Source organism: Rathayibacter sp. VKM Ac-2928, from assembly GCF_022815545.1.
Classification (GTDB): Bacteria; Actinomycetota; Actinomycetes; order Actinomycetales; family Microbacteriaceae; genus Rathayibacter; species Rathayibacter festucae.
Genome location: NZ_JALGRU010000001.1, coordinates 237,393 through 349,177 on the forward strand (window position 1 = coordinate 237,393; position 111,785 = coordinate 349,177).

The following is a 111,785-nucleotide window of genomic DNA, read 5'->3' on the forward strand; positions in this document are numbered from 1 at the left end:
AGGCGAAGACCTGGCTCATCTGCTCGGGCCCCCGGCCTCCCGTGACACGGCGGAGGTAGCGGGCGAGCAGCCAGGAGCCGATGCCGCCGAGCGCCACCGCGCCGAGGACGCCGCCGGCGACGACCTGCAGGCGGGGGAGGAAAGAGGCGTCGACGCGGCTGAGGGTCACGCCGGCCGAGACCAGCGCGACGACGGTGCCGTCGGCGCTCTCGATCGGCGCGACGGCGCGCACCGAGGGGCCGAGGGTGCCGGTGTAGGTCTCGGTGAAGGTGCGGCCCTCGAGTGCCGGGGCGATGGTGCCGATGAACGGCAGGCCGATCTGCGCGCGGTCGCGGTGGGTGTAGCGGGTGCGGTCGGGGTTCATGATCGTGAGGAAGTCGACGCCGGTGTCGGCCATGATCTCCTCCGCGTAGGGCTGGAGCGAGGCGGACGGGTCCGCGCCCTGCGCCGCGTCGAGGACGAACGGGTTGTCGGCGACCGTGCGCGCGACCACGAGGCTCCGCTGGGCCGCGTCGTCGCCGGCGCGCCCGCGGGCGTCGAACGCGAGGACCAGCACCGCGATCGCGCCGATCACGAGGATGCAGATCAGCTGCACGGCGAACAGCCGCGCGGCGATGCTGCCGCGGGGGCTCGTTCCGGGCATCCGACCTCCTCGTCCGCGACCTGGACCTCGACGTCCGTGAACAGCTCGATGTCCGTGAACAGTATGAACGCAACACCGGCCGGGCGACCCGCGGGGGCGAGCATCGTCTCACCCCCTCCCAGCTCGACGAAGAGACAGGACACGCGCATGGCGAAGACGCCCGGCGGCCCCGACCGGCTCAGCCCCTCCCTCACCCCCGTGAAGACCCGCCGGCGGATCGACCGCAACCACTGGCTCTACATCGCCGTGATCATCGCGGTCGTCGCCGGCGTGATCGTCGGCCTCGTCGCCCCCGCGTTCGCCGCGACGCTCGAGCCCGTCGGCAAGGCGTTCGTGGGCCTCATCAAGATGATGATCGCGCCGATCATCTTCTGCACCATCGTGATCGGCATCGGCTCGATCGCCAAGGCCGCGACGGTCGGCAAGGTCGGCGGCCTCGCGCTCGGCTACTTCATCGTGATGTCGACCTTCGCACTGGCCATCGGCCTCGTCGTCGGCAACATCCTGCACCCGGGTGAGGGCCTCGACATCTCGAGCGCCACCTACGACACCAGCGACCTCAAGGCCGAGTCGACCAGCGACTTCATCCTCGGGATCATCCCGGTCTCGCTGTTCTCCTCGCTCGTGGACGGCAGCATCCTGCAGACGCTCTTCGTCGCCCTCCTGGTCGGCTTCGCGCTGCAGAAGATGGGCGCCAAGGGCCAGCCGATCCTCGGCGCGATCAAGCAGCTCCAGGTCCTCGTCTTCCGCATCCTCTCGATGGTGCTCTGGGTCGCCCCGATCGGCGCGTTCGGCGCGATCGCCGCGGTGGTCGGCAAGACCGGCTGGGGCGCGGTCGTCGCCCTCGCCACCCTGATGATCGGCTTCTACCTCACCTGCGCGATCTTCGTGGTCGTCATCCTCGGATTGCTGCTGCGCCTGGTCACCGGCGTCAGCATCTTCTCGCTGATGAAGTACCTGGCCCGCGAATACCTGCTCATCGTCGGAACCTCCTCCTCCGAGGCCGCTCTGCCCCGCCTGATCGCCAAGATGGAGCACCTGGGCGTCTCCAAGCCCGTCGTCGGCATCACCGTCCCGACCGGCTACTCCTTCAACCTCGACGGCACTGCGATCTACCTCACGATGGCCTCGCTCTTCATCGCCTCGGCGACCGGCGCTCCGATGTCGATCCCGGAGCAGATCGGGCTCCTGCTCTTCATGATGGTCGCCTCCAAGGGCGCCGCGGGCGTCACCGGCGCCGGCCTCGCCACGCTGGCCGGCGGTCTGCAGTCCTTCCGCCCCGACCTGGTCAACGGCGTCGGCGTCATCGTCGGCATCGACCGCTTCATGTCGGAGGCCCGCGCAGTCACCAACTTCACCGGCAACGCGGTCGCCACCCTCCTCGTCGGCACCTGGACCAAGCAGATCGACATGGTGCAGGTCCGCGAGGTGCTCGGCGGCCGCGCCCCCTTCGACGAGGCCACCCTCGGCGCGGACGAGCACGAGGCCCCCGCCTCGGGCACCTCGATCACCGAGGGCATCGCCTCCATCCAGGACTCGGACGAGGCCGAGCGCACCCGCGCGGAGCTGAGCGCGAAGCGCTAGCCGGCGCAGCCACATGCTGGTCGAGCAGCCGCGGAGCGGCCCCCTCATGCTGGTCGAGTAGCCCCGCAGGGGCGTATCGAGACCCACCGTCTGCACCACGGTGGATCTCGATACGCCCGCTTCGCGGGCTACTCGATCAGCATGAAGGGAGCCCGCTGTGCGGGCTCCTCGATCAGCATGAAGGCGCAGGCCGCGCGATCAGGAAGCGCCGTCAGCTGCGGCGGACGCCCAGCAACGGCAGCGTCACCGCGCAGAGGGGGCCGATCAGCAGGGCGAAGGCGAGGGTGCCGAGGCCGACGTCGCCGCCGAGGGCCCAGCCGATCAGGAGCACGGTGAGCTCGACGCCGCCGCGGGCCGCCCAGATCGGCAGCCCGAGGCGGTTGTGCAGGCCGGTCATCAGGCCGTCGCGCGGGCCGGCGCCGAGGCGGGCGCCGATGTAGATCCCGCTCGCGACGGCCAGCAGCACCAGCCCGCCGGCGAACAGCAGCGCCTTCCCCCACCATTCGGCGGGGACGGCGAGCAGCTCGATCCCGACGCCGATCGTGGTGCCGACCACCAGCACGTTCAGCACCGTGCCGAGACCCGGCCGCTGCCGCAGCGGGATCCAGAGCAGCAGGACGAGCAGTCCGATCATGTTGGTGAGCAGTCCGATCCCCAGTCCGGTCTGGCGCGCGACGCCGAGGGCGAAGACGGTCCACGGGTCCACGCCGATCGAGGCGCGGATCATCATCGCGTCGGCGAAGCCGTAGAGCACGAGCCCGACCAGTAGCCGCGGCACGGGTCGCAGCCGCCACTGGCTCACCGGGGGAGCGGGGACGGCGAGGGGCGCGGTGATCGTCATGCCGAGAATCCCATCGCAGGAGTGGCCTTCTTCGCGCGGTCCAATCCGGCTATCTTGGACGCATGGCTGATGTCCACTTCGGCGTACGCGCCCTGCAGACCCTCCTCGGCGACTGGCGCGAGCAGCGCGGCACCCGGCCCGCGTACCTCGCCCTCGCCGACCGCATCCGCCTGCTCAGCATCGACGGCCGCATCCCGACGGACAGCCGGCTCCCCGCCGAGCGCGAGCTGTCGGCGCGGCTCGGCGTGAGCCGCACCACCGTGGCCGCCGCCTACCGCGAGCTGCGCGACAGCGGCTACCTCGTCAGCGTCCGCGGCTCCGGCAGCGCGACCCGCCTCCCCGGCGCCGCGGTGCACGCCGTGCCGACCCTCGCGCCCGACTTCGTCGACTTCACCAAGGCGGCGCTGCCCGCGGTGCCCGAGCTCGCCGAGGCCTACGCCCGTGCCGCGCGCCTCGCGCCGGAGTACTTCGAGGACGGCTCCTACGACACCGTCGGCCTGCCGCTGCTGCGCCGCGCGATCGCCGAGCGCTACACCCGCCGCGGGCTGCGCACCGAGCCCGGCCAGATCATGGTGACCATCGGCGCGCAGCACGCGATCGCGCTCGTCGCCCGCACCCTGCTCGCCCGCGGCGACCGCGCCCTGATCGAGGCGCCGACCTACCCGCACGCCTACGAGGCGCTCCGGCTCGCCGGCGCCCGCCTGGTGCCGGTCAACGTGGACGGCGCCGACGGCTGGGACGGCGAGGGCCTGATCGCGGCGATCCGCGGCACCAGCCCGACGCTCGCCTACCTGATGCCCGACTTCCACAACCCGACCGGCCGCTCGATGGCCGTGGATCTGCGCGAGCGCGCGATCGCGGCCGCCGCGCGCCAGGGCACGCTGATCATCGCCGACGAGACCACCGCCGAGCTCGACATCGACCGGCGGATGTCGCCGCTGCCGTTCGCCTCCTACGGTCCCGAGGGCACGGTGATCTCGATCGGCTCGGTCGGCAAGACGCTCTGGGGCGGCATCCGGATCGGCTGGATCCGCGCCGAGCGGAGCGTCATCCGGAAGCTCGTCGCCGCGCGATCGGCGGGCGACCTCGGCAGTCCGATCGTCGAGCAGCTTCTGGTCGCCGACATGCTCGGCCGGATGGACGGCGTGCTGGAGCTGCGCCGCGAGCAGCTGCGGGCCGGCCGCGACCACCTCGAGGCGGCGCTCGCCCGCGCGATCCCGGAGTGGAGCGTGCCGCGGGTCTCCGGCGGCCTCTCCACCTGGGTCGGCCTCGGCCGCCCGGCCAGCTCGCAGCTCGCTCTCGCCGCCCGCACCTCGGGACTGCTGATCACCGCCGGCCCGCGCTTCGGGATCGACGGCGCCTTCGAGCGCTTCCTGCGCATCCCGATCGGCTACTCGCCGGAGATCACCGACCGGGCCGTGGACGCGCTCGCCGTCGCGTGGAGCCAGGTCGCGCGCCACCCGGCGGCCGACACCGGCTACCTCGCCGACGTCGTCTGATCCTCCAGGTCCTCCCGGAGGGGGACGAATACTCAGCCAGCTGATGGAAGACTCACGGCGTGCATCTCCTCGCGGTCCTCAGCATGAAGAACCGGGCGCTGATCGCGCTCGTCACGGTCGTCATCGCCGTCTTCGGCGGCGTCGCCCTCACCGGGCTGAAGCAGGAGCTCGCGCCGTCGATCTCCTTCCCGCAGCTGGCGGTGATCTCGAGCTACCCGGGTGCCGCTCCGGAGGTGGTCAACGACGACGTCTCGACGCCGATCGAGACCGCCATCCAGGGCGTTCCCGGGCTCGAGACGACCAGCGCGACCTCGTCCACGAACTCGTCGCTGATCTCCGCCTCCTTCGCCTACGGCACCGATCTGGCGACCGCCGAGCAGAAGATCCTGCAGGCGATCAACCGGATCAAGAGCACGCTCCCGGACGGCGTCGACCCGCAGGTGGTGACCGGCTCGTTCGACGACCTGCCGGTGCTGCAGCTCGCCGTCTCCAGCGACGGCGACGCGAAGGCGCTCGCCGACCGGCTGCGCACGAGCGTCATCCCGGACCTGGAGAAGGTGGACGGCGTCCGCGAGGTCGCGCTGGTCGGCGAGAGCGCCCAGCGCGTCACGATCACCCCGGACGACACGGCGCTCGCCGCGGCGGGTCTCTCGACCGCCGACATCCGCACCGCGCTGCAGCAGAACGGCGTGCTGGTCGCCGGCGGCGAGATCACCCAGGACGGCAGCACCTTCTCGGTGCAGTCCGGCGTCAAGCTCGACTCGACCGACGCGATCGCGGCGCTGCCGCTGATCCCGTCCGCGAGCGCCGCGGCCCTCGCTCCCACGGCGCCCGCCACCGCCCCCACCCTCGGCTCCGTCGCCGCCGTCGCCGTCACCGACGCCCCGATCACCTCGATCTCGCGGGTCAACGGCCAGCCGGCGCTGACCCTCTCGATCACCAAGCTCCCCGCGGCGAACACGGTCGAGGTCTCCACCGGCGTCACGGCGCTGCTGCCGGATCTCGAGGCGTCGCTCGGCGAGAACGCGACCTTCACCTCGGTCTTCGACCAGGCCCCCTACATCCAGGACTCGATCGAGTCGCTCGCGCAGGAGGGGGCGCTCGGCCTCGTCTTCGCGGTGCTCGTGATCCTGCTGTTCCTGCTCTCGGTGCGCTCGACGCTGGTCACGGCGATCTCGATCCCGACCTCGGTCCTGATCACCTTCATCGGCCTGCAGACCGCGGGCTACACGCTGAACATCCTCACCCTGGGCGCGCTGACGATCGCGATCGGCCGCGTGGTCGACGACTCCATCGTCGTGATCGAGAACATCAAGCGGCACCTCGACGCGGGGGAGGAGCGCGCGGCGACCATCGCGGTCGCGGTGCGCGAGGTCGCGGGCGCGATCACCGCCTCGACGATCACCACGGTCGCGGTGTTCCTGCCGATCTCGTTCGTCGGCGGCACGACCGGCGAGCTGTTCCGGCCGTTCGCGCTGACGGTGTCGATCGCGCTGCTGGCCTCGCTGCTCGTCGCGCTGACGATCGTGCCGGTGCTGGCCTACTGGTTCCTCCGGCCCTCGAAGCGCCCCGGCGTCCGCGAGGCGGCGCAGGCGGCGCTCGCCGAGGAGCGCGGCGCAGCGGGCGAGATCGTCGCGCCGGCTCCCGAGCCCGAGCCCGAGCACGCCCGCCACAGCGCCCGCGCGATTCCCCGCCGCGCGGCGGGCCTGCAGCGGGTCTACGGCCCCGTGATCGCCTGGACCCTCCAGCACTCGGTCGCGACCGTCCTGCTCGCGCTGCTGGTGCTCGTGGGCACCGGCGCGCTCTACCCGCTGATGAAGACGAACTTCCTCGGGGCGAGCGGTCAGAACACCTTCACCGTCACCCAGACCGTGCCCGACGGCCAGAGCCTGGACGCGCAGGACGCGACCGCGCAGCAGGCCAGCGCGGCGATCCTCGAGGTCGGCGGCGTGCAGACCGTGCAGCTCTCGATCGGCTCGGCGGGCGGCGGGCTGCAGAGCGCGTTCGGCGGCGGGGGCGGCGGCACCTCGATCCGCTACTCCGTCACCACCGACGAGTCGGCCGACCAGGAGACCGTGCAGGCCGACGTCCGCACGGCGCTCGGCTCGGTCGCCTCGGCCGACGACATCAGCGTCGCCGCGTCCTCCGGCTTCGGCGCCTCCTCGAACATCGAGGTCGACCTCTCCACCGCCTCGCAGAGCGACCTGCAGAGCGCGAACGACGCGCTGCTCACGGCGCTGCGCGGCACCGACGGCATCAGCCAGGCCGAGAGCAACCTCTCCTCCTCGCTGCCCTACATCGCGGTGCGGGTCGACCGCGCCGCCGCCGCCGACGCCGGGCTCACCGAGGTCGCCGTCGGCACGCTGGTCAGCCAGGCGCTGCAGCCGACGCAGACGGGCAGTGTCGTGATCGACGACCGCACCCTCTCCGTCTACCTCGCCGACGCGCAGCCGCCGGCCACCCTCGACGAGCTGTCGGCCCTGGAGATCCCGACGCGCACCGGCACGGTGCCGCTCTCCTCGCTCGCCGTCGTCGAGCGGACCGACGGGCCCGCGAGCATCACCACCGAGCGCGGACAGCGCACCGCCACCATCACGGTGACGCCGGAGGGCGACGATCTCGCCTCGGCGAACGTCGCGGTGCAGAGCGCGATCGACGACACGGAGCTGCCGGCCGGCGTCTCCGCCTCGCTCGGCGGCGTCACGGCCGACCAGAGCGACGCGTTCTCGCAGCTCGGGATCGCGCTGCTGGTGGCGATCCTGATCGTTTACGTCGTGATGGTCGCCACGTTCCGCTCGCTCCTGCAGCCGCTGCTGCTGCTGGTGTCGGTGCCGTTCGCGGCGACCGGCGCGATCCTGCTGCAGGTGCTCACCGGCGTGCCGCTCGGCGTGCCCTCGCTGATCGGCGTGCTGATGCTGATCGGCATCGTGGTCACCAACGCGATCGTGCTGATCGACCTGGTGAACCAGTACCGCGAGCGGGGGATGCCCGTGCGCGAGGCGCTGCTGCACGGCACCGAGCGGCGGCTCCGGCCGATCCTGATGACGGCGCTCGCGACGATCTTCGCGCTGCTGCCGATGGCGCTCGGCATCACAGGCCACGGCGGCTTCATCTCGCAGCCGCTCGCGATCGTCGTGATCGGCGGCCTGGTGTCCTCGACGGTGCTCACCCTGGTCGTGCTGCCGGTCGTCTACAACCTGGTCGAGGGGTATCGTGAGCGGCGGCGTGCCGCCCGCGCCGGAGAGGCGTCGGCATGAGCGACACAGGATTCAGCACCCCGGCAGTGAAGACCACGGCAGCGGAGGTCGTCGCGGCGGCCCCCGAGACGATCGGCTCCCGCTGGACGAGCGGCCCGGACCGCGCCGCTCGCGCGATCGCCGAGATCGGCCCCGAGCGCTTCGTCGCCGCGGACCACCGGCCCGGCACCATCCGGCACATCGTGCTGTTCCGCTTCCGGCCGACGGCGCTCGTCGCGGAGGTGGACGGCGTGATCGCAGCGTTCCTCGCCCTCGGCGAGGAGTGCCTGCGCGACGGCCGCCCGTACATCGTCTCGATCGAGAACGGCCCGCAGCTCAGCACCGAGGGCGCGGGCGAGGGCTTCGACCGCGCGTTCCTGCTGACGTTCGCGTCCGAGGGCGACCTCAACTACTACATCGGCCGCCCGGCGGTCGACGGGCCCGGCCTGTTCGATCCCGCGCACGACGCCTTCAAGGGCCTCGTCGGCCCACTGCTCGACACGGCCGGGGTGGTCGCCTTCGATTTCCGTCCCGAGCCGTTCGACGCCGGCGCGCTCGCGAGCTAGGCGCGGGAGCGCGCGCGATGGCGACCCCCGACTTCGTCCTCCGGCTCCGCGAGCAGGTGGGCACCGAGCTGCTCTGGCTGACCGGCGTCACCGCGGTGATCGTCCGCGAGGAGCCGGTCCGCCAGGTCCTCCTGGTCCGGCGCGCGGACACCGGCGCCTGGACCGCGGTCACCGGCATCATCGACCCCGGAGAGACGGTCGCCGGCACCGCGCGGCGCGAGGCGCTGGAGGAGGCGGGCGTCGAGATCGAGGTCGAGCGCGTCGTCTGGCTGCACACGCTGCCGCCGATGGAGTACTCCAACGGCGACCGCGCGCAGTACCTCGACCACGTGCTGCGCGCCCGCTACCTCTCGGGCGAGGCGCACGTCGCCGACGACGAGTCGACCGAGGTCGGCTGGTTCGCCCCCGACGCGCTGCCGCCGATGAGCGCGGAGCACCGCGAGCGGATCAGCCGCGCGCTGTCCGACGAGACGGCCTGCGCCTTCGACTGAGCGCGAGCGCCTTCTCAGACCTGCTCCGAGACGAGCACGGCGCTCGTCCCGGGCTCGAGGGCGTCGAAGACGTGCGGCTCGTCGCCCGGGTAGGACAGGCAGTCGCCGGGCGCGAGCTCGACCGGGGCGTCGGCCGGACCGACCAGGGCGCGTCCGGTGGCGAGGATCAGGTGCTCGACGGTGCCGCGGGCGTGCGGCTCCGAGTTCCGCGCGGCTCCGGGCTCGGCGGTGAGGCGGTACACGTCGCGGCGGGCTCCCGGCGGGCAGGCGCTGAGCAGGGTGGCGGCGTAATCGGAGGCCGCCGAGGCGATGCGCGGCCCGTCCCCGGCGCGGATCAGCTGCACGGAGCGGCGCGGCGGCTCGACCAGGTGCGAGAACGGCACCCCGAGTGCGCCGCCGAGTGCCCAGAGCGTCTCGAGGCTCGGGTTGCCCTCGCCGGCCTCGAGCTGCGAGAGCGTCGACTTCGCGATCCCGGCGCGGCGGGCGATCTCGGAGATGCTCAGGCCGAGGCGCCCGCGCTCGCGGCGGAGCGCGGAGGCGACCAGGTCGCGGGGTGAGACGGCGTCGGTCATCGCACCGAGCGCGCGAAGCAGACGCCCGAGTCGTCGCCCACGTGCGCGCCGAAGCCGTCGATCTCGGTGAAGCCGAGCGCGCGGGCGGCGGCGAGGGCCGCCTCCGCCTCGACCGGCACGCGGAAGCGGAGCGTGCGGATGCGCTGCACGCTCGCGTAGGAGAGCGCGGCGGCGACGAGCCGGCGGGCGACTCCGCTCCGCCGCGACTCCGGGGCCACCTCGAGGGCGAGCAGCTCGGCGAAGTCGTCGGGACCGGGCGTCAGCGCCAGCACGCCGATCGGCTGCTGCGCGTCGCGGTCGCGGGCGACGAGGAGCCGGGCGTGCGGTGGAAGGTCGGCGGTGAGCAGCGAGGCGAGCGCCTCCGTCCCCGGCCGCTCCAGCCGGACGACGACCGCGGCGGTCATGACGACGGCGCCGCGGCCGGCTCGGTCTGCGCGGCGGGCTCGAGCGAGAGCGTCTGCTCGCCCGGCGCGTCGAGCTGCTCGTGCAGGAAGTCGACGACGGTGCGGCGGAGCGAGTCGTCGAGCATCGCGATCGAGTGCCGGGTGCCGGGCACGAGGACGAAGTCGACGCTCGCCCCGGCCGCGTCCAGCGCCTCGGCGAAGTCCTGCGACTGGCTGAGCGCCACGCGCTCGCCGGCCGAGTGGGCGATGAGGAAGGGCGGCTCGGAGCCGTCGACGTGCGTGATCGGCGAGGCCTCCTCGGCGACGGCGCAACCGTCGAGGTCGGCGCAGTCGAGGTAGCCGCGGACCGCCGCGCCGACCCCGACGATGGGGTCGTCGTCCGCCAGACCCGCCGCGGTGAGATCCGCGGGGCCGCTGAGGTCGACGACCGCGGCGAGGCGCGAGGTGCCGGCGTCGTCGGCCGTCAGTGCGTCGTCGGTGCCGAGCAGGGAGACGAGGTTGCCGCCGGCCGAGCCGCCGAACGCGGCGACCCTCGACGTATCGATCCCGAAGCGCTCGGTCTGCGCCGGCTCGAGGATCCAGTCGAGGGCGGCCGAGACGTCCTCGATCTGCGCGGGGAAGACGTCGGCCGGGGCGAGGCGGTAGTTCACCGAGACGGCGACGAAGCCCTCGGACGCGAGCCACTGGCAGAGCGGGCGCCAGTTCGGGTCGGCTTTGTCGCCGCGGGTCCAGCTGCCGCCGTGCACGACGAGCACCGCAGGGAGGGCGGCTCCGGCCGCCGCGTCGACGGGCGAGCAGACGTCGAGCGCCTGGCCGGTCGCCTCGTCGTAGACGAGGTCAGCAGTGACGGGGACGTCGTCGTAGGCGGTGACCGCGGCGGCTCCGGCCGCCTGCGCGATCGGCTGCGAGACGGGGGCGCTCGAGCAGCCGGCGAGGCCGACCGCGAGCAGCGTCAGGATCGCCGACGAGAGGGCGATCGGTCGCGTGGGTCGGCTGGGCTCGCGCATGGGTGAGGCGAGCATAAGGGAGAAGGCGGCGCCCGCCTAGAGCGGCCCCGCGATCAGGGGGTGGACAGCGGTACCGGAGGCCGGTCGTCGCTCTCCTGCCGCTCCTCGGCCACCGGGCCGGGCGCCTCCGCCTGCAGCCGGACGAGCACCACGCCGACCAGGATCAGCGCCCCACCGCCGAACTGGATCGGCGCCGGCAGCTCGCCGAGCAGGGCCCAGGCGGCGACGATCGAGAACAGCACCTCGGTCAGCCCGACGAAGGAGGCGATCCGGGTGCCGAGCCGCGAGCCGCCCTCGATCCCGAGCAGGTAGGCGAGCACCGTCGACATGCCGAGGATGACCGCCGCGGGCAGGAACCAGGGCACGTCGTTCCCGACGAAGACGACGTCGCCGAAGGTCGCCCGCAGCGGCACGAGCCCGGTGACGCCGAGGATCAGCAGGAGCCCCGCGCCGACCGTCATCGCGCCCGCGGTGAGCGCGATCGGCGGCAGCTCCGGGTCGATCCGGCCGGCGATCACGTAGTAGACGCAGAGGCCGAGCGACGCGGTCAGCGCCCAGGCGACGCCGACCAGCTCCGGCGTGGACTCGCCCGAGAGGTCCAGCACCAGCACCAGGCCCGCCAGTGCCAGCGCCGAGCCGGCGAGGGTGAAGCGCCCGGGGTGGCGGCGGGTGCGCGCCCAGGCGAAGAGGACGAGGAACACCGGAGCGAGGTACTCGATCAGGAGCGCGACGCCGACCGACATGTGCTCGATCGCACTGTAGAAGCAGAGCTGCGCGGCGATCACGGCGAAGACGCCGTAGAGGCCGACCGTGCCGAGGTTGCGGCGCAGTACGTGCCAGCGACCGCGGAGCGACAGCGCGGCCGGGATCGCGAGGATCAGCGCCGCACCGCCGGCCCGCCAGAGCACGGCGGCGGAGGGACTCCAGCCCGCCTCGAGCAGCGGCTTCACGAAGGGCCCGCCCAGGCCGAACGCGGCGGCGGCGGCGAGGGCCAGGAGCAGGCCGGAGCCGAGCTGCCGCGGTGGCGCAGTGGGAGTCACGTCAGCCTCTTTCAGGAGTCAAAGTCGTTATGCTCGTGACAGTACTGAGCGAACGTGTCAGGAGTCAACATGGTCTTCGCCTATGACGTGGAAGCGGCCCTCACCTCGACGGCCGTCCTGGTCAACACCCTCCCCGAGCTGTCGCAGTCCGGCGAGGACGAGATGGCGTCGATCGAGCAGCTCGACGAGTTCCTGCTGGAGAACCGCTACACCGGCAGCCGCGACGGCTCGACCGCCGAGCTGGAGGCGGTGCGCTCGGTGCGCGCGCCGCTCCGCTCGCTCTGGCGCAGCCGCGCCGAGGAGGACCTGGTCGCCGTCGTCAACGGGATGCTCGAGGACGGCCGCGCGCTGCCGCAGCTGGTGCGGCACGGCATCTTCGGCTGGCACCTGCACGCGACCCGCGACGAGAGCCCGCTGGCCACCCGCATCGTGGTGGAGGCGGCGATGGGCTTCGTCGACGTGATCCGCGGCGACGAGCGCGACCGGATCCGCATCTGCGCGGCGGACGACTGCGAGGCCGTGCTCGTCGACTTCTCCCGCAACCGCTCGAAGCGCTACTGCGACACCGGCAACTGCGGCAACCGCGCGAACGTCGCGGCGTACCGGGCGCGGCGGGCGTCGAGCTGAGCGGGCGGGCTGCCGGTGCCCTAGCCAGCGCCCGGGGTCGCGTGTAAACTCCCTGGGTCGGCTCTTGACTCCGTGCGTCGCCGCGCGGATGGGTTTGTCAGTCAAGCGGGCCGGATCTCCGACAGTCGTCGCGAGATGAATCACATGTGTGAATCGGCCCCGGTCAGCGTCTCAGAGCAGCGACTCACCCGGGTTCCCGCAGCGCCCTGTCCGTTCGCACCCCACGAGGGTGATCGATCGGCGTGTGCCTGCTCGCGCAAGACCTGAACCCAGGAAGCAGCCATGCCCAAGAACAAGAAGCCCGCCGGCGGACGCCCCGCCAAGAACTTCGAGCCCAACCGCTTCGGCGCCTCGAGCGGCAAGTCGCAGCTCGGCGGTCGCCCGCGCTTCGCGGCGCCGAAGACCGGCTCGCGCAGCGAGGGCCACCGCGGCTACCGCCCCGTCGACGAGAACGCGCCCAAGAAGGCGCGCTGGAACGCCGAGGAGCGCGCCGCCAAGCTGACGGAGCGCGGCGAGACCCGCGGCGAGTCCCGCGGCAACGACCGCGGCGAGTCCCGCCCGGCCCGCAGCTACGACCGCGACGACCGTCCGGCTCGCTCGTACGACCGGACGGACCGTCCCGTGCGCTCGAACGACCGCGACGACCGTCCGGCGCGTTCTTACGACCGGAGCGACCGTCCCGCGCGCAGCTTCGACCGCGACGCGCGTCCGGCCCGCTCCTACGACCGGACCGACCGTCCGGCCCGCTCGAACGACCGCGACGACCGTCCGGCGCGTTCCTTCGACCGGAGCGACCGCCCCGCGCGCAGCTTCGACCGCACGGACCGCCCGGCGCGCTCGTTCGATCGCGATGCGCGTCCGGCCCGCTCGAACGACCGCGACGACCGTCCGGCCCGTTCCTACGACCGCTCCGACCGCCCCGCGCGCAGCTTTGACCGCACGGACCGCCCCGCGCGCTCCTTCGACCGCGACGCCCGCCCGGCCCGCTCGTTCGACCGCACCGAGCGCCCGGCGCGCGGCTTCGACCGCGGCACCGAGCGCCCCGCCCGCGGCGGCTACGACCGGAACGACCGCGGCCCGCGCCGCGACTCCGGCTCGGACTTCTACCCCAAGCGCGACGGCCGCGCCTCGCACCAGGCCGACGACGTCGTGCTCGAGCGCCTCGAGGCGACCGCCACGCTCGCCGTCGACGTCGAGGGCGTCAGCTTCGGCGACCTCGGTCTCGGCGCGAACATCGTCCGCCAGCTGACCCAGATGGGTGCGGCCTCGCCGTTCCCGATCCAGGCCGCGACGATCCCCGAGGTCCTCGCCGGCAAGGACGTCCTCGGCCGCGGCAAGACGGGCTCGGGCAAGACGATCGCGTTCGGCGCCCCCGTCGTCGAGCGCCTGATGGAGAACGACGGAGCCAAGGGCCGCAAGCCCGGCCGCGCCCCGCGCGCCCTCATCCTCGCGCCGACCCGCGAGCTGGCGATGCAGATCGACCGCACCATCCAGCCGATCGCCCGCTCCGTGGGCCTCTTCACCGCGACGATCTTCGGCGGCGTGCCGCAGTACAAGCAGGTCGGCGCCCTCCAGCGCGGCGTGGACATCATCATCGCCACGCCGGGCCGCCTCGAGGACCTGATCGAGCAGGGTCGCCTCGACCTCTCGACCATCACCGTGACCGTCCTCGACGAGGCCGACCACATGTGCGACCTCGGCTTCCTCGAGCCGGTGCAGCGCATCCTCCGCCAGACCAAGCGCGGCGGCCAGCGCCTGCTCTTCTCGGCCACCCTGGACAAGGGCGTCGCGACGCTCGTCGACGAGTTCCTCGTCGAGCCGAGCGTGCACGAGGTCGCGGGCGAGGACCAGGCGTCCTCGAGCATCGACCACCGCGTCCTGCTGATCGAGCACCGCGACAAGGGCGCGATCATCGAGGAGCTCGCGGCGCGCGCCGGCAAGACGCTGATCTTCGCCCGCACCCGCGCGTTCGCGGAGCAGCTCGCCGAGCAGCTCGAGCACGCCGACATCCCGGCGACCAGCCTGCACGGCGACCTCAACCAGTCCCGCCGCACGCGCAACCTCGCGTTGCTGACCAGCGGCCGGGTCGACGTCCTCGTCGCGACCGACGTCGCCGCGCGCGGCATCCACGTCGACGACATCGACCTGGTGATCCAGGCCGACGCCCCCGACGAGTACAAGACCTACCTGCACCGCTCCGGCCGCACCGGCCGCGCGGGCAAGAAGGGGACGGTCGTCACGCTGATCACGCGCAACCGCCGTCACCGCATGGAGGAGCTGCTCGAGCGCGCCGAGATCCGCGCCGACATGATCCAGGCGTACCCGGGCGACCGGGTGCTGGCGGAGATCAGCGCCGGCGAGTAGAGCTCTCGCGCGAGAGCCCTGAAACGCCGAAGGGCGGACACCCGGTAGGTGCCCGCCCTTCGGCGTTTCTTAGTGCGTGCGGTCTGACGACCGCGTCCGGCTTAGGAGGCCGGGGGGGTCAGAACGGTGTCGATGAGGTACACGGTCGCGTTGGCGGTCTGGACGCCGCCGCAGATGACCTTGGAGTCGTTGACCATGATGTCGTCGCCGGAACCGGTGACGGTGACGTCGCCGCCCTGGACGGTGGCGTGCGTGCCGTCGATGTCGTCAGGGGCGATCTGGCCGGGGACGACGTGGTAGGTCAGGATCGAGGAGAGCGTGGCCGCTCCCTCGGGGGTCTTCAGCGTCTCGAGCGTCGCGGCGTCGAGCTTGGCGAACGCGTCGTCGACGGGGGCGAAGACGGTGAACTCGGCGCTGTTCAGCGTGTCGACGAGGTTGACGTCGGGGTTGAGCTGACCCGAGACCGCAGCGGTTAGGGTGGTGAGCAGCGGGTTGTTCGACGCGGCGGTGGCCACCGGGTCGAGGGCCATTCCGCCGACCGAGCCGGCGCCGTCCGGGACCTGCTCGGCGTACGCGGCGCAGCCGGAGCCGACGAGGTTGGCGGCCGGGTCCATGGTCGCCATGGGGGTGGCGGACTCGGTCATCATCGGGGTCGACATCTCGGAAGCGGTGTCGCTGGCGGCGTCGGTGGTGCCGGCGCCGGACGAGCAGGCGGTGAGGCCGAGGGCGGCGGTGCCGAGCAGGGCGAACGCGGCGAGGGTGGTGCGCTTGGTGGATCGCATGGAGATGCTCCTTCGTGATACGGCCCCCACGGGATGCGGAGGACCTGGCTGTGTGTGGACCGTTTCGCGGCCGTTGAACAGTCTTCGGAGCCCTCCCCGAGGGGGTTTGGAATCGATCGGAGCAATCGGGTCACGGGTTCATAACGGCGGAGGCAGGGCGATTACCCTGGATGTCGGTCCGCGCACGCGGTGCGTCACGAGAGACCAGCGACACGAGAGACCAGGAGTCGAGCAGGTGCAGACGCGCAGGGCACGGACGGCACGCGGAGTCGTCGCCGCCGTCGCCGCGACCGCGACCGCCGCCGCCTCGCACACCCTCGCCGGCGCCGAGGCCCCCGCTCCGGCGATCCTCGCGCTCGCCACCGCCTTCGCGGCCGTCGTCTGCGTCCTGCTCGCCGGTCGCACGCTCTCGCTCGCGCGCCTAGCGGTGGCGGTGCTGCTCAGCCAGCTGGCCTACCACTCCCTCTTCCTGGTGACCGGCGGTGGCGGTGACGTCAGCGTCGTGGGCGCCACCGCCGGCGGCCACTTCCACGGCGGCGGAACGGTCGAGCTGATCGCGGGGGCGTCGGGTCACGCCGCGCACACCCCGCTGATGCTCCTCTCGCACCTGGTGGCCGCCGTCGTCACCGTCGCGGCGCTCCGCCACGGCGAGCGCGTCTTCTGGACCCTCGGCACCGCCGTGCTGCGCGTCGTCGTGCGCCTGGTCGCGCGAGCGTCCGCCCTGCTGGCACCGCTCGGCGCCTCGGTGGCCGTCCTCGGCGCCGTCGAGCCGAGCGCGCCCCGCGCCCTCGACGCGGTCCTGCGGGTCCTGCGGCACCGCGGCCCGCCCGCGCGCGCCCTGCTCGCCGTCTGACGTCCCGCCCGCTCGAGTGGGCCATGTCCGCCGGTGAGCCCGCGCGCACCGCGATCCCGCGCTGCGCCCTCACCCTTCTCGGTGCCGCCCTCTCGCGGCTGCGCCGACTCCCGCTAGGACTCCTCACGATCATGACCACCACCCGCACCTCCTCCTCTGCCTCCGCCTTCTCCTCCCGCGTCCGCCTCGTCGGCGGCGGTGCGCTCGTCGCCGCGGGCTCCGTCGCCCTCGCGCTGGCCGCTCCGACGGCCGCGAGCGCGCACGTCACCGCCGCGGCCTCGAGCACGGCCGCCGGCTCGTACACGGTCGTCACCTTCTCGCTCGCCCACGGCTGCGAGGGCTCGCCGACGACCGGCCTCAGCATCACCATCCCCGAGGGGATCAACTCGGTCAGCCCGACCGTGAACCCCAACTGGGACGTCGTGAAGAACGAGGTCGAGATCGCCGACCCGGTGACCGACTCGCACGGGAACACCGCGACCCAGCGCGTCTCCAACGTCGTCTACACCGCGAAGACCGCGCTCGCGGACGGCTACCGCGACACCGTCTCGCTGCAGCTGCAGCTGCCGGAGGACGCGGCCGGCTCGACCCTCGAGTTCCCGGTGCTGCAGACCTGCGAGACCGGCTCGACCGCCTGGGACCAGCCCACCGTCGAGGGCGAGGACGAGCCGGAGCTGCCCGCGCCGACCGTCGCCGTGACCGCGGCGATGGAGGGCTCCGGCCACCACGACGACGACGGCGACGGTGACGACGCGGTCGCGACCACCGCCTCCGCCACCACCGCGGCCGGCCAGAGCGACGACGTGCTCGCGCGCGTCCTCGGCGTCGGCGGACTCGTCCTGGGTGCCGTCGGCGTCGCCTTCGGTCTCGCCTCGCGTCGCCGCAGCCCGAAGGCGTCCGCGTGACGGTCGCCCACCGGAAGGGCGGACGCCTCGTCCTCGCCGCCGCCGCGATCGGGCTGATCGGCTCGGTCGCGGTGGCGGCGCCCGCCAGCGCCCACAACTACCTCGTCTCGACGACGCCCGCCGTCGACTCGACGGTGACCGAGCAGCCCGGCACGCTCGCTCTGACGACCAATGACGACCTGCTGGTCCTCGGCAACGACGGCGCCGCGGCGGCCCTGCGCGTCGTCGGGCCGGACGGGCTCTACTACGGCGACGGCTGCGTCAGCGTCGTCGGACCGGAGGCGTCGATGCCGCTCGAGCTGGGCGCGGCCGGTGCCTACGAGGTGACCTGGCAGGTCGTCTCGACCGACGGGCACCCCGTCTCCGGGCAGTACGGCTTCGACTGGCAGCCGGGAGCGGACGTCGCCCTCGCCGAGGGATCGGAGTCGGTCCCCGACTGCAACGGCACCGTCGCGGTATCCGACGCCTCGGCGCCGTCCGCTGACGAGGCCGAGGCGGCGACCGGGTCCGACCCGGCGCTGCTCGGCGACGTGCTCTGGATCGGCGGCGCGCTCGTCGCCGTCGTCGCGGCGATCGGCATCACGCTGCTCGTGCTGCGGAGGCGTCCGAAGAGCTGACCACGGGGCGGGCCTCCCTGCTCTCCTCCCGGGGTCAGCGCAGGAGGCTCGCCAGCGGTCCGCCCTCGAGGTCCGCGAGGATCGCCGCGGCGTCCTCGTAGACCGCGACGGCCCCGGCCTCGCGCAGCTCGTGCTCGCCGGTGCCGCCCGACTGCACCGCGACCGTCGCGAGGCCGGCCCGCTCGGCGGCGAGGATGTCCCAGGTCGCGTCGCCGATCATGATCGCGCGATCGATCGAGACGCCGGCGCGCTCGAGCGCGATGCTGATCACATCGGGCGACGGCTTCGCGGTCTCGACGTCCTCGCCGCTCGTCACCGCGTGCACCGCGTCGCCGAGGTCGAGGACGTCGAGCAGGATCTCCAGCTCGTTCTGCGGCGCGGAGGTCGCCAGCACGATGCGGACGCCCTGTCCGGCGAGCGCCCGGATCAGCTCGCGCGCTCCGGGCAGGAGCGCGATCCGGGCGGACGCCTCGGCGTAGTTCTTCGCGTGCAGGCCCTTCACCAGGGTGCGCGCGTCGTCGTCGACGTCGTCCTCGAGGAGCAGGTCGAGCAGCTCCGACGAGTCGGCGCCGATCGCCCGCTGGATCCGCCAGGTCGCGACGTCGAGGTCCGCCTGCCAAAAGGCGCGCGACCACGCCTCCACGTGCAGGAAGTTGGTGTCGGCGAGCGTGCCGTCGATGTCGAAGAGCACGGCGGTCGGTGTCGTGGGCATGTGGTTCGTCCTCTGCTGGTCGTGGAAGCCGAGTGCGGGAGCCGAGTGTCTCACCAGGCCGAAGTGGGAACCCTACGCCTGCGCGCGGGCATCAGCAGGACCCCTTGACTCGTGATCGGCGGGTCCTGACGGGCGACACCGCGGGCGACCTCGTCGGCGAGGACCTCGAGCCGGGCGACGCCCTCGAGATCGCCGGACAGGATCACGCGGTCGTCGCCGAGGTTCACGACGAGGTGCTCGGGCCCGAGTGCCCAGTGCAGTTCGCCGGCGCCCGCGGTGTGCGGGACGATGCTCGCCTTCCTGCCGCGGTCGGCGGACCGGATGCCGATCCGGCCGCGCCACGCGTCGTGGAGGCGGACGAGCAGCGCGTGCAGAGCGGCGACGACCTCCGGGTCCGGCGTCCGAGTGTCGGGGGTGGACTCCGGCGGCTCGCACGGCGGCGGGAGCTCGGCGTCCGCGTCGATCTCGAGGGCGACGCGGAGGGTCGCGCCGCCGGTGGAGCGGTCCCAGGACGCGAGTCGCCGCAGCCTCCGCTGGGAGGGGTCGGGGACGAGGACGCCGCCCTCGCCGATCGCCGGGATCGCGCCGAGCACGGTCTCGTCGACGATCCCGCGCACGACCCCGGTCACCGTGAGTGCGTTGGGCAGAGCCTGGTGGTGCTCCTCCGCGTAGCGAGCCGGACCCGTCGGTCGGGCCGGGTAGCTCAGAAGCGACCACGTGGCACGGTCACCTACCGCGAACGGCGCGCCGCAGCAGTCCATCTCCCAGCCCTCGCGGACGACCTCGATCAGGCGCGTCGAACAAGCGATCACCGATGACCCCCGATTCCGTTCTCTCGCTGAAGACGTCCCCCTTCCGATCCTCGCATCGACACCCTCCCGACCTCAGAACGGCGGTGACTCGTTCTTCACGGCGTCCGGTTCTCTGTCCGGTGCCGCGCGGCCTCTCGGCGGCCCGGTGCGCGCGGGGTGGGTGACGTGCCGCCTGCCGGTCGGGCTCGTCCAGTGCAGGACTCCGGCGGGCCGGTGCTCGACCTGCCAGGTGCTGGTGTGCCGGAGCCTGTGGTGGTGGCGGCAGAGGTGGGCGAGGTTGTCGGCGTCGGTGCGGCCGCCGTGCTGCCACTCGACGCCGTGGTCGACGTCACCCGCGGAGGCCGCGCGCGTGCAGCCGGGGAAGCGGCAGGTCTCGTCGCGGTGCAGCAGGTGGCGCCGCAGATCGGCGGGCACCCGGTACGAGGTGCGTCCCACGGAGAGCACAGCGCCGCTCTCCGGATGGGTGAGGATCCGCGTGAAGGAGGGCGCATCGGCCGCGAGCCGGCGCGCGGTCTCGGGGTCGATCGGCCCGTAGCCCTCGAGGGTGCCGGGCTCGTCGGAGCGGCCGAGGAGCGTGAGGACGGGGACGGTGACGGCGACCCGCGGCCGGATCCCGACGGGGACGGCGGTGCCGGTCGAGCGCCGCTCGGCGCCGTCGGTCTCGCCGTCGATGAGGAGCGCTGCTCCGACGTCCGCCCGCAGCTGCCCGATCGTCCGCTTCTCGCCGGGCAGCTCGCGCAGGGAGCGCGCCGCGCGGTCGATGCGGTCGAAGGCGCCGTGCGCCTCGGGGGCGGGGAGGTGCAGGAGCAGGGTGGCCATGCCGTCGCTCCCGTCGTCGAGCCAGACGTCTCGCCGCGCGGCGCAGCGGCGGTGGCGCTCGGTCGTCGACTCGGGATGCAGTCGCTCCCGCAGAGTCCGGAGGCGACGCTGCAGCTGCGGGGGAGTGCGGTCGGCCGCGACCACGGCGGCCTCCTCGTCGAGGCGCCCGCGCACCTCGGGCGGCAGCTCGGCGGCGGCGCGGAGGATCACCCGCGCGTGCTCGGGCGAGATCAGACCCTCGCGGAGCGCGGCGAGGGTGAGCGGGAGCTCGTTGACGAGCAGCCGGCTCTCCTCGATCAGCCCGGAGACGTGCGCTTCCGACATCCGCAGCGCGGTGGCGAGCTCGGCGACGAGCGCCCGCTGCGCCGCCTCCCGCCGCTCCGCGCGGCTGCGCACCAGCGGATCGACGAGCACCTCGTACGAGGCCGCCGCCGCGAGCCGGGCGCGCTCGACCAGCTCGGCACGCTGCGCCTCCGCTCGCGCCCGGAGCGGATCGGCCGCGCACACCGCATCGACCGCGGAGGCGAGCGCAGCATCCGCGCCCGCGCGCCCTTCGTGGGGTCGCTCCCCGTCCTCGTTCTGAACCATACGAGAATGGTTCCAGAGACCACCGACGCGCGGTCGCCTCCTCCGACGGATCGTCAGAGAACTCGCCGAAGTCGTCCCTGTGGAGGAGTGCCGCGCCACTCCGGAGCCGTCGTCACCCGCCGATCGCGACCCGGAAGCCCCCGGTCGGGCTCGCGCAGCTCGCGCCGTCGGAGCACGCCGAGAAGTCCCACGCGTCGATACCTGCGAAGGCCTCGCCGACGGGGAAGTCCTCCGGAATCCGCACCTCGGCCGAGAACCCCTCCGAGAGCCGACCGTCGACGCCCACCCGGACCCGGTCCTCCTCACCCGGCCCCACCGGCGCCGCGACCACGACCCAGCCGCCGTCCGGAGCGTCCCGATCGCAATCGTCGTTCACCACCACCGTCACCGTCCCGCCCGGAGCGACGACCGCCGGCTCGACCCGCACGAGCGGCACGCAGGCCGCGGTCCCGACAGGGCCGGCGACCCACCGGTCGTGCAGCCGCCCAGCGTCAGCAGCGCAGCGAGCGCGCCGATCAGGCGGAGCGGAACGGTCGCGGACGGACGCATGCCGTCAGGGTACGGGCGCCCGCATCACACCCGCCGCGGCACCGTGAACACCGTCTCCACGCCCGGGGAGTACAGCACCGAGTCCGGTGTCCGCGTCGCCAGCCCCGGGAAGCCCGCGACCTCGAGCAGCCCGTCGTCGAGCGCGAGCAGCTCCGCCCGCTGCAGCGGCCACGGCCGATGCCGGTTGCGGCCGTACCAGGTCGAGCCGAGGTGTCGCTCGTGATAGGCCCAGCGCGAGGTCAGGAAGCCGCCGATCGGGTCCTCGGAGGCGTCGGTGCCGGGGGTCGGCCGCACCACGATCCGCGAGCGCGCGGCGGGATCGCCGATCCGCTCGGTCGTGTAGATGACCGCTCCGTGGCGGTGCTCGATCCCCATCCGCGCCCAGCGGTACGGCAGGCCGAAGACGGCCTGCGCGGTCAGCACCGGGAGCAGGTGCGAGGCCTCGAGCGAGACGAAGACGACCCCGCGTCCCCCGTGCCGGTCGATCGAGTAGAGCCGCACGTTCACCTCGGGGAAGGTCCCCAGCCACGGCACGCGCGGCCCGCCGAGGAACGCCGTCCGCGACAGCCGGAACGGGATGAGGCCCACCCAGGAGGCGCCGTCGTGCTCGTCCGGGCGCACTCCGGGCGGCAGGTGCGGCGCGACCAGCGCCGGGTCGACTCGCCAGTGCAGGAAGGCGGCCTCGGTCCAGCGCTGGCGGAGGATGCGCGGCCCGCCGAGCGCGGGCGCGGAGCGGGTCACGGATTCGACGGAGGTCACGCGGCCATCGTGCTCCCCGCTGCTGCGAACCGGCCTGTGCAGCGCAGTATCGGCGCGCCCCGCGGCATCCGCGGCGCGATTCACCGCCCGGAGCCGGCTCCCGCGAGCTCCACCAGCGCCGCGACCGCGACGCGCACCGGCGCGGACGACGCCACCGACCCGCGCACCACCGCGTGGATCGACCGCAGCGGGCGCGGCCGCACCAGCGGCACCGCCACGAGCCCGGCCGGCAGGGGCTGGGCGGCCAGCGCCGGCAGCACCGTGAGCCCCATCCCCGCCGCCACGAAGGCGACCGCCGTCACGTGATCGTTCGCCTGCACGTGGAAGCGCGGCGTGAACCCCGCCGCCGCGCAGGCGTCGACGAGGGTCCGGCGGCACCAGCCGGTCGGCAGGTCGTTGTCGATCCAGCGGTCGCCTGCGATCTCGGCCAGCTCGATCTCGGCGCGCCCGGCGAGCGGATGCGACCGGTCCAGCACGGCGAGGTACGGGTCGTCGATCAGATGGTGCGCCGTGAACCCGGGGGAGTCCGCCGACCCGCCCGGCTCGGCGACCAGCAGCTGCACGTCCGGCCGCTCCGCCGGGTCCTCCGCCACCTCCTCGCCCAGGCGCAGATCGAGTGCCAGCTGCGGGAAGCCGGCGATCAGCCGCCGCGCGACCTCGGGCATCCATGCGCTGCCGACGGAGGCGAAGTAGGTCATGGAGAGTCGCCCGGCCCGGCCCGCGCGCAGGTCGGCGACGACCGCCTCCGCCTCGCCGAGCCGCTCCAGCACCCGGTCGGCCTGCTCGGCGAGGGTGCGGCCCGCGGCGGTCGGCCGGACCCCGCGACCGACCCGCTCGAGCAGGGTCAGCCCGGTCTCGCGCTGCAGCGCGGCGAGGTGCTGACTGATCGCCGAGGGCGTGTAGCCGAGCGACGACGCGGCGCCGACGATCGAACCGGCCGCGACGACGGCGCGGAGGACGCGGAGGCGCTGGACGTCGAGCATGCGCCGACCCTAGCGATCATGAAGCCGCACTGCACGATCCGGTAGAACCGTGGACTGGTGCTGACGCCCGCCGTCCCGCCACGATGAGTCCATGACCAGCACCGCGCCCTCCCGCACCACCGCCGCCCCGAGCCGCCGCGACGCGGTCCTGCTCTGGTCGGCGATCGCGGTGACGGTGCTGCTCTGGGCCTCGGCCTTCGTCGGGATCCGCTTCGCCGCGGACGACTTCGGCCCCGGCGCCCTCACCCTCGGCCGGATCGTCGTCGGCTCGATCGCCCTGACGGTGGTGCGCCTGGTGATCACGGCACGCCGCCACGGCGACCGGCCGGAGCGCAGCCGGGTGCCGCGCGGCCGGATCCTCCTGCTCGTGCTCGTCTGCGGCGTCGCCTGGTTCGGCGTCTACAACCTCGCGCTCAACGCGGCCGAGCGGCATGTCGACGCCGGCACCGCGGCGCTCCTGGTCAACATCGCGCCGATGATCACTGCGGTCCTCGCGGGCCTCCTCCTCGGCGAGGGCTTCCCGCGGCGGCTGCTCGGCGGCATGGCGGTGGCGCTCGCCGGAGTCGCGGTGATCGCGTTCTCGACCTCCTCCGGGCAGTTCGACGTGATCGGCGTCGTCCTCGGCCTCGCCGCAGCGGTCCTCTACGGCAGCGCCGCGACGCTGCAGAAGCGCCTGCTCGGGCACGTCGACGCGATGACGATGACCTGGATCGGCTGCCTGGCCGCGACCGTCGCCTGCCTGCCGTTCGCCCCGGAGCTGCTCGCCTCCCTCCAGGCCGCGCCCGCCTCCTCGATCGCCGCCGTCGTCTACCTCGGCGTGTTCCCGACGGCCGTCGCCTTCACCACCTGGGGCTACGTGCTCTCCCGCTCCAGTGCCGGCCGCACGGCCGCCACCACCTACGCGGTCCCGGCCGTCGTGGTGCTGCTGTCCTGGCTCCTGCTCGCCGAGACCCCGCCGACCGCCGCGCTGATCGGCGGCGCGATCGCGCTGGCCGGAGTCGCGGTCGCCACGCTCCGGCGGCGGCCCGCGGGAGTCTGAGGGAGCGCTCACTCCCCGGCGATATGCTGGGGCCACGTTCGTCCAGTCGGCGCCGAGCGCCGGTCACGGTGCGCGCCCGTTACGGTGAGGATCCCCCGATGACCGAGGCCCTGCAGCCGCCCCAGAACGCCCTCTCGCTCACGCCGCCCGAGCCCGTCGCCGCCGTCGCGACGACCTCGGCGCCGTCGATCGCGCCGAAGGTCCCCGAGCAGGCGCTGCCCGGCCTCGAGGCGAAGGTCGACGGCTATCTCGCGTCGCTGATGTCGGCCGAGGCCCGCAGCCCCGAGTTCGCGGCGAAGGCCAACGACATCCGCACGATGGGCGACGCCGACATCCGCTCGGCCGCCGACTCCTCGAACCGACTGCTGAAGACGCCCGTGCGGGCGCTGCAGGAGGGCGGGCTCTCCGAGGGCTCGACCATCGGCAAGACGCTGCTGGAGCTGCGCCGCACGGTCGAGGACCTCGACCCCTCCGAGGACAACATCCAGAAGAAGATCCTCGGCTTCATCCCCTTCGGCAACAAGATCACCGACTACTTCCGCCGCTACGAGAGCGCGCAGTCGCACCTCAACGCGATCATCCAGGCGCTCTACGACGGCCAGGACGAGCTGCGGAAGGACAACGCGGCGCTCAACCTGGAGAAGCAGAACCTCTGGGACACGATGACGCGCCTCAACGAGTACATCTACGTCGCGGAGCGCCTCGACGTGAAGCTGTCGGCGAAGATCGCCGAGCTCGACGCGACCGACCCGGACCGCGCCCGGGCGCTGCGCGAGGACGTCCTCTTCTACGCGCGGCAGAAGCACCAGGACCTGCTGACCCAGCTGGCCGTCTCGATCCAGGGCTACCTGGCGATCGACGTCGTGATCAAGAACAACGTCGAGCTGATCAAGGGCGTCGACCGCGCGACCACGACGACCGTGTCGGCGCTGCGCACGGCGGTCATCGTCGCGCAGGCGCTCGCCAACCAGCGGCTCGTGCTCGACCAGATCACGGCGCTGAACACGACGACCTCGAACATGATCGAGGCCACCTCGCGGATGCTCGCCGAGCAGTCCGCGAGCATCCAGTCGCAGGCGGCGTCGGCGACGGTCGGGCTCCCGCAGCTGCAGGCCGCGTTCGCGAACATCTACCAGACCATGGACTCGATCTCGGACTTCAAGATCAAGGCGCTCGACAGCATGGCGCAGACCGTCGGCGTGCTCCAGGTCGAGACCGCGAAGGCCGGCGAGTACGTCGAGCGGGCCCGGCGCAGCAACTCCGACATCGACGCGGCCTCCTCGCTCGATCTCGGCCGCTAGCCGATGGGCTGGCTCTCCCGCCTGTTCGGCGGCACCGAACCGGTGCCGGAGGAGACCGCGCCCGCACTCCCGCGCGTGCCGTCCAGCGACGACATCCTCGCCGCGCTCGACCGGGTCGCCGCGGAGACCGCGGGCAAGGTCCCGGCGATCGTCGCGGCCCGCATCCGCCGGGTCGACGAGACGGTGCGCGAGATGGTGCCGCGCCTGGACCGCCTCGGCGGGATGAGCCGGCAGGGCCACACCGTCGTCGCGACCGCCACCAGCTACCTGCCCGAGGCGGTCGAGGGCTATCTGCGCCTGCCGCGCGACTTCGCCGACCGCCGCGCTGTCTACAAGGGGAAGACCTCGCTGATGATCCTCTGCGACCAACTCGACCTGCTCGGGGGCACCCTCGACCGGATCTCCGACGCCGTCTCGCGGCAGGACGCCTCGGCGCTGATCGCGCACGGGCAGTTCCTCGCCGAGAAGTTCACGGAGTCGTCGCTGTCGAGCGGGCTCGACGCGCCGGCCGCTCCGACGACGCCCACCGCCCCCGGCTCGCTGACCCCGCCGAGCGCCTCGTGAGCACGCTGCCGGCGTCGCTCGACGCGCTCGTCCTGGTCGGATCCGCGGCCGGGCTCGACGGCGCCGCCGTGCGCGCCGAGGGCGCCCGGCTCGCGGCGGCGGTCGCGGAGTCGATCACCGGGGCGGGGCAGCACTGGCTCGCCGAGACCGGGACGACCGGCGGCCTCGAGGCGTTCTTCACCGCGGCGTCGAGCGCCCGGCGCTGGCGCAGCTCGCCGACCGATCTGCTCGCCGGGCTGGTCGCGGCGCGGTCGGAGCAGGCCGGGGCGTACGCGCGGGCGCTGACCGAGGTCGTGTCCGCGGCGAGCGCGCTGGGGGAGCCGGGCATCGGCGGGATCGCGGCGGCGTCGGCGACGGCGGCGGCGCAGCTGGGCGCGGTGCAGGGAGCGGCGGCTTCGCCGGCCGGCTCCTCCGCGCCCGAACTCCCGCGCGACCTTCCCGCCGGAGTCCCCGGCGTCGACGAGATCCTCGCGCGGCTGCGGCGGACCGAGCACGACGGGCCGCAGGACGAGCCGGGGCCGGTCGCCGCCGCGCCGCCCGCCTCTCCCGCGCCGGAAGCCGAGCCCGAGCCGGTCGAGCCGCCCGAGGCGATCGAGGACCTGCTCGCCGAGCTCGACGCGCTGATCGGCCTCGACCGGGTGAAGAGCGAGATCAAGCGGCAGACCCAGCTGCTCCGGATCGACACCCTGCGCCAGGCCGCGGGGCTGACCACGCCGACGCTCACCCGGCACCTCGTCTTCACCGGCAACCCCGGCACCGGCAAGACCACCGTCGCGCGGCTCGTCTCGCGCATCTACCGCTCGCTCGGCATCCTCTCGAAGGGCGTACTCGTCGAGGTCGACCGCTCGGAGCTGGTGGCCGGCTACCTCGGCCAGACCTCGATGAAGACCGCCGAGGTGATCGCCTCGGCCCGCGGCGGCGTGCTCTTCATCGACGAGGCCTACGCGCTCGCGCTCGACCAGTACGGCGCGGAGGCGGTGACCACCCTGGTCAAGGACATGGAGGACCACCGCGGCGACCTGGTCGTCATCGTCGCGGGCTACTCCGGGCCGATGCAGGGCTTCCTCGACACCAACCCCGGGCTCGCGAGCCGCTTCTCCACCACCATCGACTTCGCGGACTACAGCGACGAGGAGCTCTCCGCGATCTTCGCGCGCCTCGCCGCCGCCGCCGATTTCACCCCGACGGAGGAGGCGGTCGCCGCCTTCGCCGACGTCGCCGCGGCGCAGGAGCGCACCGAGGCGTTCGGCAACGGGCGCTGGGTGCGCAACGTGCTCGACGCGGCCATCGCGCGTCACGCCTGGCGCCTGCGCGACACCGAGGAGCCGACGCTCGACGAGCTGCGGACCCTGGAGGCGGAGGACGTCGTGGAGGCGGAGCTGCCGGACGCGGAGTCCCCGGCAGCGGAGTCCGAGACCGACGCATCGACCGAGGAGATCGCATGAGCATCGCCACTGCCGCGCCGCCGGCTCCGCCCGCACCCGCGCAGACCGCGCCGGCCGCTCGGCGGCCGAACCTCCTCGCCCGCGCGACCTCGACCACTCCGCGCACCCTCCGCCTGCTGCTGGTGCTCACGGCGCTCGCCGCCGTGCTGTTCGGTGTCTTCGCCCAGCAGGCCGCGTCGCTGCAGGCGCGCGCCGCGCAGGAGGCCCGCGAGCAGGCCGCCCAGCTGATCGGCGTGCAGGACGTGCGGAATCTGCTCGTCGACGCCAACGCGATCGCGGCGAACACCTTCCTGGTCGGCGGACTCGAGCCCGCGGAGCAGCGGCAGACCTACGTGGACAACCTCGCCGGCGCGTCCTCGCGGATCGCCCAGCTCGCCGCGACGCAGCCCGACGACGCCGAGACCCTCGCCAAGGTCGCCACCAAGCTGACCACCTACAGCGGGCTGATCGAGCAGGCCCGCGCCAACAACCGGCAGGGCTTCCCGGTCGGCTCCGCGTACCTCGACCAGGCCTCGGCGCAGCTGACCGATTCCGAGAAGGGGATCCTCACGGATCTCAACGGGCTGGTCACCCGCGGGGCGGACCGCGTCGCCGCCGCCTACGACACCGTGCGCTTCAGCGTGCTGCTGCTGATCGGCTCGCTCGCGATGCTGCTCCTGCTGATCGCGGCGCAGGTCTGGCTGGCGCGGCGGACGCACCGCTACCTCAACCGCCCGCTCGCCACCGCGACCGGGCTGCTGCTGCTGGTCGGGATCGGCGGCGCGCTCCTGCTCGGCTCGATCGCGGGGCGTGCGGCGGCGGTGCGCGCCGAGCCGTACCAGGCGACGCTCGTCGTCTCGCAAGCGCTCACCGCGGCGAGCGACGCGAAGTCGCTGGAGAGCTTCACGCTGATCAAGCGCGGCTCGGGAGCGGCCCTCGAGGCGGAGTTCCAGGCGGCGGCGAAGGACGCGGGGGACCGTCTGCAGGCCGGGGTCGACGACGGCATCGTCGACGGGGCGCTGCTGACGGAGCTGAACGCGTGGCTGGACCTGCACGCGGCGATCCGCGATCAGGACGACGGCGGGAACTGGGACGACGCGGTGGACCTCGCCACCGCCACCGGGGACGGCACCGCCAACGGCGCGTTCACCGCTTTCGCGAACGACGCGCGCACGGCGATCGTCGACGACACGACCACGACCCGCACCGAGCTCGACGACGGGAGCGCGACCGCCTCGATCGCCTCCTGGATCCTGCTCGCCGCCGGACTGGTGGGCGCCCTGCTCGCCTGGCGCGGCGTCGCGCAGCGACTGGAGGAGTACCGATGACCCGCCTCAGCACCCTGCGCACGGGCGCCGTCGCGCTTCTGCTCGGCACCGTGCTCGCCGTCTCCGGCTGCACCAGCGGCGCGAGCGACCTCGGCAGCATCACCGAGGCGACCACGCCGACCCCCACGGCGTCCGCGCCGTCGACCGCCGCTCCGGCCACGGCGGAGTGCTCGCCCTCGGCGGTCACCTCCTACGCGCCGACCGGCGTCACCGACAGCACCCGGCTCGCCCAGATCCGGGACCACGGGAAGCTCCGCGTCGGCGTCTCCGCCGACACTTTGCTGATGTCCTCCCGCAACCCGCTGACCGGCGAGATCGAGGGCTTCGACATCGACATCGCCCGCGAGATCGCCGGCGCGATCTTCGGCGACCCGACCGCGATCGAGTTCGTCGTGATCACCTCGGCGCAGCGCCTGCCCGCTCTCAGCGGCGACGCCGCGACCCCGCAGGTCGACCTGGTCGCCCGGACGCTGACGATGACCTGCGATCGCTGGGACAGCATCGCGTTCTCCTCCGAGTACTACGCCGCGGGGCTGAAGGTGCTCGTCTCGGAGAAGAACAAGGCCAAGAGCATCGACGAGCTGGCCGGCGCGAGGGTCTGCGCGCCGCGGAGCACCACCACTCTCAGCCGGCTCGAGAGCGACTACCCCGACGTGGAGGCGGTCGCCGCCGACACGCACACCCAGTGCCTCGCGCAGTTCCAGGAGGGCTCCGTCGACGCCATCGCCGGCGACGACACCATCCTCGCCGGCTTCGTCGCGCAGGACCCGTACGCCAAGGTCATCGGCGACCAGCTGAGCTCCGAGCCCTACGGCCTCGGGATGCCGGCCGGCGACACCGACTACGTGCGCTTCGTCAACGCGGCGCTCGAGAGCATCCGCGCGGACGGCCGCTGGCAGAGCATCTACCAGCGCTGGCTCGGCGATCTCGGCACGGCGACGCCGCCCGCCGCCGTGTACGGGCGCTGATGGCGGCCGGGACGAGCGCGCAGGGGGTCTCGGGGGCGGGCGTCTCGGAGGGGACGCCCGTCGCTCCGGGGCGCCTGGGCGAGGCGATCCCGCAGCGTGCGCTCTTCGACTACCTCGCTCAGCTCGGCCGCTGGCTGGAGCGGACGACCCGCGAGCTCTCGCGGCTCGACGCCGCCGCGCTCGCCTCGCCGCAGGCCGACAGCTACACCGCCGACGTCGTCCTCGCGCAGTCGCTGCGCGAGTCGGTCACCCGGCGGCTGGCCGAGCTCGAGGTCGTCTGGGACTCCGGCCGCGTCGACACCGTCGCGCGCGAGCGGATGTCGCAGCTGATCTGGGGACGGCTGGACTCCTCCGGCTCGGGCGGGAGTGCCGCCGTCTCGCTGGTCGAGGCCGTCCGGCTCTGCGACGCCGTCATCGGCCAGCTGAAGTCGCGCCTCGAGCTCGACCCGAGCGGCACCGACGTCGCCGGCCGGATCGTCGGGGTGCGCGCCGAGATCGAGCGCTGCCGCGACCTCACCCGCGACGCGCGCGGCACCGTCGACCAGGCCGCCGCCCAGCGCGTCGCGGTGCTCCGCTCGCGGCTGGACGCCCTCGCCGAGAAGGCCGGCCGCGGCGCCGACGTCTCCGGCCCGCTCGGCCAGCTGGAGAGCGACTCCGCCCGGCTGGAGCGCGACCTGATCATCGCCGCCTCCGAGCGCCGCGGACTCGAGCACGACCGGGTCCGCGCCCGCGAGCTGGCCGCCGCCGCGGAGCTGCGCGAGGCACCGCTGCGCGAGCTCGTCGCCCGCTGCCGCCGCGAGATCGCGGATCCGCCCCGCCTCGCGGTGCCCGACGTCTCGCGCCTCGGCGAGCCGCCGACCGGCCGGGAGGCGCTCGACGCGCACCTCGCCCGCCTCACCGCCGTCGGCCGGGCGTTCGACGCCGTCGAGGCCGCCTACACCTCGCCGCTACGCGAGCGGGCCGCCCTCGGCTTCCGGCTGCGGGCCCTGCGCGAGCGCGCCGCCGCCAACGGCCGGGCCGCGTCGCCCGTCGGAGTCGCGGCCGACGCCGAGGTCCGCGCCGCGCTCGACGCGGTGCCCTGCTCGGTGCCGCTCGCCCGCCACCTGGTGGAGCAGTACGACGTGGTCACCCGCGACCTGCCCACCGCCCCGTCTCCCTCGCACCACCGGAAGGCCAGCTCATGAACGGCGACCCCTGCACCTCGACCCCGGGCTGCACCGGCGTCATCGAGGACGGCTACTGCAACGTCTGCGGGCTGCCGGCGGAGGCGCCGGCCGTCGCGGTGTCCGCTCCCACCGCGCGCCGCCCCGCTCCCGCGGCCGGCCCCGCGCCGGCCACCGCCTCCGCCGCCTTCGGCACCGGCTTCGCCGAGGGCGCGCCGAACGCGCAGGCCCCCGTCGGATCGAGCACCGAGGAGGCGGCCACCGCCCGCAGCGGCCGCACCTCCTCCGCCCGCCTCGCGACCGCCGCGCTCGGCTCGGCCCGCACGGCGCAGACCGGCTCGAAGACCACCCGCCGCGTCGGCACCACCTCCACCCGCCTGCGCGGGCCGCGGCTCGGCGCCGGGCTGACGACCGTCCCCTCGCGCCCCGCCGCCGATCCGATGGCCGCGCTGATGAAGGAGGCGGTGCTCCCCGAGCGCAAGCGCTTCTGCTCCAACTGCGGCACCGCGGTCGGCCGCGGCCGCGACGGCAAGCCCGGCCGCACCGAGGGCTTCTGCCCGAACTGCCGCACCCCGTTCAGCTTCACGCCGCAGCTCGCGAAGGGCGACGTCGTCGGCGGCCAGTACGAGGTCGTCGGCTGCCTCGCCTACGGCGGTCTCGGCTGGATCTACCTCGCCCGCGACCGCAACGTCTCCGGCCGCTGGGTCGTGCTCAAGGGCCTGCTGAACTCCGGCGACCCGGACGCGTACGCCGCGGCGGTGACGGAGCGGCAGTACCTCGCCGAGGTCGAGCACCCGCTGATCGTCGAGATCTACAACTTCGTCCTGCACGAGGGCGCCGGCTACATCGTGATGGAGTACGTCGGCGGGCCGAGCCTCAAGCAGATCCTGCAGGAGCGCCGCGACGCGAACGGCGGCTCCGCGGATCCGCTGCCCGTCGACCAGGCGCTCGCCTTCGTCCTCGAGGTGATGCCCGCCTTCGCCTATCTGCACGACCACGGGCTGCTCTACTGCGACTTCAAGCCGGACAACATGATCCAGGTCGGCGACCAGGTGAAGCTGATCGACCTGGGCGGCGTGCGCCGCGCCGACGACGAGGAGTCGGCGATCTACGGCACCGTCGGCTACCAGGCGCCCGAGGTGCCCGAGCTCGGGCCGTCGATCGCCTCCGACGTCTACACGATCGGGCGGACGATCGCCTCGCTCGTCCTCGACTTCCGCGGCAACCAGACCACCTACGTCGCGTCGCTGCCGCCGGTGTCCGAGACGCCGCTGTTCCAGAAGTACGACTCGTTCTACCGGCTGGTCGCGAAGGCCTGCGCGCCCGACCCTCAGGACCGGTTCGCCACCGTCGACGAGATGCGCGGGCAGCTGCTCGGCGTGCTGCGCGAGGTCGTCGCGACCGACCGCGGGCCGGGGCACCCCGCGCTGCACTCGACCGAGTCGGCGCTCTTCGAGGCGCCCGTCGCCGACGTGGTCGACCGCCCGCTGCCCTGGGACGCCCTGCCGGGGCTCAAGACCGACGAGTCCGACCCGGCCCGCGCCTGGCTCGCGGGCGTCAACGTCGCCGACCCGATCGTCCGGCTGCGCGCGCTCGCGCTCGCGCCGACCGTGACCGTCGAGGTGCGGCTCGCTCGGGCCCGCGCAGCGATCGAGGCCGAGCGCTGGGAGGACGTCGCCCGCGCGACCGGCGAGATCCTCACCGAGGACCCGTGGGAGTGGCGCGCGGTCTGGATGAGCGGGCTGGCCCAGCTCGCCCGCCATGACGACATCGGCGCCCGCGCCTCGTTCAACACCGTCTACGGTCAGGTGCCGGGCGAGCTCGCCCCCAAGCTCGCGCTCGCCGCGGCCTGCGAGTCGAGCGGCGAGCCCGAGGTGGCGGAGTCGCTCTACGTGATCTGCGCCCGCGCCGACGCCAACTACACCGCGCCCGCCGCCTTCGGCCTCGCCCGGGTCCGGCAGCACCGGGCCGACCTCGACGGCGCGCTCGACGCGCTCGACATCGTCACACCGACCCGCTCCTCCTACGTCGACGCCCGCCGCCGCCGCGCCGAGCTGCTGGCCGGCTCCGGCCGCGGACTGCCGGCACTCTCCGCCGCGCTCGCCAGTGTCGACACGGTGGCGATCGACTCGCGCACCCGGCTCGAGCTGACGACGGGGGTGCTGGAGTCGGCGCTCGAGCTGGTCCGCCGCGACGGGCCCGCCGAGGGCGCGACGATCGGCGGGATCGACGCCACCGAGCCCGCCCTCCGGGACGGCCTCGAGACGTCGTACCGTTCGCTCGCGGCCGCCACCCGCGAGAAGGAGGAGCGCCTGCGCCTCGTCGACCGGGCGAACGCCGTGCGCCGCTGGACGCTGACGTGAGCGGGGAGAGCGACGTGAGCGGGGAGAGTTCCGTGAGCGCCGAGCTGTCGACACCCTGCCCGAACTGCGGCGAGCCGGTCTCCACCGGGGACGCCTTCTGCGAGGCCTGCGGGACGACGCTGATCGTCCCGGCCGCCGCGGCCGCACCGCCCGCCGCCGGGTCGGAGGAGCCGACCGCCTGCCTGCACTGCGGGGGAGCGATCGCCGACGACGGCTACTGCGAGCAGTGCGGTCAGCGCGCGCCGACCGAGCGCGAGCACTGGGCGGAGGCGCCGCACCCGCTGGTCGGCGGGGTCTGCGACCGCGGTATCCGGCACGCGGCCAACGAGGACGCGATGGCGCTCGGCGCGACGGCCGGCGAGGACGGCGGCCTGCGGACCGCGCTGCTGGTGGTCTGCGACGGCGTCTCCTCGACCCCCGACTCCGACACCGCCTCCCTCGCCGCGGCCCGCGCCGCGCTGAGCGCGCTGCGCAGCGAGGTCGGTGGCGAGGTGCACGGCGCCGAGCGCTGGGGCGCGCTGCTGCAGATGGCGGTCGCGCGCGCCTCCGGAGCGATCGACGCCGCGGTGCCCGAGAAGCGCGACAACCCGCCCTCCTGCACCTTCACCGCCGCGATCCTCGACGGCGCGCTGCTGGTCACCGGCAACGTCGGCGACAGCCGCAGCTACTGGATCCCCGACGCGGGCCCCGCCCGGCAGCTGACCGTCGACGACTCCTGGGCGCAGGAGCAGATCGCCTCGGGCGTGCCCCGCACCGAGGCCGAGTCCGCGCCCGACGCGCACGCGATCACCAAGTGGCTGGGTGCTGACGCCCACGACGAGTCGCCGACCCTCGCCTCCACCGTGCTCGACGAGCCCGGCTGGGTGCTCGTCTGCTCCGACGGCCTCTGGAACTACGCCTCGCCCGCCGACGATCTCGCGACCGTGCTGCACGACGCCGTCGCCCGCGTCGGCGACGACCCCGTCGCGCTGGCGGAGGCGCTCGTCGCCTGGGCCAACGAGCGCGGCGGCCAGGACAACATCACCGCTGCCTTGGCGCGCTTCGCCCCTGCGGCGGAGGCTGCGCCGCCCCCTTTCATGCTGATCGAGTAGGCCGCGGAGCGGCCGTATCGAGATCCCCCCGCCGTGCCGCTCCGTCCATCCGAGGTGCCGGTGCCTGGACACATCCGCTCCCCGCGTCCGCGCCGTCCCCGCCTACCCTCGACCCCATGAGCATCGCCGAGTCGCCCGCCACCTCGCTGTCCACCGTCGGCCACTGGATCGACGGCGCAGCCTCACCCTCGTCGTCCGGCCGCACCGCGCCGGTCTACGACCCCGCGCTCGGTGTCGCGACCAAGGAGGTCGCGCTGGCCGACGCCGCCGAGATCGATGCGGCCGTCGCCTCCGCCAAGGCCGCGTTCCCCGCCTGGCGCGACACCTCGCTCGCCAAGCGCCAGCAGATCGTCTTCAGGTTCCGCGAGCTGCTCGAGGCCAAGAAGGGCGAGCTCGCCGAGATCATCACCTCCGAGCACGGCAAGGTCCTCTCCGACGCGATGGGCGAGATCACCCGCGGTCAGGAGGTCGTCGAGTTCGCGACCGGCCTCGCGCACCACCTCAAGGGCGAGTACTCCGAGCAGGTCTCGACCGGCGTCGACGTCTACTCCGTGAAGCAGCCGCTCGGCGTCGTCGGCATCATCAGCCCCTTCAACTTCCCCGCGATGGTGCCGATGTGGTTCTTCCCCATCGCGATCGCCGCCGGCAACACGGTGGTCGTGAAGCCGTCCGAGAAGGACCCGTCGTCGGCGATCTGGCTCGGCGCCCTCTGGAAGGAGGCCGGTCTCCCCGACGGCGTCTTCACCGTCCTGAACGGGGACAAGGTCGCGGTCGACGGCCTCCTCGAGCACCCGGACGTGAAGTCGATCTCCTTCGTCGGCTCCACGCCGATCGCCCAGTACGTCTACGAGACCGGCACCCGCAACGGCAAGCGCGTCCAGGCGCTCGGCGGGGCGAAGAACCACATGCTTGTGCTGCCCGACGCGGACCTCGACCTCGTCGCGGACTCCGCCATCAACGCGGGCTTCGGCTCGGCGGGGGAGCGCTGCATGGCGATCTCGGTCGTCGTCGCCGTCGAGCCGGTCGCGGACGAGCTGATCGCGAAGATCCAGGAGCGCGCCGCGACCCTGCGCATCGGCGACGGGCGTCGCGGCTGCGACATGGGACCCCTGGTCACCGAGGCGCACCGCGACAAGGTCGCCTCCTACATCGCGATCGCGGAGGAGGACGGCGCGAAGGTGGTCGTCGACGGCCGCGGCGTCGAGGTCGACGGTGACGAGAACGGCTTCTGGCTCGGCCCGACCCTGCTCGACGACGTCCCGATCACCTCGAAGGCCTACACCGAGGAGATCTTCGGACCGGTCCTCTCCATCGTCCGGGTGCAGTCCTACGAGGAGGGCGTCGCGCTCATCAACAACGGCGCCTTCGGCAACGGGACCGCGATCTTCACCAACGACGGCGGGGCGGCCCGCCGCTTCCAGAACGAGGTCGAGGTCGGGATGATCGGCATCAACGTGCCGATCCCCGTGCCCGTGGCGACGTTCTCGTTCGGCGGCTGGAAGTCGTCCCTGTTCGGCGACACGAAGGCCCACGGCGCGGAGGGTGTGCGGTTCTTCACGCAGCAGAAGGCCATCACCTCGCGCTGGCTCGACCCGTCGCACGGCGGCATCAACCTCGGCTTCCCGCAGAACTGAGCCGGGCCGCGAGATGCCACTTATGAGCGACTTCTACGGCGTGTCCTGCTCATAAGTGGCATCTCGCGGGGCCACCGCACACCGACCATCGCAAGGTCGAGCGCAACCGGCGAATCGCGTGTCAGCGATTCGTCGTGGGCGGACGTGCGTCTCTCTGCGGGGCGTCCCCCTCTCGCTCGGCCGACCGCGGCCGATCGACGACGGAGGAGGAGACCGGCGCCGAGAAGCACAGCGCCAGCCAGAGCTCCGTCCGAGCATCGACGTCATCCAGGTCGACACCCAGCGCCCGCTCGACAGCCGCGACGCGGTTCCGCAGCGTGTGCCGGTGCACGCCGAGCTCGCGGGCGGCCGGCTCCCAGGCGCCGTTGCAGCGGAGCCAGACGCGGGCGCTCTCGAGCAGCACGCCGCCCTCGGGGCTGAGCAGCGGCGCGAGCAGCCGCCGCGCGAGCGGCTCGGCACCCGCCGCCGTGAGCAGGCCGCGCATCCCCTGCGCCGACACGTCCTCGAAGCGGAGCAGCGGATGCTCCGCCGTCGCCCGGTCGGCCGCGCGCCGCGCCTCCACCAGCCCCCGCTCCAGCTCCGACCAGGCGATCGGCGCCGAGGACCCCGCCTGTGCAGTGTGCCGCTCCAGCACCCCCGCGATCAGTGCCAGATCCTCCGCACCCGTGATCACCACGAGGGCTCCGTCGCGCTCGGCGAAGAACAGCCGCGCCCCGTTCTCCTCCGCGAACACCTCCAGCTCGTCGAGCAGCGAGTCGCCGCGCACCGGCTCGCTCAGCACGCTCACGCGGACCGGCTCGGCGGGCAGCGTGCCCCAGAGCTGCCGCGCTGTGCGGGCCGCGACGTCGAAGGCCCCGGCGCCGAGCAGCTCGAGCAGACCCGAGCGCAGCTGCCGCCGCGAGGTGTCGAGGGCGCGCCGCTGCTCGAGGGCGATGCTCGCGAGCCCGATGACGCTCGCCACCAGGTCGTTGCCGGCCGGATCCAGGGGAGTGCCGGTGCCGACCGCGAGCACCCCGCGCAGGTGGTCGCGCTGCCCGAGAGTCTGCAGGGTGACGCCGCCGCCGTCGTCGAGGCGGAGCCCCGCGCGGCTGCCCCGCGCGAGCGCCTGGCGCACGGCCGCGGCGACCGAGCGCTCCGCCGCCTCCGGCACGTCGAGCCGGGTCGGCAGGTGCACCCGCTGGCCGACCGCGTCGTAGAGCGCGACCCAGCAGTCCAGCTGGCGCTCCAGCTCCGAGAGGATCGCCGCGAGGCCGTCCGGGCGCAGCGCCGCCCGCGCGACCCGGCGCTGCGCCTCCAGCGACCACTCCAGTCGCTCGCGCTGCTCGCGCGAGATGACGTCCGCGACGAAGCGGATGATCCCCATGAACGGCGTCAGATCGGCGACCTCGAGCAGCGGCAGCCCCTGCCGCGCGCAGGCCGCGACGAGGGGAGCGGGCACCTCGTCGTGCACGATGCCGGTCGCGAAGCCGAGGGCGCGGATGCCCCGGCCGCGCAGGCGCGCGACGTACGCCTCCGAGAAGTCGGCGCCCTGCGTCCCGGGAGCCTGCTCGAAGTGCACCCCGTCGGTGAGCAGCAGCTGCCCCGACTCGAGCCACGGCGTCGGATCGACGAGGTCGGAGGAGTGCGCCCAGACCAGTGGAGCGTCGAGGGCCGCCTCGTCGTGCACGCCCGCGAGGACGTGGAGGCGGAAGGCCGGCTCGGCGAGCAGATCGCGGACGGTCGCGGGCACGGGCGGCTCCCTCGGGATTCGACGTTCTGTCCATCGTAGGGCGGTGGCTTCGACAAAGCGGGCCGCCCGCGACGGGCCCCCGCGCGGCACGATGGAGGCATGACGCTCTCGGACACGACCTCCTCGGACACGACTCCCACCGGCAGCACCAACGCCTCCGTCACCGCCGCCGACCGCTCACGGGTCTTCCACTCCTGGTCCGCGCAGGGCGCGCTCAACCCGCTGCCGATCGCCGGCGGCCTCGGCGCCGAGGTCTGGGACGTCGACGGCACCCGCTACCTCGACTTCTCCAGCCAGCTCGTGAACGTCAACATCGGCTACCAGCACCCCAAGGTCGTCGCCGCGATCCAGGCGCAGGCCGCCGTGCTCACCACCGTCGGCCCGGCCTTCGCGAACGAGACCCGGGCGGAGGCGGCGCGTCTGATCACCGAGCGCGCGCCCGAGGGCTTCGAGAAGGTCTTCTTCACCAACGGCGGCGCGGACGCCAACGAGAACGCGATCCGGATGGCGCGCCTCTACACGGGCCGCGACAAGATCGTCTCCTTCTACCGCTCGTACCACGGCAACACCGGGGCCGCGATCGTCTCCACCGGAGACTGGCGCCGCATCCCCAACGAGTACGCCCGCGGGCACGTGCACGCCTTCGGTCCCTACCTCTACCGCTCCGAGTTCTGGGCCGAGACGCCCGAGCAGGAGTGCGAGCGCGCGCTGCACCACCTCGAGCGCGTCGTGCAGGCCGAGGGCCCGGAGTCGATCGCGGCGCTGCTGCTGGAGACCATCCCCGGCACGGCAGGCATCCTGACGCCGCCGCCCGGCTACCTCGCCGGCGTGCGGGCGCTCGCCGACCGCTACGGCATCCTGCTGATCCTCGACGAGGTGATGGCCGGCTTCGGCCGCACCGGTGAGTGGTTCGCGTTCGACGCCTTCGACGTCCGGCCCGACCTGATCACCTTCGCCAAGGGCGTCAACTCCGGCTACGTGCCGATCGGCGGCGTCCTCATCGACGACCCGATCGCGCACCACTTCGACGAGCGCGTCTTCCCCGGCGGGCTCACCTACTCCGGCCACCCGCTCGCCGCGGCCAGCGTCGTCGCGACCCTCGGGGCCATGGCGGAGGAGGGCATCGTCGACAACGCGAAGACCATCGGCTCCGAGCACCTCGCCCCCGGCCTGGCCGCCCTCGAGGCGAAGCACGATCTGATCGGCGAGTTCCGCGGCTCCGGCGTCTTCTGGGCGCTCGAGCTCGTCACCGACCGCGCCACCCGCGAGCCGCTGCCCGCCGCCGCCGTCGGCCGCCTGAAGGCCGACCTGCTCTCCCGCGGCCTCCTGCCCTTCACCGCCGACAACCGCATCCACGTCGTCCCGCCCGCCGTGGTCACCCCCGCCGAGGTCGCCCGCGGCCTCGCGATCCTCGACGACGCCCTGACCGCCTTCAGCGGCTGACCGGCTCCCCCTGCTGATCGAGCAGCCCGCGCAGCGGGCCTTCCAGCTGATCGAGCAACCCGAGCAACGGGCGCTTCTCATGCTGATCGAGTAGCCCGCGGAGCGGGCGTATCGAGATCCACCGTCCTGCAGAGGCCGGGTCTCGATACGCCCCTCCGGGGCTGCTCGACCACCATGCATCTCTCCCCGACCATCGGCCGGCGGTCCTCCGAGCCACCCGGCCACGCACGAGCCGTATCCGGGAATCCGCGTGCCAGCGGATTCCCGTCGGCGAACGCGAGACGCTCCATGGAACGCGCGCGGCACTCCGCCGACCGCGAGACGCCGCTCTGCGGCGTCTCAGGAAATGGAATGCAGCGCGAACGCCGTGATGAATCCGAGGACGGCGTACAGCCCGGTCAGCACATCGTCCCGGTCGAACGCCTCCGGGATCATCGTGTTCGAGATCATCGCGAGGATCGCGCCCGCCGCGACCGTGGTGACGAACGCCACGACCGCTCCGGGCGCGCTCGCGAACACGAGGAAGCCGACGAGCGCGGCGATCGCGGACAGTGCGGCGATGCCGCCCCAGACGGTGAAGACGTAGCGGGCGGAGCGCCCGTCGGTCTTCATCCCGACGGTGGAGGAGAGCCCCTCGGGCAGGTTCGAGATCGCCACGGCGGCCACGATCGGCACGCTGATCGCCGCTCCCGCACCGCCCTGCGCCACGGAGAGGCCGAGCACGATCGACTCGGGGATCCCGTCGATCAGCGCGCCCGCGGCGATGGCGGTGCCGCCGCCCGCGGAGCCGGAGCCCTTCGCGCTCTTGCGATTCCCGGCGCCGGCGCGGGTGAGCAGCGCGTCCGCCCCGACGAAGACCACGGCACCGGCGAGCGTGCCGAGGATCGTCGGCAGCAGTCCGCCGTCGTCGGCCGCCTCCTGCACCAGCTCGTAGGCGAGCGCCGAGATGAGCACGCCCGCGCCGAACGCCGAGATCGCGGCGGTCAGCTTGGGTGGGACGCGGACGAACCAGGCGAGCGCCGCTCCGACGAGGAGGGTCGCTCCGCCGATGGCGCCGCTGAGCAGCGCGAGGGACCAGGGAGGCACGGCGCCCAGCCTGCCAGGCGGAGGCGGGCCGCGGACCGGGGTTGACGGAGCTCGGGCACGCGCGGCTGAGCGCGCTCATGCTGGTCGAGTAGCCCCGGAGGGGCGTATCGAGACCCACCGTCGCCAGCACGGTGGGTCCAGGGGCTCGTCCTCCGACATGGCCTTCTCAGCACCGCTCCGAGACGTACCCCTCGTCGCCGGGCGTCAGCAGGTCGCGGTCGCGCAGCAGCACGCCGATGCCGTCGCCGCGTGCGCACGCCCGCGCGAACACCGCGTCCGCATCGTCGACGTCCGTGTACTCCACCTCGTAGACCCGCTCGCCGTAGACGTCGGTGTAGGCGTCGCACTCCGTGAACACCTCGCACTCCTCCGTGATCGCGAAGTCGAAGCCGAGCGCGCGCATCTCCTCCGCCCGCTCGGCCGCGTTCTTCTGGCCGATCGCGAGCCCGGCCCGGTGTGCGGCGTCGACGAGGTCACGCGCGAACGCCGCCGTGTCGTCGTCGGTCAGCAGCCCCTCAGAGCGGGTGGCGGAGTCGAGGTTGTCGGCCTCGACGGCGTCGAAGCCGCTCTCGGCGCAGCCCTCGAGCCACGGCCCGACCGCCTCGAGCAGCGCCTCCCGCTTCGCCGCCGTCGACACGTCGAGGAGCGTCTCGTCCGGCCAGTCCGGATCGGTGATCGGCTCCCCGTCCGCGTCCCGCAGCAGCAGCTCGGGCCGCGACTCCCACTCCTCCTCCTCGCCGGGCTGCGTCTGGAAGGCGTTGACGTAGCAGACCGAGTACACGCCGGGCGCGGGCTCGGCCTCGCGGTCGCGGACGACGAGCTCGACGCCGTCGGCCGGCGGGTAGCTGCCGCCGAGCTGGTAGTCGAAGCCCGCGCCCGCCGGGGGAGGGGCCGACTGCCCGACGGTTGCTGCGCATCCGGCGAGGAGAAGGGCGGTCGCGGCCAGGCAGCACAATAAACTGGCCGAATGGCGGAGTTCAGCGCGAGTGTCTTTCAGAACGAGTTCCTCTCGGACGGCGCGACGGATGTGCACGCGATCGTGACGGTGACCGCCTCCGGCACCGGCGCGGCCGGCAGCGACGGAGCGGCCGCCGAGATCATCATCGTCGACTGCTCGGGGTCGATGACCGGCGAGAACATGACCGCGGCCAAGCGCGCCGCCGCCGTGGCGGTCGACCAGATCCTCGACGGCACCTTCTTCGCCGTCGTCGCCGGCTCCGAGCGCGCCGACCGCGCCTTCCCGTACCCGAACGCCTCCGTCTCGATGGTGCGGATGGAGCCGGGCGCCCGGGCTGCCGCGAAGGAGGCCATCGGCTTCCTCCAGGCCGACGGCGGCACCGCGATGGGCACCTGGCTGACCCTCGCCCGCCAGCTCTTCTCCAGCGTCCCCGAGGCGAAGCAGCGGCACGCCATCCTGCTCACCGACGGCAAGAACGAGCACGAGTCGCGGATGCAGCTCGACGCGGCGATCCGCGCGGCCGGCGGCGTCTTCCAGTGCGACGTCCGCGGCGTCGGCTCCCGCTGGGTCGTCGAGGAGGCGCGCACCATCGCCAGCGCGCTGCTGGGCACCGTGGGCCTGATCGCGAACCCGGCCGACATGGCCGCCGACTTCGAGCAGCTGATCCAGGCGTCGATGGGCCGCGGTGTCGCCGACGGCGAGCTGCGCGTCTGGACCCCGCAGGGCTCGCAGCTGCTCTTCGTCCGCCAGGTCGCGCCGAACCTCGAGGACCTCAGCTCCCGCCGCACCTCGGTCAACCCGCTGACCGGCTCCTACCCGACCGGCGCCTGGGGCGACGAGTCGCGGGAGTACCACGTGGCCGTCCGCGTCGCCTCGAAGCCGGTCGGCGCCGAGCAGCTGGCCGCCCGCGTGCAGCTCAGTGTGCGCGACGAGGTCGTCGCCTCCGCGCTGGTGAAGGCCCGCTGGACGGACGACTCCGCACTCACCGCCCGGATCGACCCGGCGGTCGCGCACTACACCGGCCAGACCGAGCTCGCCTCGGCGATCCAGGACGGCCTCGCCGCGAAGGCCGTCGGCGACGACGCCACCGCGACCGTGAAGCTCGGCCGTGCCGTGCAGCTCGCCGCCGCGACCGGCAACGACGAGGCGACCGCGAAGCTGCGCAAGGTCGTCGAGATCGACGACCCGAACGAGGGGACGGTGCGGCTGAAGCGCGGCGTCGCGCGCCTGGACGAGATGGCGCTCGACACCGCGTCGACGAAGACCACGCGGGTGCGCAAGTGAGCTACCGCTGCCCGGAGGGGCACACCTCCCAGTCCGGCGACTACTGCGACGTCTGCGGTGCGCCGATCGCGCCCGCAGCGCCGTCCGCCCCCGCGCCCCGCGCCGCCGACCCGACCACGGCGATCCCGACCGGTCCCGCCGTCTGCCCGAACTGCTCGTACCCCAACGAGGCCGGCGCGCTGTTCTGCGAGAACTGCGGCTACGACTTCACCACCGGCTCGCTGCCCGAGGCCGACCCGTTCACCGAGTCCGGCGCCGTCCGTGCACCCGGCGAGGTCGGCGGCTCCGCCACGCCGGCCGGTGATCCGACCGCCCACCTGGGCGAGGCGCCCGCGCCGGCCGCTCCCGGTGCGCCGCCCGCGCTCGTCCCGGAGGAGGAGGCCGGCTTCGACGTGCCCGTCGCCACCGCGCCGCCGACCGCGCCCGCCACGGAGGTCCTCTCCGAGGTCACCGGGAGCACGCCGACGGCAGCACCCGCCGCCCCCGCGGCTGCGGAGGAGGACGACCCCTGGATCGCCGAGATCTGGGTCGACCCCGACTGGTACGCGGAGCAGCGCGCCGAGGACCCGATGCCCTCCGGCGGCCCGCCGACGATCGTCGTGCTCCGCGAGCGCTCCCTGCTCGTCGGCCGGCCCTCCGTCTCGCGCGGCATCTCGCCGCAGATCGACTGCGGCACCGACTCCGGCGTCTCCCGCCGCCACTGCCAGCTCAACACCGACGGCTACCGCTGGTGGGTCGAGGACCTGCAGTCCGCGAACGGCACCTACCTCGCCGCGGCCGGCGCCCCGCTCCCGCAGACCCCGATCCCCACCGGCCAGCGCCGCGAGATCGAGGAGGGCGACCGCGTCTACGTCGGCGCCTGGACCCGCATCGTCCTCCGCCAGGCCCTCCCGGGCGAGGCCTGACCGGCCGCTTGCATGCTGATCGAGTAGCCCGCGCAGCGCGGGCGTATCGAGATCCACCGTCACCGAGAGCTGAGCCGTCGGGCCTGCGTTCTGAAGTCGGTGGGTCTCGATACGCCGCTGCGCGGCTACTCGACCAGCATGTCTGCGGGCGCCTCTTCCCAGTAATCCACCGTCACCGAGGCCTGAGCCGCCGGGCTCACGTCAGGGAGGGGTGGGTCTCGATACGCCGCTGCGCGGCTACTCGACCAGCATGCAAGGCGGCCGTTGCGCGGCTGCTCCACCAGCATGTGCGGTGGCGGCTGCTCGGCCGGCGGGGGATCCGCTCAGCGGCCGGCGAGCATCCCGAGCATCCAAGAGAGGGCGGCGACGGCGCCGACGCCGACGACGCTCGAGCCGATGATGACGGCGCGGCGGAGGCGGACGGCGCGGCCGTCGGGAGCGGTCGCCGCATCCAGCCCGGAGGGGGAGGACGCGGTCATGCCCGCGCGCAGCCGGTGCGCGACCTGGTCGGCCGTGGGCCGCTTCGCCGGGTCGCGCTCGGTCATCGAGGTGAGCAGCGCGCGCCAGGATGCGGGCAGCGTCGCCGGGACGACGGGGGAGCGGTTGAGGCGCGCGATCGCGGCCTCGAGGACGGTGCCGGAGTACTCGCGGTGCCCGGTGATCGCCTCGAGCAGCACGAGGCCGAGCGAGAAGACGTCGCTGGCGCCGCTGATCGGCTCGCCGGCGACCTGCTCGGGGCTGACGAAGCTGGCGGTGCCGATCACGATGCCGTCGCTGGTGAGGCGCGAGCCGTCCATGAAGTGGGCGACGCCGAAGTCGGTGAGCTTGGCGGTGCGGGCGTAGCCGCTGGAGGCCACCTCGCTGACCAGGATGTTCGCGGGCTTCACGTCGCGGTGCACGACGCCCCGCTCGTGCAGGTAGGCGAGCGCCTCGGCCAGCTGCGTGCCGATCGCGGCGACCTCGTCCGGCGCCATCGGGCCGGGCTCGAGCCGCGCCTCGAGGGTCGGGTCGGCGACGAGCTCCATCACGACGTAGCGGCGCACCTCGCCGCCGAAGTTGTGCAGGCCGGCGTCGAAGAGGTTGACGATCCCGGGGTGCGCGAAGGAGCTGAGCATCCGCACCTCGCGCTCCTGGCGGGCGACGTCCTCGGGATTGGAGGCCTCGGCGCGGAAGACCTTCACGGCCACTTCGCGCTGCACGGTCTCGTCGCGGGCCCGGTACACCGAGCCCATCCCGCCGGAGCCGATCCGCTCGATCAGGTAGTAGCGACCGGCCACCCGCTGCTGGGCGGCATTGGCGGCGATGGTGCTCACGACGACCCGCCTTCCGCTGGAGCGGAGTGCTCCGTGGCGCTCAGGACGAGCACCTGGGTAGACGGTACCGCGGTGCCGCGACAACGGGGAGCGCAATAGCCGGGATTGACATACGGCCGTGATAGAAGCAGTCGATCCGGCGCCGAGTGGGACCGCTCAGCGCAGCCCGCTGCGGGCGAAGCCCTGCACGAAGTAGCGCTGGAAGATCAGGAAGAGCACGACCATCGGCAGCACGTTCACCAGCGCGAAGGCCATCGTTCCGCCGTAGTCGCTGCCGAACTGCCCCTGCAGATAGAGCAGCCCGATCGGGAGGGTGAAGAGGACGTTCTCCTTGAGGGCGATCAGCGGCCAGGCGAAGTCGTTCCAGGAGCCGAGGAGCGACATGAAGAACAGAACGGCGATCAGCGGCTTCGAGAGCGGGAGCACGATCCGGGTGAAGACGCGGAAGTGGCCGGCCCCGTCGATCCGGGCCGCCTCGATCAGGTCGCGAGGGATCGCGAGGATGAACTGCCGCGCGAGGAACAGCCCGAAGGCCGAGGCCGCCGTCGGCAGGATCACCGCCCAGTAGCTGCCGTAGAGGCCGAGATCGGTGACGAGCCGGAAGAGCGACACCATGATCACCTGCACGGGGAGCGTCAGCGTCGACAGGGCCAGCAGGAAGAGCACGCCGGAGCCGCGGAAGCGCAGCTGCGCGAAGGCGTAGCCGCCGAGCAGGTTGATCGCCACGGTGATCAGCGCGGTGGTGAGGCTGATCGCGACCGAGTTGCCGAACCAGGTCGCGACCGGGAACGAGTCGAAGACGCGCTCGAAGTTGGCGAGGGTGAACTCGCGCGGCCAGAGCCGCAGCGTGCCGCCGAGCAGCTCGGCGCGCGAGGAGAACGCGACGACGAGCATCCAGTAGAGCGGGAAGAGGATGACGAGGGAGACGAGGATCGCCAGGACGAGCCGGAGCGCGGTCGTCGAGCGGGAGACGCGGTTCATTCGACGAGGTCCCTCGAGCGGTTCGTGCGCCACTGCACAGCGGTGAAGATCATCGTCAGGATCAGCAGGACGATGCCGATCGCCGCCGCGTAGCCCTGGTCGCGGGTGACGAAGCCGGTGTCGTAGGCGTAGGTCACCAGCACCGAGGTGGAGTTCTGCGGCCCGCCGCCGGTGAGGACGAAGACGATGTCGAAGACCTGGAACGAGTAGATGACGTTGAGGATGAGCAGGAAGAACGTCGACGGGCCGACCAGCGGCACCGTCACGTGCCGGAACTGCTGCCAGCCGTTCGCGCCGTCCAGCCGCGCCGCCTCGTAGAGCGCGGGGTTCACGCCCTGCAGCCCGGCCAGGTAGATCAGCATGTTGAAGCCGACCCGCCACCACAGGGTGACGAGGATCACGGAGGCGAAGGCCGCGGCTCCGCCGGACTGCCAGGCGATGCGCGGCAGTCCGATCGTCTGCAGAAGTCCGTCGAGCACGCCGCTGTTCTCGTCGAAGATCAGCACGCCCATCAGCGCCGTCGCGACGCCCGAGACCGCCATCGGCAGGATCAGGATCGAGCGGAAGACGGGCCGGGCCGGCAGCACCGAGTTCAGCAGCACCGCGGCGCCCAGGCCGAGCGCCATCGAGAGCGGCGTGACGATCAGCGTGAACAGCGCGGTGTTGAGGGTCGAGCGCCAGAACAGCGGGTCGCTGAGCAGCCGCGCGTAGTTGTCCAGGCCGATGAAGACGCCGTCGCCGAAGCCGTTGGTGCGCTGGAAGCTGAGCAGGAACGCGCCGACCAGCGGCACGAAGACGAACAGCGCCAGCATCAGCAGGTTCGGCGCGAGGAACCCGTAGGCCGCGACGGTCTCGCGGGCGGCGGGCGCCCGGGAGGAGCGGCGCGGTCGCGCCGTCACCTCCTCGGGCGCGGGGAGGGTGCGGGTCACCGGATCCTGCCGCTCACTGCACGGCGGTGGCGATGCCGGAGCTGAGCTTCGCGATCGTGTCCTCGGTGCTCTGACCGCCGACGAACGCCTGCTCCAGCTGGTCCTTCAGCACCGCGATGATCGCGGCCATGTCCGGCGAGGCGACCTGCGCCGCATCGGACGCCTGCACGGTGCCCGCCTGGCCGAGGAAGACCTCGGCGAGCTCGGGGCGCACCTCGAACTCGATGCCCGACTCGGTCAGGTCGCGGCGGGTGGGCAGGAGCGAGGCGCCGGCGCAGAAGTCGCGCATCGACTCCTCCTCGGTCACGAAGGCGAGGAACGCCGCCGCGAGCTCGGGGTTCGCGGTCGCCTTGGTGGCGACGAGAGCGTTGCCGCCGAAGTCGCCGCCGCCGCGCACGTTCCGCGGCGAGTAGGTCGCGCCCCACTCGAAGTCGAGCGTCGACTCCGCGTCCGGGATGAGGAACGCCCCGCCGAAGGTCATCGCGGTCGTCTGCGAGTACCAGAGGTCGCTCGCGTAGGTCGTCGCCTGGATCGAGCTGCTCGGCGGCACGAGGCCGTCGGTGAAGAAGCTGCGGCTGAAGTCGATCGCCGCGCGACCCGCGTCCGAGTCGATGGCTGGGGCGGACAGGTCCTCGGTGAGGAAGCGGCCGTCGGCCTGGAAGAGCAGGCTCAGCCAGCGGGTGACGCCGTTGCCCTGCCAGTTGTAGGCGAAGGGGTAGCGCTCGGCGGGGAGCGAGGCGCGTAGCGTGCGGCCGATCTCGGTGAACTCCTCCCAGGTCCAGGCCTCCTCCGGGGAGGCCGGGAAGTCGGTGATGCCCGCGGTGGCGAGCGCCTCGGTGTTGTAGAGGATCAGCGAGGTGTCGGTGTGGTGCGGCACGCCGAAGGGGCTGCCGTTGCTCTGCACCGCGGCCCAGGCCGGGTCGGTGAAGCGGTCGGCGACGTCCGCCTCGAGGTGCGGGGTGAGGTCGAGCAGCTGGTCGCGACCCGCGTAGCTGCCGAAGGTGTAGTACGGCACGCGGAAGACGTCCGGCGGGTTCCCCGCCTGCAGCTGCGCGTCGATGTTGGTGAACATCTGCTCGTACGGCACCGAGTTCAGCGCCACGGTCGAGCCGGGGTTCGCCTTCTGGAAGCGGTCGATCGCCCGCTGGAAGCCGGCCAGCTCGGCGTCCGTGCCCCAGGTCGTGAAGGTCAGCGTGCCGCTGTCAGCGCTCGCCGCCGGGCGGGCCGGCGCGAAGCCGCAGCCCGCGAGCACCGGGACCGAGGCGGCGACGCCCAGGGCGCTGAGGAAGCGGCGCCGATCAAGCGTCACCCGATCGAAGGCGCTCCTGCGGAGCGAAGTCGTGTCCAGAGCCATCATGGCCTCCCCTCGGGGGCCATCGTCGAGCCCTCCGAGGGGAGGCTAACTGCGGGCAAAGGCGTGCGCCGCTACTGGACGGATCCGCGCTCCTGTGAGAGAAGCGGTGCTCAGCTCCGGCGGCCGAGCATCCCTTCGAACGAGCCGTCGAGCGCCCACGGGTCCGCCGGAGCGCGCGAGGTGCGCGCCGCCTCGGTCGCGAGCTCGCGGCCCGCCCGCTCGATCCGCGAGGGCAGCGCGCGGCCGTCCTCGGTGGCTCCGCCCCAGTCCTCGGTCGCGGCGAAGACCGTCGTCGACAGGGGAGCGGCGTGCAGGTAGCTGAAGAGCGGGCGCATGGCGTAGTCGACCGCGAGCGAGTGGCGGGGCGAGCCACCGGTCGCCGCGAGCAGGACGGGCAGCCCGCGCAGCGCCTCGGTGTCGAGCACGTCGACGAACGACTTGAAGAGCCCGCTGTAGCTGGTGGTGAAGATCGGCGTCACGGCGATCAGGCCGTCCGCGCCGGCCACCGCGTCGAGCGCGGTCTGCAGTGCGGGGCTCGCGAAGCCGGTGAGCAGGTTGTTCGTGACGTCGTGCGCGAGGTCGCGCAGCTCGACGACGCTGCGCTCGACGGCGAAGCCCTGCTCGGTGAGCGAGGCCTCGGCCGCGTCGGCCAGGCGGTCGGCGAGCAGGCGGGTGGAGGACGGCGTGCTGAGGCCGGCCGAGAGGACGGTGATCCTGCGGGTGTCCATGGGCGGGGCCTCCTAGGCGCTGACGGGGACGGGGCTGACGGGGACGGGCTGCTCGGCGCGGGCGGCGACGAGCGAGGAGTGGGTGGGCGCGTCCGGCACGTGTGCCGGGCGGCCCTCGGCGAAGCCGGCGCGCAGAGCGGGCAGGATCTCGCCGAGCATGTCCATCTGCTCGAGGACGGTCTTCAGCGGCAGGCCCGCGTGGTCCATCAGGAACAGCTGGCGCTGGTAGTCGCCGACGTACTCGCGGAAGCCGAGGGTGCGGTCGATGATCTCCTGCGGCGAGCCCACCGTGAGCGGGGTCTGCTCGGTGAAGTCCTCGAGCGAGGGGCCGTGGCCGTAGACCGGGGCGTTGTCGAAGTAGGGGCGGAACTGCGAGACCGCGTCCTGCGAGTTCTTCGCCAGGAAGATCTGGCCGCCGAGTCCGACGATCGCCTGGTCGGCGCTGCCGTGGCCGTAGTGCTCGAAGCGCTGGCGGTAGAGCTGCACCATCTTGGCGGTGTGCGAGGCGGGCCAGAAAATGTGGTTCGCGAAGAAGCCGTCGCCGTAGTAGGCGGCCTGCTCGGCGATCTGCGGGGAGCGGATCGAGCCGTGCCAGACGAAGGGGGCGACGCCGTCGAGTGGGCGCGGAGTCGACTGGAAGCCCTGGAGCGGCGTGCGGAACTGGCCCTCCCAGTCGACGAACTCCTCGGTCCACAGGCGGTGCAGCAGGTCGTAGTTCTCGATCGTCAGCTCGATGCCGCGGCGGATGTCCTTGCCGAACCACGGGTAGACCGGGCCGGTGTTGCCGCGGCCGAGCATCAGGTCGACGCGGCCGCCGGCGAGGTGCTGGAGCATCGCGTAGTCCTCGGCGAGCTTGACCGGGTCGTTCGTGGTGATCAGCGCCATCGCGGTGCTGAGCTGGAGCCGCTCGGTCTTGGCGGCGATGTAGGCGAGCGTCGTCGTGGGGGAGGAGGACCAGAACGGCGGGTTGTGGTGCTCGCCGAGCGCGAAGACGTCGAGGCCGATCTCCTCCGCCTTCTGGGCGATCGCGACGGTGGCCGCGATCTTCTCGGACTCGGTCGGGGTGCGGCCGGTCGTGGGGTCGGTCGTGATGTCGCTGACCGTGAAGATGCCGAACTGCATCGGGCGCTCCTTCTCTCCGTGGCCCCGTCCTGGCGAGACCTGATTCATGCGTTCGCATGTACATCCTCATCCAACCACGTGCAGCCGGGGATATTCCCGCGGCTTCAGCCGGGGGAGTGGAGGAAGCGCACTGAACGCTGAACCTGCCATTCAGCGCTAGTCTGCAACCTACAGAGTTCAGGAGTCCTCACATGGTCGCACGACGATCGCCTCGCCGCTCCCTCCAGCTGGCCGAGATCGGCGCCAACATCCGGCGCTGGCGAGCCGTGAACGGGATGACCGCGTCCTCGCTCGCCGAGCGGGCGGGCGTCACCCGCGAGACGCTGCGCCGCCTCGAAGCCGGAGACGGCTCGGCCCGCCTCGACTCGGTCGTCGCGGTCCTCGGGGCGCTCGGCATCGCGGACTCCCTCGTCCAGGCGACCGACCCCTACCGCAGCGAGACGGCACGGGCCCGCATCGACGCGATCCTCGGCGCGGGCGGCTCAGTGTGACGGTCGGGCAGCAGGCCCTCGCCCTCGAGTGACGGGCGGTCTCCTCGCCCTCCGGCCGCCCGAAACATCCCCGCAATCTGCCCCGCACTAGAGTCGTGCCATGGGTGACCTCTTCGACGGATACGGGTCCCAGAAGGTCGAGCGGCCCCGCACGGCCGCCCCACCCTGGGACGAGATGTTCGCCGATGTCGCGGCGACGAGTGGCCCCGCCGGCGTCCGCGACTCGTACCGCGACATCTACTCCTCGCTCGCGCGGATGACGCAGGAGGAGCTGCGCGGTCGCACCGATGCGCTCGCCTCCTCCTACCTCGCACAGGGCGTGACCTTCGACTTCGCGGGCGAGGAGCGGCCCTTCCCGCTCGACGCCGTGCCGCGCGTGATCGAGAGCGCCGAGTGGAACGAGGTGCAGAGCGGCATCAAGCAGCGCGTCCGCGCGCTCGAGGCCTTCCTCGCCGACGTCTACGGCCCGCAGAACGCGGTGAAGGACGGCGTGATCCCCGCCGCCCTGCTCTCCAGCTCCAGCCACTTCCACCGCCAGGCCGCCGGGATCGAGCCGGCCAACGGCGTGCGGATCCAGGTCTCCGGCATCGACCTCATCCGCGACGAGGTCGGCGACTGGCGGGTCCTCGAGGACAACGTCCGCGTGCCCTCCGGCGTCTCCTACGTCATCTCGAACCGCCGGGTGATGGCGCAGACGCTGCCCGAGCTGTTCGTCTCGATGCGGGTGCGCCCGGTCGGCGACTACCCCAACCGCCTGCTCCAGGCCCTGCGCGCCTCCGCGCCGGAGGGCGTCGACGACCCCACCGTCGTCGTGCTCACGCCGGGCGTCTACAACTCGGCCTACTTCGAGCACACCCTGCTCGCCCGCCTGATGGGCGTCGAGCTGGTCGAGGGCCGCGACCTCTTCTGCACCGGCGGCAAGGTGTTCATGCGCACGACCTCCGGGCCCACCCGCGTCGACGTGATCTACCGCCGCGTCGACGACGAGTTCCTCGATCCGCTGCAGTTCCGTGCCGACTCGATGCTCGGCTCGCCCGGACTGATGCTCGCCGCGCGCCTGGGCAACGTCACGATCGCGAACGCGGTCGGCAACGGCGTCGCCGACGACAAGCTCGTCTACACCTACCTGCCCGACCTGATCCGCTACTACCTCTCGGAGGAGCCGGTGATCAAGAACGTCGACACCTGGCGCCTGGAGGACCCGGGCGCGCTCGAGGAGGTGCTCGACCGCCTCGACGAGCTCGTCGTGAAGCCGGTCGACGGGTCCGGCGGCAAGGGCCTCGTGGTCGGGCCGGCGGCCTCGGCGAAGGAGCTGGCCGAGCTGCGCTCCCGGCTGCAGGCCGACCCGCGCGGCTGGATCGCTCAGCCGGTGGTGCAGCTCTCGACCATTCCGACCCTGGTCGACGACGGCATGCGGCCCCGGCACGCGGACCTCCGTCCCTTCGCGGTCAACGACGGCAAGGACATCTGGGTGCTGCCCGGCGGTCTGACCCGGGTCGCGCTGCCCGAGGGCCAGCTCGTCGTCAACTCGTCGCAGGGCGGCGGCTCGAAGGACACCTGGGTCGTCGGCCTCGAGGGCGCGCCGCTCACCGAGCCGGACGCCCACGACATCTCCGGGCTCGTCGAGGACCAGGCGGCCGTGACCAGCTCGATCCCGATCGTCTACCCGCTGAACCACACACCCGACCAGTCGCCGCAGGACGCGGCCAACCACGACCAGGACCAGCAGCAGCAGCAGCAGACGCTCGCCGCGGGGGAGGACGCCTGATGCTCTCCCGGATCGCCGAGTCGCTGTTCTGGATCGGCCGCTACATCGAGCGGTCCGACGGCACCGCCCGCATCCTCGACGTCCACCTGCAGCTCCTGCTCGAGGACCCGTGGATCGACGAGGACACCGCCTGCCGCTCGCTGCTGTCGGTGATGGGGTCCACCGCCCCGGACGACATGAAGGAGGTCACCCGCGCCGACGTGCTGACCATCCTCGCGATCGACCGCACCAACCCCGCCTCCATCGCCTACTCGCTCGGCGCCGCCCGCGAGAACGCCCGCCGCGCCCGCGAGATCGTCTCGACCGAGCTGTGGGAGTGCCTGAACACCACGCGCACCCGGATGCCCCGCCGGGTGACGGGGGAGCGGGTGTCGGAGTTCTTCGGCTGGGTGCGCGAGCGCTCGGCGCTCGCCGTCGGCATCATCGAGTCGGCCACCTCGCGCGACGAGGCCTGGCAGTTCTTCACCCTCGGCCGCTCGATCGAGCGCGCCGACATGACGGCCCGCCTGCTGGCCACGCGGTCGCTGACCGAGGCGAGCGGCCCGTCCTGGACGACGATCCTGCGCTCCTGCGGGGCGTACGAGGCGTACCTCCGCACCTACCGCGGTGTGCCGAGCGCGCGCAACGCAGCGGAGTTCCTGCTGCTCGACCGCCTCTTCCCGCGCTCGATCCTCTTCTCGGTCTCGCGAGCCGAGATGTGCATGCGCGACATCGAGCCGCGCACCGGTCGCGTCGGGCACACCGGCGACGCCCAGCGGGTGCTCGGCCAGATCCGCAGCGAGCTGGAGTACCGGCCGATCGCCGACATCCTCGAGGACCTGCCCCGGCACATGGACAGCGTGCAGGAGGCGACCTCGTCGGCCTCCGAGGCGATCCGCCAGCGCTACTTCCCCACCAATGTCATGCCGAGCTGGATCGGGGAGGCGCTGTGAGCAGGCTGCGCATCACGCACACGACGGGGTTCACCTACCGGGGCGACGTCGTCGCCTCCTACAACGAGGCGAGGATGCTTCCCGCCTCCTCGGACGGGCAGCTCGTGCTCTCCTCGAACCTCGTCATCCGCCCGGTCACCTCCGCGCACACCTACACCGACTACTGGGGCACCCGGGTCTCGTCGTTCGACGTGCTCGACCCGCACCAGGAGCTCTCGCTCACGGCGACCTCGCTCGTCGAGATCCGGCCGAAGGCGCACCCCGACCACCCGGTCGGCTGGGAGCAGCTCGCGGACCAGGTCGAGACGCTCACCGAGTACGTGGAGCAGCTCAAGCAGACCAACCGCACCGCTCCGCCGGAGGACCTCGTCGAGCTGGCCCGCCGGCTGGCCGACGCCGCGGAGGGCCCGTGCGATGCGGCCCTGTCGATCGCCGAGACGATCGGCCGCGAGATGACCTACCGCCAGGGCGTCACCGGCGTGCACTCGACGGCGACCGAGTCGTGGACCGCCCGCGAGGGCGTCTGCCAGGACATCACCCACATCGTCCTGGGCGCGCTGCGCTCGACGGGCATCCCGGCGCGCTACGTCTCCGGCTATCTGCACCCCAAGCCGAACGCGGCGATCGGCGAGACCGTCGTCGGCGAGTCGCACGCCTGGGTCGAGTGGTTCTGCGGCGGCGCCTGGCGCGGCTACGACCCGACCAACCTGATCGACATCGGTGACCGCCACGTGATCGTCGGCCGCGGCCGCGACTACAACGACATCGCTCCGCTCCGCGGCGTCTACGCCGGCCCGCACTCCTCGAAGCTGTTCGTCCGGGTGGAGATCACGCGCGAGGCGTGAGGGCGGGGGTCGTCACCAGGGCGACCTCCTCCTGGGCGGCGGGCTCGCCGGCGCGGGCGCGGCGGCGGGTGCGCAGGTACCAGCCGAGGCCGACGCCGGCGGCGAGCGCTCCGGAGGCGGCGCCGACGAGCATCGCCCAGCGCGGGCCGTAGGCGTTCGCGACCCAGCCGATCAGCGGGGCGCCGATCGGGGTGCCGCCCATGAAGATCGCCATGTAGAGCGCCATCACCCGGCCGCGCATCTCCGGCGTGGTCGAGAGCTGCACGTAGCCGTTGGCCGAGGTCATCAGCGTCTGCGCGGCGATGCCGACGAAGGGCAGCAGGATCGCGAAGGCCCAGACGGTCGGCATCAGGCCGGCGAGGGCGAGCGCGACACCGAAGGCCGCGGCGGCGCCGACGATCAGGCGCAGTCGCGGGCGGTCGCGACGGGCCGAGAGCAGGGCGCCGACCACCGAGCCGACGGCGATGGCGGAGGAGAGCAGGCCGAACTCGCTCGCCCCCATGTCGAACTCGACCGTCGCCATCGTCGAGGCGAAGATCGGGAAGTTGAGGCCGAAGGTGCCGATCAGGAAGACGATCGAGAGCACGACCAGGATGTCCGGCCGCCGGGAGACGTAGCGGAAGCCCTCGAGCAGCGCGCCGGGGCCGCGGGTCGCGCGCGGGGCGGAGCGCAGCTGCTCCCGGTGCAGGAAGCGCAGCGAGACCAGCACCGCGATGAAGCTCGCCGCATTGAGGAGGAAGACCCAGCCGGAGCCGACCGCCGCGATCAGCACGCCCGCGAGGGCCGGGCCGATCATCCGCGCGGAGTTGAAGGAGGCCGAGTTCAGCGACACCGCGTTGGAGAGGTCGCGCTCCTCGACCAGCGCGGAGACGAAGGTCTGGCGCACCGGAGCATCGATCGCGGCGGCGAAGCCCAGGAGCAGCGCGAAGACGTAGACCATCCAGAGCTGGACGATCCCGGTCACCACGATCAGGCCGAGCGCGAGGCCGAGGACGGCCATCGCGGCCTGCGTCGCCATCAGGAGCTTCCGGCGGTCGAAGCGGTCGGCGATGAAGCCGGAGAAGGGGACCATCAGCAGCTGCGGGCCGAACTGCAGCGCCATCGTCACGCCGAGCGCGGTCGCGTCGTGGTCGGTCAGATCGTTGATGACGATCCAGTCCTGGGCCGTGCGCTGCATCCAGGTGCCGATGTTGGAGACCATCGCACCGGCGAACCAGATGCGGTAGTTCGGCACCGCGAGCGAGCGGAACATCGCGCTCATCGGTCCGCCACCTCGCGCAGGAGCGCGGCGGCGTCGTGCAGCAGCCGGCGCTGGTCGGGGTCGAGCTCGCGGAGGCGGGCGATGAGCCAGGCGTCGCGGCTGCGCCGGACATCGAGGACCAGCTCGGAGCCGCGTGCGGTCGCGCGGATGCGGGTGACGCGGCCGTCGGCCGGATCGGCGAGGCGCTCGACGAGTCCGTCGTCGGCGAGGCAGCCGACGGTGCGGGTCATCGAGGGCGGACGGACGCGCTCCGCCTCGGCGAGCTCGCCGAGGGTCCGCGGTCCCTCCCGGTGCAGGAGGGCGAGGACGCCGAACTGCGCGTCGCTCAGCTCGTGCTCCGCCTTCTCCTGGCGCAGGCGGCGGCCGAGCCGGCCGACGGCGATGCGCGTCTCGCCGGCGAGGGCGGGGAGATCGATGTCGGCAGGAGTCACATAGTTAGCCTAACAAAAGAGTTGGCCCGCTGCATGCTGAACGAGCAGCCCGCGCAGCGGGCGCCCCCCCCTTTGCTGGTCGAGTAGCCGCGCAGCGGCGTATCGAGACCCCGGGTCCGCCGATCCCCCCCCGTTGTGGCCACACCGTTCGCGACAGCTTGGCGGGACGGGCGGCGCTCAGTACGGTCGGAGGCAGACCAGGCCGGGGACACGACGCGTACGGTGACCTGGTCCGATCGGCCGCCCGACCCGAAAGGGCGGCTCCCGCGCCCCGGCCTGGCCTCCGCCTCCCGTCGTTCCGCGACGGCAGCGGGACGTGCGGGTCAGGTCCGACGGGCGGTGCGCACCGCGCCGACACTCGCCGCCACGACGAGGGCGATGCCGACCGCCTCGATCGCGGTCAGCCGCTGGCCCAGCACCAGGAACCCCGAGAGCGCCGCAGCGCCGGGCGCCAGCGCCATCAGGATCGAGAAGGTCGACGAGCGCAGGCGCCGCAGCGCCAGCAGCTCCAGTGCGTAGGGCAGTGCCGACGACAGCACGGCGACCGCGAGTCCGAGCAGCAGCACCGGCGGCAGCACGAGCGCGGGCCCGGCCGTGGCGATGCCGAACGGCAGGGACACGATCGCGCCGGCGGTCAGCGCGAGCGCGAGGCCGTCGAGCCGCGGGAAGCGCCCGCCGGTGCGCCCGGCGAAGACGATGTAGGTGGCCCAGAGCGCCGCCGCGCCGAGCGCGAAGGCGACGCCGACGGGATCGAGCGACGAGAAGCCGCCCTGCGAGAGCACGACCACGCCGCCGAGGGCGAGGGCCGCCCAGAGCAGGCTGACGAGGCTCCGCCCGGCGATCACCGACAGCACCAGCGGACCGAGCACCTCGAGCGTCACCGCCGCGCCCTGCGGGATCCGGGCGATCGCCTCGTAGTAGCAGGCGTTCATCCCGCCGAGGGCGAGGCCGTAGGCGCCGACCGTCGCCCAGTCCGAGCGCGAGTAGCCGCGGATCCGCGGCCGGCAGACGACGAGCAGCACCAGCGCCGAGAAGACCAGGCGGAGAGTCACCGTGCCGATCGGCCCGGCGGCGGGGAAGAGCAGGACGGCGAAGGACGCGCCGAGCTGCACGCTCGCGATCGAGCCGAGCACGAGTCCGATCGACCCCGCGCTCGCCCGGGCGGGCGGGACGGCGTTCAGCTCGAGCGCCGCTGCTTCTGCACGGGAGGGACGTTGTAGCCGAGCAGGCCGACGCCGGTCTCGTCCCAGAGCAGGGTCGTCAGCGAGACGTTGTCGACCGACGGGAAGGTGTGCCGGTAGGTCTCGGGATTGATGCCGAGGTAGGCGCAGAGCAGCAGCCGGATGAGGGTGCCGTGCGCGACGACGAGCACGCGGCCGTCCGGGTGGTCGCGGTGGATGCGGGCGAGCGCCGTGTTGGCGCGGGCGACGGCGTCGAGGCCGGACTCGCCGCCGGGCATCGGCTGGATCGCGGGCGCGGCGACCCAGGCGCGGTACTCGTCGGGGAAGCGCTTCTCCATCTCGGCGTTCGTCAGCCCCTCGCCCTGGCCGAAGTCGACCTCGACGAGGGCCGGGTCGAGCTGGACCTCGAGGTGGGCGGCCCGGGCGGCGGGCACGGCGGTGCGCACGGCGCGGACGAGGGTGGAGGAGTACACCGCGTCGAGCTGGGCGTCGACGGCCCAGGAGGCGAGCGTCGCCGCCTGGTCCTGGCCGAGCGTGGTCAGCGCGATGTCGGAGGAGCCCGCGTAGCGGTTCTCGGCGTGCCAGACGGTCTCTCCGTGCCGGGCGAGGATCAGGGTCGTCACTCGACGAGCCTACCGAGGCGGCCCCTGGGAGCCCGACCGCAGCGGGGAACCCGGCCGCTCATGCGGCGCGCACGTCGTAGTGCGCGTCGACCAGCACCGGGAGGTGGTCGGAGACGCCCTGCGGCAGGGTCGAGACCCGCTCGATCCGCACCGAGTCGCTGATCGCGAAGTCGAAGTGCCCGCTGAAGTAGCGGTAGCGCGCGTAGGTCGGGGAATCACTGCGCGACACGAGGTAGCCGTTCCGCGTCATCTTGCGGTCGAGTCCGCGGAAGAACCAGGGGTAGTTGTAGTCGCCGACCATCAGCGACGGGGTGTCCGGGGCGTAGTCGCGGAGGCGGTCGAGCGCCTCGCCGATCTGCTTCCGGCGCAGCGCGTTGCCGGCCGAGAGCGGAGCTGCGTGGAAGGACGAGACGGCGATCGATCCGCCCTCGCGGTCCTCGAGCCGGACGGCGAGCAGACGCTCGTGAGCGGGGGACATCACCCGGTCGTGCATCGACTTGCTGAGCTCGAACGCGGCGCTGCCGAGGAGCTCGAAGCGGGCGTGCGAGTAGTAGACGGCGAGCCCGAGGCGGTTGCGCGCGGTCACCGAGGCGAGCCGCAGATCGCCGAGCTCCTGGGGGAGCTTCGTGGTGTCGCACTCCTGGAGGCAGAGGACGTCGACGTCGTGCCGGGCGGCGAGAGGGGCGATCTCGCCGTGCGCCCGGTGCTCCCGGAGGTTGTAGGAGATCACGCGGAGAGCGCGTTCGTTCGGCTGCATTGCGCCAGTGTAGGGCCGCCGGCGGGGGCCTCCGGCGACGTTCCGGCGAACACGGAGGGACGGCGCAGGGCCCCCGCGCTTCCCGGCCGGCGCGGTGCCGGAGGGGAGGTGCGAGGGCCCTGCGGAGGGGCGGTCAGTGCCCGGCGGTGCCCGACGCGTCGGTGCCTTCGGCGGTCTCCGCGTCGGTGCCGTGGACGCCGTCGGTGGGTCCCCAGTCGGGCAGGGGCGGGTTCTGCTCCTCGCCCGCGGCGTCGACGCCGTCGGGTCCATCGGGGGACGGGCTGCCGACCTCGTCGAGGCCGGCGGGGTTCCCGGTGCCGGCGCTGCCGGTGGTCTCCTCGGGGTCGACGGGGGTGGTCTCGATGTCGTTCTCGGAGCTGCTCATGGGGCAACGCTAGGACGCCTCCTCCGCGCCCGGAAGCCCCTTGCGTCTCGCCCGGAAGCGGCTGTCGACCGGACGCCGTCCCACTGACGGGGGACAGGCTCCGCGCGCTGGCGCCGTCCTGCGCTTCTCGCGAGCATCGAGCCGGACCACCCGTCACCGTCGCCGGTGTGGCGCCGCAGCCCGCGCACCTCGACCGGAAGGCCACACCGTGACCCACGACTCCTCGCCCCGCCCCGATTCCGACCGCCTGGTCACCCGCCGCTCCGTCACCGCCGCCGCCGCGTGGACCGTGCCGGTCGTCGCCGTCGCCGTCGCCACCCCGTCCGCTGCGGCGTCGATCGTCGATCTCGGCGCGTACGCGCTCCGCGGCACCTGCGGCACCCTCGGTCTGCTCGGCCCCGGCTTCCTGCTGCAGGCGGGCCCCACGGAGCCGCTGCCGACCGGCACGACGATCATCATCACCGGCTCCGGGGTCGCCAACATCGGCGTCTTCTCGGTCACGGGAGGCTCGGCCTCCGTGGCCGTGCTGAGCAACACGTCCCGTCAGATCACCCTGACCGCCCCGCTGGCAGCGGGAGCGACCATCGCCGTTCGCACGACGCTCTCGATCAGTGTCGCCTTCCAGCTGAACGCCGTCTCGACGCTGCCCTCCGGCTACAGCGGGACCGGCTCGAAGACGGCGGCGAACGTGTCGAGCACGCTCATCCTCTGCTCCGCGAACTGACGCGCGGAACGGCGAAGGCCCTCCTCCTCCTTCTCGGAGGGGAGGGCCTTCGTCGTTCCTGCGGTGCGGAGCGGCGGCTCAGCGCCCGTAGGCGCCCGCGGCGGGGCAGTCGAACGGGTCGCCGCCGGCCGAGAGGCCCACGCGGTTGAGGTAGCGGACGACGATGCCGTACGACTCGAGCAGCGAGGTCTCGGTGTAGGGGATCTGGTGCGTCGCGCAGTACTCCTTGGCGATGACCTGGGCCTCGCGCAGGGCGGGGCGGGGCATGTTCGGGAAGAGGTGGTGCTCGACCTGGTAGTTCAGGCCGCCCATGAAGTAGTCGTTGAACCAGTTGCCGCGGATGCTGCGCGAGGTGAGGACCTGGCGGCGCAGGAAGTCGACGCGCGCCTCCTTGGGCAGGATCGGCATGCCCTTGTGGTTCGGGGCGAACGAGGCGCCCATGTAGAGGCCGAAGACGGCCATCTGCACACCGACGAAGGCGAAGGCCATGCCGAGCGGCAGCGCCCAGAAGACGACGGCGAGGTACAGGCCGACGCGGGCGACGAGCATCGAGATCTCGACCCAGCGCTTGTCGACCTTGCCCTTGCCGAACACGGTCCGGAAGCCGTGCAGGTGCAGGTTGATGCCCTCGAGCAGCAGCAGCGGGAAGAAGGCGTAGCCCTGGCGGCGGGTGAGCCAGGCGTAGGCGCCGCGCGAGCGGGCCGCGTCCTCCGGAGTGAACGACACGACATCGCGGACGATGTCCGGGTCCTTGCCGAGCACGTTCGGGTTGGCGTGGTGGCGGCTGTGCTTGTTCATCCACCAGGAGTAGCTGATGCCGACGACGAGGTTCGCGAGCGTGCGGCCGGCGACGTCGTTGGCCTTGCCGGACTCGAACACCTGGCGGTGCGAGGCCTCGTGCGCGAGGAAGGCGAACTGGGTGAGGACGATGCCCAGCGCGGCGGCGAGCAGCAGCTGGAACCAGGAGTCGCCCAGCAGGACGAAGCCGGTGACGATGCCGCCGAGGGCGAGCGTCAGCACGGAGAAGAGGATGTAGTAGAAGCCGCGGCGGCGGCGGAGGAGCCCGGCGTCGCGCACGGTGCTCAGCAGACCGGAGTACTCGGTCGTCGGGTTCGTGTTGCCCTCGCCGCGGGGGCGGGTGCGGATCACGCGGGGGGAGGCCTGGACCCGGGGGGAGGTCTCGACCCGGGGGGCGGTGGGGACGTTTCCGTCGGACAGTGCGGTGGGGGTGCTCATCGGCGCCTCGCTCGTTCGGGGTGGCCGTCCTCGTCGACGGCCGCTCGGTGAGCGATCCCCGGGAGGTCCGGGTCCGCTCATGGTGTTCACCGCGTCGGTAGGGGCCGGACGAGGCTGCGGCCAACCGGGTTCCGGGGCGACCGAGGTCAACACTATGGGGTGCCGCGCGGCCCCGCATCAGGGCGATTGCCAGTCTTCGAGAGGCATGCCGGAGGGGGTATGCGATGAGGAGAACTCCGGGCCGACCAGGCGATCGTCGGCCCGGAGCTCCCCGCGCGGTCAGGAGCCGATCGAGTCCTGCGGACGGCCCGACTTGAGGGCGGCCAGGCGCGCCTCGACCTCGGTCATCTCGCCGAGGTCCTCGAGCGATTCGAACTGCGCGTCGAGGCTCGAGGAGGCGAGCTCCTCGGCGCCCCGGACGCGGGCCTCCTCGCGGCGGATCTTCTGCTCGAAGCGGCTGACCTCGCTGGTCGGGTCCATGATGTCGATGCTCTTGATCGCGTCCTGGACCTGCGACTGGGCCTCGACGGTCTTCGAGCGGGCGATCAGCTCGTCGCGCTTGGAGGAGAGCTGGTTCAGCTTCTCGCGCATCTGGTTGAGGCCCGACTTGAGCTTGTCGACGACCTCGGTCTGCGAGGCGATGGTCGGCTCGGCGTCCTTCGCCTCCTTCTCGGACTGGATCTGGCGGGTCAGGGCGACCTTGGCGAGCGCGTCGAACTTGTCGGCGTCGCCGGCGTTGCCGGAGGTGCGCAGCTCGTCGGCCTTGCGGCTCGCAGCGAGGGCCTTGCCGCCCCACTCGTCGGCGTTCTGGACGTCCTCGCGGTAGTCGTCCTCGAGCAGGCGGAGGTTTCCGATGGTCTGCGCGATGGCGGCCTCGGCGTCGCGGATGCTGTCGGTGTAGTCGCGGACCATCTGATCCAGCATCTTCTGCGGGTCCTCGGCCTGATCGAGGAGCGCGTTGATGTTGGCCTTCGCGAGCTGCGCGATGCGGCCGAAGATCGACTGTTTCTGGGCCATGCTGTCTCTCCTTGGGTGAGGTGCTTGCGGGCGGGGGGCCGAGCGGATGCGGGCCCGGGGTCTGTGAGTGGGGTCGTCGGATCGAGCGGGTGGTCCGGAGCGGATCAGAAGCGTCCGCCGCCGCCGCGACGGCCGCCGCCGCCGCCGCCGAAGCCGCCCCCGGAGGAGCGACGGGAACCGCCGCCGCCGAAGCCGCCACCGCCGCCGAAGCCGCCGCCCCCGAAGCCGCCGCCCCCGAAGCCGCCGGAGCGGTAGCCGGAGCGCCGGCCGCCGCCGCCGCCGAGGAGGGACTCGACGAGGATGCCGCCGAGGAAGGCGCCGGTGGTGTTGCCGCCGTAGCCGCCGCCGAGGCCGGGGGCGGAGTAGGCGCTCGCGTCGGAGCGGGCGGCCTGGAGCGCCTGCTGCGCGAGGGCGGAGGCGCGCTGGGCGGAGGCGAGCGCCTCGGCCGGGTCGGTGGCCGCGATCTGCGCGGCGTACTCCGCCGAGCGCGCGGCCTCGGCGACGCGGGTGCGCGCCTGCGAGCCGACGGCCCCGCGCCGGGCGGCGATGAAGTCCTCCGCGGCGGACACACGGCTGCGGGCGGCGCCGATCTCGGCGGCGAGGGCGGCCCGCTGGCGCTCGCGCTGCGCCTGGGCGTCGCGGTAGCCGCCGACCGCGGCGTCGATGGTCGCGTCGGCCGCCGTTAGGCGCTCAAGCAGCGCGAGCGGGTCGCGCGGGCTCGCGGCGGCGTCGCGCTCCACGGCGTCGAGGGCGGCCTCCGTCGTGGCGACCGCGGACTGCACGTTCGCGACGAGGGGTGCGCTCGCGGCGTCGGCGGAGTCGCCCGCCGCCACGATCGTGCGGCCCTGGGCGACGTCGGCGCGGATCTCGGCGACCCGCCCGGCGAGGGTGCGCTCCGCCTCCTGCAGATCGGTGGAGCGGGTGGCGACGGCGTCGAGGAGGCCCGAGGCCTGCTCCGCCGCCTGCTGGCCGGCGCGCAGGAGCACGGCCGCGCGGCCCGAGTCGCCGGCGGTGAGGGCCGTCCGCGCCTCGGTCACCTGGTCGTCGGCGAAGCGGAGGCGGTCCTCGGCCTGGTCGGCGTCGTCCTCCACGTCGTCGATCGCGGTCGGGGCGTAGCGGGTGGAGAGGTCGGCGAGCAGGGCGCGGGTGGGGGAGAGGCGGGCCCGGACCTCCGCGGTGCGCGCGGTCAGGCGGGCGGCCACCTCCGGGGCGTTCTTCTCGAGGGCGCGGAGCTCCTCGAAGGCCTCCGCCTTCTCGTCCAGCACCTGCTCGGCGTCGGCGCAGAGCTGCAGGATCCGGCCGTAGCCGTCGCGGCGCTCCTGATCGGTCTCCGGTTCCGCGTCGTCGAGCCGCTGCTGCAGGGCGAAGGCCTCGCCGAGGAGCCGCTTCGCGGTCGTGAGCGCCTCGCGGAAGGGGCCGGTCGCGTCCGAGCCGAACTGCGCCTCCGCGAAGCCGACCTCCTGCTCGCTGGTGCGCACGGCGTCGTCCGCGTGCACGAGGGCGGAACCGGCGCGGGTGGCGAGCTCGTCGATCGACGCCTCGACCGCCTCGGCGGCCTTCCGGCGGCGCGCGCGGCGGACGAGGAGCCGGACGATCACGCCGACGACGACCAGCCCGGCGAGCACGGCGAGGACGACCAGGAGACCGGAGCCGAGCGACTCGCCCGCGCTCGGGGCGTCGAGGCGGGTGCCGATGCCCTGGGCGGCGGCGACCGCGGCGCCCGCCCAGTCACCGTCGACGAGCTGCGGCTCGATGTCGTCGGTCTCCAGCGCGGAGACCTGGCCTGCGTCGAGGGCGAAGCCGTTGTCGACGGACACCTGGTACTGCCGGGACTCGACCGCGACGGCGAGGAGGACGTCGTTCGTGCCGAGTCCGTTGAGCTCGGCGGTCGCGTCCGACCAGCGCTCGTCGCCGGTCGTGCCGGTGAAGGTGTCGACGTAGGCGACGAAGAGCTGGACGCTGTGCTCCTGGTAGAGCTGGGCGGAGGCGGCCTCGATGTCGCCGATCTCCGCTGAGCTGAGGACTCCGGCCGAGTCGAGGACGACGGAGGAGCCGAGCGTCGCGGGCGGCTCGGCCGCGGCGCCGGCGGCAGGGACGAGCGCGAGCGCGGCGGCGGCGAGCAGGGCGAGGAGCGCTGCGATCGGCGATCGGCGGGCGCCCTGGCGGGCCGCGGCCCTCGTCGGGGATGAATCGTTCGGCATCGCGCACTCCCTCGTCGTTCGCCTCCCGAGTGTAGACAGCCCGGGTGTCACCCGAGCGAGGGCTGTCCGCGAGGGGGAGAGCGGGGGAGTGGGAGCCGGAGCGAGCAGCCCCCTGCTGATCGAGTAGCCCGCGCGGCGGGCGTATCGAGATCCACCGGCGTCACAGGGCGAGTCCGCAGACCGCTCTGTCGGTGACGGCGGGTCTCGATACGCCGCTCCGCGGCTACCCGACCAGCATGACTCGCGCGATCACGCGCTTCGAGCGGGGCCGTCCATGCCGGCGGCTCTGACCGCCGCCGCCTCGACGAGCAGGTGACCCTACCGGCCGCGCAGGTCCGGGTCGGGCGAGACGGAGAACGTCCAGGGCAGGTCGCGGAACTCGCCGTTCTCGAGTACCGCGAGCAGAGCGAGACGCATTCTCTCGACGGTCTCGTCATCGGCCAGGACGCCGATCGTGAACTCGGTGAGGTCTGTGGTCATCAGCTCGACTCCTTCATCCGGCGCAGGGAACAGCAGCACTGTAGGCCGGGCGACGAGCGTCCGTCCCGGATGGCGTGAGGTGCTGTCGCGTCGTGCTCCTGACCATGCTGATCGAGTAGCCCGCGCAGCGGGCGTATCGAGATCCACCAGCGTCACAGGGCGAGTCTGCAGACCGCCCTGTCGGTGACGGCAGGTCTCGATACGCCGCTCCGCGGCTACTCGACCAGCATGTTCGCGCCCGTCCCGGCGCACCGTGGGTGGGAGAACGCCGGGAGGCGGAATGCGCGAGCGCTGGGCGCCGTTGCCTCCGGGGTGCGTCCCGGGAACGGTGACGTGCCCTCCCCCCGCTCTCCGATCGAAAGGCGATCCGTGGATCCCTTCTCCCCCCTCACCGCCGGCGACCTCGAGCTGCCGAACCGTCTCGTGATGGCGCCGATGACGCGCCTGCGCGCCGACGAGCAGGGCGTCCCCGGCGACCTCATCGCCGAGCACTACGCCCAGCGCGCCTCCCTCGGCCTGATCATCAGCGAGGGCGTCTTCCCGAGCGCCGAGTCGAAGGCGTACCCGGGCCAGCCCGGCATCGTCACCGCCGAGCAGGCCGAGGGCTGGAAGGGCGTCGCCGACGCCGTGCACGCCGCCGGCGGCCGCATCGTGATGCAGGTCATGAACGGCGGGCGCGTCACGCACACCGACGTCACCGGCACCGACCGCATCGTCGCGCCGAGCGCCGTCGCGATCGACGGCGAGGTCCGCGTCCCGAGCGGCGAGAAGAAGCCGTTCCCGGTGCCGCACGCGCTGACCACCGAGGAGCTCGCCACCGTCCGCGACGAGTTCGTCGCCGGTGCCCGCCGCGCCGTCGACGCCGGCTTCGACGGCGTCGAGGTGCACGGAGCCAACGGCTACCTGCTGCACGAGTTCCTCTCGCCGGTCTCCAACGTCCGCACCGACGCCTACGGCGGAAGCCCCGCCGCCCGCGCCGCGTTCGTGGTCGAGGTCACCCGCGCGGTCGCCGAGGAGATCGGTGCCGGCCGCGTCGGCATCCGCCTCTCGCCCGCGCACAACATCCAGGACGTCGTCGAGACCGACGAGGCCGACGTGCGCGCCACCTACGAGGCGGTCGTCGACGGCCTCGCGCCGCTGGGCCTCGCCTACCTCAGCGTCCTGCACGCCGAGCCGGCCGGCGAGCTGGTCCAGGACCTGCGCACCCGCTTCGGCGGCGTCTTCGTCGCGAACAGCGGCTTCGGCAGCCCGACCTCCCGCGAGGAGGCGACCGCGCTGATCAGCGACGGCCACGCCGACGCCGTCGCGGTGGGCCGTCCGGTCATGGCCAACCCCGACCTCGTCGAGCGCTGGCAGGGCGGCCACCCCGAGAACGAGCTCGTCCAGGAGACCGTCTACGGCGGCGGCGCCGAGGGCTACACCGACTACGAGCGCCTCTCGGCGTAGTCACCCGCCGCTCGCCCGGCACGATCGGAAGGCCCGCTCCCTCACCGGGGAGCGGGCCTTCCTGCGTTCTCGTCGCCGGCGCGCGTCGCGCCCAGCGCGGGGTTCGCCTGGACGGGCCGCGTTTCGCGACAGCACTCGAAGGAACCATACGCAGATGGTATTCCTTTTCGAGCGGGAGCTTTCTCCCGTGGTGGGGGAGGACTCGAACCCGCCGGCTGCTGACCAGGATCGGGCAAAGATGTCATTCCGTTCACCGCTCAAGAAGACCGTCCTCGCCGCGATCATCGCCGTGGCAGTCCCCGTCGGTGCAGGCACACCTGCGGAAGCGGCGCCGTCGGTCTGCAACCGTCAACTTCCGAGGACGTCGACGGAATCCGATGGCGTCCCCGGAACGAACTTCTGGAAGCTCCTCCAGTGCTACGCCGCCGATGGCGGCTACAGCGGCCCGATCGATGGAGACCTCGGGCGCAACAGCTGGGTCGGCGTGGAGAGGCATCTCAAAGGCCAGCTCTTCTACTCCTCCGGGTCCTTCCCCGGCGTCCTGGATCAGGAGACGACCCGGGGGCTCGAGCGTTTCGGCGGTCACTACGGCAGCGGCCGCGCGACGGTCAACGGCTCGCTCGGCCCGGAGGACTACCGGGACATCGCTCAGGCACTCAACAACAAGTACGGAGCATGAGGCAGAGGTACCCGGGCGGCTGGGCCCTCGTTCGAGTTCCGGCTCCTGACGCAGATGCGGTCGAGTGGCGGTCGCGCGGAAGCGCGCGGAAGCGACGGAGTCGCCGCCTGTGAGGCGCTCGAGTGCGGTGCCGGTCCGGCACGGCCGGCTGCGCCGAAGGTCCGCGGCGCGGGATGTGGTGAGGGTCGCGGTCTCCGTGGTCGCCGTGCTCGTCGTGGGCTGCGGGTCCGTGGTCGCCATCGCGGCGGCGAGCATCGGCCGCACCGTCGCGGAGAACGCCGTCGATCTCGACGTCGGAGCGGCACTGTCCGCGTCGGCGACGCCGCGTCCGATCGGCGAGGTGGAGGGCGGCTTCAACCTGCTCGTCGTCGGGGCGGACAACGATGCGGCGCAGGGCAACGAGTACGGCGGCAGGGACGCGACGCTGAACGACGTCAACATCCTCCTGCACGTCGCGCGCGACCACCGGAGCGCGGTCGTCGTCTCGCTGCCCCGCGACCTTCTCGTCAACCGGCCCGACTGCACCGATCCGGAGACGGGGGTCGTCACGGCGGGGGAGGGCGACGTGCCGCTGAACTCCACGTTCTCGGCCGGCGGGCTCGCCTGCGTCAACCGCTCGGTGGAGCAGCTGACCGGACTGGACATCCCCTACGCCGGCTGGATCTCCTTCCAGGGTGTCATCGAGATGAGCGACGCGGTGGGCGGCGTCGACATCTGCCTGACGGGAGCCGTGCGGGACACGGATTCGGGGCTCGATCTCCCCGCCGGGACGAGCACGGTCTCCGGTGCGACAGCGCTCGCGTTCCTGCGGACGCGGCATGGCGTCGGGGACGGCAGCGACCTGGCCCGGATCTCGTCGCAGCAGCAGTTCCTGTCCTCGCTGATGAGGAAGGTGAAGTCGTCCGGCACGCTCTCGGACGCCGGCGCCCTGTACGGACTGGCGCATGCGGCGTCGCACGCGATGCACCTGTCGACGTCGATGACCGAGCCCCGGACATTGATCGGGCTCGCCCTCGCACTGAAGGACGTGGAACTCGATCGGCTGGTCTTCGTGCAGTACCCGGGCAGCACCGGCGATTCCGACTTCCCCGGGAAGGTCGTGCCGGACCCGTCGCTCGGCCCTGACCTGATGGCTAAGGTGCGCGACGACGTCCCGTTCACCCCCGCGGCGCCGCAGGGAGTCGAGGGGGCGGAGAGCGGCGCCGAAGAATCGCCCGCGGTGCCGGAAGCAGCCGCGCCCGTCGCGACCGGCGCCGTCGCGCCGGACGCCGATCCGCTCCCTGGCGTCACCGGTCAGAAGGCGTCGGACCGCACGTGCGCTGTACCGGCGGAGTGAACTTCGTCTTCGGCTCAAAACGCAGGAAGGCCCGTGCCCTGGAGGGGAGCGGGCCTTCTGCGTTCTGCGTTCGGTCAGTCGAGGTCGAGGCCGCCCTTGAGCTCCTGCTCGACCTGCTCGACGGTCTGCGGGTCGCCGTGCTCGACGTCCGACTCGCCGGCGGCGTCGCCGCGGCGGCCCTCGCCGACGGCGCGGATCGAGGCCAGCTCGTCGGCGAGCGCCGGGTCCACGGCTCGGCCGGTGTCGCCGTCGTCGGCGCTCACGACTCGATCTCTCCCGCGGAGACGGCCTCGGCGTACTTGCGGAGGTCCGGGCCGGGCTCGAAGTCGATGAACTGATCTTTCAGTCGTGCGTTGAGCTCGGCGAAGACGTCCTCCCAGGGCTCGCCCTTCTTGGTCTTCGCGAGGTCGAGCACCGCCTCGCGGAGGACCCTGTCCGAGTCCTCGAGGATCTTGTCGCGGGCTTCGTCGTTCCAGCGGATGTCCTGTGCGTCCATGCCTCGACCGTAGGCGCGCGGCCCGCCCCGACGCAGGGACTTGCGGACCGCGCGGGCGAGGCGTAGGCGCGCTGCCGATCCGTCAGGAACGGTCGTCCCGCCCGTGTGGCGAGAGCCGTTCGCGACGGATCGACGGCGCGGGTCAGGACAGGTGCGGGACGACGTCGCGCTCGAAGAGCTCGAGGCCGGAGCGGTCGTAGGCGGCGTCCGGGAAGTACGTGATCGCGTAGTCCATGCCGCGGTCGCGCATGTCGCCGAGGCGGTCGACGATCTGCGCGGGGGTGCCGACCGCGAGGGCGTCGGGGCTGCGGTACTCCGCCACGAACGCCGCGGCCGCCTCGGCGCCGAGCGCGGGGGTGACGCGCTGCTCCAGGCGCTGCAGGCCGTTCTCGACCTCCGCCTCCGTCTCGGCGATCATCACGTTGTAGTTGGAGCTGCGGGTGATCGCGGAGTAGTCGGTGCCGAGCCGCTCGCAGTGGCCGCGGAGGACGGCGCTCTTGTGCTCGAACGCCTCCGGGGCGCCCGCGAAGTTGGTGTACTGCGCGTACTGCGCCGCGATGCGCAGCGTCACCTTCTCGCCGCCGCCGGCGACCCACAGCGGAATCCCGCCGTCCTGCAGGGGGAGCGGGCGGTTCACCGCGCCGTCCACCTGGTAGTACCGGCCGTCGAGGGTCGAGACGCCCTCGGTCCAGGCCTGGCGCATGATCTGCACGCCCTCGTCGAGGCGGCCGAGGCGCTCGGCGATCGGCGGGAAGCCGTAGCCGTAGGCGCGCCACTCGTGCTCGTACCAGCCGCCGCCGATGCCCATCTCCACCCGGCCGCCGGAGACGATGTCGACGGTGGTGGCGATCTTGGCGAGGTGCGCGGGGTTGCGGTAGCTCATGCAGGTGCACATCTGGCCGAGCCGCACCCGCGAGGTGGCGGCGGCGAACGCGGCCATCAGCGTCCACGCCTCGTGGGTGGCCTCCTCCGTCACCACCGGGACGGTGTGGAAGTGGTCGTAGACCCACACCGACTCCCACGGGCCGGCGTCGGCGTGCTGGGCGAGGTCGCGCATGGTGCGCCACTGGTCGGCGGGATCGATGCCGACGAGGTCGTGGCGCCAGCCCTGGGGGATGAAGAGTCCGAATCGCATGCCGCCGACCCTAGGGTGGCGCGACGCCCGGGTCGAGGGGGTGGCGGCGGCCGGATACGCTTCCGACCGATGCTGACGTTCACCGAGGACCTCGCCCTCCCCGTCATCCTGCTGATGATCCTGGCCGCGTTCGCCGCGGGCTGGATCGACGCGGTGGTGGGCGGCGGCGGCCTGCTCCAACTCCCCGCCCTGCTGCTCGTGCCGGGCATCTCACCCGTGCAGGCGCTCGCGACCAACAAGCTCGCCTCGATCTTCGGGACGACGACGAGCGCGATCACCTTCTACCGGCGGGCGAGGCCGGACCTGCGGACGGCGCTGCCGATGGCGGCGGTGGCGCTGGCCGGCAGCTACGGGGGAGCGAACCTCGCGGGGCTGCTGCCCGGGTCGGTGTTCAAGCCGATCATCGTCGTCGCGCTGATCGTCGTGGCCGTGGTGACGATCGCTCGGCCCGCGATGGGCGCTGTCACCGCCCTCAGGCACGCCGGGCGCCGGCACCTGGTGACCGCGGGGGTGCTCGGGCTCGTCATCGGCTTCTACGACGGGCTGATCGGACCGGGGACAGGGACGTTCCTGATCATCGCGCTGATCACGGCGCTGGGCTACGACTTCCTGCTCGCGAGCGCGAAGGCGAAGATCGTCAACGTCGCGACGAACCTCGGTGCGCTGCTGTACTTCGTGCCGGGCGGCCACGTGATCTGGCTGCTCGGGCTGTTCATGGGGCTCGCGAACGTGGCGGGCGCCTACCTCGGCTCGCGGATGGCCGTGGCGAAGGGCAGCCGGTTCATCCGGATCGCGTTCCTCGTGGTCGTCGGCGCGCTGATCGTGAAGCTCGGCTTCGACGTCTGGGCGGAGAACCTGGCGCCGCTGCTGGGCTGACGCCAGGTCCCCGGATCAGCCGAAGGGGATCGCTCCGACCAGGACCCCGACCGCGAGCATCACCAGCGACACGATCACCGCGCGCCAGAGGACCTTGCGGTGGTGGTCGCCCAGGTTGACCGCGGCGAGCGAGACCAGCAGCAGGATCGCCGGCACGAGCGGGCTCTGCAGGTGGACGGGCTGGCCGGTGATCGACGCGCGGGCCATCTCGACCGGGTCGATGCCGTACTGCGCGGCGCTCTCGGAGAGCACCGGGAGGATGCCGTAGTAGAAGGCGTCGTTCGACATGAAGAAGGTCATCGGGATGCTCAGCACGCCGGTGATCACGGCGAGGAACGGGCCGAGCGCGGGCGGGATGACGTCGACGACCCACTCGGCCATCGCGTCGACCATGCCGGTGCCGTTGAGGACGCCGATCAGCACGCCGGCCGCGAGGACCATCGAGACGACGCCGACGATGCTCGGCGCGTGCTTGACGATCTCGGACGCCTGGTCCTTCATCTTCGGGAAGTTGATCAGCAGCGCGACCGCGGAGCCGACCATGAAGACGTAGGGGAGCGGGAGGACGTCGGCGACGAGGAGGGTCATCACGGCGAGGGTCAGCACGAGGTTGACCCAGATCAGCTTCGGGCGGAGGGTCTCGCGCTCGGGGTCGAGCATGGTGTCGGCCATCGCGGTGTCCGCGTCGTCGGCCTGGACGCGGGCGGCGACGGCGACCTGGGCGCCGCGCAGCGACTCCGGGCCGCGGAGGAAGGAGAAGCGCTCGCGGGCGACGGTGCGGATGCCGCCGGTGAGGGCGGCGAGGCCGCCGGTGCGCGAGGAGCCGGAGTGGGCCGCGCCGCCGCGGGACGAGCCGGCGCCGACGAGCTCCTGCTCGAGCATCGGCTCGGCGAGGGCGAGCGAGCCGAGGCGGCGGCGCTCGCCGAGCCCGAGGAACCAGGCGAAGACCAGCGTGACGGCGAGGCCGACGGCGAGCGAGGGCAGCATCGGCACGAAGATCTCGCTCGGCGAGACCTGCAGCGCCGCGGCGGCGCGCACCGTGGGGCCGCCCCAGGGGACGATGTTGAGCGTGCCGTTGGCGAGGCCGGCGACGCAGGTGAGGACGACGGGGTTCATCCCGAGGCGGAGGTAGATCGGCAGCATCGCGGCGGTGGTCACGATGAAGGTGGTCGAGCCGTCACCGTCGAGCGAGACCGCGCCGGCGAGCAGCGCGGTGCCGAGGACGACCTTGGCCGGGTCGTCGCCGAGCGCGCGGACGATGAAGCGGATCAGCGGGTCGAAGAGGCCGACGTCGATCATGATGCCGAAGTACATGATCGCGAACATCAGCAGCGCGGCCGTGGGAGCGAGGCTGCCGATCGCCTCGAGCACCATGTCGCCGATGCCGAGACCGGCGCCGGCGAAGAGCCCGAAGATCGTCGGGACGACGATCAGGGCGACCATGGGCGTGAGCCGCTTGGTCATGATCAGGGCCATGAAGGCCAGGATCATCGTGAATCCGAGTACTACCAACACTGCTGACTCCTTCGTCGTCGTGCGTCCGGGATCCCGCGGCGGGCTCTCCAGGTCGTGGACACACTAGGCAGCCCCCGGCGCCCGGCCCGGGTATCGCTCATTAGCGCGCGATCTGCGCATAGTGTGGGTTCTGCGCATTCTGCGCATCCCGACCGGACCGAAGGTGCTCGCCCGGCCCGGCCGTCTCGACGACGAGGAGTTCGATGCGCTTCGCGACCCACGTGCTCGTGCTGCAGCTCGCGACGGTCACGGCGGCCGTCCTGGTCTGCGCGGGGCTCGTCACGGCGCTGAGCGTGCAGCAGCTGCAGGGCGAGGCGGAGGAGACGGCGCTCGCCATCGCCCGCACCGTCGCCGAGGACGCCGACGTGCGCGACGCGGTCGCCGCCTCCTCCGCCGACCCGGCCGTGCCCTCCCGGGCCGAGCTGGAGGGCGGGACGCTCGAGACCGCCGCCGAGGCGGTGGAGGACCGCACCGGCGCGCTCTTCGTCGTGATCACCGACGACCGCGGCATCCGGCTGGCCCACCCCGACCCCGAGCGGCTCGGCGAGGTGGTCTCGACGAGTGCGGAGGAGGCGCTCGCCGGCCGGGAGTCGGTGTCCTGGGGCACCGGCACGCTCGGCGAGTCCGCGCGGGCGAAGGTGCCGGTCTACGGGCCGGACGGCGCGCGCGTGGTCGGCGAGGTGAGCATCGGCTTCGCCCGCTCCAGCGTCTTCGACGACCTGCCGACCGCGCTGCTGGGCGTGCTGGCCGCGGCGCTCGCCGGGCTCGTGCTCGCGGCCGTCGCCTCCGTCTTCATCCGGCGCCGGCTGCTGCGGCTCACCCTCGGGCTCGCGCCGGAGGAGCTCACCGCGCTGGTGCAGGACCAGGCCGCGGTGCTCGACGGGGTCGACGAGGGGGTGCTCGCCCTCGACCGCGACGGGCGGGTCGGCGTCTGCAACGCGCGCGCCGCCGCGATCCTCGGCTCGGAGGACCCGACCGGGCGGGCGCTGCACGGCCGCGCGCTGGGCGACCTCGGGCTGCCGCAGCCGCTGGCCGACGCGATCGCCGCGGCCCTCGCCTCGACGGAGCGCTCCCGCGGGACCGGCGAGGAGGGCTTCGTCGTGCGCTCCCGCATCGTCTACGTCGACATCCGGCGGGTGACCCGGGGCGACCGCGATCTCGGCGTCGTCGTGGTGCTGCGCGATCGGACGGCGCTCGCCGCGCTCAGCCGGCGCCTCGACGCCGTCGGCGCGATGACCAACGCGCTGCGGGTGCAGCGGCATGAGTTCGCGAACCGGCTGCACGTGGTCGCCGGGCTGCTCGACGCCGGTCGGACCGGCTCGGCGCGCGAGTACCTCGACGAGGTGCTGACCCGCGGGCCGCTGAAGTACCCGGTGCAGCACGCCGACCGGCTGCAGGAGCCGTACCTCCAGGCGCTGGTCGGCGCGAAGGGGATCGAGGCGGCCGAGCGCGGCGTGCTGCTGACCCTCGGCGAGGAGACGCTGGTGCGCGGGACGGTGATCGAGCCGGAGGACGTCGCGACGGTGGTCGGCAACCTCGTCGACAACGCGGTGCGCGCGGCGGTCGAGGGGAGCCGGGACGTCCGCTTCGTCGAGGTCGAGCTGCTCGACGACGGGGACGCGCTGTTCGTGACGGTCGCCGACTCGGGGGACGGCGTCGCGGACCCGGAGTCGCTCTTCGCCCGCGGGCCGGGAGCGGTGGAGGAGGACGACGACCGCGTGCACGGCCGCGGCTTCGGACTGCCGCTCTGCCGCGAGGTCGCGGCGCGGCGCGGCGGCGAGGTCTGGCTGGCGGACGCCGGTGGCGAGTCCTCCGGGGCGGTGCTCTGCGCGCGGCTGCCGGGCGCGGTGCTGCCGCCCGACGAGGAGCTGCTGAATGACGAACTGCCCGACGAGGAGGAGGACCGATGACCCCGGATCAGCAGGAGCGCAGCGTGCTCGTCGTCGACGACGACTTCCGGGTGGCGCAGCTGCACGCCGATCTGGTCGACACCCGGCAGGGCCTGCGGGCGCTGCCGCCGGTGCACACCGCCCGGGCGGCGCGGGCGGCGGTGCTCGAGCACGCGCCGGACCTGCTGCTGCTCGACGTGCACCTGCCGGACCAGAGCGGGATCGCGCTGCTGCGCGAGCTGGAGACGGACGCGTTCGTGGTGAGCGCGGCCTCCGACGGAGCGACGGTGCGGAGGGCCCTGCACGCGGGGGCCCTCGGCTACCTGATCAAGCCGTTCGACGCGCGGCTGCTCGGCGAGCGCCTCGACGCCTACGTGCGCTTCCGCAACGTGCTGCGCGAGGACCGGGTCGCCGACCAGGAGGCGGTGGAGCGGGCGCTGCGCATCCTGCACTCGGGCGATGCGGCGGCGACCCAGCCGTCCCGCTCCGCGACGGAGCAGCTGGTGCTGGCGCGCCTGTCCGAGTCCGGCGCGGAGCTCTCGGCCCTCGACGTCGCGGAGCGCGCCGGCATCTCGCGCGCGACGGCGCAGCGCTACCTCTCGGGCCTCGCGGGACGCGGCCTGGTGGAGATGACCCTCAGCTACGGGACGACGGGCCGCCCCGAGCACCGGTACCGAGCGAAGTAGCGGCACAACGAAGGCCGGGACGCACGATCCGGGGGATTCCTCTCCGGATCGGCGTCCCAGCCTCAGTTGTGCAGGTCAGTGCCCGGCTTCGACGTCCGCTCCGGCCTCGGCGGCCACGCGCTTGCGCTCCGCGGCCTCGGCGGCCATGCGGCGGCCCTTCGGGCTGACCAGCGAGGCGATGACCGTGACGGCCAGGACTCCGATGATCACGGTGAGCGAGAGGCCGGTGCCGATCTCGAAGACCTCGACGTGCTCGCCGCCGTTGATGAACGGCAGGTTGTTCTCGTGCAGCGCGTGCAGGATCAGCTTCACGCCGATGAAGGCGAGGATCGCGGCGAGGCCGTAGCTGAGGTAGACGAGGCGGTCGAGCAGGCCGTCGATCAGGAAGTAGAGCTGACGCAGGCCGAGCAGCGAGAACGCCGTGGCGGTGAAGACCAGGAAGACGTCGCTGGTGAGGCCGAAGATCGCGGGGACGCTGTCGAGGGCGAACAGGATGTCCGTGCCGCCGATCGCCGCCATCACCAGGATCATCGGCGTGAGGACCTTCTTGCCGTCGATGTGGGTGTAGAACTTGTCGCCGTCGTACTGGTCGCTCGTCTTGAAGACGCGCTTGGCGAGGCGGACCATCACGTTGTCGCCGGCGTGCTCGTCGCCGGGCTTCACCAGGTTGAACGCCGTCAGCAGCAGGATCAGGCCGAAGAGGTAGAAGATCCAGGCGAAGGAGTTGATCAGCGCGGCGCCGAGGAAGATGAAGCCGGTGCGGGCGATCAGCGCGAAGACGATGCCGAAGAGCAGCACCTTCTGCTGGTCGGCGCGCGGCACCTTGAAGCTCGCCATGATGATGAGGAAGACGAAGAGGTTGTCCACCGACAGCGCCTTCTCCGTGATGTAGCCCGCGAAGTACTCGGAGCCCGGGGTCGGTCCGCCGAAGACGAGGACGCCGACGCCGAAGAGCACGGCGATGCCGACGTAGAGGGCCGACCAGAGCGCCGACTCCTTGAGAGTCGGCTCGTGCGCCTTGCGCACGTGGAAGAAGAAGTCGAAGAGCAGGAGCAGGACGATGAAGACGATCGTCAGGGTCCAGATCAGGGGCGACACGGTCATGTGGGGGCTGGCCTCGCTCGAGAAGGGGGATGGGGACGGTCGTGGGGGCTCCGCACGGCGGTAGAACGCTAGCGATCAGGCGGGCAGGCAGGACCGTTGTCCGACGGATCGTGAGTATCTTCTCAGTTCCTCCGCTCGTCTTCGCGCTCAGCGGCCGGAGGGCCACACTGGTCCCATGCCCGGCACCGCGGTCGACAGGACCTTCCAGGACGCCTACGGCGTGACGATCCACTGGCGCTGGTGGTCGCACCCGCGCCCGAGGGCGATCGTGCAGATCGCGCACGGCGTCGGCGAGCACTCCGGCCGCTACGTCGAGCTCGCCGAGGCGCTGGTCGCCGCGGGCTACGCCGTCGCCGCCGACGACCACCGCGGGCACGGGCGGACCGGCCTCGAGCAGCACGGCGGTGACGTCGCCGAGCTCGGCCGGCTCGGGCCGGGCGGTCTGCGCGCGGCGGAGGAGGCGATCAACCGGCTCACCCGCGAGCTCGCCGGGGAGAACTGCGGCGTCCCGATCGTCCTGCTCGGCCACTCCTGGGGCTCGCTGATGGCGCAGCGGATCGTCGACCACCGCTCCGCCGACTACGCGGCGCTGATCCTCAGCGGCACGGCCTACCGGCTGCCCGGCTACATGAATGCCGGCGATCTGGCCCGCCGGCACCGGGTGCCCGGCGGGCTCGGGCTCGAGTGGCTCTCGCGCGACCCGGCGGTCTGGCAGCTCTTCCACGACGACCCGCTGACCTTCACCACTCCGCTCGCGAAGCGGATCGGGCTGCGCGAGACGCTCCGGCTGATCGGCCGGCCCGCGCGGCGGCCCGAGCATCCCCTGCCGCTGCTGCTCGTGGTCGGCGCCGACGACACGCTCGGCGGCGAGCGCTCGGTGCGGGCGCTGGCGCAGGCCTACCGGCGCCGCGCGGGCTACAGAGACGTCAGCGTGCGGGTGTACCCGGAGGCGCGGCACGAGCTGTTCCAGGAGCTCAACCGCGTCGAGGTCACGGCCGACCTGACCGGCTGGCTCGACGAGCGGTTCCCGGCGGCAGGGGAGGACGTCGCTCCTCCGGCCTAGGCTGACGTCATGCATGGCGAGTACAAGGTCCCCGGTGGAAAGCTCGTGGTCGTCGACCTCGACGTCGTCGACGGGAGGTTCGCCGGCTTCCGGCTGGCGGGCGACTTCTTCCTCGAGCCCGACACGGCGCTCGACGACATCGACCGCGCGGTCGTGGGGCTCCCCGCCGAGAGCGACGCGAAGACGATCGCCGCCGCCATCCGGCAGGCGCTCCCGGCCGACTCCGTGCTGCTCGGCTTCACGCCCGAGGCCGTCGCGGTGGCGATCCGGCGCTCGCTGCAGAAGGCGACCAGCTGGCGCGACTACGACTGGCGGATCGTGCACGCGAAGGCGGTCTCGCCGTCGATGCACCTCGCGCTCGACGAGGTGCTCACCGCCGCCGTCGGCGAGGGGCGCCGCGAGCCGACGCTGCGGATCTGGGAGTGGGACCAGCCCGCCGTGGTGATCGGCAGCTTCCAGTCGCTGCGCAACGAGGTCGACCTCGAGAACGCGGAGAAGTACGGCGTCGAGGTCGTCCGCCGCATCTCCGGCGGCGGCGCGATGTTCATGGAGGCGGGCAGCGTCGTCACCTACTCCCTCTACGTGCCCGGCGACCTGGTGCAGGGCCTCACCTTCGCCGACTCCTACGCCTTCCTCGACGAGTGGGCCGTCAGCGCGCTGCAGTCGCTCGGCATCGACGCGGTCTACCAGCCGCTCAACGACATCACCTCGCCCTCCGGCAAGATCGGCGGAGCGGCGCAGAAGCGGCTCGGCTCCGGCGCCGTCCTGCACCACGTGACGATGAGCTACGACATCGACGCCGAGAAGATGGTGCAGGTGCTGCGGATCGGACGCGAGAAGCTCTCCGACAAGGGCATCGCCTCCGCGGTCAAGCGCGTCGACCCGCTGCGCAGCCAGACCGGGCTCAGCCGCGCCGAGATCATCGAGCGGATGAAGGCGACGTTCGTCCAGCTGCACGGCGGGACTCCGGGCGACCTCACTGCCGAGGAGTACGCGGAGGCCGAGGAGCTCGTGACGTCGAAGTACTCGACGCCGGAGTGGCTGCGCCGGGTGCCGTGAGGCGGGGCGCCCTCCGGGGCGCGGGCTCCGCTCCGCTCAGCTCGCGAGGAGCTCTTGGTAGTCCGGGTGCTCGGCGATGAAGTCGGCGACGAAGGGGCAGAGCGGGACGACGTGCGCCCCGCGCTCGTGGGCGTCGTCCAGGGCCGCCTCGACCAGGCGGTCGCCGAGGCCCTCGTGCCGGTGCTCCGGCGCGATCTCGGTGTGCAGGAAGACCACGTCCGCCCCGCGGACCGCGTAGTCCGCGACGCCGACGGCCTCGCCGTCGACCCACAGCGTGTACTGGGACCGGTCCTCGTCGTGGCGCACCTCGGAGATCATCGCGTCACTCTACGCCGGGGCCCGCGGCGGCCCGGGCAGCTGCCCGCCGGGGCGTGTCGGAGGGACCGGCGCCGTGTCGGAGGGGCCGCCGCCCCCGTGACACCATTGCGGAGTGCCCAGGACGATCCAGATCGCGGACGGCGTCCCGGAGACCCGGAGCGCGGTGATCCACGCCGAGAACCTCGAGGTCCTGCCGCTGCTCGCGGACGGGTCCTTCACCGTCGTGTACCTCGATCCGCCGTTCAACACCGGCCGCGCGCAGGTGCGGACGTCGACCACCTCCGTCCGCTCGGCGACCGGGACCATCTCCGGCTTCAAGGGCCGCAGCTACGAGCGCATCCGCGGCGACCTCCTCCGCTACGACGACCGCTTCGACGACTACTGGTCCTTCCTCGAGCCGCGCCTCGCCGAGGCCTGGCGCCTGCTCGCCGACGACGGCACCCTCTACCTGCACCTCGATTACCGCGAAGCGCACTACGCCAAGGTCCTGCTGGACGCCCTGTTCGGCCGCGAGTGCTTCCTCAACGAGATCATCTGGGCCTACGACTACGGCGCCAAGGCCACCAAGCGCTGGCCGACCAAGCACGACACGATCCTCGTCTACGTGAAGGACCCCCGCGGCTACCACTTCGACTCCGCCGCCGTGGACCGCGAGCCGTACATGGCGCCCGGCCTCGTCACCCCCGAGAAGGCCGAGCGCGGCAAGCGCCCCACCGACGTCTGGTGGCACACCATCGTCTCGCCCACCGGCCGCGAGAAGACCGGCTACCCCACCCAGAAGCCCGAGGGCGTGCTCCGTCGCATCGTCCAGGCCTCCAGCCGCGAGGGAGACGCCGTCCTCGACTTCTTCGCCGGCTCCGGCACCACCGGCGCCGTCGCCCACGCCCTCGGCCGCCGCTTCGTCCTCGTCGACGAGCACGCCGACGCCATCGCCGTCATGCGCCGCCGCTTCGCCGCCCACGACCCGGAGCCGCTGTACCTCTGAGGCCCGCCTCGCCACGTGGCACGGGCCCGAGCTCCCCCTCCCATAACTCAAAAGTTGCGGTAGTGGCGCGCGACTACCGCAACTTTCGAGGAGTGGGCGGCGGATCCGGCGCGGGAGGCTCCTCCACAGGGGAGTCGCGGGGGAGCGGGGCTGTGGAGAGCCGGTGGGGGTGCGGAGGGCCGTGCACCATCGGGGGATGAGCGAAGCAGTCGGTCCCCTCGGAGCCTTCACCCGCGGTGCCGCGATCAAGGCCGGCTGGACGGAGGACCGGGTCCGGAGCCGCGCTCTCGCCCGCCCCTTCCACGGGGTGCGGACGCTCGTCGAGCCGAGGACACACCTCCAGCGGGCGCAGGCCTACGTGCCGAGGCTGCGTGCCGGGCAGTTCTACTCGCATCTCACCGCGGCTGTCGTCTTCGGGATCCCCCTGCCTGCTCGCGCCGCCGAGGACGATCCGGTGCACGTGTCCGTCTTCGATCCGGCTCGTCCGCCCCGGTGCCGCGGGGTGATCGGGCACGTGATCTCGGCGACCAGGGTGAGCGTGGTCGAGCGACTCGGGCTCCCCGTCACCGATGCCGCCTCGACCTGGCTGCTCCTCGGAGCGGAGCTGCCGCACAAGGAGCTGGTCACGGCGACCGACCACCTCCTGTTCGTCCCGCGGGCAGCCTCGGTCGATCGTCCTTTCGCGACGAAGGAGCAGCTCGCGCTCGCGCTCGACGCCTACCACGGGCGAGGGTCACGGGCACTTCGAGCGGCGCTGGCCGTCGCGTCGGACGCCGCCGCCTCGCGACCTGAGACCGATCTGCGTCTCGCCGTCGTCGAAGCAGGTCTCCCCGCGCCGCGGGCGAACGCCCCGATCAGGGCGGGCGGTCGCCTCATCGCGATCGGCGACCTCGTCTTCGAGGAGCGGAAGGTGCTGGCCGAGTACGACGGAGCTCATCACCGCACCGGAGACGCCCAGTTCGCCCGCGACCGGCAGCGCCTGCTCGACCTCCAGCTCGCGGGCTGGATCACCGTCCCCGTCCGCGCCGAGGGCCTGGCCCGCGGACGCGCGCGCACGATCGCCGAGATCCGCGCCGCCCTCCGCGCCCACGGCTGGGTCGGCTGACGCCGCGCCCACCCTCGAGAAGTTGCGGTAGTCACGCGTCGCCACTACCGCAACTACTGAGGAGTCGGGGAGGGCTCAGCCCTCCGTGCCGCACGCCCCGCACCGATTCGGCCGGTCGCGCTCCCGACTCGGTCACTCTCCAAAAGTTGCGGTAGTCGCACGCCACTACCGCAACTTTTGAGGAGTGGGAGAGGGGCCGCCTTCGCGCTCCCGGCTGGGGGTCGGCCGGACGCCGCTGCCGACGCGGCGACTCCTCGAAAGTTGCGGTACTCGCGTGCGACTACCGCAACTTTTGAGGAATGGGCGGGGAGGACGGGCGGGGAGGACGGGCGGGGAGGACGGGCGGGGGAGGACGGGCGGGGGAGGACGGGCGGGGGAGGGCAGGCGGGGGCTCGCGGGGAGGGGAGGTGCGCCGGGCGCCGTCAGGAGCTGGCGCGGACGATCAGCTCGGTGGGCATCAGGGTGCGGTGCTCGACGTCGGCGCCCTCGATGCGGGCGGTCAGCAGCTCGGCCATGCGGGCGCCGAGCTCGACGGGGACCTGGCGGACGGTGCTGAGGGCGGGCACGGCGGAGCGGGCGAAGATGTCGTCGTCGAAGCCGACGACGGCGACGTCCTCGGGGACGCGCCGGCCGGCCTCGCGGAGCGCGGCGTAGGCGCCGACGGCCATCTGGTCGTTGGCGGCGAAGAGCCCGTCGATGGCAGGGTCGCGCTCGAGGAGGCGGCGCATCGCCTCCGTGCCGCTCTCGGGCGAGAAGTCGCCCCACTCGACGAGCGAGTCGTCGAGCCCCGCGTCGGTGAGGGCGCTGCGCCAGCCGATCAGGCGGTCGACGCCGGGGGGCATGTCGGCCGGGCCGGCGATGGTCGCGATGCGGCGGCGGCCGCCCGCGATCAGGTGCGCGGTCGCGACGGCGGCCCCGTCGGCGTTGTCGACGTCGACGAAGTAGGAGTCGCGCTCGTCCGGCGAGAGCGGCCGGCCGCCGAAGACGATCGGCAGCGAGTTCGACAGCGCGGCGTAGGAGTGGTCGCCGGAGTGGTGCGAGACGACCAGGGCGCCGTCGACGTTGCCGCCGAGGAGGTAGCGGCGGGTCTTCTCGCCGCTGGTCTCCGACGCGATCAGCATCGAGAGCGTGTAGTCGGTGTCGGCGAGGCGCATCGCGGCGCCCTGCACGATCGCGGCGAAGAACGGGTCGGCGAAGACGCGCGCGGTCGACTCCGGCACGATCAGCGCGATCGACTGCGTGCGGCGGGAGGCGAGCATCCGCGCGGCCCGGTTGGGCACGTAGTCGAGCTCGGCGATGGCCTTCTGCACGGCGGCGACGATCTCGGCGGCGACCTGCGGCGCGTTGTTGACGACCCGCGAGACCGTGGCGCGGGAGACGCCTGCCCGCGCGGCGACGGCCTCGAGCGTCGGCGAGCGCCCGCCTCCCCTGATCCCCTCGGACACGGTCTAGTCCAGCGCTTCGGCCGCGGCGCCGCCGATGAGGCGCGAGTAGACGAGTCCCGAGTCCTTGATCAGCCGCTCCTGGCTGGAGTAGTCGACGTGGACGATGCCGAAGCGCTTCTCGTAGCCCCAGGCCCACTCGTAGTTGTCGAGCAGCGACCAGACGAAGTAGCCGCGGACGTCGGCGCCCTGGTCGATCGCGTCGGCGACCTTCTCGACGTGGTCGAGCACGTACTGCGTGCGGTCGACGTCGTGCACGCGGCCGTCCTCGACGACGTCGTCGTACGCGGCGCCGTTCTCGGTGACGTAGAGCGCCGGCAGGTTCTCGTACTCCAGGCCCAGCCGGGTGAGCAGGTAGCGCAGCCCGTCGGGGTGCACCTCCCAGTCCATCGCGGTCCGGGGGAGGCCGCGCGAGGGGAAGGTGATCGACTCCGAGCCGACCCACGGCGAGCCGACCTCGCGCTCGGTCGCCTGGGCGAAGTCCTCCGCGCCGGCCGGCAGCGGGTGCCCGGAGACGTTGTCGTCGTGGTAGTGGTTCACGCCGAGGAAGTCGAGCGGCTGCGCGATCGTCGCCAGGTCGCCGTCCTGGATCAGCTCGTCCAGGCCCAGGCCAGCGACGTCCTCGAGCAGGTCCTCGGGGTATTCGCCGAGCAGCAGCGGGTCGAGGAAGATGCGGTTCTGCAGCGCGTCGAAGCGGCGGGCGGCGTCGAGGTCGACCTCGTCCTCCGGGTCGTCGGGGACGGCGTTGGAGAGGTTGAGCGTGATGCCGAGGTTCTGCGCGCCGAGCTCGCGCAGGGCCGAGACGGCGAGCCCGTGCGCGAGGTGGGTGTGGTGCACGGCGGCGAGAGCGGCCTGCTGCGAGATCACGCCGGGCGCGTGGATCCCGGCGCCGTAGGAGAGCAGGGTCGAGCAGAACGGCTCATTGAAGGTGGTCCAGTGCGCCACGCGGTCGCCGAGGCGCGCGTGCACGGCCTCCGCGTAGTCCCGGAAGCGCTCGGCGGTGTCGCGGTTCGTCCAGCCGCCCGTCTCCTCGAGGGCCTGCGGGAGGTCCCAGTGGTAGAGGGTCAGCCAGGGCAGGACGCCGGCGCCGAGCAGCTCGTCGACGAGGCGGGAGTAGAAGTCGAGTCCCTCGGTGTTGACGGCGCGGTCGCCGGGCTTCACCCGCGACCAGCTGACCGAGAAGCGGTAGGAGTCGAGGCCGAGGCGCTTCATCAGCTGCACGTCGGCGGGCATGCGGTGGTAGTGGTCCACGGCGACCTCGGGGGTGTCGCCGTTCGCGACGGCACCGGGGACGCGGGAGAAGGCGTCCCAGATGCTGTCCTCCTTGCCGCCCTCGTGGCCGGCGCCCTCGATCTGCGCGGCGGCGGTGGCGGAGCCCCAGAGGAATCCGGCGGGCCAGTCGCGCGCGGCGAGGCGCTCGGCCAGGGCGATCTGCTCCGGCAGGGTCGGCGAGGCGGGGGAGGGGGGAACGGTCACTGCGGACTCCTTCGGCGGCTGTCCCGTCATCCTACGACCATCCCGGTGGAGCGCTCTCTCACCGCGCTGGCGGGGTGGGCGGTGGGCAAGGCGGCATGGCGGGCGGAGGCACGGCTCCGGGAACGCCGACGGCCCGGCACGCCGAGGCGTCCGGGCCGTCGAGGGTCGCGGGGAGTCGACCGGGCGGAGCGCTCAGCCGCGCCGGTCGCCGTCCTCCGTGCGCCGGGGCGCCGTGGCGACGGAGTCGGTCCGCACGTCGGGCTCGATGCTCCCGGCGGCGAGATCGGCACCGGCGCGGGCGGCCATCTGCGGGTCGGTGCGGCGCAGCTCGGCCGCGGCGTCCTCGTTCGCGAGGTCGTGAGCCTCCTGCATGGCCGACTTCGCCCGCAGCGGCGGGGTCTTCAGGAACCAGGAGAGCACGAAGGCGAGCAGGACCACGCCGAGCGCGACCTGGAACACGGTCACCGTCGCGTCGTTGAAGCCGGTGAGGAACGGCGCCGAGAGCGCGTCGTTCGCCGTGTTCAGGAACGAGGTGTCGCCGTCGAGTGCGGAGCCGATCGCCGACGAGTCCTGCGACTGCAGCAGCTTCAGGATGCCGGCGTTGGCCGGGTCGGCCGCGATGGTCGGGTCCGAGGCGGCGGCCTGCAGGTTCGCAGCGATCGTCGGGTTCTTGAACGCCGCGGCGATCGTCTCCGGGATGCGGCTGAACAGCACCGAGAAGATGACCGCGGTGCCCAGCGTGCCGCCGATCTGGCGGAAGAACGTCGAGGCGCTGGTCGCGACGCCCATGTTCGCCGTGTCGACCGAGTTCTGCGAGGCGAGGGTCAGCGTCTGCATCATCTGGCCGAGGCCGAGGCCGAGCAGCAGCATGCCGCCCATCACGAAGATCACCGGCTTGTCGATCGAGACGAAGGACAGGTAGAAGAACGCCGCCGACATCAGGAAGGTGCCGAGGATGGGGAAGGCGCGGTAGCGGCCGGTGCGGGAGATGATCTGGCCCGAGACGATCGAGGCGATCATCAGGCCGAGGATCATCGGCAGCATCAGGAAGCCGGACTCGGTCGGCGTCGCGCCGTTGACGAGCTGCAGGTAGAGCGGGAGCGCCATCATCCCGCCGAACATGCCGAAGCCGACGAGCACGCCCAGGACGGTCGCCATCGAGAAGGTCGGCGAGCGGAAGAGCTTGAGCGGGATCAGCGCGTCGTCGCCCATCATCCGCTCCGCGGCGATGAAGCCGACGATGCCGAGCACGCCGACGACGTAGCAGACCCAGGCGATCGGCGAGCCCCAGCCCCACTCGCGGCCCTGCTCGGCGACGAGCAGGAGCGGCACGGCGGCGACGATGACGAGCGCGGCGCCCCACCAGTCGATCCGCACGGAGCGACGGGCGGCGGGCCTGGGCAGGTGCAGGAAGCGCACGACGATGAAGAGCGCGACGGCGCCGATCGGCAGGTTGATCAGGAAGACCCAGCGCCAGCCGGTGATGAAGAGGATCTCGGGGGTGCCGGCGAGGAGCCCGCCGATCAGCGGACCGACGACGCTCGAGATGCCGAAGACGGCGAGGAAGTAGCCCTGGTACTTGGCGCGCTCGCGCGGCGGGAGGATGTCGCCCATCACCGTGAGGGCGAGCGACATCAGTCCGCCGGCGCCGAGGCCCTGCACCGCGCGGAAGCCGGCGAGGCCGAGCATCGAGGTCGCGAAGCCGGCCAGGAGCGAGCCGATCAGGAACAGGACGATCGCGATCAGGTAGAGCGGGCGGCGGCCGAAGATGTCGGAGAGCTTGCCGTAGATCGGCGTCGCGATCGTCGAGACGATCAGGTACGCGGTGGTGACCCAGGCCTGCTGCGAGAGGCCGTCGAGGTCGTCGGCGATGGTGCGCATCGACGTGCCGACGATGGTCTGGTCGAGCGAGGACAGGAACATCCCCGCCATCAGGCCGAAGATCACGAAGAGGATCTGGCGGTGCGTCATGATCGCGCCCGACGGGGAGGCGGCGGTCGCGGGCGGGCGGGCGGAATCGGTCACGGGGGTCCCCTTGTCTGGCGGACGCCGCCAGGGCACGGCGGACCGCCGCAAACGTTGCGTGCTGCGCAAAGTTACACCGCGTGCGAGCTCACCGGCACTGCTTCCGGCGAGCCTGTGGAGGATCTCAGAGGGGACCGCCCGATCCGCGGTCCGATGTCGTCGATCAGGGTCCGGGAAGGCCGTCGATCAAGGATCCCAAGCGCCGGCGATCAGCTGTGCGCCGGTACCCCCGCCTCGGCCCAGCCGGCCTCGCGGAGCGCCGCCCGCGCCTCCGCTCGTGCCGAGTACGGCGTCCGCACGCCCTCGATGTCGCGGTAGTTCTGGTGCCCGGGTCCCGCCCAGAGGATCGAGTCGCCCTCGTGCGCCAGCGACACCGCGACGCGGATCGCCCGCTTGGGGTCGTCGACCTCGTGGATCTCGCCGTCGGGACGCGCCGCCCGAGCCGCCGCCAGCAGCGTGGCGCGGATCGACGCCGGATCCTCGAAGCGCGGGTGGTGGTCGGTGATCACCAGCACGTCGCTGCCCGAGACCGCCGCCTCGGCCATCGCGGGCCGCTTCAGGGCGTCGCGGTCGCCGTCGGCGCCGAAGACCATGATCACGCGGCCCGTGGTGACCTCGCGGACCGCCTCGAGCGTGCGGGCGAAGGCGTCGGCGCTGTGACCGAAGTCGACGTAGACGGTGGGGCCGCGCTCGCCCGAGACGCGCTCGGTGCGGCCGGGGAGCGAGACGTCGAGGCCGCCGTCGCGGTGCAGGGCGGCGCGGATCTCGCCGATCGGGCGGCCCGCCTCGATCAGCATCACGATCGCCAGGGCGGCGTTGGCCGCCATGTGCGAGCCGATGATCGGGACGGAGGTGGTGATCGCCCGGTTCTCCCGGTTCTCGACGCGGAAGTGGGTGCGGCCGAACTCCTGCTCGAGGATGCTCACCCGCCAGTCGGCGTCGACGTCGGGGAGCGAGGTGATCGTGGTGACGGGCACGCCCGCCTCCGCCACGACCCGCTGCCCGGCGGGCGAGTCGAGCGAGACGACCGCGCGGCGGGAGCGGTCGGGCTGGAACAGCTGCACCTTCTGGGCGAAGTAGGTGTCCATGTCGCCGTAGTCGTCGAGGTGGTCGTGGCTCAGGTTCGTGAACGCCGCGACGTCGAAGACGACGCCGTCGACGCGGTGCCGGGTGAGGGCCTGCGCGCTGACCTCGATCGCCGCGGCGCCGACGCCCTCCTCCTGCATCCGGGCGATGAGAGCGTGCAGCTCGGTGGCCTCGGGAGTGGTCAGCCCGCTCGTCACCGAGGTGTCGCCGATGTGGCGCTCGGCTGTGGAGCTGAGGCCGGGCACGACGCCGAGCTGGCGCAGCATCCCCTCGAGCATGTGCACCGTCGAGGTCTTGCCGTTGGTGCCGGTGACGCCGAGGAGCAGGGGGGCGCGCTCGGTGGTCGCGTAGACGACGGCGGCGACGGCGCCGAGGCGGGCCCGCGGGTCGTCGACGACCAGCACGGGCAGACCGGTGGCGCGTGAGGCGGACTCGCCGGCCGGATCGGTGAGGACGCCGACGGCGCCGCGCTCGGCGGCCTCGGCGACGAAGTCGGAGCCGTGGCGGTGGACGCCGGCGAGAGCGACGAAGAGGTCGCCCGGCTCGACGTCCGAGGCGGTGAGCGTGATCCCGGTCACCTCGACGGGCGGGACGTCGCCGTCGGGCAGCTCGATCGCGCGGGCGAGGGCGGGGAGGGGGACTGCTCGGACGTGCAGGGGGCGCAGCATGGGGTCCTCTCGTCATCGGGACCGGTGGGCGGCTCATCCGAGGGGGCGGATGCGCGCGGTCGCCGAGGCTGGCACTCAAGCTAGGGGGTCTGCTTATGTGAATCCTTTGAGGATATTCGACACCCCCATGGAGGAGCAGTGCTGAACGGATACACCCCTCAGTGCTTGACATCCCTCGAGGGGGGCGGGATCGGGCTCCCGCGTAGGCTCGGAGCATGACCTCGGACGAGAACCCGACCCCGGAGGGGCGCCCCCTCCGGCGCCGAGCACTGGTGATCGGCGGAGTCGCCGTGGCCGCCGGAGTCGCGGCCGTCGGCGTGAACGCGGCCCTCGGCGCCGGCCGCGCGAACGCTCCGACCGCGTCCGCGACTCCGAGTGCCACCCCGGGCGCGTCGGCCGGCGCCTCCGCCACGGCGAGCGCCGCTCCGGTCGAGACCCCGACCGAGACGCCCACGCCGACGCCGACTGCGACGCCCGGGATCGACCTCTCCGCCCACTCGAACGACGACCCGGCCAGCATCTGGGTGGTCGTCAACAAGCTCCGCACCCTGAACCCGGTCGACTACGTGCCGGCCGACCTCGTCTACCCCGACGTCCGCTACGTCAACCGCCAGCCGATGCGCCAGGCGACCGCGGACGCGCTGGTGCCGATGTTCGCGGCGGCCTCGAGCGAGGCCGGGCTGACGCTCGCGGTGCAGAGCGCCTACCGCTCCTACGACACCCAGGTCAGCGTCTACGCCGGCTGGGTGTCCTCGCGCGGCCAGGCCGGAGCGGACGCGACCAGCGCGCGCCCGGGGCACAGCGAGCACCAGACCGGCTGGGCCGTCGACGTCGTCGGCTCCTCGGGGACCTGCGCCCTCGAGATCTGCTGGGGCGACACCCCCGAGGGCCAGTGGGTCGGCGCGAACGCGCACCGCTTCGGCTTCCTCGTCCGCTACAAGCCCGACACCACGCCGATCACCGGCTACGAGTCCGAGCCGTACCACCTCCGCTACATCGGCGTGGAGCTCGCGCAGCACCTGCACGACGCCGGCATTCCGACGCTGGAGCGCCTGTTCGGGCTGCCGGACGCCCCCGACTACGCGCCGGGCACGGTCTCGTAGCGGCGTCCCCGGACGGTTGATCGGCGGCTCGAGATCACCCCCTCGCGCCTCCTGGCGCGCCCTGTCGGGCGTCCCACGCCACGCCTTCCGTTCGAACGAGCGCGTCCCTAACCTCTCCTTCAAAGCGAGGCAGGCTCGCTTTCGATCGAAGGAGATCTCATGACATTCCCGCTGCTCGCCTCCTCGAGGCGCTCGTCCGCACTGTCCTTCACGGCCCTCGTGGCCGTCTCCGCACTCCTCGCCCCGGCGGCCATCGCCGCCGAGGATCCGGGCCCGCCGACGCTCGCGCCGAAGACCGTCGCCGAGGCCCTCGAGAACGTCGAGAGGGTCGATCCGACTCTCCTCCACGACGCTGTTCTCGAGGGTGCCGGGGCAGCTGCCCTGGGCTCCGGCTCGGTCGTCGTGCCGTCCGATCCGTCCGCCGGTGTCCGGATCGGCGACGGTGCTCGGACCGTGATCGTCGATCTCCCTGGCGCGGAGAGCGCCGGTCCGGCTGCCGCCCTCGCGGGCGGCGGAGTCGTGTACCCCGCGGTTCACAGCGCGACCTCCGTCGTGGTCGGCGATCGAGGCGTGCAGATGCTGACGACGATCGCGGATGCTCAGGCTCCGGCCGACTACTCCTACGACGTGACCCTCGCCGAGGGGCAGCGGCTCGAGCTGCTCGGCGAAGGAGCGGCGGTCGTCGACGCCGACGGCGGCCTCGCGCTGCTCATCGGAGCAGCGTGGGCGATCGACGCGGACGGGGATCGGGTCCCGACGCACTACTCCGTGTCCGGTTCGACCCTCACTCAGACCGTCGATCACACGGCGCCCGGAGTGTCCTACCCGGTCGTTGCCGATCCGGCGTGGCTGGCGCCCTTCGTGTTCAAGTGCCTCATCGGATTCGGAATCAACGGGCCGCAGATCGTGTCGATCATGGCGTCGGGCGGGCCGGGATCGATCGGTGGAGGGCTGGCCGTGTCGATCATGGTCTGCCTCCGGGGAAAGTAGGGCCGGAGCGTGTTCCGCCGACGCTCACCTGAGCGCTTATCGCGTGAGCTCCGCTCGATCGATGACGCCATTGAAGCGCATCCCTTCAGGTCCGAGACGATCACGCGCGCCTTCGCCGTCATCGAGGACGGCGACGGGGACAAGGAGCTGATCAGCGCGCGACTGCGTGAGCAGGGCCTGCCGGAACTTCAGACGATCGGAGCTTCCACGCTGCGGTACTCGCTCAGCTGGTGGTGGCTGCACAACCGGCGGCGCGCGGCCGTGCGGAAGATCGAGCGGCATCGGGGTTGAACCCGCTCGTCGTCCGTCGGCGAGCCTGCCCTGTGCTCGAACGGACTGGGGAGCTGTCGGCGCATCCGCTGGAGGGTGACAAGCCTGTTGAGACGCGGGCGGGAGGGGTTCCCGCCCGCGGGGCCGAGAGGCGGAAGGGAAGCGCGGTGCTCCGGAGACCGACGCGGGAGAAGCTGCAGCGCGAGCTGGAGGCGATCGACGCCGCGATCGCCGGACATCCGTTCTCCTCCGACGTGCTCGTTCGCCTCCAGTCGGTCTTCGCCGAGAGCGACGGCAGTGGGAAGGACGGGCAGCGGATCAACGCGCGCCTGGCGGAGGAGGGTCTGCCGACCATCCCGGGAATCTGGATCTTCTACGCCCGGAACTTCTCGAGCTGGGGGTGGCTGCACAATCGGCGGCGTGCGGCCGTTCGCAGGATCGAGCGGCTCGAGGGCTGAAGGCGTGTCCGTTCGGACATCCGGATGTGTCCGGAAACCGGTGCGCAAGGGCTTGCGGAGACGGCCGCGATCAGAAGCGGACGTGACAGACGGGCGTTGTTACCGTACCGTTACTCGGAGTGCTTTCGGAGGTCACCCTTAGGGGACTCCGACTCCCGCGTGGTGACATGGCCGCTTCCCCCTGAAATTCCGCACGCCCCCGCCCCCGTGCGCACCGACCCGTGAGTTCCCCTGTGCCCCACAGTTCCACCCGTTCCACCGTGCCCGCTGCCGCCGAGGTCGCCCCCGCCGACGCTCAGCTCGCACCGCCGCTGACCCGCCGTGAGGCGCGCGAGCGCGAGGGCCGCGTCCGCGCGACTCCGGTCGCCGCTCCTGCCGCTGCCGCCGCTCCCGCGGTCGAGGCACCGGCCCCGGCCGTCCTCGCTCCCGCCGCGCTCGCGCCGGCCGCCGAGGGCATCCGCCCCTCCGCCGGAGCCCCGCTGCACCCCGCGAGCGGCGACGTCTTCCCCTCCCGCCGCGACCGCCGCGCCGCCGAGGGGCACCGCCAGCGCGTCGAGCCCGCTCGTCGCGGCTCCTCCTTCTTCCGCCCCTCGCGCCGGCACCTCGTGCTGGCGATGTCGGGCGGGCTCGTCCTCGTGGCCGCCGCCTCCGGCGTGAGCCTCACCGTCGGCGCCTCCGCCGACGCCGAGTCGGCGACCGCCTCCACCGCCTCCACCGCCGCCCCGACCGCGACGGCCGCTCCCGTCACCGTGCTGCCGGCCACCACGGCCGACGCCCGCGTGGTGCTCAGCAGCGTCTCGACCACCACCGGCACCGTCGCCGGCGGCACGAGCGTCACCATCGCCGGCTCGAACCTCGACTCCGTCGCCACGGTCCGCTTCGGCGACGCCGAGGGCAGCGTCACGGTCGACAACCCCGACCAGATCACTGTCACCGCGCCGCCCGCGGACGGCGAGACCGAGGGTGTCGTCCCCGTCGCCTTCTTCGACGCCGGTGGCGCGCCGATCACCTTCGACGCCGTCACGGACTCCGTCGCCGCCGCGACCGTGGACGGCACACCGGTCGAGACGGTGCAGCCCGCCGTGGACACCACGACTCCGACCGAGGAGCCGCTGACCGCGACCACGGTCACTCCGGCCGCCACTCCGAAGGCCGCCGACGCGACCGCCACTCCGACCGCGACGCCGGCCGCCGCCGCGACCGAGGCGCAGCCCGCCGAGCTCGTCGCCCCCACCGCGACCGCCTCGCCCAGCCCGACCGCCACCGGCGTGCTCGCGACCACCAAGGTCGTCGCCTCCGCGATCACGTTCGCCTACACGCCCGACCCGGCGATCGAGGCCGCGAAGGCCGCCGCCGCGCTCGAGGCCAGCCGCCTCGCCTCGCAGCTCGACTACCTGCAGACCTACTGGTCCGACTACAACTCCGCGCAGTACGGCGTCATCGGCGGCAACGACTGCGTCAACTTCACCTCCCAGTCGCTGATCGCCCGCGGCTGGGAGATGGACGCCGAGTGGAGCTACTCGCGCACCGGCGGCTACAGCTCGGCCTGGGCGTCCTCGACCGCCTTCAACTCCTATCTGGCCGCGCACCCGGAGCGGGCGACGCCCCTGACGAACGCGCAGCGCGCGGACGTGAAGCCCGGCGACGTCGTGCAGTTCGACTGGGACGGCTCGGGCGACTGGGACCACACCGGCGTCGTCACGAGCGTGAAGGGGAGCACGATCCTCTACTCCTCGCACACCGCCGACAACCTCGACCAGAGCATCGACTCGGCCTCCGCCGGACGCATCATGTTCTGGAGCGTCTGAGCCGGAACCGGAGCCGCGAGTTCAGGACTCCGCAGGGAGCCCGGACACAGCGAAAGAGGCCGCCGTCGCATCAGCGACAGGCGGCCTCTTCGTCGTTCGACGCGGGCGTCAGTTCTTGAAGACGTCCTTGACGTCCTCGCCGACCTTCTTGGTGTGCGCCTTGGTCTGGTCGGCCTGGCCCTCGGCCTCGAGCTTCTCGTTGTCGGTCAGCTTGCCGGCCGCTTCCTTGGCCTTGCCGAGCAGGTTCTCGGCCGCGTTGCGGATCTTGTCGTCAGCACCCATGAGGGGCTCCTTCCGTTCGATTCGGTTCGTCCTCCGGCGACGGCCGTCGGAGGAAGTGGTGGGCGAGCGCGGGCGCTCGCGGGTCAGGCGACCCGGTCCTCCTTGGAGAACCCGGCCCGGGCGCTCGAGGCGACCTCGAGCACGACGGGCAGTCGCGCGCCGAGCAGGCGATCGAGCTCCAGGACCTCCTGGTGCACCGCGTCCACGACCGTGCGGGGCGAGACCCCGCCGCGGGGCAGGACCCGGACCTTGAGCGCCGTCGACGAGCCGTGGCGGTAGGCCGAGACAGTGACGTCGATCAGGTCGGTGCGGCCGGCCAGCGCGTTCTCGAGCACGTCCTCGGCGAAGCCGGTGGCGATCTCGACCTCTCCGGCGACCCCGCTGGACGAGCCGGCGTCGGTGAGGACGGTGCTCGTGCGGCCGTGGCCGTGCGCGGAGATCAGGACGATCGCGAGCACGATGCCCAGCAGGCAGATCCCGACGATCGCGTAGAGCGGCCACAGCACGGCCGCGTCGCTCCAGGCGGTGCCGTCCTCCGGCGAGATGCGGGAGACGAGGGCCGCGCCCTGGCCGTCCGCGAAGTCGGCGACCGCGTCGCGGACCGGCTGGGAGACGGCGATCAGGACCAGGCCTGCCGTGACGGCGGCGAGGACGAGGCCGACCAGGAAGAGGATCAGCCGGTTCACGAACCGGTTGCTCGTGGTCATCAGATCCTCCCGGATTCGGAGATGCGGACGGTGGCGCGGGTGGCGGGCGTCGCCGCGATGCGGCTCAGCTCGTCGTCGACCGCGGACTGCACGGAGTCGCGGTCGACGGTGATCCCCGAGGAGGGGGTCACCTCGATCACGGCGGTGCGGCGGCCGATCGAGGCGCGGGTGTCCTCGCGACGCGACCGGGCGGCCGAGCGGGCCGAGCGGGCGAGCGAGGAGGCGATCACGCCGTCGTCGATCACCACGGCGAGGCGGTCGTCCGCAACGGTGTGGCGGGCGCGGGCACCGGGGGCGAGGGCGAGGACCAGCAGGATCAGCGCCAGCACCGCGGTGCCGACGGCGATGCCGATGATCGCGCCGGAGGCGAGATCGGTCACGCCGACGATCGCGCCGAGGAGCGCGGACGGTGCCAGCAGCAGCGGAGCGGCGCCGAAGATCGCGAGCACCGCCTCCGTTCCGACGTACGCGGCGATCAGGATGATCAGCACGAGCACGACGATCTGGGCGGCCGAGCGCGAGCTGTGCGTCTCGCGGCGCAGGTAGCGGCGGTAGCGCGCGTCCGGCGCCGCGTCGCGCGGTGTGGCTGCGGGGCTCATGCGACTCTCCTCGTGGCTCGGGTCGGGGTGCGGGTGCCGGTCACGCGGATGTCCACGCGGCTGACGGTGCGGCCGGTGAGCGCGCCCATCCGGGAGGCGATGGCCGCCCGGTCGCGGTGGAGGCGATCGAGCAGGCTCCCCTCGGCGGTGGAAGCGCCCTCGGTCAGGACCGGGGCGGAGACGGCGAGCGCGAGGCCGCCGCTGTCGTCCGACAGCCGGACGCGGATCGCGGAGACCTCGACGCCCAGCTCCTCGTGGACGACCGCCACGGCCATCCGCTCGAGGGAGCGGACGGAGATGGTGACGGTGCCCGGCTCCGACGGAGCGGTCCGCTCGCCGGGACGCTGGTCGAGTGCGGTCACGGCGACTCCTAGCGGGAGGTGGTGCGGCCGCGGAACACGTCCACGAGGCTGCGCACGTCGAGCGAGCCGTCCAGCATCCGCGCGATCAGGACGCCGAGCGCCATGAAGACGGCGGTGAGGACGAAGCCCCAGAAGCCGAAGAGCAGGGCGGCGAAGGCGAGGACCGCGCCGACGACGAGGCCCAGCGTGGTGCTGCGGCCGGCCGGGGCGGGGGCGGGGGTGCGGGGGTCGCTCATCGGACGCGGCTCTCGGTCTCGGTGTCGCCCTTGTCCTCGCCGGGGATGTGCACGTCGACGATGGCGACGTTGATCTCGGCGACGGACATGCCGACGAGCTCGGTGATGGCCTCGGAGACCGCGGCGCGGACCTGGTCGGCGACCGACTGCATCGGCACCGGGTACTCGACGACGAGGGTGACGTCGGCGGCGACCTGGGTCTCGCCGACCTCGACGCTGACGCCCTGGGCGTGGTCGTTGCCGCCGACGGCCGAGCGGATCGCGCCGAAGGCACGGGCGGCGTTGTTGCCGAGGGCGAAGACGCCGGGCACCTGGCGCGCGGCGATGCCGGCGACCTTGGCGATCACGGCGTCGTCGATGACGGTGCGGCCCTGAGCCGTGCCCGCGGCGGCGCTGTTGCCGAGGCTGGTGACGGTGTCGACCGACGCCTTGTCGACGCGGGGGGCGGTGGGAGTGGCGGGGGTGGCGGGGGTGCGCGTGCTGTCGCTCATGGTGACTCCTGTGCGTGTCGTCGGCCGCTGGTGGTGCGCGGCCGGGGTCGGGGAGTCCGGCGGATTTCCCGTCGGGCTGTGCTTTCATGAGTGAGACGGAGCCCGACGGGGATTCGTCACGGTGCGATCCGGAGTTTTTCCTGACAGTCACCTGATGGTCGATGCCGGCTCGAGCCGGTGCCCGCTGGAGGAGTCCCATGCCCGGTCTGGAGACGGCGAGCGACGCGCTCCTCGCCGAGCGCTCCGCCGAGGGCGACGTCCGCGCGTTCGAGGTGCTGGTCAAGCGGCACCAGTCGATCCTCCGCGCCTACGCCTGGCGGCTGACCGGCTCGCAGGCGGACGCCTCCGACGCGGTGCAGAACGCGCTGATCACCGTCTGGGCCCAGCTCCCGCAGCTCCAGGAGCCGGCGAGCGTGCGGAGCTGGATGATGCGGATCGTCAGCCGCTCCAGCGTCGACCTGCTCCGCCAGCGCAAGCCGGTCGACGACGTCGACGCCGTCGAGCACCCGCCGGCGCGCGAGCCCGGGCCGTTCGAGTCGGTCGAGCAGAGCGACGCGATGCGCGCTCTCGCCCAGGCGCTGGCCGAGCTGCCCGAGACCCAGCGGCAGTGCTGGCTGCTCCGCGAGGTCGGCGGCGAGTCGTACAGTGAGATCGCCGAGCACCTCGGCATCACCGCCACCGCCGTCCGCGGCAAGCTCGCCCGAGCACGGGAGTCGCTGGTCGTGGCGATGGAGGACTGGCGATGAGGGCCCGCGGAGAAGGAGTCGGCGCGATGAAGGAGTCGGCGCGATGACCCCGGACGAGACGCCCGGCGGGACGCCCGGCCTGCCCGGCACCGGCGAGGACGCCGTGTTGCCGCTGCCCGTGCCGCTGGTCGCGGACGACGCCGACGCCGAGCCGGACGACGGCTCCGCCGACGCGATCGGCATCGACGAGCTCGGCGACTACCTGGACCGGGGCCGCCTGCCCTACGACCCCGCCATCGAGGAGTCGCCGGAGCACCGGCGCACGCTGCGCGCCCTCGAGCGCGTCCGCGCGCTCTCCGGTGCGCTGATCGACGACGACGCGGCGCACCTGCCCGCGCCCACCGAGAGCTGGTTCGGCTCGATCCTCACCCAGGTGCGGCGCGAGGCGCGGGCCGGACGCGACATCCCGCTCGCGAGCACCGACCCCGACGTCGAGCTGACGATCACCGAGGGCGCCGTCCGCGGCATCGTCCGCGAGGCGGGCGACAGCGTCTCCGGAGTCCTCGTCGGCCGCTGCCGGCTGCAGGGCGACGTCGCCGATCCGGGTGCCGACATCGCGGTCGAGGTGACGATCTCGGTGTTCTGGGGCGTGCCGATCGCCGACGCGGCCCAGCAGGTGCGCGAGCGCATCCACTCGCGGCTGCTCACCCAGACCGAGCTGCGCGTCTCGACGATCGACGTGCGCGTCGAGGACGTCTACGTGCCGGGAGGGGAGGAGTCGTGAGCGGGTCCGAGCCGATCCCCGTCGCCCCGGCCGTGCTGGTCCCCGCGGTCGCCCCCGCTGGATCCGCGCCGAGCGCGGCCGCCGTGCTCACCGCCGAGATCCGCGCCCTCGCGGGAGTGGCGATGCTCGTCCCGGCGCGCGGCCAGGTGCGCGACGTCCTCGCCCACGCGGCCGGCGCGCTGACGCCCGCCACCGTCGATCCCGCGGACGGCCCGCTCGGCGCGGTCTCCGGCGGCACCTTCGCCGAGCCGGTGCTCGTGCGCGTCCTCGGCGACGAGGTGTCGGTGTCCGCGGAGGTCTGCGTCGCCGCCGAGTCGTCGGCGCCCGACATCGCCCGCGCGGTCGGCTCCGCGGTGCGCGAGTGGTGCCGGCGCGAGCACCCCGGGCGTCGCGCGCGCATCGCGGTCCGGATCGCCTCCGTCGACTGACGCGGAAGCGCGCCGTCCTCGAGGGCGCCGCTAGGCGCCGTGCTCGGCGAGGAAGGCCTCCGTCTCGGCGGCCGTCGGCGTCGAGACCGCCGCGCCGGCCCGGGTGACCGAGATCGCCGCGGCGGCGGTCGCCCAGCGGACGAGCTCGACCAGCGCGACCGGGTCGTCGAGCCTCTCGCCGCCGCTCGCGAGCCGTGCCGCGAAGACGCCGCAGAAGGTGTCGCCCGCGCCGGTCGTGTCGACGACGGAGACGCGGAAGGCGGGTGCGCGCACCGACTCGCGGTCGCGGACGGCGACCACGACGCCGTCCGCACCGAGGGTGACCAGCACCACCGGGACGAGCGCGGTGAGGGCGACGGCGAGGGCCGTGTCGTCCGCCGCCGCGATGCCGCGCTCGGCGCCGAGCTCGCGCGCCTCGTGCTCGTTGACGATCAGCACGTCCAGCTCGGCGAGCAGCTCCTCGGGCAGCGGGCCGATCGGCGCCGCGTTGAGGATCGTGGTGGTCCCCGCCGCGCGGCCGGCGCGCGCCGCCGCCAGCACGGTCGGGACCGGGATCTCGAGCTGCAGCAGGAGCGCCGAGGCGCCGGCGATCAGCGCCTCCTCCTGCGCGGTCAGGTCGGTGAAGGCGGCGTTCGCCCCGGAGTCGACGACGATCGCGTTCTCGCCGGAGTCGTCGACCGTGATCTGCGCGGTGCCCGTGCGCTCGTCGCCGCGGCGCGCGTGCAGCTCGAGCGGCTCCTCCGCCAGCAGCCCCGCGAGCTCGTCGCCCGCGGCGTCGCGGCCGAGGCTCGTGACGAAGCTGCTGCCCGCGACCGTGCGGGCGGCGGCGACCGCCTGGTTGAGCCCCTTGCCGCCGGGGAAGGTGCGGGAGTCGAGGGCGAGGACGGTCTCGCCGGGGGCGGGGATGCGGGCGACCCGGTGGACGTGATCGAGATTGGCGCTTCCGAGGACGACGAGGCTCATGCTCCGACGGTAGGGCACGCGCAAGGGGCTGCTCGCATCCTCCGGCCGCACCTACGGTGGAGGAATGGAAACTCGAATCTTCGGCCGCACCGGTGCGCCCGTCTCCGTCGTCGGCCTCGGAACCTGGCAGCTCGGTGCCGATTGGGGTGACGTCGCGGAGAGCGACGCCCTCGCGATCCTCGACGCCGCGGCGGAGTCCGGCGTCACCCTCTTCGACACCGCCGACGTCTACGGCGACGGCCGCAGCGAGCGGACCATCGGCGCCTGGCGCGCCGCGCACCCCGACGCGGGCGTCTTCGTCGCGACGAAGATGGGCCGCCGCGTCGAGCAGATCCCCGCGAACTACGTGCTGGACAACTTCCGCGCCTGGACCGACCGCTCGCGCTCGAACCTCGGCGTTGACACGCTCGATCTCGTGCAGCTGCACTGCCCGCCGACCTCCGTCTACTCCGACGACGCCGTCTTCGACGCGCTGGACACCCTGGTCGACGAGGGCGCCATCGCGCACTACGGCGTCTCGGTCGAGCGCACGGAGGAGGCGCTCACCGCCATCGCGCGGCCGAACGTCGCGAGCGTCCAGATCATCCTGAACGCGTTCCGCCTCAAGCCGCTCGACGCGGTGCTGCCGGCGGCCCGCGAGGCCGGCGTCGGGATCCTGGCGCGCGTCCCGCTCGCGTCCGGCCTCCTCAGCGGCCGCTACACGACGGAGACGACCTTCGCACCCGACGACCACCGCAACTACAACCGCGACGGCTCCGCCTTCGACGTCGGCGAGACCTTCTCGGGCGTCGACTTCGCGACCGGCGTCGAGGCCGCGCAGGAGTTCTCCCGCCTGGCCGCCGACCACGGCCTGGCCCCCGCCGCCGCCGCGCTGGCCTGGATCATCCAGCAGGACGGCGTCACCGCCGTCATCCCCGGCGCCCGCTCCGTCGAGCAGGCGAAGGCGAACGCCACCGCCGCGGACGCCGCCCCCCTCGGCCCCGCCTTCATGGAGGCCGTCAACGCCCTCTACGACACCCACTTCCGCCCCACGGTCCACCCCCGCTGGTAGCCGACACCCGCTGAGTCGCCCGAGAAGGCTCGTTCTCCACCCCGAGAACTCGCCTTCTCGGGCGAGTCAGTGGTGTAGCGCCGCGCGCACCTGGGCGACGACGGAGGCGAGGTCGGCGAGGTCGTCGCCGGTGAGCTCGATCACGGTCCAGCCGGCCGCGCGGAGGCGGCGGGCGCGGGCGACGTCCCTCCGCCACTGCCCGGGCTCGGAGCGGTGGTAGTCGCCGTGGTACTCGATGACCACACGGGCCCGAGCGATGCAGAGATCGACCCGGCCGAGGAAGGCGCCCGCCTCGTCACGGATCTCGACGTTCGCCTCGAGACCCGAGATCCCCGCGAGCACCAGAGCCACACGGACCTGCGACTCGGGACGGGACTCCGCCCGGCCGTCGAGCAGCCCGAGGGCTCGACGCAGGCGTGCGATCCCGCGTCGACCCGGATACCGGTCGAGCGCGGCACACAAAGACTCCTCGGTGAGGAGACGTCGGTGGAGGAGGTCGTCGCCGACCGCGACGAGGTCCGCGAGCTCGAGGACGGCGCCGAGGTCGCACCAGGTACGGGCCGGAGTCGTCAGCGCGCCTCGCCTGCCGACGACGAGGTCGACGTCACGATCTACGGAGAGGCTGCGTCCTGCAAGACCGCGCGCATGCGGCGCCCGAGCCGGTGCGACGACGGCGACGTCCAGGACGAGCCGCTGCTCCCAGCGCCGGTCGAGCGGCGCACCCCAGAGGAGAGCCGCGGTCGGCCCGCAGACGAAGACGTGGTCGCCGAGCCGGTGCAGCATCGCCGCACAGCGATCCGCGAGCGTGACGGCCGGAGCCGTCGATCTGACTCCGTAGGCCGGCGACGCGTACTCCGCTGACCGCATCCGCGCACGCGACAGCCCCGCGGCGCTCCCCGCCGCCACGCTGAAGACGCCCTCCGGCTCGTCGCCACTCACCGCGCCATGCTGGCGCCTCTGGCCCTCCCGTGCGCGGAGTTGTCCACAGGCCCCACTGACTCGCCCGAGAAGGCTCGTTCCCGGGGTGGAGAACGAGCCTTCTCGGGCGACTCGGCGGGGGCGGCGCGGGCTAGGAGCCCAGGGCGGCGTCGACGATGGTGCGGGCCTCGGCCTGCACCTCGTGCAGGTGGTCGAGGCCGCGGAAGGACTCGGCGTAGATCTTGTAGACGTCCTCGGTGCCGGAGGGGCGCGCAGCGAACCACGCGTTCTCGGTGACGACCTTGACGCCGCCGACGGCCGCGTCGTTGCCGGGGGCCTTCGAGAGCTTCGCGACGATCTCCTCGCCGGCCAGGGTGGTCGCCGAGATGGCGTCGCCGTCCAGCTTGCCCAGCGCCGCCTTCTGAGCCTTCGTGGCCACCGCGTCGACGCGCTCGTAGACCGGGTCGCCGAAGCGCTCGGTCAGCTCGCGGTACAGCGCCGAGGGGCTCTTGCCCGTGACGGCGACGATCTCGGAGGCGAGCAGCGCCAGCAGGATGCCGTCCTTGTCGGTGGTCCAGACGGTCCCGTCGAAGCGGAGGAACGACGCTCCCGCCGACTCCTCGCCGCCGAAGCCGACCGAGCCGTCGACCAGCCCGGGCACGAACCACTTGAAGCCGACCGGCACCTCCCAGAGGCGGCGGCCGAGCGACTCCGCGACCCGGTCGATGATCGAGGAGGAGACCAGCGTCTTGCCGATCGCCGCGTCCTCGCGCCAGCCGGAGCGGTGGCGGTACAGGTAGTCGATCGCGACCGCGAGGTAGTGGTTCGGGTTCATCAGGCCGCCGTCGGGCGTGACGATGCCGTGGCGGTCGGCGTCGGCGTCGTTGCCGGTGAGGATGTCGTAGTCGCCGGCCCGGGCGACGACCGAGGCCATCGCGCTGGGGGAGGACGGGTCCATCCGGATCTTCTCGTCCCAGTCCAGGGTCATGAAGCCCCAGGCCGGGTCGACCTCGCCGTTGACGACCGTCAGGTCGAGTTCGTACATCTCGGCGATCAGCTGCCAGTAGTGCACCGAGGCGCCGCCCAGCGGGTCGGCTCCGATCTTCACCCCGGCCTTCTTGATCGCGTCGATGTCGATGATGTTCTTCAGGTCCGCGACGTAGTGCGTGCGGTAGTCGTAGGTCTCGACGGCGCTCGGCTCGGCCGACTTCACGTCGCGGTTGCCGTCGGCGATCAGCTCGTTGGCGCGATTCGCGATCCAGGAGGTGGCGTCGGAGTCGGCGGGGCCGCCGTGCGGCGGGTTGTACTTGAAGCCGCCGTCGCGGGGCGGGTTGTGCGAGGGGGTGACCACGATGCCGTCGGCCCGGTCGGTGTGCGACGGGTCGTTGTTGTAGCGGAGGATCGCGTGGCTGAGCGCCGGGGTCGGCACGTAGTCGTCGAACTCGTCGACGAGCACGCGCACCTCGTTGGCGACCAGCACCTCGAGCGCGGTCGTCAGCGCCGGGCGCGAGAGGCCGTGGGTGTCGGCGCCGATGAAGAGCGGCCCGGTGATGCCCTCGTTCGTCCGGTACTCGACGATGGCCTGGGTCACCGCCGCGATGTGGTCCTCGTTGAAGGCGGTGTCGAACGACGAGCCGCGATGCCCGGAGGTGCCGAAGACCACCTTCTGCAAGGGGTCGGACACGTCCGGCTTCTTCTCGTAGTACGCCCTCACGAGGGCCTCGACGTCGATGAGATCGGAGGCCTCTGCCGGCTTCCCTGCGCGATCGGTCATGGGGTCCATAGTGGCAGTCGCGCCGGGGCCGCGATACCGGCTGGACAGGCGCTGGCTAGGCTGTCCGCCATGCCCGACCGCGCCTCCGACGGTGTCCCCGACACCGCCCCCGCCCCCCGCACCTACAGCTATCTCGGGCCCTCCGGCACGTTCACGGAGGCGGCGCTCGCGCAGGTCCCCGAGGCGCGCGGGCACGTCTGGCGGAGCGTCGGGAACGTCGGCGAGGCGCTCGACGACCTGGTGTCGGGGCGCAGCGACGGCGCGGTGATCGCGATCGAGAACTCGGTCGAGGGCGGGGTGACGGCCGCGCAGGACGCGCTGGCCCGGATCCCGGGCGTGCGGATCGTCGGCGAGTACCTCGTGCCGGTGTCCTTCATCCTGGTCGGCCGCCCGGGCGCGCGGCTCGAGGACGTGCGGATCGTCGCCGCGCACCCGGTCGCCTACGGGCAGTGCCGCGAGTGGCTCGACCGGACGATTCCGAGCCACGAGCACCTGCCCGCGTCGAGCAACGTGCAGGCCACGATCGACCTGCTCGCGGGCTCGCCCGCCCAGGCCGCGATCGCACCGCCGGGCATCGTCCGCCACCACGACGTCGAGGTGCTCGCGGAGCGGATCGGCGACAACCCGAACGCGGTCACCCGCTTCGTGCACGTCTCGCGCTCGCGGGTGCTGCCCGAGCCGACGGGCGCCGACAAGACCAGCCTGATCGTCGAGCTGCCCTCCGACGCCCCCGGCGCGCTGCTCGACATGCTCGAGCAGTTCGCGACCCGCGGAGTGAACCTGAGCATGATCCAGTCGCGGCCCATCGGCGACGCCCTCGGCCGCTACCGCTTCGTCATCGACCTCGACGGCCACGCGCACGACGAGCGGGTCGCCGACGCCCTGCTGGGCCTTCGCCGCTTCAGTCCGCGGGTGATCTTCCTGGGCTCGTATCCCCGTGCGGATCGCCGTCCGGTCTCGTACGTGCGACGCTACGACGACGAGGTGTTCATCGAGGCGCGTGACTGGCTGCGCGGGATCCTCGGCAGCGAACCGGAGGTCGACGATGACTGAACGAGGCGGAGCCGAGCGCGAGCGCGTCGATCCGCGGTACGACGCCGCCTTCCAGCGGGGCTTCACCGGGGGAGTGGACCGGGTGCGCGGCGACGAGCGCGCCTTCGCCCGGCCGGTGGCGGCACCGGAGGGGATCGCGCGTCGGCGGCCGCCCGCGCTCGCCGACATCGCGACCACGGCCGACAGCCGGCGCTCGCGGCGGGCGGCCGAGAGCGGCACTCCGATCAGCGCACCCGCCCGGCTGCCCTCGGATGTGGCACTGTCCCGGGAGCCGTTCGCCGATCCCGCGCCCGAGGAGACGTCCGTCCGCCGCGTCGAGGTCGCCGTGGAGCCGTCGGCGCCGCTCTGGCGGAACCCCTGGCTGCTCGCCCTGCTGCTCGCGGGGCTGGCCGGCAGCGTGCTCGGCGTCGCGCTGCTCTACAGCGGCTACTCCTCGCCGCCCGCGTCGTACTACGGCGACTCCGACACCCCGTCACCGGAGTGGATCCAGCGCCAGATCACCTACTACGCCTCGATCCCGCTGCTGGGCAGCCTGCCGTTCGCGCTGCTGCTGGCGATGGGCGTCGCCGCACTGCGCTGGCGGGCCCGGCCCGCGAAGCAGGCGCCCTCTGACGACGTCGAGACCGAGGCGACGACCCTCTGACGGCGAGACCTCCGGCGGCGAGGGGATCCCCTTGGAAGAGACGGCCGCAGCCATGCTGGTCGAGTTGCCCCGCAGGGGCGTATCGAGACCCACTGTCACCAGCACGTCCGGCGGAAGTGGATCTCGATACGCGCGCTGCGCGCGCTACTCGATCAGCATGGGATGCCGCTGCGCGCGCTGTCCGATCAGCAGGGGCGGCGCTCGTCGGCGAAGGGGTGGGGTCGCTGGATCCTGCTGGTCGAGTAGCCCCGAAGGGGCGTATCGAGACCCGCGACCGCCAGCACTTCCCGCGGAGGGTGGATCTCGATACGCCCGCTGCGCGGGCTACTCGATCAGCATGAGCACGCCGGCTCCGGCCGGCCGCTCACACCCCCGACGCGCCGAACAGCAGCCCGAGCAGGTAGGTGACGAGCGCCGCTCCGTAGCCGATGCCGAGCTGGCGCAGGGCGCGCGCGAGGGGCGGCGCGCCGGAGAGCAGGCCGACGATCGCGCCGGTCGCGAGCAGCGCCAGGCCGACGAGGACGGACGCGAGGACCACCGCGGCCAGCCCCGACATCCCGAGCAGGTACGGCAGCACCGGGATGATCGCGCCCGAGGCGAAGAAGCAGAAGCTCGACAGCGCCGCGCCCATGCCGGTGCCGATCGACTCGTACTCGTCGACCGACGGGTCGGCCTTCACTCCGCCGATGGTGATCGGCGAGGTCGGCGCCGCGCCGCCGCGCAGTCCCGCGAAGACCCGGGCCGCGCGGGCGTCCGCGTCCTCCTGCGAGAGCCCGCGGGCGCGGTAGACGAGCGAGAGCTCGTTGGCGTCGACGTCGAGGTCGGGGACGACGTGGTTGGTGTCGAGGTCGGGGGAGGAGGCGGAGAGCAGCTCGCGCTGCGAGCGCACCGAGACGAACTCGCCGGCGCCCATCGAGAGCGCGCCCGCGAGCAGCCCGGCGATGCCGGTGAACAGGACGACCCCGGTGCCGACTCCGCTCGCACCGACGCCGAGGACGAGGGCCAGGTTCGAGACCAGGCCGTCGTTGGCGCCGAACACCGCGGCGCGGAAGGTGCCCGAGAGCCGGTTGCGACCGCGCTCGGCGAGCCCGCGGACGACCTCGCCGTGGATCCGCTCGTCGGCGGCCATCGCCTCCGTCGCGTCGTCGTCGTCGGCGTAGGGCGAGCGGGCCTCGGCGCGCTGGATCAGCGCGAGGACGAAGACCGAGCCGAACTGCCGGGTCAGGAAGCCGAGCAGCCGCGTGCGCAGATCGGGTCGGGGCTGCGGCTCGGCCGCCGGCCCGAGCAGCTCGCGCCAGTGCTCCTCGTGCCGGCCCTCGGCCGCGGCCAGGGCGAGCAGGATCTCGCGCTCCTCGCCGGAGCGGCGCTCGGCGAGATCGCGGTAGCTCGCGGCCTCGGCCAGCTCGTCGGCGAGGTAGCGCCGCCAGCGGCGGATCTGCACCGGCGTGGGGGAGGAAGGGGTGTCTCGGGCGATGGTCGCCATGGGATCTCCTGGGCTTCGGCACCCCGGCCGACCCGCGCGAGAGGACCGGCCAGGACACGTGTCGACTGACCGAAGGTCTCGTTCGCCCGATTCCGCGAGGATCCGGGTGGCGCGCCGGGTCCGGGACTCTCCGGACCAGCATGTCGACGCGCCTCGTCGTCCGCTCGGCGGACGGTGGGAACTACTCCCCTTCGCAGGGTCCACCGTAGCCGAGAAGGCAGCGCGGCGCTCCTCCGATCGCAGGGCGGCGCCCGCGGGTACAGTCGAGCCGCGGCGGAGCCTCCCGGCCCCGCCCCCGCGCCGCACCGGCGCCCTCGAAGGGGAGGCCGCCCATGACAGCCGACAGCACACCGACCCGCCGACTCGTCGCCGAGCTGGAGGAGCGCGCCCGCGAGGTGCTGCCCTGGTTCGTCGCCGACTACTACGGCGCCGTCGCGGGCGGCCGCTCGGAGCGCGACGCCGACCTCGCGGCCTGGGACGCGATCCGCTTCCGGCCGGCGGCGCTGCGCGGCGAGCTCGACGGCGACACCACGACCTCGGTCCTCGGCACCGAGGTGCGGGGCCCCGTGCTGATCGCGCCGATGGCGCAGCAGAACGCGGCGGATCCGCGCGGCGAGATCGCGATGGCGGAGGCGGCGGCGCGCGCCGGCACCCTGCTCGGCGTCTCGACGAACACGGCGCTGCCCTTCGAGCGGATCGCCGCGGCGGGTGCGCCGTGGTGGTTCCAGGTCTACCTGCTCGCGGACCGCGACGTGACCCACGCGTTGATCGAGCGGGCCGCTGAGCACGGCGCCCGCGCGCTGATGCTCACGGTCGAGATGCCGGTGCTGCGCGGCGAGCGCCCCGGCATCGAGCCGCTCACCTGGCCGGAGATCCCCGGGAAGGCGCGGCTCGGCAATCTGACCGAGCAGGAGCGCGCACTGGTCCTCGGCCGTCCCGTGCCGAACCCGGGACTCGACGACATCGGCCGGCTCCGCTCGGTCAGCGGTGTGCCGGTCCTGGTGAAGGGCGTGCTGCGCGGCGAGGACGCCCGTCGCGCGGTCGACGCGGGCGCCTCCGGGGTCGTCGTCTCGACGCACGGCGGCCGGCGGATGGACGGCTCGATCACCGCTGTCGGGGCGCTCGCCGAGGTGGTCGACGCGGTCGGCGCCGACGCCGAGGTCTACATCGACAGCGGGGTGCGCACGGGCCGGCACGTGCTCGCGGCGCTCGCGCTCGGGGCTCGCGCGGTCTTCGTCGGGCGGCCGCTGATGTGGGCGCTCGCCGTGGGCGGCGCCGACGAGGTCGCCGGGCTGCTCGGACTCCTCGACCGCGAGTTCCGGGTCATGCTGCAGCAGTCGGGGGCGGCGTCGATCCGCGATCTCGGCGGGCTCGTCGCCCGGTCCTGACGGGGGTCCCCGGTCAGGCCGCGATGCTGCTGCGGGCCCGGCGGCGCTGCTGCCGCTCGTGCTCGGCCTCGAGCAGCGCGCGGGTGCGCTCAGTGGCGAGCAGCTCGACGAGGGTGTCGGTCTCCTCCTCGATCCGCTCGCGGAGGTCGAGCGGCTCGGTGGTCAGCAGTCGCTTGGCGGCGGCGGCCACCAGCGGCGGGCGGGCGGCGAGCGCCCGGACGCGCTCGTCGACGCGGGCCGCGAGCTCGGCGCGGGGGACGACCTCGGTGACGAGCTGCCACTCGAGCGCCTCGGCGGCCCGGACGGAGCGGCCGGAGAGCACGAAGTCCAGGGCGCGGCGGCGCCCGATCGTCGCGGGCAGGGTCGCCGTGACGCCGCAGTCCGGCACGAGCCCGACGTCGCCGTAGGCGCTGACGAAGGTGGCGGCGGGCGTCGCGACGACGATGTCGGCGGCGAGCGCGAAGGCGATCCCGGCTCCCGCGGTGATGCCGTCGATCGCGCAGACGACGACGGCGCTGCTCTCGCCGAGCAGGCGGAAGGCCTCGCCAGCGGTCGTCGCCAGATCGCGGAGGTACCGGTCGGGGCGGTCGGCGCCCAGGATCGCCGAGACGTCGCCGCCGGTGCAGAACGCGCGACCCGCGGACTCGACGACGAGGACGGTGCAGCCCGCGTCGGCGTTCAGCGTGATCAGGGCGCGCACCAGCTGCAGGGCCGTGTCGAGGTCGAGCGCGTTGAGAGCGTCCGGCCGGTCGAGGATCAGGCGGGCGACGGGGCCGGAGCGCTCGACGCGCACGGTCGGGGGTCGGGGAGTCATGGCGGGGCCTCTCGGGGTGAGGTCGGGGAGCTGTGGTCGGAGCGCTGCGGCCCGCTCGCGGGGGAACGGAGGGGGCCGGCGCCGTCCGTCGGAGGAGGTGGCGCAGAAGTGGTTCGCAGCCCCGGCCCCGCCGGTTCGGTCCGCCCGGCCGATCCTCAGGCGCGCCTCCCGGCCCCTCTAAACTGCTGGGGTGATTGATCCCGTACTTCTCCGCGAGAACCCGGACGTCCTGAAGCGCTCGCAGGAGGCGCGCGGCGACTCCGTCGAGCTCGTCGACGACGCCCTCGAGGCCGACCGAGCACGCCGGGCCGCGATCACCGAGGCCGAGCGCCTCCGCGCCGAGCAGAACGCCTTCGGCAAGACCGTCGCGAAGGCGCCGAAGGACGAGAAGGCGGCCCTGGTCGCCGAGGCGCAGCGCCTCGCCGCCGCCGCGAAGCAGGCGCAGCAGGAGGCCGCCGAGGCCGACGAGCGCTTCGGCTCGCTCGTGAAGCGGCTGGCCAACCCGATCATCGACGGCGTTCCCGCCGGTGGCGAGGACAAGTTCGAGCTCGTGCGCACCGTGGGCGAGCGCCCGGTCTTCGACTTCGCGCCCCGCGACCACCTCGAGATCGGCGAGCTGCTCGACGGCATCGACATGCAGCGCGGCGCGAAGGTCAGCGGCGCGCGCTTCTACTTCCTCAAGGGCCTCGTCGCCCGGCTCGAGATCGCGCTGATGAACCTCGGCCTGGAGCGCGCCCTCGAGGCCGGCTTCACCCCGCTGATCACGCCGACGCTGGTGCGCCCCGAGATCATGGACGGCACCGGCTTCCTCGGTGAGCACGACGACGAGGTGTACCGCCTCCGCGACGACGACCTCTACCTCACCGGCACCAGCGAGGTGGCGCTCGCCGGCTACCACGCCGACGAGATCCTGGATCTCGCGGGCGGCCCGAAGCGCTACGCCGGCTGGAGCACCTGCTACCGCCGCGAGGCCGGCTCGGGCGGGCGCGACACCCGCGGCATCATCCGGGTGCACCAGTTCAACAAGCTCGAGATGTTCGTCTACACGCTGCCCGAGGACGCGGAGGCGGAGCACGCGCGCCTGCTCGCCCACCAGGAGGGCGTGCTGCAGAGCCTCGGTCTGCACTACCGCGTCATCGACGTCGCCGCGGGCGACCTCGGCCAGAGCGCCGCGCGCAAGTTCGACGTCGAGGCCTGGGTGCCCACCCAGGACGCCTACCGCGAGCTGACGTCGACCTCGAACTGCACCACCTTCCAGGCCCGCCGCCTCGACACCCGGTACCGCACCGAGTCGGGCAAGACGGCGCCCGTCGCCACTCTGAACGGCACGCTGGCGACCACCCGCTGGATCGTCGCCCTGCTCGAGACGCACCAGCAGGCCGACGGCTCGGTGCTCGTCCCCGAGGCGCTGCGCCCGCACCTGGGCGGCCTCGAGGTCCTCGAGCCGGTCCGCACCGCATGAGCGCCGGCCGCCGCCTCATCGCCCTCGACATCGACGGCACCGTCATGCACGAGGACGGCACCATCACCGACGCGGTCGTCGACGCGATCACGCGGGTGGTCGCCCAGGGCGACGAGGTCATGCTCGCGACCGGCCGCTCGCCGTCGACCACGCTGCCCGTGGTCGCGCGCCTGGGCATCGCTCCGGAGTTCGTCATCTGCTGCAACGGCGCCGTCACCCTGCGCCGCGACCCCGAGGCGGAGGGCGGCTACCGCCCCGACGTCGTCGAGACCTTCGACCCCACCGAGGTCCTCGAGACCATCCGCCGGCACCTGCCCGACGCGCACTACGCCGTCGAGGACGCCGACGGCGCCTTCTCCTACACCGAGGCCTTCCCCGGCGGAGCGGTCATGGGCGCCGAGACGGTGCACGTGCCCTTCGAGGAGCTGCTGGGCGTGCAGTCCACCCGCGTGGTCGTCATCTCGCCCGGCACCGGCATCGAGGAGTTCACCGAGCTCGTCGAGCGGATGGGCCTGCACCAGGTCAGCTACGCCATCGGCTGGACCGCCTGGCTCGACATCGCCCCGCACGGCGTCAACAAGTCGACCGCGCTCGAGCTGGTCCGGAACCGCCTCGGCATCGAGCGGAGCGACGTGGTCGCGCTCGGCGACGGCCGCAACGACATCGAGATGCTCACCTGGGCCGCCGAGCACGGCGCCGGCCTGGCGATGGGGCAGGCGCCCGCCGAGGTCCTCGCCGTCGCCTCCGCGATCCTCCCTGGCGTGCACGAGGACGGCGTCGCCGTCGCCCTCGCCGACCTGCGCTGACCCGACGCGGCGCCGCCCGCTCCCGCGTCGCGCGGGCCGTCGGTTACCATCGACTGTCTCTCCCCGCGGGGCGAGGCAGGGAGGGCTGTCCGAGCGGCCGATGGAGCCAGTCTTGAAAACTGGTGGGCAGAGATGTCTCTAGGGTTCGAATCCCTAGCCCTCCGCCATCGTGGTCGAGCGGCGACGCCGCCCCCCTGGTGACGAGGCCGAGAACGCGATCCCGCCGTCACGCCGGCTGAGTAGCCCGCGGGGCTGTGCATGCTGGCTGAGTAGCCCGCGGGGATGTGCATGCTGGCTGAGTAGCCCGCGGGGATGTGCATGCCGGCTGAGTAGCCCGCAGGGATGCGCATGCCGGTCGACTGGTAGGCAGGGATGTGCATGCTGGTCGAGTAGCCCCGCAGGGGCGTATCGAGACCCACCAACGTCAGGAGGGCGGGACTGAAGACTCGCCCTTGATGCTGGTGGATCTCGATACGCCCGCTGCGCGGGCTACTCGATCAGCATGAATGGCCCGCTGCGTGGGCTGCTCGATCAGCAGGGAGGTCGCTGCGCGTCCCTGGCGCGCAGCGACCTCGTCGTCGGACCCGACTCTAAAGTGACGTTCTGTCGATGATTGAGACGGGTCGCCTCCGCCGAGACGCATCTTCTGAGCTTCGGGCCGCCCGCCTCTCGATGGAGAAGGAGCCGTCATGAGCGACGAGAACGTTCCCGGACCCCGTGTCGAGCGCCTGCGACCGGGGGTGTACGCGACACGGGACGCCAACGGCACGACCGTGATGGCGTGGCCACGAGCCCTGGCGCTCGGCGACGACGCGGCGGTCAACGAGCGACTCCGGCAGCTCGTCGAGGGCGGGCCGGGCGGTGCCGACGACCCCGTCACGGAGCGACTGCGCGAGGACGGCTGGCTCGTCCAGGAGTTCGGGGACGACGACGGTCCGGGCTTCGTGGTGAATCCGCTGAGGGCCGCGGTCGAGCCCGCTCCTGAGCCGTCCGCCGACCTCGACCTCTCGAGGTTCGCCGTGGTCCGCCGCGACGGCCCCGACCTGCTCGTAGAGTCCCCGCTCGCCAGTGCCGAGATCGTGCTGCACCGGCGGTCCTTGCTCTCCGACGCGCTCTCGGACTCCGGCGGTCTCGCCGCCGCCCTGCGCCGCGAGCTCCAGCGGCACGGGTTCCTCGCGCTGCCGGGCGGACCGGAGGAGACCGAGTTCCGCTACCGGCAGTGGGCACCCCACGAGCTGCTCTTCCACGACCGCAGCAGGCAGGGCTGTCGCGGCCCGGCCGCCGACTTCGGCGGCACCTGGTGGGGTGGGAGGGCGGGCTTCCCTCCGGTAGGCGCCAGCCCGGTCCCGTTCGGCGGGCGCCGGGTCGCCCTCCCCGCGGTCGACCTCGCCGCCCTTCGCGCGAGCGACCCGCCCTACGCCGAGGTCGTCGAGCGCCGGATGTCCCTGCGCGACCACGACGACGCCGCGCCGATCGACGTCGCCGAGCTCGGCGAGCTCCTGTACCGGACGGCCCGGGTCCGCGGGCTGCGCGTCGACCACGGGACGGAGGTGGTCAGCTCGCCGCGTCCGTCCGGCGGCTCGCTCGCGGAGCTCGAGCTGTACCTGGCCGTCTCGCGCTGCGCCGGGATCGAGCCGGCCTTCTACCACTACGACGCGCATCGCCACGAGCTGGAGGAGGTGTGCGGCATCGGCGCTCCCGCCGTGCGCCGGATGGTCCAGGTCGCGAGCGGGGTCGCGGCGACCGGGGTCGCCCCGCAGGTCCTCATCGTCGTCTCCGCCCGTGTCGGCCGGGTGATGTGGAAGTACCAGAGGATGGCGTTCGAGCTCGTGCTGAAGGACACCGGGGTGCTCTACCAGGCGCTCGCCGGGGCGTGCAGCGCGAGGGGGCTGGCGGGCTGCCCGCTCGGAACCGACGACCCCGTCGCCTTCGCCGAGGCGACCGGTCGCGACCCCCTCCTCGAGTGCAGCGTGGGCCAGTTCATCGTCGGCTCGATGCCGCGACCGGTGCCGGCGGTGACGCGATGACCCTCACCGTGGACACCAGCGCCTGCGTGATCGACCACGAGGGGCGCACCTACGGCATGACCGCCGGCGGCGACATCGAGCTCACCGGCGAGGTCGCGGGCTGGATGCGCGTCATCGCGGCGTGGATCCTGGCCGGCGACGACGTCGAGGAGCGGGCGCGATCGCTCGATCCGGCCCGGGCCGACCAGCTCCGGCGCGTGCGGAGCGCGATGCTCACCCTCGGCCTCCTCCGGGAGGCTCCCATCGCCGGTCGCGTCCGCCTCCTCGGCGAGACGGTCCTCCTGCAGCGCGCGGTGGCGCGGAGCGGCCGTGCGCTCCCCGAGTGCTCGCTCGCGGTCGGCCCGGTCGGGGGGCGGTGGCTGATCGACGAGGTCCGCGAGCACCCGGAGCGGACGTACGGGGCGGTGCTGCTGCGTGACGGCGCGGCGCTCGTCGTCGGCCCGGCGCCCGGGGCGGAGCTGCTCCCGGTGCTGGTCGCCGTGGCGGAACGCGGGGTGGAGGTGGGCAGGCCCGAGGAGGACGTGCTCCGGCTGGCCGTCGCCCAGCTGGTCCGCCGCGCTGCCTCCGGTCGCACGGATCCGTGGCGGGCCACGACGGTCACTGCGAACGGAACCGTGCTCACCCGGATCAGCCCGCACCCGTGGCAGGCCGAGCAGCCGGAGGCGACCGGCCCGTTCGAGGAGCGCGCGATGACCCTCGTCGATCCCGACTTCGGTGTCGTCCGGCTGATCGAGGAGGCGGACCTGCCGCAGGTGCCGCGGCACCACTCCCGAGCGCTGGTCGCCTGCGACGCCGTTACCGACCGGCGCGACGTCGAGGTCGTCGGCGAGGGCGCGGACTTCGCGGAGGCACGGGCGGACGCCGTGCGCCGGGCACTCGCGATCCGCGCGGAGTCGGTCCTCGATCCGCGCCGGGTGTCCGACGCCGCAGGGCGCGCCGTCGCCGCGCCGACCGCGACCCTCGAGCAGCTGCGCGCGGCGGTCCGCGTCATCGTCGCCGCACCCGCGGAGTGCACGGTGCCGGGCCGGTGCCTGGCCGACAGCGCGACCGTCCGGGTCCCGGTCACCCTCGCCTTCCGCTGCTCGGACGCCCCTCCGGCGACTGGCGGCCTCGGGGTCGCCGCCACCGAGGAGGAGGCGCTGAGGCTCGCCGTCGAAGCGGCTCCCACCTCCGATCCGCGGGCGGTCGTGGTCGACCTGGACCACGATCCCGTCGTCGCGCGACTCGGGCTCGTCGTCCGGAAGGTGGTGATCCTGCCGTGAGCACGGGTGAGATCGACGCTGCGGACGCCGCGGACGGACTGCTCCAGCGCGCGCTGGCCGGTATCGGCGCGGCGATCGGGGTCGCCGTCCGGGCGTCCGACACCTGGCGTGTCCCGAGCCGTCCCGCGGCGGACGTCCCGTGGCTGCCCGTGCACGTCGAGGTGAACCGCATCGTGATCGGGCCCCTCGTCCGTCCCGGAGTCCCGGGCTGTCCGCGGTGCCTGGTGCTCCGGCGGGAACGCCTCCGCGGCGCGGA

General features: G+C 73.0%; 107 protein-coding genes, 1 tRNA gene and 1 pseudogene (1 of these 109 only partly in view). 56 read left to right on the forward strand and 53 right to left on the reverse strand.

Annotated elements, in window-relative coordinates; all coding sequences use genetic code 11:
• Positions 1–643: pseudogene (locus MT350_RS01110) on the reverse strand (histidine kinase); the annotation flags it as partial.
• 147 nt (positions 644–790) lie between these two features.
• Here MT350_RS01110 and MT350_RS01115 point away from each other — a divergent pair.
• Positions 791–2,227, forward strand: a complete 1,437-nt coding sequence (locus MT350_RS01115; RefSeq protein WP_243600464.1) for a cation:dicarboxylate symporter family transporter — start codon at positions 791–793, stop codon at positions 2,225–2,227.
• A gap of 211 nt (positions 2,228–2,438) precedes the next feature.
• Here MT350_RS01115 and MT350_RS01120 read toward each other — a convergent pair whose 3' ends face one another.
• Complete coding sequence (locus tag MT350_RS01120) at positions 2,439–3,068, reverse strand: hypothetical protein (RefSeq protein WP_308197456.1); 630 nt, start codon at positions 3,066–3,068, stop codon at positions 2,439–2,441.
• Between the two features lie 62 nt (positions 3,069–3,130).
• On the opposite strand from MT350_RS01120, the gene MT350_RS01125 reads away from it, so the two are divergent.
• Genes MT350_RS01125 through MT350_RS01140 form a run of 4 tightly spaced genes read left to right on the forward strand, consistent with a single transcriptional unit; the run spans position 3,131 to position 8,860 of the window.
• The gene (locus MT350_RS01125; protein WP_123734923.1) at positions 3,131–4,567 is read left to right on the forward strand and encodes a PLP-dependent aminotransferase family protein; all 1,437 of its coding nucleotides are present in this window, start codon (positions 3,131–3,133) and stop codon (positions 4,565–4,567) included.
• Positions 4,568–4,626: 59 nt separating this feature from the next.
• Entirely contained in the window at positions 4,627–7,824 is a 3,198-nt protein-coding gene (locus tag MT350_RS01130) for an efflux RND transporter permease subunit (RefSeq protein WP_243615261.1), read from the forward strand.
• Positions 7,821–8,369 carry a Dabb family protein gene (locus MT350_RS01135; RefSeq protein ID WP_243615262.1) on the forward strand — a complete coding sequence of 183 codons (549 nt, stop codon included), beginning with the start codon at positions 7,821–7,823 and terminating at the stop codon, positions 8,367–8,369. Before MT350_RS01130 ends, MT350_RS01135 begins: the two co-directional genes overlap by 4 nt.
• A 17-nt stretch (positions 8,370–8,386) precedes the next feature.
• Entirely contained in the window at positions 8,387–8,860 is a 474-nt protein-coding gene (locus MT350_RS01140; RefSeq protein WP_243600467.1) for an NUDIX domain-containing protein, read from the forward strand.
• A gap of 14 nt (positions 8,861–8,874) precedes the next feature.
• Here the strand turns inward: MT350_RS01140 and MT350_RS01145 are convergent, their stop codons facing one another.
• Genes MT350_RS01145 through MT350_RS01160 form a run of 4 tightly spaced genes read right to left on the reverse strand, consistent with a single transcriptional unit; the run spans position 8,875 to position 11,883 of the window.
• Complete coding sequence (locus tag MT350_RS01145; protein ID WP_243615263.1) at positions 8,875–9,432, reverse strand: helix-turn-helix domain-containing protein; 558 nt, start codon at positions 9,430–9,432, stop codon at positions 8,875–8,877.
• Positions 9,429–9,836, reverse strand: coding sequence for a GNAT family N-acetyltransferase (locus MT350_RS01150; protein WP_243615264.1), 408 nt, complete (start codon positions 9,834–9,836; stop codon positions 9,429–9,431). The genes MT350_RS01145 and MT350_RS01150 overlap by 4 nt, the downstream gene beginning before the upstream one ends.
• Entirely contained in the window at positions 9,833–10,843 is a 1,011-nt protein-coding gene (locus MT350_RS01155) for an alpha/beta hydrolase (RefSeq protein ID WP_243615265.1), read from the reverse strand. The genes MT350_RS01150 and MT350_RS01155 overlap by 4 nt, the downstream gene beginning before the upstream one ends.
• A 53-nt stretch (positions 10,844–10,896) precedes the next feature.
• Positions 10,897–11,883 carry a DMT family transporter gene (locus MT350_RS01160; protein WP_243615266.1) on the reverse strand — a complete coding sequence of 329 codons (987 nt, stop codon included), beginning with the start codon at positions 11,881–11,883 and terminating at the stop codon, positions 10,897–10,899.
• A gap of 69 nt (positions 11,884–11,952) precedes the next feature.
• Here MT350_RS01160 and MT350_RS01165 point away from each other — a divergent pair, with 69 nt between their 5' ends.
• Positions 11,953–12,510 (forward strand): CGNR zinc finger domain-containing protein, encoded by a 558-nt coding sequence (locus tag MT350_RS01165; protein WP_123444915.1) that lies wholly within the window; start codon positions 11,953–11,955, stop codon positions 12,508–12,510.
• Between the two features lie 282 nt (positions 12,511–12,792).
• Positions 12,793–14,874, forward strand: coding sequence for a DEAD/DEAH box helicase (locus MT350_RS01170; RefSeq protein WP_243615267.1), 2,082 nt, complete (start codon positions 12,793–12,795; stop codon positions 14,872–14,874).
• A 101-nt stretch (positions 14,875–14,975) separates the two neighbouring features.
• Here the strand turns inward: MT350_RS01170 and MT350_RS01175 are convergent, their stop codons facing one another.
• The gene (locus MT350_RS01175; protein ID WP_123444917.1) at positions 14,976–15,656 is read right to left on the reverse strand and encodes a fasciclin domain-containing protein; all 681 of its coding nucleotides are present in this window, start codon (positions 15,654–15,656) and stop codon (positions 14,976–14,978) included.
• 235 nt (positions 15,657–15,891) lie between these two features.
• On the opposite strand from MT350_RS01175, the gene MT350_RS01180 reads away from it, so the two are divergent.
• From MT350_RS01180 to MT350_RS01190, 3 genes are read left to right on the forward strand one after another with little or no spacing between them, the layout of a single operon-like run.
• Positions 15,892–16,509, forward strand: coding sequence for a hypothetical protein (locus MT350_RS01180; RefSeq protein ID WP_123444918.1), 618 nt, complete (start codon positions 15,892–15,894; stop codon positions 16,507–16,509).
• Positions 16,510–16,532: 23 nt separating this feature from the next.
• Positions 16,533–17,414, forward strand: coding sequence for a YcnI family protein (locus MT350_RS01185; protein ID WP_243615268.1), 882 nt, complete (start codon positions 16,533–16,535; stop codon positions 17,412–17,414).
• Positions 17,411–18,031, forward strand: coding sequence for a copper resistance CopC family protein (locus tag MT350_RS01190; RefSeq protein WP_243600474.1), 621 nt, complete (start codon positions 17,411–17,413; stop codon positions 18,029–18,031). Before MT350_RS01185 ends, MT350_RS01190 begins: the two co-directional genes overlap by 4 nt.
• 34 nt (positions 18,032–18,065) lie before the next feature.
• Here the strand turns inward: MT350_RS01190 and MT350_RS01195 are convergent, their stop codons facing one another.
• From MT350_RS01195 to MT350_RS01220, 6 genes are all read right to left on the reverse strand, one after another.
• Complete coding sequence (locus MT350_RS01195; RefSeq protein WP_243600475.1) at positions 18,066–18,743, reverse strand: HAD family hydrolase; 678 nt, start codon at positions 18,741–18,743, stop codon at positions 18,066–18,068.
• A gap of 50 nt (positions 18,744–18,793) precedes the next feature.
• Positions 18,794–19,555 carry a DUF6578 domain-containing protein gene (locus tag MT350_RS01200; RefSeq protein WP_308197457.1) on the reverse strand — a complete coding sequence of 254 codons (762 nt, stop codon included), beginning with the start codon at positions 19,553–19,555 and terminating at the stop codon, positions 18,794–18,796.
• A gap of 72 nt (positions 19,556–19,627) precedes the next feature.
• Positions 19,628–20,962, reverse strand: a complete 1,335-nt coding sequence (locus tag MT350_RS01205; RefSeq protein WP_243615270.1) for an HNH endonuclease signature motif containing protein — start codon at positions 20,960–20,962, stop codon at positions 19,628–19,630.
• A 112-nt stretch (positions 20,963–21,074) separates the two neighbouring features.
• Entirely contained in the window at positions 21,075–21,398 is a 324-nt protein-coding gene (locus tag MT350_RS01210; RefSeq protein ID WP_243615271.1) for a hypothetical protein, read from the reverse strand.
• A 137-nt stretch (positions 21,399–21,535) separates the two neighbouring features.
• Entirely contained in the window at positions 21,536–22,270 is a 735-nt protein-coding gene (locus tag MT350_RS01215) for a YqjF family protein (protein ID WP_243615272.1), read from the reverse strand.
• An 80-nt stretch (positions 22,271–22,350) separates the two neighbouring features.
• Entirely contained in the window at positions 22,351–23,253 is a 903-nt protein-coding gene (locus MT350_RS01220; protein WP_243615273.1) for a LysR family transcriptional regulator, read from the reverse strand.
• Between the two features lie 91 nt (positions 23,254–23,344).
• Here MT350_RS01220 and MT350_RS01225 point away from each other — a divergent pair, with 91 nt between their 5' ends.
• The 10 genes from MT350_RS01225 to MT350_RS01270 all read left to right on the forward strand — a co-directional run bounded on the left by MT350_RS01225 (position 23,345) and on the right by MT350_RS01270 (position 36,128).
• The gene (locus MT350_RS01225) at positions 23,345–24,292 is read left to right on the forward strand and encodes a DMT family transporter (RefSeq protein WP_243615274.1); all 948 of its coding nucleotides are present in this window, start codon (positions 23,345–23,347) and stop codon (positions 24,290–24,292) included.
• 98 nt (positions 24,293–24,390) lie between these two features.
• A complete protein-coding gene (locus MT350_RS01230) occupies positions 24,391–25,593 on the forward strand; it encodes a toxic anion resistance protein (protein WP_123444926.1) in 1,203 nt (400 codons plus the stop codon).
• Between the two features lie 3 nt (positions 25,594–25,596).
• Positions 25,597–26,157: a hypothetical protein gene (locus MT350_RS01235; protein ID WP_243615275.1), complete on the forward strand. Its 561-nt coding sequence runs from the start codon at positions 25,597–25,599 to the stop codon at positions 26,155–26,157.
• On the forward strand, positions 26,154–27,602 hold the full coding sequence (locus tag MT350_RS01240) for an AAA family ATPase (RefSeq protein ID WP_243615276.1): 1,449 nt from the start codon (positions 26,154–26,156) through the stop codon (positions 27,600–27,602). The genes MT350_RS01235 and MT350_RS01240 overlap by 4 nt, the downstream gene beginning before the upstream one ends.
• On the forward strand, positions 27,599–28,909 hold the full coding sequence (locus MT350_RS01245; protein WP_243615277.1) for a hypothetical protein: 1,311 nt from the start codon (positions 27,599–27,601) through the stop codon (positions 28,907–28,909). The genes MT350_RS01240 and MT350_RS01245 overlap by 4 nt, the downstream gene beginning before the upstream one ends.
• Positions 28,906–29,877, forward strand: coding sequence for a glutamate ABC transporter substrate-binding protein (locus MT350_RS01250; RefSeq protein ID WP_243615278.1), 972 nt, complete (start codon positions 28,906–28,908; stop codon positions 29,875–29,877). Before MT350_RS01245 ends, MT350_RS01250 begins: the two co-directional genes overlap by 4 nt.
• Positions 29,877–31,061: a hypothetical protein gene (locus MT350_RS01255; protein WP_243600484.1), complete on the forward strand. Its 1,185-nt coding sequence runs from the start codon at positions 29,877–29,879 to the stop codon at positions 31,059–31,061. Before MT350_RS01250 ends, MT350_RS01255 begins: the two co-directional genes overlap by 1 nt.
• A complete protein-coding gene (locus tag MT350_RS01260) occupies positions 31,058–33,403 on the forward strand; it encodes a serine/threonine-protein kinase (RefSeq protein ID WP_243615279.1) in 2,346 nt (781 codons plus the stop codon). The genes MT350_RS01255 and MT350_RS01260 overlap by 4 nt, the downstream gene beginning before the upstream one ends.
• Positions 33,404–33,435: 32 nt before the next feature.
• Positions 33,436–34,494, forward strand: coding sequence for a PP2C family serine/threonine-protein phosphatase (locus tag MT350_RS01265; protein ID WP_243615280.1), 1,059 nt, complete (start codon positions 33,436–33,438; stop codon positions 34,492–34,494).
• Between the two features lie 116 nt (positions 34,495–34,610).
• A complete protein-coding gene (locus MT350_RS01270) occupies positions 34,611–36,128 on the forward strand; it encodes a CoA-acylating methylmalonate-semialdehyde dehydrogenase (RefSeq protein ID WP_243615281.1) in 1,518 nt (505 codons plus the stop codon).
• 121 nt (positions 36,129–36,249) lie between these two features.
• Here MT350_RS01270 and MT350_RS01275 read toward each other — a convergent pair whose 3' ends face one another.
• Entirely contained in the window at positions 36,250–37,857 is a 1,608-nt protein-coding gene (locus MT350_RS01275; protein WP_243615282.1) for a PucR family transcriptional regulator, read from the reverse strand.
• Between the two features lie 99 nt (positions 37,858–37,956).
• On the opposite strand from MT350_RS01275, the gene MT350_RS01280 reads away from it, so the two are divergent.
• Positions 37,957–39,300, forward strand: coding sequence for an aspartate aminotransferase family protein (locus MT350_RS01280; protein WP_243615283.1), 1,344 nt, complete (start codon positions 37,957–37,959; stop codon positions 39,298–39,300).
• A gap of 339 nt (positions 39,301–39,639) precedes the next feature.
• On the opposite strand, the gene MT350_RS01285 is transcribed toward MT350_RS01280, so the two are convergent.
• Both MT350_RS01285 and MT350_RS01290 read right to left on the reverse strand, forming a co-directional pair.
• Positions 39,640–40,386, reverse strand: coding sequence for a ZIP family metal transporter (locus MT350_RS01285; RefSeq protein WP_243615284.1), 747 nt, complete (start codon positions 40,384–40,386; stop codon positions 39,640–39,642).
• Between the two features lie 166 nt (positions 40,387–40,552).
• The gene (locus tag MT350_RS01290; protein ID WP_243615285.1) at positions 40,553–41,341 is read right to left on the reverse strand and encodes an endo alpha-1,4 polygalactosaminidase; all 789 of its coding nucleotides are present in this window, start codon (positions 41,339–41,341) and stop codon (positions 40,553–40,555) included.
• A gap of 12 nt (positions 41,342–41,353) precedes the next feature.
• Here MT350_RS01290 and MT350_RS01295 point away from each other — a divergent pair, with 12 nt between their 5' ends.
• Positions 41,354–42,628: a VWA domain-containing protein gene (locus MT350_RS01295; protein ID WP_127885848.1), complete on the forward strand. Its 1,275-nt coding sequence runs from the start codon at positions 41,354–41,356 to the stop codon at positions 42,626–42,628.
• The gene (locus MT350_RS20315) at positions 42,625–43,533 is read left to right on the forward strand and encodes an FHA domain-containing protein (protein WP_243615286.1); all 909 of its coding nucleotides are present in this window, start codon (positions 42,625–42,627) and stop codon (positions 43,531–43,533) included. Before MT350_RS01295 ends, MT350_RS20315 begins: the two co-directional genes overlap by 4 nt.
• Positions 43,534–43,856: 323 nt before the next feature.
• On the opposite strand, the gene MT350_RS01305 is transcribed toward MT350_RS20315, so the two are convergent.
• The 6 genes from MT350_RS01305 to MT350_RS01330 form a co-directional block, all read right to left on the reverse strand.
• Positions 43,857–44,846 (reverse strand): serine/threonine-protein kinase, encoded by a 990-nt coding sequence (locus MT350_RS01305; RefSeq protein WP_243615287.1) that lies wholly within the window; start codon positions 44,844–44,846, stop codon positions 43,857–43,859.
• Positions 44,847–45,002: 156 nt separating this feature from the next.
• Positions 45,003–45,827: a carbohydrate ABC transporter permease gene (locus MT350_RS01310; protein ID WP_123444945.1), complete on the reverse strand. Its 825-nt coding sequence runs from the start codon at positions 45,825–45,827 to the stop codon at positions 45,003–45,005.
• Positions 45,824–46,756: a carbohydrate ABC transporter permease gene (locus MT350_RS01315; protein WP_243580974.1), complete on the reverse strand. Its 933-nt coding sequence runs from the start codon at positions 46,754–46,756 to the stop codon at positions 45,824–45,826. The genes MT350_RS01310 and MT350_RS01315 overlap by 4 nt, the downstream gene beginning before the upstream one ends.
• 13 nt (positions 46,757–46,769) lie before the next feature.
• Complete coding sequence (locus tag MT350_RS01320; protein ID WP_243615288.1) at positions 46,770–48,113, reverse strand: sugar ABC transporter substrate-binding protein; 1,344 nt, start codon at positions 48,111–48,113, stop codon at positions 46,770–46,772.
• Between the two features lie 107 nt (positions 48,114–48,220).
• On the reverse strand, positions 48,221–48,838 hold the full coding sequence (locus MT350_RS01325) for an FMN reductase (RefSeq protein ID WP_123734953.1): 618 nt from the start codon (positions 48,836–48,838) through the stop codon (positions 48,221–48,223).
• A 12-nt stretch (positions 48,839–48,850) separates the two neighbouring features.
• A complete protein-coding gene (locus MT350_RS01330; protein WP_123444947.1) occupies positions 48,851–49,960 on the reverse strand; it encodes an LLM class flavin-dependent oxidoreductase in 1,110 nt (369 codons plus the stop codon).
• 191 nt (positions 49,961–50,151) lie between these two features.
• Here MT350_RS01330 and MT350_RS01335 point away from each other — a divergent pair, with 191 nt between their 5' ends.
• The 4 genes from MT350_RS01335 to MT350_RS01350 all read left to right on the forward strand — a co-directional run bounded on the left by MT350_RS01335 (position 50,152) and on the right by MT350_RS01350 (position 53,996).
• The gene (locus tag MT350_RS01335; protein WP_127885853.1) at positions 50,152–50,451 is read left to right on the forward strand and encodes a helix-turn-helix domain-containing protein; all 300 of its coding nucleotides are present in this window, start codon (positions 50,152–50,154) and stop codon (positions 50,449–50,451) included.
• A gap of 100 nt (positions 50,452–50,551) precedes the next feature.
• A complete protein-coding gene (locus MT350_RS01340) occupies positions 50,552–52,219 on the forward strand; it encodes a circularly permuted type 2 ATP-grasp protein (RefSeq protein WP_243615289.1) in 1,668 nt (555 codons plus the stop codon).
• Complete coding sequence (locus MT350_RS01345; RefSeq protein ID WP_243600496.1) at positions 52,219–53,151, forward strand: alpha-E domain-containing protein; 933 nt, start codon at positions 52,219–52,221, stop codon at positions 53,149–53,151. The genes MT350_RS01340 and MT350_RS01345 overlap by 1 nt, the downstream gene beginning before the upstream one ends.
• On the forward strand, positions 53,148–53,996 hold the full coding sequence (locus tag MT350_RS01350) for a transglutaminase family protein (protein ID WP_123734958.1): 849 nt from the start codon (positions 53,148–53,150) through the stop codon (positions 53,994–53,996). Before MT350_RS01345 ends, MT350_RS01350 begins: the two co-directional genes overlap by 4 nt.
• Here MT350_RS01350 and MT350_RS01355 read toward each other — a convergent pair.
• The 6 genes from MT350_RS01355 to MT350_RS01380 all read right to left on the reverse strand — a co-directional run bounded on the left by MT350_RS01355 (position 53,980) and on the right by MT350_RS01380 (position 58,634).
• The gene (locus tag MT350_RS01355; RefSeq protein ID WP_123701957.1) at positions 53,980–55,257 is read right to left on the reverse strand and encodes an MFS transporter; all 1,278 of its coding nucleotides are present in this window, start codon (positions 55,255–55,257) and stop codon (positions 53,980–53,982) included. The genes MT350_RS01350 and MT350_RS01355 overlap by 17 nt on opposite strands.
• The gene (locus tag MT350_RS01360) at positions 55,254–55,688 is read right to left on the reverse strand and encodes a MarR family winged helix-turn-helix transcriptional regulator (protein WP_243600497.1); all 435 of its coding nucleotides are present in this window, start codon (positions 55,686–55,688) and stop codon (positions 55,254–55,256) included. The genes MT350_RS01355 and MT350_RS01360 overlap by 4 nt, the downstream gene beginning before the upstream one ends.
• Positions 55,689–56,011: 323 nt before the next feature.
• A complete protein-coding gene (locus tag MT350_RS01365; RefSeq protein ID WP_243580972.1) occupies positions 56,012–56,821 on the reverse strand; it encodes a DMT family transporter in 810 nt (269 codons plus the stop codon).
• A 44-nt stretch (positions 56,822–56,865) separates the two neighbouring features.
• Complete coding sequence (locus tag MT350_RS01370) at positions 56,866–57,492, reverse strand: histidine phosphatase family protein (protein WP_243600498.1); 627 nt, start codon at positions 57,490–57,492, stop codon at positions 56,866–56,868.
• A gap of 58 nt (positions 57,493–57,550) precedes the next feature.
• Complete coding sequence (locus tag MT350_RS01375) at positions 57,551–58,249, reverse strand: endonuclease/exonuclease/phosphatase family protein (RefSeq protein ID WP_123444958.1); 699 nt, start codon at positions 58,247–58,249, stop codon at positions 57,551–57,553.
• Between the two features lie 133 nt (positions 58,250–58,382).
• Positions 58,383–58,634, reverse strand: a complete 252-nt coding sequence (locus MT350_RS01380; protein WP_243600499.1) for a hypothetical protein — start codon at positions 58,632–58,634, stop codon at positions 58,383–58,385.
• 208 nt (positions 58,635–58,842) lie between these two features.
• Here MT350_RS01380 and MT350_RS01385 point away from each other — a divergent pair, with 208 nt between their 5' ends.
• The gene (locus tag MT350_RS01385; RefSeq protein WP_243600500.1) at positions 58,843–59,358 is read left to right on the forward strand and encodes a hypothetical protein; all 516 of its coding nucleotides are present in this window, start codon (positions 58,843–58,845) and stop codon (positions 59,356–59,358) included.
• A gap of 78 nt (positions 59,359–59,436) precedes the next feature.
• On the opposite strand, the gene MT350_RS01390 is transcribed toward MT350_RS01385, so the two are convergent.
• The 4 genes from MT350_RS01390 to MT350_RS01405 all read right to left on the reverse strand — a co-directional run bounded on the left by MT350_RS01390 (position 59,437) and on the right by MT350_RS01405 (position 64,292).
• On the reverse strand, positions 59,437–60,594 hold the full coding sequence (locus MT350_RS01390; RefSeq protein WP_123734962.1) for an acyl-CoA desaturase: 1,158 nt from the start codon (positions 60,592–60,594) through the stop codon (positions 59,437–59,439).
• A 279-nt stretch (positions 60,595–60,873) separates the two neighbouring features.
• Positions 60,874–61,611 carry a PspA/IM30 family protein gene (locus MT350_RS01395; RefSeq protein ID WP_123444961.1) on the reverse strand — a complete coding sequence of 246 codons (738 nt, stop codon included), beginning with the start codon at positions 61,609–61,611 and terminating at the stop codon, positions 60,874–60,876.
• 104 nt (positions 61,612–61,715) lie between these two features.
• Complete coding sequence (locus MT350_RS01400) at positions 61,716–63,812, reverse strand: TPM domain-containing protein (protein ID WP_243615290.1); 2,097 nt, start codon at positions 63,810–63,812, stop codon at positions 61,716–61,718.
• A 318-nt stretch (positions 63,813–64,130) separates the two neighbouring features.
• A complete protein-coding gene (locus MT350_RS01405) occupies positions 64,131–64,292 on the reverse strand; it encodes a hypothetical protein (RefSeq protein WP_243615291.1) in 162 nt (53 codons plus the stop codon).
• Positions 64,293–64,661: 369 nt separating this feature from the next.
• On the opposite strand from MT350_RS01405, the gene MT350_RS01410 reads away from it, so the two are divergent.
• The 3 genes from MT350_RS01410 (at position 64,662) to MT350_RS01420 (ending at position 67,753) form a co-directional block, all read left to right on the forward strand.
• A complete protein-coding gene (locus tag MT350_RS01410; RefSeq protein WP_243615292.1) occupies positions 64,662–65,738 on the forward strand; it encodes an alkene reductase in 1,077 nt (358 codons plus the stop codon).
• A gap of 154 nt (positions 65,739–65,892) precedes the next feature.
• Complete coding sequence (locus MT350_RS01415) at positions 65,893–66,417, forward strand: hypothetical protein (protein WP_123444964.1); 525 nt, start codon at positions 65,893–65,895, stop codon at positions 66,415–66,417.
• Positions 66,418–66,613: 196 nt separating this feature from the next.
• Complete coding sequence (locus MT350_RS01420) at positions 66,614–67,753, forward strand: LCP family protein (RefSeq protein WP_243615293.1); 1,140 nt, start codon at positions 66,614–66,616, stop codon at positions 67,751–67,753.
• A gap of 74 nt (positions 67,754–67,827) precedes the next feature.
• Here MT350_RS01420 and MT350_RS01425 read toward each other — a convergent pair whose 3' ends face one another.
• The 3 genes from MT350_RS01425 to MT350_RS01435 all read right to left on the reverse strand — a co-directional run bounded on the left by MT350_RS01425 (position 67,828) and on the right by MT350_RS01435 (position 69,384).
• A complete protein-coding gene (locus tag MT350_RS01425) occupies positions 67,828–68,016 on the reverse strand; it encodes a hypothetical protein (protein ID WP_243615294.1) in 189 nt (62 codons plus the stop codon).
• Complete coding sequence (locus tag MT350_RS01430) at positions 68,013–68,249, reverse strand: hypothetical protein (protein ID WP_123444967.1); 237 nt, start codon at positions 68,247–68,249, stop codon at positions 68,013–68,015. The genes MT350_RS01425 and MT350_RS01430 overlap by 4 nt, the downstream gene beginning before the upstream one ends.
• A gap of 142 nt (positions 68,250–68,391) precedes the next feature.
• Complete coding sequence (locus MT350_RS01435; protein WP_243615295.1) at positions 68,392–69,384, reverse strand: LLM class F420-dependent oxidoreductase; 993 nt, start codon at positions 69,382–69,384, stop codon at positions 68,392–68,394.
• A gap of 69 nt (positions 69,385–69,453) precedes the next feature.
• Here MT350_RS01435 and MT350_RS01440 point away from each other — a divergent pair, with 69 nt between their 5' ends.
• Positions 69,454–70,260: a TSUP family transporter gene (locus MT350_RS01440; RefSeq protein WP_243600506.1), complete on the forward strand. Its 807-nt coding sequence runs from the start codon at positions 69,454–69,456 to the stop codon at positions 70,258–70,260.
• A 15-nt stretch (positions 70,261–70,275) separates the two neighbouring features.
• On the opposite strand, the gene MT350_RS01445 is transcribed toward MT350_RS01440, so the two are convergent.
• Positions 70,276–71,751, reverse strand: a complete 1,476-nt coding sequence (locus MT350_RS01445; RefSeq protein ID WP_243615623.1) for a CitMHS family transporter — start codon at positions 71,749–71,751, stop codon at positions 70,276–70,278.
• A 227-nt stretch (positions 71,752–71,978) separates the two neighbouring features.
• On the opposite strand from MT350_RS01445, the gene MT350_RS01450 reads away from it, so the two are divergent.
• Complete coding sequence (locus MT350_RS01450; RefSeq protein ID WP_243615296.1) at positions 71,979–73,685, forward strand: sensor histidine kinase; 1,707 nt, start codon at positions 71,979–71,981, stop codon at positions 73,683–73,685.
• Positions 73,682–74,350: a response regulator gene (locus MT350_RS01455; protein WP_243615297.1), complete on the forward strand. Its 669-nt coding sequence runs from the start codon at positions 73,682–73,684 to the stop codon at positions 74,348–74,350. The genes MT350_RS01450 and MT350_RS01455 overlap by 4 nt, the downstream gene beginning before the upstream one ends.
• A gap of 75 nt (positions 74,351–74,425) precedes the next feature.
• Here MT350_RS01455 and MT350_RS01460 read toward each other — a convergent pair whose 3' ends face one another.
• A complete protein-coding gene (locus tag MT350_RS01460; protein WP_123444974.1) occupies positions 74,426–75,454 on the reverse strand; it encodes a TerC family protein in 1,029 nt (342 codons plus the stop codon).
• Between the two features lie 175 nt (positions 75,455–75,629).
• Between MT350_RS01460 and MT350_RS01465 the strand changes: the two genes are divergently transcribed.
• Together MT350_RS01465 and MT350_RS01470 are read left to right on the forward strand one after the other, a co-directional pair.
• Complete coding sequence (locus tag MT350_RS01465) at positions 75,630–76,517, forward strand: alpha/beta fold hydrolase (protein ID WP_243615298.1); 888 nt, start codon at positions 75,630–75,632, stop codon at positions 76,515–76,517.
• Positions 76,518–76,526: 9 nt separating this feature from the next.
• Positions 76,527–77,576, forward strand: coding sequence for a biotin/lipoate A/B protein ligase family protein (locus tag MT350_RS01470; RefSeq protein ID WP_243615299.1), 1,050 nt, complete (start codon positions 76,527–76,529; stop codon positions 77,574–77,576).
• Positions 77,577–77,612: 36 nt separating this feature from the next.
• Here the strand turns inward: MT350_RS01470 and MT350_RS01475 are convergent, their stop codons facing one another.
• Positions 77,613–77,894 carry a GNAT family N-acetyltransferase gene (locus MT350_RS01475; protein ID WP_243615300.1) on the reverse strand — a complete coding sequence of 94 codons (282 nt, stop codon included), beginning with the start codon at positions 77,892–77,894 and terminating at the stop codon, positions 77,613–77,615.
• Between the two features lie 112 nt (positions 77,895–78,006).
• On the opposite strand from MT350_RS01475, the gene MT350_RS01480 reads away from it, so the two are divergent.
• Both MT350_RS01480 and MT350_RS01485 read left to right on the forward strand, forming a co-directional pair.
• Positions 78,007–78,879, forward strand: a complete 873-nt coding sequence (locus MT350_RS01480) for a site-specific DNA-methyltransferase (RefSeq protein WP_123444978.1) — start codon at positions 78,007–78,009, stop codon at positions 78,877–78,879.
• Between the two features lie 196 nt (positions 78,880–79,075).
• Positions 79,076–79,984, forward strand: coding sequence for a hypothetical protein (locus MT350_RS01485; RefSeq protein ID WP_243615301.1), 909 nt, complete (start codon positions 79,076–79,078; stop codon positions 79,982–79,984).
• A 422-nt stretch (positions 79,985–80,406) separates the two neighbouring features.
• Here the strand turns inward: MT350_RS01485 and MT350_RS01490 are convergent, their stop codons facing one another.
• From MT350_RS01490 to MT350_RS01505, 4 genes are all read right to left on the reverse strand, one after another.
• Positions 80,407–81,429 carry a LacI family DNA-binding transcriptional regulator gene (locus MT350_RS01490; RefSeq protein WP_123701991.1) on the reverse strand — a complete coding sequence of 341 codons (1,023 nt, stop codon included), beginning with the start codon at positions 81,427–81,429 and terminating at the stop codon, positions 80,407–80,409.
• Between the two features lie 3 nt (positions 81,430–81,432).
• A complete protein-coding gene (locus MT350_RS01495) occupies positions 81,433–82,932 on the reverse strand; it encodes a GH1 family beta-glucosidase (RefSeq protein ID WP_374204665.1) in 1,500 nt (499 codons plus the stop codon).
• Between the two features lie 162 nt (positions 82,933–83,094).
• Positions 83,095–84,873, reverse strand: coding sequence for an MDR family MFS transporter (locus tag MT350_RS01500; protein ID WP_243600609.1), 1,779 nt, complete (start codon positions 84,871–84,873; stop codon positions 83,095–83,097).
• A gap of 263 nt (positions 84,874–85,136) precedes the next feature.
• Positions 85,137–86,681, reverse strand: a complete 1,545-nt coding sequence (locus MT350_RS01505) for a Mur ligase family protein (protein WP_243600512.1) — start codon at positions 86,679–86,681, stop codon at positions 85,137–85,139.
• Between the two features lie 215 nt (positions 86,682–86,896).
• Between MT350_RS01505 and MT350_RS01510 the strand changes: the two genes are divergently transcribed.
• The 5 genes from MT350_RS01510 (at position 86,897) to MT350_RS01530 (ending at position 91,310) form a co-directional block, all read left to right on the forward strand.
• Complete coding sequence (locus tag MT350_RS01510; protein WP_243600513.1) at positions 86,897–87,784, forward strand: M15 family metallopeptidase; 888 nt, start codon at positions 86,897–86,899, stop codon at positions 87,782–87,784.
• A 159-nt stretch (positions 87,785–87,943) separates the two neighbouring features.
• Positions 87,944–88,774 (forward strand): hypothetical protein, encoded by an 831-nt coding sequence (locus MT350_RS01515; protein ID WP_243600514.1) that lies wholly within the window; start codon positions 87,944–87,946, stop codon positions 88,772–88,774.
• A gap of 9 nt (positions 88,775–88,783) precedes the next feature.
• The gene (locus MT350_RS01520) at positions 88,784–89,065 is read left to right on the forward strand and encodes a hypothetical protein (protein ID WP_243600515.1); all 282 of its coding nucleotides are present in this window, start codon (positions 88,784–88,786) and stop codon (positions 89,063–89,065) included.
• Between the two features lie 32 nt (positions 89,066–89,097).
• Positions 89,098–89,502: a hypothetical protein gene (locus MT350_RS01525; RefSeq protein ID WP_243615302.1), complete on the forward strand. Its 405-nt coding sequence runs from the start codon at positions 89,098–89,100 to the stop codon at positions 89,500–89,502.
• 233 nt (positions 89,503–89,735) lie between these two features.
• On the forward strand, positions 89,736–91,310 hold the full coding sequence (locus tag MT350_RS01530) for an amidase domain-containing protein (RefSeq protein ID WP_243615303.1): 1,575 nt from the start codon (positions 89,736–89,738) through the stop codon (positions 91,308–91,310).
• Positions 91,311–91,418: 108 nt separating this feature from the next.
• Here MT350_RS01530 and MT350_RS01535 read toward each other — a convergent pair whose 3' ends face one another.
• From MT350_RS01535 to MT350_RS01560, 6 genes are all read right to left on the reverse strand, one after another.
• Positions 91,419–91,592: a CsbD family protein gene (locus tag MT350_RS01535; RefSeq protein WP_123444986.1), complete on the reverse strand. Its 174-nt coding sequence runs from the start codon at positions 91,590–91,592 to the stop codon at positions 91,419–91,421.
• Positions 91,593–91,675: 83 nt separating this feature from the next.
• Positions 91,676–92,299, reverse strand: coding sequence for an alkaline shock response membrane anchor protein AmaP (locus MT350_RS01540; RefSeq protein WP_243600518.1), 624 nt, complete (start codon positions 92,297–92,299; stop codon positions 91,676–91,678).
• Positions 92,299–92,898, reverse strand: coding sequence for a hypothetical protein (locus tag MT350_RS01545; RefSeq protein WP_123734983.1), 600 nt, complete (start codon positions 92,896–92,898; stop codon positions 92,299–92,301). Before MT350_RS01545 ends, MT350_RS01540 begins: the two co-directional genes overlap by 1 nt.
• Positions 92,895–93,260: a hypothetical protein gene (locus MT350_RS01550; protein ID WP_123734984.1), complete on the reverse strand. Its 366-nt coding sequence runs from the start codon at positions 93,258–93,260 to the stop codon at positions 92,895–92,897. Before MT350_RS01550 ends, MT350_RS01545 begins: the two co-directional genes overlap by 4 nt.
• Positions 93,261–93,268: 8 nt before the next feature.
• Positions 93,269–93,496 carry a DUF2273 domain-containing protein gene (locus MT350_RS01555; protein WP_123444990.1) on the reverse strand — a complete coding sequence of 76 codons (228 nt, stop codon included), beginning with the start codon at positions 93,494–93,496 and terminating at the stop codon, positions 93,269–93,271.
• Positions 93,493–93,987, reverse strand: coding sequence for an Asp23/Gls24 family envelope stress response protein (locus MT350_RS01560; RefSeq protein ID WP_243600519.1), 495 nt, complete (start codon positions 93,985–93,987; stop codon positions 93,493–93,495). Before MT350_RS01560 ends, MT350_RS01555 begins: the two co-directional genes overlap by 4 nt.
• A 197-nt stretch (positions 93,988–94,184) precedes the next feature.
• Between MT350_RS01560 and MT350_RS01565 the strand changes: the two genes are divergently transcribed.
• From MT350_RS01565 to MT350_RS01575, 3 genes are read left to right on the forward strand one after another with little or no spacing between them, the layout of a single operon-like run.
• On the forward strand, positions 94,185–94,733 hold the full coding sequence (locus tag MT350_RS01565) for an RNA polymerase sigma factor (protein WP_123444992.1): 549 nt from the start codon (positions 94,185–94,187) through the stop codon (positions 94,731–94,733).
• 43 nt (positions 94,734–94,776) lie between these two features.
• Positions 94,777–95,457 carry an Asp23/Gls24 family envelope stress response protein gene (locus MT350_RS01570; RefSeq protein WP_123734987.1) on the forward strand — a complete coding sequence of 227 codons (681 nt, stop codon included), beginning with the start codon at positions 94,777–94,779 and terminating at the stop codon, positions 95,455–95,457.
• Entirely contained in the window at positions 95,454–95,885 is a 432-nt protein-coding gene (locus tag MT350_RS01575) for a hypothetical protein (RefSeq protein ID WP_243600520.1), read from the forward strand. Before MT350_RS01570 ends, MT350_RS01575 begins: the two co-directional genes overlap by 4 nt.
• 30 nt (positions 95,886–95,915) lie before the next feature.
• Here MT350_RS01575 and MT350_RS01580 read toward each other — a convergent pair whose 3' ends face one another.
• Positions 95,916–96,848 carry a ribokinase gene (locus tag MT350_RS01580; RefSeq protein WP_243615304.1) on the reverse strand — a complete coding sequence of 311 codons (933 nt, stop codon included), beginning with the start codon at positions 96,846–96,848 and terminating at the stop codon, positions 95,916–95,918.
• Between the two features lie 64 nt (positions 96,849–96,912).
• Here MT350_RS01580 and MT350_RS01585 point away from each other — a divergent pair, with 64 nt between their 5' ends.
• Positions 96,913–97,899, forward strand: coding sequence for an aldo/keto reductase (locus MT350_RS01585; RefSeq protein ID WP_243600522.1), 987 nt, complete (start codon positions 96,913–96,915; stop codon positions 97,897–97,899).
• Between the two features lie 66 nt (positions 97,900–97,965).
• On the opposite strand, the gene MT350_RS01590 is transcribed toward MT350_RS01585, so the two are convergent.
• The gene (locus MT350_RS01590) at positions 97,966–98,838 is read right to left on the reverse strand and encodes a DUF559 domain-containing protein (protein ID WP_243600523.1); all 873 of its coding nucleotides are present in this window, start codon (positions 98,836–98,838) and stop codon (positions 97,966–97,968) included.
• Positions 98,839–98,968: 130 nt separating this feature from the next.
• Positions 98,969–100,591: a phosphoglucomutase (alpha-D-glucose-1,6-bisphosphate-dependent) gene (gene pgm, locus MT350_RS01595; RefSeq protein WP_123734992.1), complete on the reverse strand. Its 1,623-nt coding sequence runs from the start codon at positions 100,589–100,591 to the stop codon at positions 98,969–98,971.
• Positions 100,592–100,660: 69 nt separating this feature from the next.
• On the opposite strand from pgm, the gene pheA reads away from it, so the two are divergent.
• Together pheA and MT350_RS01605 are read left to right on the forward strand one after the other, a co-directional pair.
• On the forward strand, positions 100,661–101,644 hold the full coding sequence (gene pheA, locus MT350_RS01600; protein WP_123734993.1) for a prephenate dehydratase: 984 nt from the start codon (positions 100,661–100,663) through the stop codon (positions 101,642–101,644).
• Complete coding sequence (locus tag MT350_RS01605; protein ID WP_243615305.1) at positions 101,637–102,287, forward strand: hypothetical protein; 651 nt, start codon at positions 101,637–101,639, stop codon at positions 102,285–102,287. Before pheA ends, MT350_RS01605 begins: the two co-directional genes overlap by 8 nt.
• Positions 102,288–102,651: 364 nt before the next feature.
• Here MT350_RS01605 and MT350_RS01610 read toward each other — a convergent pair whose 3' ends face one another.
• Positions 102,652–103,770 (reverse strand): VIT1/CCC1 transporter family protein, encoded by a 1,119-nt coding sequence (locus tag MT350_RS01610; protein WP_243615306.1) that lies wholly within the window; start codon positions 103,768–103,770, stop codon positions 102,652–102,654.
• Between the two features lie 332 nt (positions 103,771–104,102).
• Between MT350_RS01610 and MT350_RS01615 the strand changes: the two genes are divergently transcribed.
• Positions 104,103–105,158, forward strand: coding sequence for an alpha-hydroxy-acid oxidizing protein (locus MT350_RS01615; RefSeq protein WP_243615307.1), 1,056 nt, complete (start codon positions 104,103–104,105; stop codon positions 105,156–105,158).
• A 13-nt stretch (positions 105,159–105,171) separates the two neighbouring features.
• Here the strand turns inward: MT350_RS01615 and MT350_RS01620 are convergent, their stop codons facing one another.
• Positions 105,172–105,972, reverse strand: a complete 801-nt coding sequence (locus MT350_RS01620; protein WP_243600527.1) for an enoyl-CoA hydratase/isomerase family protein — start codon at positions 105,970–105,972, stop codon at positions 105,172–105,174.
• A 190-nt stretch (positions 105,973–106,162) separates the two neighbouring features.
• Between MT350_RS01620 and serS the strand changes: the two genes are divergently transcribed.
• The 6 genes from serS to MT350_RS01650 form a co-directional block, all read left to right on the forward strand.
• Complete coding sequence (gene serS / locus MT350_RS01625) at positions 106,163–107,434, forward strand: serine--tRNA ligase (RefSeq protein ID WP_123702032.1); 1,272 nt, start codon at positions 106,163–106,165, stop codon at positions 107,432–107,434.
• A complete protein-coding gene (locus MT350_RS01630; RefSeq protein WP_123734998.1) occupies positions 107,431–108,240 on the forward strand; it encodes an HAD family hydrolase in 810 nt (269 codons plus the stop codon). The genes serS and MT350_RS01630 overlap by 4 nt, the downstream gene beginning before the upstream one ends.
• 79 nt (positions 108,241–108,319) lie before the next feature.
• Positions 108,320–108,407, forward strand: a tRNA-Ser gene (locus MT350_RS01635).
• A gap of 522 nt (positions 108,408–108,929) precedes the next feature.
• Positions 108,930–110,267, forward strand: coding sequence for a SagB family peptide dehydrogenase (locus tag MT350_RS01640; RefSeq protein WP_243615308.1), 1,338 nt, complete (start codon positions 108,930–108,932; stop codon positions 110,265–110,267).
• Positions 110,264–111,529, forward strand: coding sequence for a hypothetical protein (locus tag MT350_RS01645; RefSeq protein ID WP_243600530.1), 1,266 nt, complete (start codon positions 110,264–110,266; stop codon positions 111,527–111,529). Before MT350_RS01640 ends, MT350_RS01645 begins: the two co-directional genes overlap by 4 nt.
• Positions 111,526–111,785, forward strand: the 5' portion of a protein-coding gene (locus MT350_RS01650) for a TOMM precursor leader peptide-binding protein (RefSeq protein WP_243600531.1). 1,624 nt of this gene lie beyond the right edge of the window; the window shows 260 of its 1,884 coding nt (coding positions 1–260); the start codon lies at positions 111,526–111,528; its stop codon lies beyond the right edge, outside the window. The genes MT350_RS01645 and MT350_RS01650 overlap by 4 nt, the downstream gene beginning before the upstream one ends.

What these genes read in the sequence shown, in the direction of transcription:
- MT350_RS01585 (WP_243600522.1), top strand. Translation starts at nt 96,913, where the DNA reads ATGGAAACTCGAATCTTCGGCCGCACCGGTGCGCCCGTCTCCGTCGTC.
- MT350_RS01465 (WP_243615298.1), top strand. Translation starts at nt 75,630, where the DNA reads ATGCCCGGCACCGCGGTCGACAGGACCTTCCAGGACGCCTACGGCGTG.
- MT350_RS01500 (WP_243600609.1), bottom strand. Translation starts at nt 84,873, where the DNA reads ATGACGCACCGCCAGATCCTCTTCGTGATCTTCGGCCTGATGGCGGGG.
- MT350_RS01120 (WP_308197456.1), bottom strand. Translation starts at nt 3,068, where the DNA reads ATGACGATCACCGCGCCCCTCGCCGTCCCCGCTCCCCCGGTGAGCCAG.
- MT350_RS01125 (WP_123734923.1), top strand. Translation starts at nt 3,131, where the DNA reads ATGGCTGATGTCCACTTCGGCGTACGCGCCCTGCAGACCCTCCTCGGC.
- MT350_RS01340 (WP_243615289.1), top strand. Translation starts at nt 50,552, where the DNA reads ATGGGTGACCTCTTCGACGGATACGGGTCCCAGAAGGTCGAGCGGCCC.
- MT350_RS01295 (WP_127885848.1), top strand. Translation starts at nt 41,354, where the DNA reads ATGGCGGAGTTCAGCGCGAGTGTCTTTCAGAACGAGTTCCTCTCGGAC.
- MT350_RS01380 (WP_243600499.1), bottom strand. Translation starts at nt 58,634, where the DNA reads ATGAGCAGCTCCGAGAACGACATCGAGACCACCCCCGTCGACCCCGAG.
- MT350_RS01405 (WP_243615291.1), bottom strand. Translation starts at nt 64,292, where the DNA reads ATGACCACAGACCTCACCGAGTTCACGATCGGCGTCCTGGCCGATGAC.
- MT350_RS01255 (WP_243600484.1), top strand. Translation starts at nt 29,877, where the DNA reads ATGGCGGCCGGGACGAGCGCGCAGGGGGTCTCGGGGGCGGGCGTCTCG.
- MT350_RS01185 (WP_243615268.1), top strand. Translation starts at nt 16,533, where the DNA reads ATGTCCGCCGGTGAGCCCGCGCGCACCGCGATCCCGCGCTGCGCCCTC.
- MT350_RS01245 (WP_243615277.1), top strand. Translation starts at nt 27,599, where the DNA reads ATGAGCATCGCCACTGCCGCGCCGCCGGCTCCGCCCGCACCCGCGCAG.
- MT350_RS01610 (WP_243615306.1), bottom strand. Translation starts at nt 103,770, where the DNA reads ATGGCGACCATCGCCCGAGACACCCCTTCCTCCCCCACGCCGGTGCAG.
- MT350_RS01430 (WP_123444967.1), bottom strand. Translation starts at nt 68,249, where the DNA reads ATGGACGCACAGGACATCCGCTGGAACGACGAAGCCCGCGACAAGATC.
- MT350_RS01645 (WP_243600530.1), top strand. Translation starts at nt 110,264, where the DNA reads ATGACCCTCACCGTGGACACCAGCGCCTGCGTGATCGACCACGAGGGG.
- MT350_RS01540 (WP_243600518.1), bottom strand. Translation starts at nt 92,299, where the DNA reads ATGACCACGAGCAACCGGTTCGTGAACCGGCTGATCCTCTTCCTGGTC.
- MT350_RS01175 (WP_123444917.1), bottom strand. Translation starts at nt 15,656, where the DNA reads ATGCGATCCACCAAGCGCACCACCCTCGCCGCGTTCGCCCTGCTCGGC.
- MT350_RS01135 (WP_243615262.1), top strand. Translation starts at nt 7,821, where the DNA reads ATGAGCGACACAGGATTCAGCACCCCGGCAGTGAAGACCACGGCAGCG.
- MT350_RS01235 (WP_243615275.1), top strand. Translation starts at nt 25,597, where the DNA reads ATGGGCTGGCTCTCCCGCCTGTTCGGCGGCACCGAACCGGTGCCGGAG.
- MT350_RS01115 (WP_243600464.1), top strand. Translation starts at nt 791, where the DNA reads ATGGCGAAGACGCCCGGCGGCCCCGACCGGCTCAGCCCCTCCCTCACC.
- MT350_RS01260 (WP_243615279.1), top strand. Translation starts at nt 31,058, where the DNA reads ATGAACGGCGACCCCTGCACCTCGACCCCGGGCTGCACCGGCGTCATC.
- MT350_RS01640 (WP_243615308.1), top strand. Translation starts at nt 108,930, where the DNA reads ATGAGCGACGAGAACGTTCCCGGACCCCGTGTCGAGCGCCTGCGACCG.
- MT350_RS01450 (WP_243615296.1), top strand. Translation starts at nt 71,979, where the DNA reads ATGCGCTTCGCGACCCACGTGCTCGTGCTGCAGCTCGCGACGGTCACG.
- MT350_RS01630 (WP_123734998.1), top strand. Translation starts at nt 107,431, where the DNA reads ATGAGCGCCGGCCGCCGCCTCATCGCCCTCGACATCGACGGCACCGTC.
- MT350_RS01335 (WP_127885853.1), top strand. Translation starts at nt 50,152, where the DNA reads ATGGTCGCACGACGATCGCCTCGCCGCTCCCTCCAGCTGGCCGAGATC.
- MT350_RS01155 (WP_243615265.1), bottom strand. Translation starts at nt 10,843, where the DNA reads ATGCGCGAGCCCAGCCGACCCACGCGACCGATCGCCCTCTCGTCGGCG.
- pheA (WP_123734993.1), top strand. Translation starts at nt 100,661, where the DNA reads ATGCCCGACCGCGCCTCCGACGGTGTCCCCGACACCGCCCCCGCCCCC.
- MT350_RS01355 (WP_123701957.1), bottom strand. Translation starts at nt 55,257, where the DNA reads ATGAGCGCGATGTTCCGCTCGCTCGCGGTGCCGAACTACCGCATCTGG.
- MT350_RS01205 (WP_243615270.1), bottom strand. Translation starts at nt 20,962, where the DNA reads ATGGTTCAGAACGAGGACGGGGAGCGACCCCACGAAGGGCGCGCGGGC.
- MT350_RS01395 (WP_123444961.1), bottom strand. Translation starts at nt 61,611, where the DNA reads ATGGCCCAGAAACAGTCGATCTTCGGCCGCATCGCGCAGCTCGCGAAG.
- MT350_RS01560 (WP_243600519.1), bottom strand. Translation starts at nt 93,987, where the DNA reads ATGAGCGACAGCACGCGCACCCCCGCCACCCCCGCCACTCCCACCGCC.
- MT350_RS01435 (WP_243615295.1), bottom strand. Translation starts at nt 69,384, where the DNA reads ATGCGATTCGGACTCTTCATCCCCCAGGGCTGGCGCCACGACCTCGTC.
- MT350_RS01320 (WP_243615288.1), bottom strand. Translation starts at nt 48,113, where the DNA reads ATGATGGCTCTGGACACGACTTCGCTCCGCAGGAGCGCCTTCGATCGG.
- MT350_RS01475 (WP_243615300.1), bottom strand. Translation starts at nt 77,894, where the DNA reads ATGATCTCCGAGGTGCGCCACGACGAGGACCGGTCCCAGTACACGCTG.
- MT350_RS01330 (WP_123444947.1), bottom strand. Translation starts at nt 49,960, where the DNA reads ATGCAGTTCGGCATCTTCACGGTCAGCGACATCACGACCGACCCCACG.
- MT350_RS01470 (WP_243615299.1), top strand. Translation starts at nt 76,527, where the DNA reads ATGCATGGCGAGTACAAGGTCCCCGGTGGAAAGCTCGTGGTCGTCGAC.
- MT350_RS01455 (WP_243615297.1), top strand. Translation starts at nt 73,682, where the DNA reads ATGACCCCGGATCAGCAGGAGCGCAGCGTGCTCGTCGTCGACGACGAC.
- MT350_RS01170 (WP_243615267.1), top strand. Translation starts at nt 12,793, where the DNA reads ATGCCCAAGAACAAGAAGCCCGCCGGCGGACGCCCCGCCAAGAACTTC.
- MT350_RS01150 (WP_243615264.1), bottom strand. Translation starts at nt 9,836, where the DNA reads ATGACCGCCGCGGTCGTCGTCCGGCTGGAGCGGCCGGGGACGGAGGCG.
- MT350_RS01270 (WP_243615281.1), top strand. Translation starts at nt 34,611, where the DNA reads ATGAGCATCGCCGAGTCGCCCGCCACCTCGCTGTCCACCGTCGGCCAC.
- MT350_RS01250 (WP_243615278.1), top strand. Translation starts at nt 28,906, where the DNA reads ATGACCCGCCTCAGCACCCTGCGCACGGGCGCCGTCGCGCTTCTGCTC.
- MT350_RS01605 (WP_243615305.1), top strand. Translation starts at nt 101,637, where the DNA reads ATGACTGAACGAGGCGGAGCCGAGCGCGAGCGCGTCGATCCGCGGTAC.
- MT350_RS01310 (WP_123444945.1), bottom strand. Translation starts at nt 45,827, where the DNA reads ATGAACCGCGTCTCCCGCTCGACGACCGCGCTCCGGCTCGTCCTGGCG.
- MT350_RS01510 (WP_243600513.1), top strand. Translation starts at nt 86,897, where the DNA reads ATGACCTCGGACGAGAACCCGACCCCGGAGGGGCGCCCCCTCCGGCGC.
- MT350_RS01415 (WP_123444964.1), top strand. Translation starts at nt 65,893, where the DNA reads ATGGTATTCCTTTTCGAGCGGGAGCTTTCTCCCGTGGTGGGGGAGGAC.
- MT350_RS01400 (WP_243615290.1), bottom strand. Translation starts at nt 63,812, where the DNA reads ATGCCGAACGATTCATCCCCGACGAGGGCCGCGGCCCGCCAGGGCGCC.
- MT350_RS01225 (WP_243615274.1), top strand. Translation starts at nt 23,345, where the DNA reads ATGACCAGCACCGCGCCCTCCCGCACCACCGCCGCCCCGAGCCGCCGC.
- MT350_RS01195 (WP_243600475.1), bottom strand. Translation starts at nt 18,743, where the DNA reads ATGCCCACGACACCGACCGCCGTGCTCTTCGACATCGACGGCACGCTC.
- MT350_RS01325 (WP_123734953.1), bottom strand. Translation starts at nt 48,838, where the DNA reads ATGGACACCCGCAGGATCACCGTCCTCTCGGCCGGCCTCAGCACGCCG.
- MT350_RS01495 (WP_374204665.1), bottom strand. Translation starts at nt 82,932, where the DNA reads ATGACGGGACAGCCGCCGAAGGAGTCCGCAGTGACCGTTCCCCCCTCC.
- MT350_RS01165 (WP_123444915.1), top strand. Translation starts at nt 11,953, where the DNA reads ATGGTCTTCGCCTATGACGTGGAAGCGGCCCTCACCTCGACGGCCGTC.
- MT350_RS01440 (WP_243600506.1), top strand. Translation starts at nt 69,454, where the DNA reads ATGCTGACGTTCACCGAGGACCTCGCCCTCCCCGTCATCCTGCTGATG.
- MT350_RS01230 (WP_123444926.1), top strand. Translation starts at nt 24,391, where the DNA reads ATGACCGAGGCCCTGCAGCCGCCCCAGAACGCCCTCTCGCTCACGCCG.
- MT350_RS01545 (WP_123734983.1), bottom strand. Translation starts at nt 92,898, where the DNA reads ATGAGCCCCGCAGCCACACCGCGCGACGCGGCGCCGGACGCGCGCTAC.
- MT350_RS01345 (WP_243600496.1), top strand. Translation starts at nt 52,219, where the DNA reads ATGCTCTCCCGGATCGCCGAGTCGCTGTTCTGGATCGGCCGCTACATC.
- MT350_RS01140 (WP_243600467.1), top strand. Translation starts at nt 8,387, where the DNA reads ATGGCGACCCCCGACTTCGTCCTCCGGCTCCGCGAGCAGGTGGGCACC.
- MT350_RS01620 (WP_243600527.1), bottom strand. Translation starts at nt 105,972, where the DNA reads ATGACTCCCCGACCCCCGACCGTGCGCGTCGAGCGCTCCGGCCCCGTC.
- MT350_RS01485 (WP_243615301.1), top strand. Translation starts at nt 79,076, where the DNA reads ATGAGCGAAGCAGTCGGTCCCCTCGGAGCCTTCACCCGCGGTGCCGCG.
- MT350_RS01460 (WP_123444974.1), bottom strand. Translation starts at nt 75,454, where the DNA reads ATGACCGTGTCGCCCCTGATCTGGACCCTGACGATCGTCTTCATCGTC.
- MT350_RS01515 (WP_243600514.1), top strand. Translation starts at nt 87,944, where the DNA reads ATGACATTCCCGCTGCTCGCCTCCTCGAGGCGCTCGTCCGCACTGTCC.
- MT350_RS01375 (WP_123444958.1), bottom strand. Translation starts at nt 58,249, where the DNA reads ATGCAGCCGAACGAACGCGCTCTCCGCGTGATCTCCTACAACCTCCGG.
- MT350_RS01445 (WP_243615623.1), bottom strand. Translation starts at nt 71,751, where the DNA reads ATGATCCTGGCCTTCATGGCCCTGATCATGACCAAGCGGCTCACGCCC.
- MT350_RS01565 (WP_123444992.1), top strand. Translation starts at nt 94,185, where the DNA reads ATGCCCGGTCTGGAGACGGCGAGCGACGCGCTCCTCGCCGAGCGCTCC.
- MT350_RS01570 (WP_123734987.1), top strand. Translation starts at nt 94,777, where the DNA reads ATGACCCCGGACGAGACGCCCGGCGGGACGCCCGGCCTGCCCGGCACC.
- MT350_RS01220 (WP_243615273.1), bottom strand. Translation starts at nt 23,253, where the DNA reads ATGCTCGACGTCCAGCGCCTCCGCGTCCTCCGCGCCGTCGTCGCGGCC.
- MT350_RS01505 (WP_243600512.1), bottom strand. Translation starts at nt 86,681, where the DNA reads ATGCTGCGCCCCCTGCACGTCCGAGCAGTCCCCCTCCCCGCCCTCGCC.
- MT350_RS01280 (WP_243615283.1), top strand. Translation starts at nt 37,957, where the DNA reads ATGACGCTCTCGGACACGACCTCCTCGGACACGACTCCCACCGGCAGC.
- MT350_RS01580 (WP_243615304.1), bottom strand. Translation starts at nt 96,848, where the DNA reads ATGAGCCTCGTCGTCCTCGGAAGCGCCAATCTCGATCACGTCCACCGG.
- pgm (WP_123734992.1), bottom strand. Translation starts at nt 100,591, where the DNA reads ATGACCGATCGCGCAGGGAAGCCGGCAGAGGCCTCCGATCTCATCGAC.
- MT350_RS01555 (WP_123444990.1), bottom strand. Translation starts at nt 93,496, where the DNA reads ATGAGCGACCCCCGCACCCCCGCCCCCGCCCCGGCCGGCCGCAGCACC.
- MT350_RS01535 (WP_123444986.1), bottom strand. Translation starts at nt 91,592, where the DNA reads ATGGGTGCTGACGACAAGATCCGCAACGCGGCCGAGAACCTGCTCGGC.
- MT350_RS01145 (WP_243615263.1), bottom strand. Translation starts at nt 9,432, where the DNA reads ATGACCGACGCCGTCTCACCCCGCGACCTGGTCGCCTCCGCGCTCCGC.
- MT350_RS01390 (WP_123734962.1), bottom strand. Translation starts at nt 60,594, where the DNA reads ATGAGCACCCCCACCGCACTGTCCGACGGAAACGTCCCCACCGCCCCC.
- MT350_RS01615 (WP_243615307.1), top strand. Translation starts at nt 104,103, where the DNA reads ATGACAGCCGACAGCACACCGACCCGCCGACTCGTCGCCGAGCTGGAG.